The organism is Actinotignum saccati, assembly GCF_051265055.1.
Lineage (GTDB): Bacteria > Actinomycetota > Actinomycetes > Actinomycetales > Actinomycetaceae > Actinotignum.
On the sequence record NZ_JBOZCC010000001.1, the window covers coordinates 1 to 115,343 of the forward strand.

The window sequence follows — 115,343 nt, forward strand, 5'->3', positions numbered from 1 at the left end:
GAAAATAGCACGCGCGAGAACAACCCTGGAAACCCCCACCCAACAACCAGAAAGCTAAATCAAGGACGGTACACTAGCGACGCCGGCGCTTTATAATATTGCCATTCTGGACCATCTTCTAACGGTTGAGGATGTTTCCCCTGGCATTAATCCTAAAGCTGACGCGGCCAACATTATGATTCGCTCGTTTGACAAGATGGGAGAGGCACAGACCAAATTCCTGGATGCATATGTGAGTTCTGGTAAGGAACCCGTCGAGGTTATCCGAAGGCTTGCGACGATATCTCAACGAGTGCTTCTCTATCTAATTACCCAGGCTAAGCTTGAGGAGTCTTTGCGGATTGAGCTCGTGGACGTCGTGATCGCCAATATTGAGACTTCTACAGCATTGGTGGACCATAACGTTATTGAGTATTTGCGAAATCACTGCGCCGATTTGCCTATGCTTACAGATTACGGAACACCCGAACAGGCAGAGCGCGTCGCAAAGCTCTTCACTGGGGAGAATATTCTGCTCCCAAGTCTGAAGCCGCTCTCATTGAATGTCCGGCCAGCGTTCATATCGCGGGATCTTTACGAAATTACCCATGAGAATCTGAGCATTGCCATTAACAATGACGAAACAGTCGGCCTTGATACCATTCGAGATGCAGATAAAAATGTCTACGGTTATGTCCTCAATAATCTCCGTGTTTATCTGGATGCGGTGGCTGATTCTTCTGCGACGATTGATGATTGTGAACAGTTTGGCACAGTGCTTGAGGATTTGAGTGAGCAAGAACTTTCTCTTCTAGATACTGTAATTAAGCGTGCTTCTTCATCCTGTCAAATTACTGAGCTCGGTAGTGTCCCAGAGCGTGTGTGGCCAGTGTTAGCGCAGGATCAGCGTTTTTCCGCAACGTTCAGCAACGTGAACCGGTACCTTGACTCTCAGGGTATTGATGAATCGCTTTCTTCGTTGCTTGCACGAGCGGGTGAAATTAGTAAAGTAGAATCTATCGACGAAGAGGAAAAGGTTACTGTAGCTACCAAGATCCTTGCGGCGAGAGAGAAACTACCCGACGCTAAACTGCGCGTAGATCTGGTCATGAGTCTAAGGCTCAATGCTTATCTCAATATCGGAGAAATCGCCGCGGAGGAGGGTAACTTATTTGCTTTGTTGCTGAGAAATAAGCTCATCAAGGACACTGCTGCGGTTTATCGGCATCTTAAAGCGATGAGTTGGCCTACACGCAGAGAAGTTCTTTGCGAATCGTCTAATTTTAGAAGATATATGACACCCGAATTGTTGAAAGCGGATGTAGCATCCATTCTGACGGATGACAGAATCAACTGGTCAATCAAGCTAGCTATTGCCCAGAAAATAGCGGAGTACGCCGAGGTGACTGATCAACGAGGACAGATTGAATTAGCGCGATGTGCTCTCCGAAAGAAGCAAAGAGTTCCTGTACGTGTCGTTGAGAAGATGGCAATGAATGGTGTGCCGCCGGAATTCGTAGTGGCGCTTCTTGAACCGCACCTCCGCGGTCTCGAGCGCACCGAGCTCTTTAGGATTTTGAAGCTTATGGGTGGTGACTATGGCCAACTCACGACCACGGGATCAACACGGGTGCGTATCCCAGATACTCCGGCTGATCGTGCGCTTCTCGAACGCTTGAAAGAGGAAGGAATTGTCATTTATTACCGCTCAGTTGACTCAACTCTCAGCGTGAAGCGTCAGAGGTTCTCTTTTAGTTTTGATAACATGCCGTGACAGTTGTCTCTTAATAGCTATCCACAGATTGCCGAAATGCCATGGTTATCCACAAGCGGGCTTATGCCGATAGCCGAGCGACAGTGAGCGGGTCATGATGGTGTCCACCGCCCGTCCGTGGCGGTGGGAAAGGACAGCATCATGGTTAATGACACCATCGTCGCGGTACGTGGATATGCCGGCGGCAACCCGAAAGTTTATGAGAATGCCACCAGTGGGGATGTCACCACGGTCAATCTTGGGGTGACCCCGCGTTATTTCTCGCGGGAAACTAACCGCTTTGAGGACGGCAATACCATTTGGTACACGGTGCGTGCACGCGGCACCCTCGGCCGTAATATCCAAACATCGGTGACTACCGGCACTCCGCTGCTGGTGCGCGGGCGGCTCGATATGCGCGAATGGACCGGTAAGGACGGTTCCACCATGCGTGGGCTCACCCTCTTTGCCGATGCCGTGGGAGTTGAGCTCACCACCGGGCGGGCCAGTTTCGTCAAAGTTCGCCCCGATCCAGCTGGGGAAACGAATGGCGGAGCCACTGGCTCGGTGAGTTCCGCGGATACAGCGGCCGGGGAGAGCGCGCCGGGGGACAGCCGCTGGCTCATCGAGAATTCCGACCCGGCCGAAGTGCTATCGGCGGATGAAGCTCCGGACGAAAGCATCGGCGTGAACGTTTTCGAAGCCCTGGCCGCGCAGCGTTCCTCTGTCTGAGAAAATCCCATCCCATCCCGGTTCCAGTCACATCGGGGGGACTTTTCGCGGGCGGCTCGGTACACTGGTCTGGGCCGCTCGCGCAACACCTAGCGCGATGCGCGGCACTGAATCGCGAATCAGGACGGGATAAGTGGCTGAATACATTTACCAGATGATCCACGCTTCCAAGCGTGTGGGGGATAAGACCATCCTTGACGACGTCACCATGGCGTTTTTCCCCGGAGCCAAGATCGGCATGGTCGGTCCGAACGGTGCCGGTAAATCAACAATCTTGAAGATCATGGCCGGGCTGGATGAGCCCTCCAACGGGGAGGCGCGCCTCTCCCCGGGCTACACGGTGGGTATCCTCCTCCAGGAACCTCCCCTCGAAGAGGATAAGACGGTCCTGGAAAACGTGCAGCTGGGGCGTAAGGACATTCTGGAGAAGATCACCCGTTTCAACGCCATCGGTGAAGAAATGGCGAATCCGGATGCGGACTTCGATGCCCTCATGGAAGAAATGGGCAAGCTGCAAACGGAAATCGATGCCGCGAACGCCTGGGATCTGGACTCGCAGCTGGAGCAGGCCATGGCCGCGTTGCGCTGCCCTCCGGGGGATACCCCGGTGTCTGTGCTTTCCGGTGGGGAACGCCGCCGCGTGGCCCTGTGCCGCCTGCTGCTGGAAGCCCCGGATCTGCTTCTCCTTGACGAACCGACGAACCACCTGGATGCCGAATCCGTGCTGTGGCTCGAAAAGCACCTGAAGTCCTACGCGGGCGCGGTTATCGCCATCACCCACGACCGCTACTTCCTGGACAATATGGCGCAGTGGATCGCGGAAGTGGACCGCGGCCGCCTCTACCCCTATGAGGGCAACTACTCGACCTACCTGGAAACCAAGAAGGATCGTTTGGAAATCCAGGGCAAGAAGGATGCCAAGCTCGCCAAGCGCCTCAAGGATGAACTTGAGTGGGTGCGCTCCTCGGCGAAGGGCCGCCAGGCCAAGTCGAAGGCACGTCTGGAACGCTACGAAGAAATGGCGGCGGAAGCCGAACGCACCCGCAAGCTCGACTTCGAAGAAATCCAGATTCCGCCGGGGCCGCGGCTGGGCAATGTGGTTATCGAAGCGAAGAACCTCAAGAAGGGCTTCGGGGACCGCGTGCTCATCGACGGGCTGTCCTTCTCCCTGCCACGTAACGGCATCGTGGGTATTATCGGCCCGAACGGCGTGGGTAAAACCACCCTCTTCAAGACCATCGTCGGCCTCGAACCCCTCGATGGCGGGGAGCTGAAGATCGGGGAAACGGTGAAGATCTCCTACGTGGATCAGAACCGCGCCGGTATCGACCCGGAAAAGAGCCTGTGGGAAGTTGTTTCTGACGGGCTGGATTACATCCAGGTTGGCCAGGTGGAAATGCCTTCGCGCGCCTACGTTTCTGCATTTGGCTTCAAGGGCCCGGACCAGCAGAAGAAGGCCGGGGTGCTTTCCGGTGGCGAACGCAACCGCCTCAACCTCGCCCTCACCCTCAAGCAGGGCGGCAACCTGCTGCTCCTCGACGAACCGACCAACGATCTGGACGTGGAAACCCTGTCCTCCCTGGAAAACGCGCTTTTGCAGTTCCCGGGTTGCGCCGTGGTTATCACCCACGACCGCTGGTTCCTTGACCGCGTGGCCACCCATATCCTCGCCTACGAAGGTACCGATGAGGATCCCTCGAAGTGGTACTGGTTTGAAGGTAACTTCGAAGGCTACGAGAAGAACAAGGTGGAACGCCTGGGCGAAGCCGCACTCAACCCGGGTGCCGGCGCCCACCGTAAGCTCACGCGCTAAACAAGCTCACGCGCTAAACAAGCTCACGCGCTAAACAAGCTCACGCGCTAGGCGAGCCGCAGCGCTAAGCGCGTGCGAAAAGTTCAGGCGCGCTAACTGCGTACGGGCACTATGTGTGCACGGGCACGAGCCAACTGCTCATGCCCACGCGCACATAGTGCCCACACTGAGTAGCTGCCGCCAGCTACTCAATATGCTGCTCGGGATGGTCCGGGTGTCGTTCTGGCACCCGGACCATCCCTTCTTGGCTCATGGAGGCAATATGGCGGCCGTCCTGGAAGAACTTCGCGTTCACCAGGGCGCGCCCGTTCTGCGCGGAAACACATTCCATCTCCGCCAAAATCCACTCCGACATATCAAAATTGCGATGCCACCAGATCGCGTGATCGAGCGTCGCCACCGAAATCCCGCGGGAAAGCCAGGCCAGCCCGAGGGCCCGCAAGGCCGGCTCCAACATGAACTGATCCGCCGAATACCCGAGCATCGCCCGCTGCAACGTACGCGAGGTCCCCTCCGGCATCGGCGAACGCGCCCGCAGCCACAGATGCTGCCGCGGAGACCGCCCCGGATCCGGCCGCAGGTAGATATCACCTTCCACCCGCCGCATATCAATCCCGTTCGTGGACGACATCACCTTCGCGAACACATTATCGAGCGCCCCGAAGAAATCCACCGACGAAGGCAGCCCCTCCGGCCCGGGAACATCCGGCATGGAGGAAGCCAGCGTAGGCCCGGGCTGGCGCAACTGGAACGACACCCGTGCCGTGAAAATCAACCGGTCGCCCTGATAGGCCGTGACATTCCGGGTAGAGAAAGACCGCAGATCGTTGATCTCCTCCACCTGGAACTCGATAGGCTCATCCAGGTGCCCGGCCCGCTGGAACGCCGCGGTAATGGAATGCGCCAGCCGCTCATCCTCACCGATGCCGAGCGAGCGCTGCACATCATCAGCCGCCGCCATCGTGGCCTGCCCGAGCACCTGCCCGCCGTACACTTTGCCGGTAATCTGCACCAGGTTCTGGCCGCGATACCGCCCCGTTCCGCAGCGCTCCAGCCGCAAATTATTGAGAATCGACGCCAGGGGCTCCGTGTGCGTTTCCGGTATATCGATGCGGTGCATATCTTCCTCATTCCCGGCGACGCGCGCCACGCTACTTCCCCTCCGCCGCAACGAGCTGCTGATATTTCTCAAACAGGACGGCTAGCCGCTCCTCGTCAGAAGCAAAGGGCTTGTTGCGATAAAGTCTATCGACTGCTTCGTCAATTTTTTCGTGTGCTTCGCGGAGGTTGCGTGGCATGAGGTCCGGGTCGTAGAGCTCGGCGAGTGTTTTTTCGCAGTGGTATTCGCGTACATCGAGTACGCGTAGCGCGCGTTTCGTGAGTTCTTCTTTCGACGACGCCGACAACTCTGGCACGGGGAAAGTGTTATAAACAATCGTGCTTGAGTAACTGAGCCTTGTCTCCAATCGTCCGCATACGGCTCTGGTCCAAATCATGTGCATACGTGAGGTTAGAAGCGCAAAAAGCCATGGTTCCGCGTCATAGATAACCTGTCCCTTGTTAGAAACTATCGTGTCGGCATCTAGATAGCCGATGGGAATGTAGTCGCGCCGCTCAGATGACACCTCGGGGACAATGATTGAATCCGTCGGTTTGTAGCTTGTGAACTCGAATTTCCAGGGGTATTTAGAGAGGCTCTGGGTTGCTGTTTTCTTGCTGGCTAACCGTGACTGTACAACGCGATTGAGACGGATTTTTACGAATGGATCATCACCAAATTGGTCGAGATCCTGTTTTCCGAGCCATAGACAGAAACGCTCTTTCCCATTGATGAAGTCATCAGCTCCCACGAAAGTCTTGATAACTTGTTCAAGGTCGGGATTCGCTGTCAGAGCTTTTTCGGTTTCATCCGAGGAAAGAATGAGGTTACCACCGTCAGTGGGTTTTGAACCGTTGGTCATTTTAGGTAGTACCGGTGAAAGAGCCGTGCGCCGGGAGGAGACGTAAATGTCTGGCCCGTTAATGAGGTAGGCGTTAATATTCTCAACCGGAGTTCGCACCAGGTCCGTGAAGAGGTATTTCGGCTCGGAAGATTCATTGCGCAGGCTAATAACGGCAACGGTCACCCCGGCATTATGGGAGGCATTATTACTCCACTTGAACGAGGTGTAGGCGTAGCCGATTTCAATACCGCCCGTAAAAACATACGGGTGGAGCAGTGCAACCTGCTCGCCCTGAGTAATGGAATTCGTGGTCACAAAAGCGAGTTTGGCGCGGGTGCCGCGGATGTAATTCGCGCCCTTAATGAACCACAGAGCAACGTAATCGAGCTTCTTTGGATACTTCGCGCTATTGAAAACATAGGCGAAGTCCTCCTTCTGTTCCTTAGTCTGCCACGTACTTCCCACATACGGTGGATTCCCGATAATGTAAATTTCATCGGTTCCGTTATTGGGGCAGACCTCGTTCCAGTCGAGGCGGGTGGCGTTCCCGTGCACAATATGCCCGGTTTCTTTGAGCGGGATGAGGGGAATATCCACCCCGAATTTCTCCGCGAATTCCTCGTTCATCTGGTGCTTGGCGATCCAGAGCGAGAGGATTGCCATTTCGACCGAGACATCATCGATTTCGATGCCGTAGAAGTTCTCAATATTGATGACCGACGAAGCCAGGCCCAGGGTAGCCGCACCCAGCTTTTCTTCCTCACCCATCCCTAGCAGGGACCAGGAGCCGGAGGTGGAGAGGCTGTCGATGCGCTCCAGGATTCTATGCTCCAGCTGGCGCAGTGCTTTATAAGCAATGACAAGGAAATTGCCGCTGCCGCACCCGGGATCAAAAATTTGAATCTTTGATATTCTGTCCAGAAGTGCCCGAAGTTTCTTTACCGAGTTGGCGGCGGCATCGTATTGCTGTTCCAGTTCATCCAGGAAAAGAGGGCGGATGGTTTTGAAGATATTGGGAACCGAGGTGTAGTGCTGGCCCAGGTTGGCGCGCTGCTGCTTATCGACCACGCCCTGGAACATGGAACCGAAAATATCCGGGTTGATTTCTGACCAATCCAGGGTGCCGAGCCGCAAGAGGGAGTCTCGGGCCGCCATGGTGAAGTGGGGGACAGCCAAAGAGGCGTCGTCGTCGTTATTAATACGGAAAAGGCGACCGTTGACGTACGGGAAGTCTTGCAGGTAGACGGGTTTGTCCGCGGCGTTCGGGGTGTCGAGGGCGCGGAAGAGGGTGCGGAGGAATTCCGCGGTGTCCGAGCCGTCGCGGGCGGTGAAGGAGCCGATGGCGCTGGTGAATTGGCCGCGCGCGAAAATGCCGGTGTCCTCCGCGAAGAAACAGAAAAGAAGGCGGGTGAAGAAAATATTGAGGCCGTGGCGGGATGTGGCGTCGGTGAGCATATCCGGGCTGGCTTCGAGGAGGTCGTCGTAGAGCTTGCTCATGTGTTCGGCGGCGCGGCGGTCCGCTTTGGTATCCGAGGCGAAATCGCGGCGCTCCATATTCGCCCACGGCAAGAAGAATGTGATGTTTTTGTCGATCTGCGCGAGCGGGGTGATGAGGGAATCGCCCGTTTTCGTATCGAAAGCGGCGAGGCTGGTGTAATCGGTGGCGATGACGAAACGGGTGTTGTAGCGGATCGCGGTGTCGCTGGTTTTGAGATCGAGGGCCGCGGCCACGAGGTCGCCGGTGGTTTCGCGGATGTACAGCTTGTTTTTCCACGCGATTTCGTGTTCGCGGTCGGCCGCAACGTTGATGGAGCTGGCGGTGGTGGAACGCAGGCGGGCGATGGACGATTTTGAGATGCCGTACGCGCGCAGCAGGTCAAAGAAGAAATCGCGGGTGTAGCTGGGCTGGCCGGCCAGCGCGCGCACGCTTTCCTCGATGGTGGATAGGGTCAGTGCCACGCGCGGCTCCTTTCACGGCGGGCCCGGGCGCGCGGGTGCGGGCCGGGGTGGTATGGGACTATCTTAGGCGGTGGCTCGGCGGGAGGGGCTGCTGCGGGTGCTGGTGCAGGTGTGGCTGTAGGTGTGCGCTCATCGGTGCGCGTTAGTTGGTGCGCATTAGTCGGTGCTTTCGCGGGGGAGGAGCGTTTGTTCCAGGCCGACCAGGAGGGCTTGCACCATGATGGTGAAGTATTCCTGGCTCATCTGGTTTTCGTGCTGCGGATCAGTAAGGGGCAGCAGGTAGTTGGTGAGCATATCGCTGAGCGCGGTGGAGGTGGCGGCCAGGGGCTGGGCCTCGGCCACCATGCGGCCTAGATCGTGGCGCTGCTCGCGGCGAGTGGGGCTGCGCAAATTACGCGCCGTGATCGCCCACAGAATTGTATTGATAATCATGGTGTAGGCCTGCGGAGCGTGATGGTGGAAACCGGCCTCGTGCAGTTTTTCGAAAGACGCTTCCAGGAGGGGGAGCATCTCGGCACTGAAATTGCCGTGCATCATCCGCTCCGTCACCCCCGGATGCTCAAGCAGAACCGGGCGGGCGTTCTGAGCGAGCGCCATGAACCACTCTTTCCACTCCAAGCTTTTTTCGGGCAGGGCGATGGAGCCGATGAGATGCGCGATCACGGCATCGACGATGGAATCCCGGTTGGCGAAATAGTGGTAAATCACCGAGGGGGAGACCTTGAGTTCGAGCGCTAAATCGCGAATTGACCAGTTTTCGATGCCGCGGTCACGGGAGAGGCCCTGGGCGGCTTGGCGAATTTTATCCTGGGTCAGACCGACGCGCCGGCCGGTGTTCACGGATTTAGCGTGCATATGCCCAGCATATCGCCACCCCGCATTGACATTACTAGAACAGTGTTCTAGTGTGTGTGCCGTTCACCCATTACTTCTGAAAAGGAAGCGCTATGACCGACGCGAATACTCACCCGCAACCGGCAGCGGAACCGGAATTGGAGCCGGTATCAGAACGCGGATCGGAATCCGCATCGAAACTCGAAACGGGAGCCGCGCCTGAACCCAGCTCGAGGAAAGGCCAGATCCCTGGCCTGTTCCCACTATTTCTCACGGTACTGCTGGCCTATATGGGCCAGATGATTCTCAACCCGATTATTGCCCCGCTCTCGCGCGAAATTGGCCTGCAAGAATGGCATATCGGGGCGACGATCTCCCTGGCTGCCATCGTGCTCTCGCTCAGCTCAACCACGTGGGGTAGGGTCTCTCTGCGGCGGGGCACCCGCCCCATTCTGGTGACCGGCATGCTCGGCGCGGCCACCGCGCTCGCGGCCTTCGCGGTAGTGGCCTGGTTTGGCTTGCAAGGCGCGCTGGTTGGGAGCGCCCTGGTGATCGGGGTGGTGTTCACCCGCGGTCTGCTGTACGGCGGATCCATCGCCGCCATCACGCCCGCCGCACAGACCTATATCATCACCCACACCTACAGTGAGGCGCAGCGAGTCAAAGGCGTGGGCATGCTGGGCGCCGCGCAAGGATTCGCCACCATCCTCGGCGCGCTGGTGGGCGGGAGCCTGGCGGCCCTCGGCGGATTTATGCTGCCGCTGGTAGTCATGCCGCTCATGATCCTGGCCGGGGTTGTGGTGCTGCTGGTAACCTTCAAGCCCACCCGGGGCGAGAAGCGGGTGGAAAAGCCCGCTAAAGTTAGCTACTTCGACCCGCGGGCATTCGCTTTCCTGGCCTGTGGATTCCTCATGTTCACCGTATTTTCCACCCTGACCACCGTCTTCGGCTTCCTGCTGCAAGACGCATTGGGACTGGAAGCGGCGGCCACCGCCGGATTTACGGCTCTGTGCATGTCAATTATGGGAGTGGTCATGATTATCGCCCAGGCCGCGCTGGCGCCGTGGCTCGGCTGGAATGCGGTGCAGCTCTTCCGCCGCGGTCTGGTGATCTTCTTCGTTGCAGTGGCCCTGCTGCTCTACCCGATCCACCTGTGGATTTTCGTGCTGGCCTGCGTGCTGGCAGGGCTCGGCTCCGGCTTAGCGATGCCCGGCTATAACACCGCGCCCACCCTGAAGATGGAGCCGCACGAGCAGGGCGGCATGGCCGGGCTCATCAATGCCAATAACGGCATGGCCTATGTGCTGGCCCCCGTTGCATCCACGGCGCTCTACGGCATCGCGCCGTGGCTACCGATTGCGGTCTGCGTGGTGCTGCTGGCATTGGGCATTCTCATGAGTGCGGTGCATCCCTCATTTAGGCGGTAGCGGGGGAGGCGGCGTCGTCGTACTTATTCTTCGACCGCGCGGAAACGGCCGGTGGCGGTGGAGCTGCCATTCGCGGCCACGATGCGGCGGGCCTGCGCCATCGCGCCGTCCATATCCGCGAAAAGATAATCGCCGATGCTGAGTTGGCCCAGTTCCATGCGCTGGGCCATCTCCTGCACCTGCTTGGGGAGGCCCTTGACCAGCACGGTATTGCCGGCATCGACCAGGCGGTCGACCACCTGCGCCAGGGCTCGCACCCCGGTGGCGTCCACGATTCCGACGCGGGAGAGGCGCAAAATTACCACGTCCACGCCCGCCAGGCGGGGGATTTCGCGCTCGATGCGGTCGCCCACACCGAAGAACATGGTGCCGTCCACCCGCAAAATAGCAATTTTCGGATCCGAAGGGAGATCCTCGCGGAAAATACCCGAACGGTTCGCCATGCGCCGCAACACCAGAATCCCGGAAATAATAATTCCCACGGTGATCGCCCAAATAATATCCAGACCCACCGTAATAATCGCCGTGATTACGAAAACGGAAGCGTCCGAGCGGTTGGAACGCATCACCTGGCGCACCGTATCCGGATTAATCATGCGGTAGCAGGTTACCACCAGCACGCCGGCAAGAACCGACAGTGGGATGGCCGAGACCGCGGCGGAGGCCAGATACACCACCGCGATGAGGATCAGGGAATGGATGATGGCGGCCAGGCGCGAGCGCCCACCTGAACGCACATTCACGGCGGTGCGGACAATGGCGCCGGTGGCGGGCATGCCGCCGAAAAGCCCGCAGCCCACCGATGCCAGGCCCTGGCCCACCAGCTCCCGATCCGGAGAATAGCTGCCGCCGCGCACCATCCCCGCCGCGATCCGCGCGGAGATGAGCGACTCGATACCCGCCAGGGCCGCCACCGCGAGCGCGCCCGGCGCCAGGGCGCTGAGGAGGCTCACCGAGATTTCCGGGAAGACCGGTGCGGGGAGAGTGGAGGGGATGGTGCCGATGGTGGGCACCGTGAGGTTGGCGGCCCAGGCAGCCAAGCTCACCACCAGTACCGCGATGAGGGACCCGGGGAGCTTCTTCGAGATTTTCGTGCACGCCCCAATAATGATAATGGCGGCCAGGCAGAGTAGCCCCGTGGTGAGCGCCGTTGCGGGAGTTATGCGGGTGAGGGCGTCGAATGCTGCCGGGAGGGTGCTCAGGCCGGCTCGGGCCTCCACGCCGATAATATTCGGGACCTGCTGGAAGAAAAGAATGGCGGCGATGCCCACCGTGAAACCTTCGATCACCGGCCAGGGGATGAGGGAGACGGCGCGCCCCAGGCCCAGCACTCCGGCGAGGAGTATGAGGCCTCCCGCCATGAGGCACAGGAGCGGCACCACTCGCGTACCGTGCGCGGCGACGATGGGGGCCAAGATGACCGCCATGGCGCCGGTGGGTCCGGAGATTTGGTAATTGGAGCCGCCGAAGATTGCCGCGATAATTCCTGCCACGATGGCGGTGATGAGGCCGGCCTCCGCGCTCAGGCCGCTGGAGATAGCGAAAGCCAGGGCCAGGGGGAGGGCCACGATTCCCACCGTGATGCCCGCGGCAATATCTTGGCGCCAATATTTTTTGGTGGCGCGCAGGTCGGCGGCGCAGGGCAGTAGGGAACACAGATGTGTAATAAAAGCGGGCACAGAAACCTTTCACAATCTCAGCATCTGAACAGGCCATATCGCGCATACGTGGAGAGTCTCATACGTGGAGAGTGCGGCGCTCGAATCGTGCTGTTTCGCTTGGGATAGTGCGAGTCCGTGGCGAAAAATGCCGTTTTCAGCGGGTTGCTGTTGTGCGGCCGATAGCGCTGGCGTGTAGCCGATAGCGCCGTTGTGCAGCGGTGGCGTCTAGATGCGTGCTTGGTCGAACGAAGCCACCATAGCATATGTGTCCATATTTTGAGACGGTGGTGTGGGGTGGTGGTGCGGGGCCGCTTTTGGGAATGGAGTTATGGGGCGGCATTTTGAGACGGAGTCTGTGGTGAGATCTCTTGACGGCTTCGGTATTTCTTGGGACTTCCGGCCCGGCTACAGTTAGACCATGAAAAAACGAAGCGCCGGGCTGGTCATCGCTATTGCCGTCATTATCCTCGAACTTATCGGGGGAATGCAGACCTACCTCAACCAGCTGATTTTGCCGATTCTGGCCAAAGACCTGCACGCGCAAAATCTCTACGGCGTGATTATGGGAGTATCCGCGATTGCATCCATGGCGGGGCTGCCCATCGGTGCGGCGCTCATGAATCGGATGCGTCTGCCGCGCCTCCTCATGGGCGCCACCGTGTTCCTGGTGCTGGGTGCGTGCACCAGCGCCGCGGCGCCCCATATATCGGTCTATCTTCTCGGGGCAGCGATCCGGGGGCTGGCCGGCTCCACCCTGGCCATGACCTCCATCGGCGCGGTAGCGCTGGGCCTTTCCGGGCGCGCCCGGCGCCTCACCCTAGCTTTTTCCTCCGCCAGCTGGGTGGTCTCCTCCGTGGTGGGACCCACCTACGCCGCGTGGGCAACGCACCTGCTCTCCTGGCGCTGGGCCATGCTCCTCTACCTGCCGCTGCTTCTGGTAGCCCGCTTCGTTATCGCCCTCAATCTGCAAACCGAAGGGGAACGCAAAGAATCGCCCTTCTCCTACACGGCGCTCCTCCTCATTGTGGCGGGCGTGGGAATAACAATTATCCCGGCATCCGGCCCGCTCAAGATCGTGCTCATGGTCATCGGGGTGGCGGTGCTGGGCCGCGTGGCCGTGCTCCTCATGCCGCAGAGCACCTTCACTCAAAAAACACCTCGCCGCGCCGCCCTGGCCGGCATGCTTTTCCTAACCGGTGGCTATTTTGCGGGAAATGAACTTGTCTCCCTCACCGCGCACGACCTCTACCGGGCCGGCCCGGATGCCCTGGGCATCATCATTATGGGCGGCGGCCTCGGCTGGGCCGCCGTGGGCGTGGTCTGCGGCATCAAGCCGGCCACGTCCCGGCGTGGATACCGGCTCCGTGTTATTTTTGGCCTCGGTTTCATCGCGCTCGCGGCGCTCTTCTTCGCGGCGTGGATTTTCTCCGGATGGCGCCCCACATCGGCTACCCCCGTATTCTGCATCGCGTGGACCCTTGCCGGGATTGGAATGGGCATCGCCTACCTGGACACCCTCAATATTTTCTTCGACGACCCGGACGAACCCGACGGCATCACCATCGAAGAGATGGCCAGCTCTGCGGTAATCGTGGAATCCCTGGCATCCACAATGTTTATCCCGCTCACCACCTCTATCGTGGCGCTGGCTTTCGTATCGGGAGATGGTATTTCTGCGTTGCCCTACGGAATAACGTGGCTGCTTATCGCGGGTACAGCGATTATTTCCTTCATGTATCTTCGGCACGCTTATCCTGCGCGCACGGCATAACGGGGCAGTCGCTCGTTGGGTAGATTTCCGCTTCAGCGGTGCCCGCGCCAGCTGCGCCGTCGTCGTCGCACCATCCCCACCACGGCGCGGAATTCCACGGAAAGGCAACGGAGCAGATATTCTAGTAACCGGGCTCGCCACCGGAGGCGAGCAACCGGGGACACACGGGGAGACACAAGGAGGGAACCATGGCGGGTTCACCACCGCAAGATATGCTCAACCGCATCGCTGATGCATACGGAGTGGCAACGCATTATTGGAGTTTCGCGGGCGAATACGTGACGGTGGATGCCGATACGCTCGTCGCGGTGCTCGCGGCCATGGGGATTGACACCTCCACTCCGGAAGCGGCGCAGGCGGCGCTGGACACGGTCGATAGCCGCGAATGGCGCCACGTGCTGCCCGCCACCACGGTGGTGCGCGAAGGAAACGAGCAGATCATCCGCGTGCACGTACCGCACGGTGCCGCCGTGATCCTCACCTACGAACTAGAAGACGGCACGGAACTACCCGCCGTGCAGGCCGAAGATTTTGAACTGCCGCGCCTCATCGACGGCGCCATGATCGGCCGCGCCGCCTTTATCATCCCGGGCAATCTGCCGCTCGGCTACCATACGGTGCGCGCCAAGGTCACCCCGCCGGCAGCGGGGGAGGAGGCCGCCACCTGGCATAGCGGGGCGCTCATCGTGGTGCCCGCGCGCCTGCCCGCACCGGCAGAAAAAGGCGTGGCCGGCTGGGGCGTGATGAGCCAGCTCTACTCGGTGCGCTCGCGTGACTCCTGGGGGACGGGGGACACCGCGGACCTGGCCGAACTCGGCTCGCTCTTCGGTGGGCTGGGGGCGCAATTCGTGCTCATTAACCCGCTGCACGCCGCCGAACCGTGCGGGCAGCTCACGAACTCGCCGTATTTGCCGACGTCGCGCCGCTTCTTCAACCCCCTCTACATCCGCCCGGAGGACATCCGCGAAGTGGCCTATATGGATTCGGGCAAGCGCTCCATGGTCACGTGGGCGGGGCAGGCCCCCAAGGAATCCTCGCTGCACAATACCCTGCTGGATCGCAGCGCCTGCTGGGAAGCCAAACGCAGCGCCCTCGAAGTGATTTACCGCGAACCGCGCAGCCACGCCCGCCAGGCCGATTTCGACGCGTTCCGCGCGGCCGAAGGCCAGGGCTTGGAAGATTTCGCTTTCTGGTGCGCGATGTACGAGCGCTACGGCAAGCACTTCCCGGTCGAATGCGAGCGCCCCGATACCCTAGCGGCGCGCCGTGAACGCGCTGAGCTGAGCGAACGCATCGACTTCTACTGCTGGTGCCAGTGGGTCATGGATCAGCAGCTGGAAGCCGCCCAGAAGGTGGCGCGCGATGCCGGCATGGGCATCGGCGTGGTGCACGACCTCGCGGTGGGGGTGCAGGCCTGCGGGGCGGACGCCTGGGCCAACCCGGATGCCTTCGCCAGCGGCGTGAGCGTGGGCTCCCCGCCCGATATGTACAACCAGCTCGGCCAAGACTGGTCCCCGCCGCCCTTCAACCCGGTGGAGCTCGACCGCCAGCACTACGCACCGGTGCGCGATATGGCCCGCACCGTTATGCGCCATGCCGGGGCGCTCCGTATCGACCACGTGATGGGATTCTTCCGGCTGTGGTGGATCCCGGCGGGTAATAAGCCGGTGGACGGCACCTATGTGTACTACAACCACGAAGCCCTCATCGGCGTGCTCATGCTGGAAGCGGCGCGCTCGGGCACCTTCCTCATCGGGGAAGACCTGGGCAACGTGGAACCATGGGTGCGTGACTTCCTGACCGAACGGGGCATTTTTGGCACCTCCGTCATGCTCTTCGAAAAGGAAGGGGAAGCCTTCCGTGCCCCCGAACACTACCGCAGCGCCTCCCTGGTCACGGTGGATACCCACGACCTGCCCCCGCTGGCCGGCTACCTGGCCGGCGAACACGTGGACCTGCGCGCCTCCCTGGATATCCTGGTGGAGCCCGTGGAGCAGGTGCGCGAAGAAGCCCGCCGGGAACGCAGCGTGCTTATTGACACCCTGTGCGGCTGCGGCCTGCTGGACAGCCACGACCCCACGGAGCGCGAGCTCATCGAGGCGATGCATTGCTATATCGCCCGCACCCCCGCCCAGCTCCAGGCCATTGCCCTGGTGGACGCGGTGGGCGAACGGCGCACCCAAAACCAGCCCGGGACCGATACCGAATACCCGAATTGGAAGATCCCGCTGGCCGACGGCACCGAAAAGGTGGTTCTCACCGAGGACCTGGGCGAGCACCCCCGGCTGCGTTCCCTCATCGCCGCGTACACGGCGGAATACGAGCGCTGCCACCCGCGGAGCTAAGGCGGCTCAGGCACAGTAGCGGTTCGCGGTCGTCTTAAAAGGTACGACGACGCAGCTAGGCCCGTCTCCTAAAATTTGCGCAAATTTTAGGAGACGGGCCTATCTCATGCCAGCACTTCTTCTTAGAGTGAATGCACCGGCCGGTCTGCCCCTTCCTTGATCAGGAAACGGGGCACGGGGCAAGGAGCACGGCGCGCAACGGAAGCGCACCGTTCCCGCCCTCGCAGCACCAGCCACGAACAGCATTCTCAACGGTGAGGAGAGAACATGAAAAAACACCTCGTACCATTTTCGGCCACCGCCGCATCACTCGGTGGCTTCCTCTTCGGTTTCGACACCGCGGTCATTTCCGGAACCACGGCAGCCCTCCAAGATAAATGGGATTTGAGCGCCGGGCAGCTGGGCTTCACGGTCTCCTGCGCCCTCATCGGCACCATTATCGGGGCGCTCTTCGGCGGCATCCCGGCCGATAAATGGGGCCGGCGCCCCGTTCTCAAAGGCGTGGCTGCCCTCTACCTCATCACCTCCGTGTGCGTGGCGGTAGCCAATAGCTGGGTCTTCTTCCTCATCTTCCGCATGCTCGGCGGGATCGCGGTGGGGGCCTCCTCGGTGATCGCCCCGCTGTATACGGCGGAGATATCGCCAGCCGCACGGCGCGGAAAACTGGTGGCCACGGTGCAGCTCAATATCGTGATCGGCATTGTGGTGTCCTACTTCTCCAATTACATCATCGTCAAGATGATGCCGGTGGAGCTGGGCTGGCGCTGGATGCTCGGCATCCAGGCGGTGCCTTCCCTCATCTTCCTCGCGGTGTGCTACTTCATCCCGGAAAGCCCGCGCTGGCTCTACACCCGCGGGCGCGATGCCGAATCGCTGCGCGTCATGGAAGACCTGTGGGGCAAGACCGAAGCCGCGCAGGTCATGGCAAATATGCATAACGCCGCCCCGCACGCCGCGGCAACGGAGCCCTTCTTCTCCAAGCGCACCGCCCGCCCCATCACCATGGCGATCCTCATCGCCTTCTTCTCCCAATTCGCGGGCACCAACGCGGTGCTCTACTACGCACCGTCCCTGCTCCAGTCCGCCGGCATCGCCGGCGACGCCGCCTTCGCCTCCTCCATCCTGGTGGGCCTGACCAACCTGGCCTTCACCCTGCTGGGCCGCTCCCTCGTGGACAAGGTGGGGCGCCGCCCGCTGGTGACCCTGGGCGCCGGCATCGACCTGGTGGCGCTGCTGGCCATCGCCGGAATCTTCTATTTCAACGGCTCGGAGTTGTCCACCACCACCGGCATTATTGTGCTGGTCCTGATCATCGTGTTCATCGCGGCGCTCGCGGTGGGTATCGGTTCGGTGCTGTGGGTCTTCATCTCGGAGATCTTCCCGCCGGCCCACCGTGCCAATGGCCAGGCTGTTGGTTCGGCCGCGCACTGGGTCTCCGCCGCTATCATCTCCGGTACCTTCCCGGTGATGTTCCAAGCCTCGATGACCTTCACCTTCCTCTTCTACGCTGCGTGCATGCTCGGCGCGGTTATCTGGTCGCGGACTATGATGCCGGAGACGAAGGGAACTCTTCTCGAGGACGTGTAGCCCGGGCGGCGCCCATGGCGCGCCCACGGTGCGGCGCACCGCGGGCCCCGCGCCTGGTACGGTGCCCACGCACCGTCGAGGTGCGCGCCGACCGGCGGGCGCGGCCCGCGCAGCGGGCCGCCGGCGTCGTCGTACAAGGTAAGAAGGAGGAACAATGGCGGGCGTAGGGATGAAAGACGTGGCGAGCCGCGCCGGGGTATCCATCACCACGGTGTCCCACGTGCTCAACGGGACCCGGCGGGTGGCCGAATCCACCCGGATGCGGGTGCTCGAGGCGGCAGCGGAACTGGGCTACTCCAGCCCGCGCACCGTTCGCTCCCTACGTGCCGGGGCCTCACCCGGAATCGCCATTGTGGGAACCCTGCTCGGCAACGCCGGGGGTACGGCGGTCAGCCTGGAGCTGGCCCGCCAGGCCACCGATGCCGGCCTGGTGCCCTTCCTACTGGATACCGGCGCGAATGTGCATACCGAAGAAGCGGCGCTCAGCGCCCTTATCGCGCACCGTCTGGACGCGGTGATCATCAGCCCCGTACCCGGATGGCGCCGGCACTCGCTGCCGCGGCTGCGCCGCCACGCCATCCCCTTCGCGGTGGTGAACGGGAATGATCCCGCCGTGGTGGCCCCGCAGGTGAGCACCGACTACCAGCAGGGGATCCGCGATATCACTGCCCACCTCCTCGACCACGGGGTGCGCTACCCGGTGCTCTTCTACCCGGACCGGCGCATCGCCAACGGCTCGCAGCATATGCGCGGTTTCGAGGAAGCCCTGGTGGAACGCGGCCACCGGGTGACCCGCCACCAGCTGGTGGGCGCCCATTCCTCCCCGCGGGCGGTGCGCCGCCAGATCGCCCAGGTGCTTGACTCCTGCGCCCATATTGACGCCCTGGTGCTGGGCAGCTCGGCCATGTGCGTACCCGCCATGGCGGAGATACGGCGCCGCGGCTTGACCCCGGGCCGCGATATTCGCCTGGCCGTTTTCGATGACTCCCACCTACCCGAAGCCCAATCATTCCTGCGCGCCGTTGACCCGGTAGAAGAGGTTGCCGAGCGCGCCATTACCGAAATCACCCGCCTGCTCGGTGACCCGGATGCCGCCGCGGAGCGGCACCGTACCCGACTGGTGCCCTGCACCGTCATCACCGGGCCGAGCTGCGGCTGCCCCACGGCGCCACAGGAAAGCTCAACGGCGGGAACTGACCAACATCGGCTCTATGCCGCAGCCCACGGGCGCCGGCACGCCGGCTGGGTACCCGACCGTGCCCTCCTCAACGATGAGGGACACAGCCGCTCCCCGCTGGCCTCCACGCCGCCCCCAACCCCCTCAACAAAGGAGGCAATCATGACACAGCTCGACCACTTCCCCGACCGTTTCTTCCCCGCTCTGCACGTGCGCCCGAACTTCGGGTGGGTCAACGACCCCAACGGCATCCACAAGGTGGGCGATACCTGGCATATGTTCTACCAGTACAACCCCAAGGCGCCCTGGCATGACCACATCCACTGGGGCCATGCCACCTCCACGGACCTCGTCAATTGGACGGCGCAGCCCATCGCCCTCAAACCGCGCCCCGGCCAGCCCGATTCGGCCGGTTGCTGGTCAGGTGTGGGCACCGTGCACGAGGGAGTATCCTCGCTGCTCTACACCGCCGTCACCCGCGGGGACGGCCCTTCCGTGACGGTCCTGGCGGAGGAAAACGCTGACAGGAGCGGCTGGGAGCCCACCGGCGTCGTCGCCACCATGCCGCCCATCGAAAACGTGCGCGCCATGCGCGACCCCTTCATTTTCCAGGTGGAGGGGCGCACCTACGCCATCCACGGCGGCGGCTTCGAGGACGGCACGCCCGTGATCTTCCTCTACGAATGCTCCGATTGGCGCAACTGGCGCTACCTGGACACCCTTCTGGTGGGTGACGACCCGCTCGCCTCCATCTACGCCCCGGCCTCCATCTGGGAATGCCCCCAGCTCATCCAGGTGGGGGAGGCGTGGGTGCTCATCGTCTCCCAGTGGGTGGAAGCGGAAACGCTCATGGATCACCTCACCGGGGTGGCCTACCTGGTGGGCGATCTCGATATGAGCGCCGGGTACCCCCGTTTCGTGCCCCGTGCCGGCGGTGAATTCGATGCCGGGCCGGACTTCTACGCGCCCCAGTGCGTGGTGGACGGGGAGCGCGTACTCGCCTGGGGCTGGACCTGGGAAGGCTCCGACCGCACTGATGCCGATATCGACGCTTCGGGCTACAACGGCGCGCTGACCTACCCGCGCCAGGTGCGTATTTCCGACGGGCGCGTGTGGACTGAGCCGGCTCCCGAAATCTTCGCGCTGCGCGAAGGCGAGGGCACCGTGGTGACCGAACTGCCCGAGCTGCACTCCTTCTCCCTGGACCTGGCGGGCAGCGGCACCATCTCGCTGCGCGATTCGGAAACGAACGAGGTGCTCTTCACCGCCGCCGTGAACGCGCCGGCCTCCCTGTGGATGGACGGCTCCCTGGTGGAGCTCTTCCAGGAAGGCACCACCTCCTTCACCCAGCGCATTTACCCGCGCGGCCGGGTTCGGATGGAGGTGAGCGGCGAGCTCACCGTCACCTGCTATCGCCTCTCCGCTTTTAACGACGACGGCGCCCGGCTCCCGCGTGCCTTGCGTTAAGGGGCGACGCGGCACCGTGGCATAACAGCACCAGTGCGCAATAAGTGAAGCGGCGGATACCGGTGGGTATCCGCCGCTTCGGCTTGTATGCGAGGAATGTAGCTTTCCTGCTAGACGCTGGGACTGGTGCCTAGTTACGCGCACCTGGTGGCTGGCACCAGTGGCCGGTGCTTAGTGGCGCGCGCTCAGTGGCTGGCGCCTAGCCGCTGGTTCCTTAGTGGCGCGCGCGCCGGATTGCCAGCGCCCCGCCGGCTCCGAGGAGCACCGTGGCCGCGCCAATGGCGCCGCCCAGCTCCGCACCCGAGTGGGCCAGCTGCGGCTTGGCTGCATTGGCCTTGGACGTAGCTGTTGCTGTCGCGGTGGGCGCCGTGGTTGCCGTGGGCGTATTTGTTGCAGCAGGCGCGGCGGTTGCCGGGGCGGCAGGAGCGGAGGGCGCTGCCGGGGTGCCGGTGACGGCCGGAGTGGCCGCGGGGCCGGCTGGCGGCGTCGTCGTAATACCTGGCGCGGAAGGCTGCGCCGGCTGCGCGGGAAGCGGGCGGGCGAGAATCTCATTCAGCTCCGCGATCTTCTTCTCAAGCACCGCGGCGCGTTCGGTGAGCGTAGCCACGCGGGCCTGCGCCGCCTCAAGCGCCTTCGCCTTCTCGGCGACCTCAGCGCGCGCCGGTGCGGCGGCGGCCTCCGCATCCTTGATCTGCTGGGCGAGCTCGGCCTCCATCGCCGGGCACTGCGCCTGCGCGCCGCGCAGCTCCTCGATCAGCGGCTTGAGCGTGTAAATCTGGGTATTGAGCTGCTGCTGTTGGGTGCGCAGCTGCTCAAGCTTCTTCTCCAGCGCGTCAATCTGCGCGCTGATTTCCGTCACATCCGCGCCGGCCTGCTGCATCTGCGTGCGCTTGACCACCAGCGCATTTTTCTCATCAATCGTGGCATATTCAGTTTCCTGAACTTCCTTGAGCGTGGCCTGGAGCTGCGCCAGTTTCTTTTCCTGGCTAGCAATGGCGGGGCCGAGCTTGCCGCATTCACTGCTCAATTCCTGCTGCTGTGCGCGCAACGGGGCAAGGGGAGCTTCCTGGTCCGCAAGGCGCTGGCGCGCGGCGGCCAGGTCTTCTTCGAGGCTCGGAATCTTCGCCTTTTCGGTGGCAAGATCAGCGTTGACCCGAGCCAATTCCGCTTCCGCGGCGGCCTTCTCTTCAGCGGCCTTATCCCTGTTCGTATCCGCAGCCGCGCGGGAAAGATTGCTCGTAAGAGTATTGGAGGTGGCCGGGGCACCTAACGCTGCGGCTGGAATGAACATGGCTGTGGCCGCGGCGGCGGCAACGGCCAGGTAACTCGGGTGCTTCATCGGGGTGTCTTCCTCTTCTTTGGGTATGACGGTTTTGCACCACAAGTTTATAGCGAAGTAATAAAAGGATATTAGGAAATGTGATGATAAAAATATCCAGGATAGTTCCAGCTTTGGGGTGGCGGGTACCGGTACTGGCATCCGGTTGCTTGAGGTGTGAGGGAACTATGATCGGATTTAGAAAGAGTAGCGAGACGAATACGACCCCCTAGACAGTCGATTGTGGATTGTATACAATCGACGCTAACGAAGGAGGCTTTGATGGCACGTCTGGTGCGACTGTCGATGAAGGATCGACTTGTCCAAGAATTACGTAAGAAGATTCTCACCGGGAAACTTGAGCCGAAAAGCCGTGTTGTTGAACAGGACATCTGTGAGACCTACGGGGTGAGTCGCACCGTGGTGCGTGAGGCTCTCGTGGTTCTTGAACTCCAAGGTCTCTTGGTGGCTACTCCGTATACGGGGACAGTGGTGGCTTCTATCTCACGCCGTGAGGTGGAGGGTCTGCTTCTCCCGCTGCGGGTGCAAACAGAACAGTTTGCGCTTGGCGAAGCCTTTGACGCCTTGGACTCTGACTACTTTGACGAGGCGGAGAACTTGGTGCGCTTGATGGATAGAGCGGTACTGGATCGCGATATCGATGCTTTTAATGAAGCCGATATCGCTTTCCACGGTCTGATCGTTGATGCGGCCCAGTCCGATACGGTTCGGAGCGTTTGGGATGCTATCGATCCGCGAATCCGCATGCATTTTGCTTTGCAAACGGGGAGGTCGGGTGCCTTGCCAACCTTCGTTGAAGATCATCGCGAACTACTGCGTGTTTTCCGAACGGGCAATAAGGAGGAGAGTCTAAAGGCGCTCGGTCGGCACATTATCGAAACGAATAAACCCTATCTCGACTATCTCAATTGAATAAATAAGAATTCCTCGCCGTCGTCTGGATAATCAAAGGAGATTTCCGTGTCGGAGAAAAAGTTGAGGGATAAATCGTCGGTCGCCACCGCGACCGACGGTGCAAAATCCCGCCCTGATTATGTTCTCGTTATTGGGTCAATCATCGTTGTGGCCCTTGTTGTTATCGCATTATTAATGTGGCCAGATGAGGCCCAAAATGGTGCAAGTACCCTTTTTGATGGCTCCACCCGAATCTTCGGTGTTCCCATTCAGGTCCTCGGATTCTTCTGCGTTGCCATGGCCTTGGTACTTGCCTGTTCCCGCATCGGTTCCGTGAAACTGGGATCTGGGAAACCGGAATACTCAACGCCTAGCTGGCTCTTTATGTTCATCAGTGCGGGGCTTGGTTCCGCAACAATGTACTGGGCATTCATGGAATGGGCCTATTATTACAACACCCCGGGTCTCAACCTTGAAGCCCACTCCCGTGAAGCGCTGGACCAGAGTCTGGCCTATGCGTTCTTCCACTGGGGACCCACACCGTGGGCGATGTACGTTATTGCCGGTATTGCAATGGCCTACTATTTCCATATTCGGCGCGGCAAACACCTCAGTTACGCCGGCAATATGGAAGCGGTCAGTAACGGACGAGTCAAAGCGAAGGGCTGGCTTGGCCGCGTCATCGATATTATTTTCCTCTTCACTACCTTCGGTGGGCTCATCCTCACGGTTACGGTAACTGTTAATACCATTTCCGCTGGTCTTTCCGGAATTTTCGGAATTTCTAACTCCCTGATTCTCAAGACGGTTATTCTGCTGTTCTCGTCTCTGCTCTTCGGATTGAGTTCGTATGCAGGATTGACCTCGGGATTGCAAAAACTGGCCCGAGCTGCCGTTGTCGGCGTTTTCCTCTTCGCATTCGTGGTTCTCATCATCGGCCCAACGGAATTCATTGCGCTCAACGCAACGAATGCTATGGGGCTGGAGATCCAGAACTTCGTGCATATGTCCCTCTTCACCGATCCGGTGGGCGGGGGTAGTTTCACCCGCGACTGGACTGTTTTCTACTGGCTGTACTGGATGTCCTACCTTCCTGGCGTAACCATTTTCATTGCTCGCGTCTCGCGAGGCAGAACTATCCGGCAGGTCGTTTTCGGTCTCGTCGGTGGCGGTGCGGCAGGCATCATGTTCGTTTTCGGTGTGCTCTCCAGCTACTCGATTCACGAATTGGTGAGCGGCGGTATTGATGCCCCAAAGATCTTGGTGGAGGATAGCGGTGAATCCGCGGTGGCGGCACTCTTAGCGAACCTTCCCGTGGGCACCATCTTCGCCATCGTGTACTTCATCATTATGCTGCTCTTCCTTTCCTCGCATCTTGATGCCACGGCTTTCACAATTTCGACCGTCAGTACACGTAATCTTCCGGCAGGTAAGGATCCGGCCCGAATTCTCAGAATGTTCTGGGTGCTCATGCTCAGTGCGATTCCCTTCGCGATGATCGCGATCAACGCCAATCTCGAAACACTCAAGACCGGATTGACGCTCACCGCGGTACCCTTCGTTATCCTGCTAGCGCTCCAGATCTACGGATTAATCACATGGCTCAGGCGAGACCTGAAATACTTTGATGCGAAGACCGGAGAAATCACACTTCCCATAGATAACAGCGAATCCGAAGGCCGGGTCGTAACCGATCTCGAAGCAGGAGGTACCCAATGAGCATAGTTATTACGGACGTTGAGGCTATTTGGCTAAGAGTCCCGGCGCTGAACGAACCATGCGAATGGGGCGAAGACGCCTTCCTCATTCGTGTTCATACCGACCAGGGGATAACCGGAATTGGCGAATCCGATAGTTCGCCTGCGGTGCTCAAAACCATTGTTGAGACTCCGGAATCACACTCCAGCAGCAGGGGATTGCGTTCGATCCTTCTGGGTGAGAACCCGCTTGATATTGATCGTCTGTGGCGCAAGATGTTTGACGAATCATCGTATTTCGGACGCCGCGGTGCCGTCATTCATGCTATCAGCGCCATCGATATTGCCCTGTGGGACATCGCCTCGCAGTATTACGGCGTTCCCATTCACCGGCTCTTGGGGGGAAAAGTACGTGATGCCATCCCGGCCTATGGAACTTTCATTCCCTCGAGCGATATCGCGGAAAATGAGCGTATCAGTGCTGAAATCATCGGTCGCGGCTTTCGTGACATCAAGATGGGTGGGGCACAATTTGGTCTTGATCCCGATCACGATGAAAAAGTGGTAGCAGCGGTGCGGCGGACAATCGGCGATAACGTTGGCCTTGCGCTGGATCTAGTCTATCGCTGGAAAAACGTACGCTATGCCTCAGAACAGATAGCGCGCCTGCGTGATTACCGGCTCATGTGGGTAGAAGAACCGATTTATGTTGATAACCACGCCGCGCTGCGGCGGCTAGGGGAATCCGTTGCGGTGCCGATTTCGGGTGGGGAACCGCTGGCAACTCTCGCGGAATTCGACGAATTCATCCGAAACTCTCGGCCGGATATCGTGCAACCGGATATTACGCGCGCCGGTGGAATCACCGAGATGCGTAAGATCGCCGCTCTCGCTGAGCAACAGGGAACCCGGGTAGTGCCGCATGGCTTCAGCACCGGTATTCTGCTCGCCGCAACCGCGCAATTCCTAGCCGCGCTTCCGGGAGGCGACCTTATCGAGTACTCCCAGAGCACCAGCCCGCTCTTTACCGATTTAGTGGCTAATCCGCTCACCCTGGAAAACGGGCAGATCCCTGTTCGAGACACCCCGGGCTTGGGCATAGAACTCAACGAAGATCTCATTGCCCGTTATCGGGTGGAGATGCCGTCCTAAAACAAGAAAACCAACCAACGAAGGTTGATCTATCTAAGGAGAAAAAATGACCTTACAGCTACCGATTGATCAGATCGATGTCTACGTCCTGACCAATCCTCAAGCTCTTTACCGCACCTCGTCCTATTACGATGAGCTGCACGTGACAAATACCGTGGTGCGGGTGCGTAGCCAAGATACCTACGGGGTGGGCGGCGCTATCTCGTGGACCGAAGGCGGCGTGGACGTTGCTCTGGGTAACGCTATTCGCCACGTAGCCCCCTCCATTCTTGGTAAGGATGCGGTGAATCGCGAGGCTCTGTACAAAGTCATGGCGAATCGCTGCGCTTCGATGATTCCGCTCTCAGTTGCCCCGCTCGATATCGCGCTGTGGGATCTGACTGCCAAAGCCGCGGATCTCCCGCTGTACCAGTTCCTGGGCGGCGCGAAACGTTCTATTCCGGCCTATGCCAGCACCCCGTTCTTCTTCACTATTGACGAATACCTGGAGAAGGTTGCGGAGTACCTGGATGCCGGCTACCGTGCCATCAAATTCCATACCTGGTGCATTCCGGACAAGGACCTTGTGCTTGTCGATGAGATGGCGAAAGCCTTTGGGGATCGCGATGTGACATGGATGCTTGATGTGGAAGGCCGCTACGACCGGACCGAGGCGCTCCGGGTGGGCAAGAGGCTCCAAGAACTCGGTTATCTGTGGTTCGAAGCGCCCCTGGGTGATTCCGATCTGGAAGGCTACCAGTGGCTGCGTCGCAAGCTTGATATCGAGATCATTCCCGCTGGCAACGAGATTCTCAGCGGTGGGTTAATTACCCAAGGAATTAGCCGGGAAGCCTGGGATCACCTGCGAGTTGATGCCACGCTCGCCGGCGGTATTACAGGAACGCGGCATATTATGTCCCTCGCTAAGGCCCACGGGATGCAGGTGGAGCTGCAGTCCTGGGGCTATACGCTCTCCCAGGCAGCGAATCTCAGCCTCATGTTGGGCATGGGCAACTGCCGCTTCTTCGAGCAGGCCCTCCCGATTGAACCGATGGAATACGCCGCCACGAATCCCCTCCGAATCGATGAGGAAGGAAATATCGTCGCAAGCGATACTCCGGGTCTTGGTGTTGATATGGATTGGGAGTGCGTTGAGCGCGAAGCGCTATTCTCCTACTCGCTGACGGAACGCGATCTGTGATCCGTGATTCGCATCTGCGCGGCTGCTTCCCGGGTGGTCCCGGGCTAATCCCTTCAGCGCAGTTGCGAGCCTAATCGCATCAACTGCTACTAACTACCGGGAAACAGCAAGTGCCGGGGTGGCCACCTTTCTAGGATGATCACCCCGGCACTTCTCGTTTTCAGGACCGGCCTAGTCGCCTGCGCCGTCGTTGCTACCGGCTACCGCTTTTCGGTTACCGATTATCGGCGACGACGCCGCGCTATCGGGCTACGGCCTAGTTCCCAGCCTTCCGGTCGGCTTCCTGGTTGCGCACCGCCCGGGCGGTGCCGTCCACCACTTCGGAGACGATACGCCGGCAGGCCGGTGCCGCATCCGTGGTGGCCAGCCATTCCTGGCCGAGGGCTAGCAGATCCACCCCGAGGTCGGTACGGCCGGCCAGCTGAGCCGGGTAGGCGTACTCGAGCATATTCGAGGCGATTTCCACCGAATTGTTATCCCACATGTCCTTGGCCACCGCGAAGTACTTTTCCGCGTAGGCACGCACGCTCTCCGCGGAGGAACGCCCGGTGCCCAGGGCGAGGTTGCGCTGGCGGGTATTGGTTTCCGGGTGCACGATTTCTTCCCAAACCTTTTCCTTAGCTGCGCTATCGGGCAGCGCGCCTTCGGCCTGAGCCGCGAAAATCTGCCCGAAGGAGGAAGAATCGCGAGCGAACTCAGCGTCAATATCGTCCTGATCGGCCCGCCCGTTAGCCGCCAGGGCGATAAGGATATTCCAGCGGACTTCCTGGTCGACGTCGTACCCTTCCGGAACGGCCACGCCATCGCGCCACCCGGCAATAAGGCCGAGCTGCTCTTCGCTCACGGCCCGGCGCATCGCCGCACCCATGAGCTGAAGCTGGCGATCCGAACCCGGTGCCGCGGTGAGCGCCAATTCGAAAATGCGCTCGGAAACGGCCGCCGCGAACTCGGTGCGGGTGGCCGGGTTGGAGTAGAGCTCCACCGCGGAATGCAGGGAGCCGAGCACCACGCGCAGCACGGTGCCATCGGTTTCATCCGCCAGCACCGCCAGCGCGATATCGGCGTAGGTGTGGGCGTCAAGTTCGCCGTCGCGCATCATATCCATCGCCGCGAAGACCACCACGGAGCGATCCAGGTGGTTATCGAATTTCTCGAGATTCTCCAGTGCCACCCGGAAGGAATCGGCATCGAAGCGAATCTTGGCATAACCCCAGTCCTGGCTGTTGAGGAGGATAAGATCGGGGCGCTCAGCACCCTTGAAGGACGCGATCTCGGTGCGCTCACCGGCAATATCCACCCATTCGGATTTCACGCAGCGCAGCCCGTCCCCGTCCAGGTCGTAGCCGGCGATGCGGATACGGTGCGGGCGTAGCGAGGAGTTCGCGTCGTTGCTCTGAACCACGGTGAGCCGGTCGATAACCCCGCCGCTGGCCTCCACTTCGGGCCGCAGGGTATTGACGCCGGATTCCTCCAGCCACACCCGGGTCCATTCCTTGAGGTCACGCCCGGAGGAAGCTTCCAGTTCGGTGAGCAGATCGGTGAGCGTGGCATTGCCCCACTTGTGCTTGGCGATATAGGCCCGCACCCCGGCCAGGAATTGTTCCTGCCCCACGTACGCCACCAGCTGCTTGAGCACCGAAGCACCCTTACCGTAGGTGATGCCGTCAAAATTGACGAGCACATCTTCCAGGTCGCGAATATCCGCGGCAATCGGGTGGGTGGAAGGAAGCTGATCCTGCTGGATCGCCCAGGTTTTCTCAGAGGCGAGGAAGGTGGTCCAGGCATCCTTCCAGCGAGTGTTATTCGCGGCGGCCAGGTGGCTCATGAACTCCGCGAAGGATTCGTTGAGCCACAGGTCATCCCACCATTTCATGGTGACCAGGTCACCGAACCACATATGGGCCTGTTCGTGCAGGATGGTGATGGTGCGCCGGTCGATAATCGCGCCGGTGGGCTTGGTGCGGAATACGTAGGTTTCCACGATGGTCACCAGGCCCGGGTGTTCCATGGCGCCGGCATTGTATTCGGGGCAGAAGACCTGGTCGTACTTGCGGAACGGGTAGGGATGCCCGTAATTCGCTTCGTAATACTCGAAGCCCTGGCGGGTGATGGTGAAAATCTCATCAGCATCCAGGTAGGGGGCCAGCGACTTACGCGCGTACACACCCAGCGGAATATCGCGCCCGTCGATGGAATGGAAGGGTTCGCCTTCCACGCCCTCGTAGGGGCCGGCCACAATCGCCACCAGGTAGGTGGACAGGCGCTCGGTGGGCGTGAAATCCCAGCGCGCCTTGCCTTCGCCCAGGGCCACCGGCTCCGGGGTGGGGGACACGGAGAACACCTTCCAGTTCTCCGGTGCGGTCACCGTGAAGGTGAAATTCGCCTTGAGATCAGGCTGCTCAAAATTCGCGAAGACCCGCCGCGCGTCCGCCACCTCAAACTGGGAATAGAGGTAGACCTCGCCATCGGCCGGATCCACGTAACGGTGCAGGCCCTCGCCGGTGCGCGAGTAGTACTGGGTGGATTCCACCCGCACCGTGTTCTGCGCCGCGAGGTTGGGCAGCGGCAGGCGCGAATCCTGGTAGCTGGCCGGGTCGAGCTCCGCGCCGTTAAGCACCACGCGCTCCACCGACTTCGCGATGAGGTCGAGGAACGTATCGGCACCCGGCGTGGCCTCAAAATCAATTTCGGTAACCGCCGCGAAGGTTTCCTCCCCGGTGGTCAGATCAAGTTCAATGCGGTAATTCTGCGTCGCTACGATCTGCGCGCGTTCCGCAGCTTCTGCGCGGGTGAGATTAGTCCCGGCCATCAAGCTTCCTTTCCTTGGCTTTCAGCACAATTTACGTGAAATCCTACCGGTTCTGGCGCGCCCTTGCCCGCACCGCCCGCTTTCACGTTTGGATAGAACCATGAGTACTCAGGTTGAATTTTGGTTTGATGCAACATGTCCGTGGACGTGGATTACCTCCCGCTGGGTCACCGAGGTGGCCGACGCTCGTGATTTCACCGTCACCTGGCGGCCTTTCTCCCTCGCGATCCTCAATGAGGGCAAAGATATATCGGAGGAGTACCGCGCCCACGTGGAGGAGGGGCGCGAGACGGCGCTCGTCGCCATGAAAATCGCCCAGCTCGAAGGCAACGAGAAGCTCGGCGAGTTCTACACCGCTCTGGGCCAGGCTATTCACGAAGACCGGCGCCCCGTGGGGCGCGAGATTCTTGCCGAAGTGCTCGCGGCCCTCGGCGAAGGTAGCGAATATTTGAACGACGCCGCCCATTACGCCGCCGCCCTCCGTGACAGCGTGGCGGCCGGGCTGGCCCTCGTCGGCGACGAGGTCGGCGTGCCCATTATTTCTTTCGACGGCACGGCCTTCTTCGGCCCCGTCATCTCCCCAGCACCGCACGGGGAAGCCGCCCTCGCCCTCTGGGATGGCTGCCTCGCCTTGGCCCGCACCCCCGGATTCTTCGAGCTCAAGCGCTCGCGTACCACGGGGCCGATTTTTAGCTAGCGGCCGCCAGCGCCGCCCGCGGGTGCACGTTTAGATCCACCCGCGGGCCCGGGCGAGCTGCGCCGCCTCGGTGCGGGTGCTCGCCCCGGTTTTCCCGATAGCGGCAGACAGGTGATTACGCACCGTCCCCTGCGAAAGATACAGCTGCGCGGCCATGCTCTTCACGGTCGCACCGCTGAGCGCCAGCCGCAGCACATCACCCTCGCGCTCCGTGAGCGGATTGGGCCCCATTTGCAAGGCCTGCGCGGCCAACTGCGGATCGATAGCGTAGCCGCCGCCCGCAACGGTGCGCAGCGCCGCGGCGAGTTCCTCAGCCGGCGCATCTTTCACCACGAAACCGCGCGCCCCGGCCGCCATGGCGCGCTGCAAATACCCGGCACGCCCGAAAGTCGTCACAATAACGACGCCGCAGCCGGCCCCCGCCGCCTGCAGAGCCTGGGCCGCCGCGATTCCGTCCACGCGCGGCATTTCAATATCAAGGAGCGCAATATCGGCGCCGGTTTCCGCGACGGTGGGAACGACGGCGCTGCCATCTTCCAGCTGCGCGACTATCTCAATATCCTCTTCCAGGTTGAGGAGCGCCGCCAAAGCCTCGCGCACCATCCGCTGATCATCGGCGATCACCACCCGGATGGGGCGGTGGGGCCCCGTAGCCGCACCGTTGCCCACGTGCGGATTGGTGGCGGAGGGGGCACCGGTGCCTAGCTGTGCGCCGTCGTTCATAGGATCACCTCCACGCGAGTTCCCGGTTCCAGCCGGGTGATCGCCAGTGTGCCACCGCCGGCTTCCACGCGCTCGCGCAAGCCGGTCAGCCCGGTCCCTGCCGGAGCCCCCGCGGGGATACCTACGCCGTCGTCCTCCACCCGCAAGCGCGCGCCCGTCTCCCGCTGCTCAATAGTGATGGTGCAAGTGCGCGCACCCGAATGGCGCACCGTATTCGTGACCGCTTCGCGCACCACCCACGCGAAAAGCTGGGCGGTGAGGAGGGGAAGTTCCGGGGGAGGCGTGAAATGCGCGGTGATACGCGCCGAACGGAGCAGCGCGTAAGCAGAATCCAGTTCAGCGTCGAGAGTGGGTTGGCGCAGGTCGGTGACGGTGGCCCGCACCGTGTCGATAGCGTCGCGCGAAATTTTGAGGCTGTCTTCTAATTCAGCGCGGGCCGCTTCCGGATTGCTCTCCAATAATCGCGCGGCCAGTTGAGTTTTCACGGTGATGGCGGTCAGTGAATGGCCCAGCACATCATGAACCACGGAGGCCAGTTCGGAACGCTGCTCGGAAAGGATGAGCTCCGCGCGCATCCGCGCTGACCGCGTGGCAAATTCTTCCAGCAACCGCGAGATGAGAATGGGGATCATCGGGATAATAATGCTGCCCAGGAACGCTCCCCACAAGAAACCATAGGGCGCCAACAGGTGGGCCACCGCTCCGCCCGCGAAACACAGCAATCCACACGGAATCCCGGGGATAAGCGGGAGGGAGAAAATCCAGATTGCCGCGAAAAATGGCGCGGTGAAAGCGAAACCCAGGGGGAAAGGCGGGATGAGCGCCGCCGATAGCCCCAGGGTGAGCGTCCAGAGCAAGAGGGAAACCCAGCGCGGCCAGGTGGGGCGCAGATCCGGGAACTGGAAAGCCAAGATATAGAAGAATGCGAACGCGGCCAGCCCGATATAGCCGAGGGTGCGCTCGGCGGGGGAGAGCCCCTGCGTGAAGAGCACCCCCGCGAAAGGAAAGACCAGGAAAATCAGCCAGATCCCGCTGCCGAAGAGCATGGTCAGGCGCTCGCGGCGGGTGGTGGGGGCCGCCGGTATCTGGTTAGCGGTGCGCCACATGCGGTTCAAATAATGGCTGGAGGGAGACGCGGCAGAGGCGGACGGGGCTGCGGATATGGACGGGGCTGCGGTGGCCGGGGCGGTGCTTGCCGCTGAGACGGAGCTGGCCGCTGAGACGGCGGGAGACGGGGCGGAGCCGGGTGAAGGAGCGGCGGGGGATGGGGCCATACCACGAGCATAGCGGCCGCGAAGTTCCTCCGCGGCCGCCGCTCGTGCCTGCTGATGTGCTCGCACGTTGCTGTACCTTAGCGCCGCACGCTAGCGCCGCACCGTCGAACGGCGCAGGGCCAGGAGCGCCAGCACCGCGAAGATGAGCGTCCACACCGCCACGTTCCCGATTGCCCAGGCGAAGGATTCGGTGGGAAGGGCCTCCGGCATACCCGGCGTGGCGAAAGCACCGGTAATAATCACGTCCCCGTTCTGGGGCCAGTGTGCCAGCACGCCCGCCCCGTAAAAGGGCGTGTACCGGGCCAGCTCCATCATGGCTCCGCTCAGCGGCATGAAGAGATTACCGAGGAAAGCGAGGAGCACCACCACACCGGAGGCAATGGACACCGCGGTTTCGCTGCGGAGCGCCAGAGCAACGGCGAGGCCGAAGAAAGCGAAGGGGAAGACGCCCACCAGGCACAGACCGGCGCTCGCGAGCCAGATCCCGGGGGTATCAAATTGCGCGGTGGTCAGAATTCCGAGGAAGAAGGTCGCGCCGATGGGGAGGCAGGCAATGAGGAGGCTGACGATAATTTTGCCCGCCAGGTAGTCTCCGCGGCGCATGCCGGTCAGGGCCAGGTGGCGGCCCCAGCCGCTGTCGTGTTCCACGGCGGCGGCGCCCGCCATGGACGTCGCGGCGGTGGCTGCCCCGTAAAGGGCCAAGCTCACCATGACGTAGGCGGCGAGGGTGCCGCCGGGAATGTGCTTATCCGTTCCCGGTGAGGCCACTCCGAAAACCGCGAAAATCACGAGGGGGAGGGCGATAAGAAAGATAAGGGAGTCCACCATCCGCAGATTTCGCCAGAGTTCGTGGCGGATATAGGAGAAGAAGATACTGGTGCGGGAACGGGGCGCGGCCGGGCTGGCTATGAGGGTGGTCATGAGAGGGCTCCTTCGGGTGCCGCAGCGGTGGCGGGCGAATCGGTGTGTGGGGAGGCCGTGAGGCTGAAGAACGCATCTTCGAGGCTGGCGGCGGAGATCTGGAGATGGGAGCCGAGCCCTTCGCCAAGAATGACGGCGGCAAGCCGATCAGAATCAGCCACGGTGAAACGCACCAGATCGCCGTCTCGTTCCACCGTGTCGGCGCCGGTGCGGCGGGCCAGCTCTTCCGGAGTGATGGTGGCCTGCGGATTCCAGATGACGGTCAGGTGGTGGCGCTGCTGGGCGGTAATCTCGGCAACGCTTCCGTCAGCTACGATGCGCCCGTTATTCATGAGGATGACCCGCTCGGCGAGGTCCTGGGCCTCCTGGAGGTAGTGGGTGGCGAAAATAATGGTGCGTCCGCGGGCGGCGTCAGCCCGAATATGCTCCCAGAAGTCACGGCGTGCCGTGGCATCCAGCCCCGCGGTGGGCTCGTCGAGGATGAGTAGCTCCGGGTCGGATAGCAGGGCGGCACCGAAGCGGATGCGCTGGATTTGCCCGCCAGAGCATTTGGCGATTTTCCGGGAGGCGAAGTCGCTCATGCCGGCGCGTTCAATAACGTCGCTCACCGGCAGGTGGAAGGGGAGGCAGTCGGCGAGGAAGTGAAGGGTTTCCGCGGCGGTGAGATCACGGAGCATTCCACCGGTCTGCAGCATGGCGCCGATGTGCCCGGTGAGGGCCGGGGAGCCGGGAGTCTGGCCGAAAACTTCCAGGGTGCCGCGGCTGGGTTTGGTGAAGCCGAGGACCATATCGAGGAGCGTGGTTTTCCCGGCGCCGTTGGGGCCGAGGAGTGCCACGATCTCCCCGGTGTCGATTCGGAGGTCGATATTATCGACGGCGCGCACGTTACCGAAAGAACGGCTGAGGGCGCGGGCGGAAACGGCTGGCTTTGTGGTGCCGGCTGGCTGCGCGATGCCGCCTGGCTGCATCGCGGCGGCCGGCTGTGCGGTGCGGGCTGGGACCGTCGCTTGTTCCGGCCGGGCCGGGTGGGCCGAGTTGGCCGCTGGTCTTGTGTTCATGCCATCAGTGTAAAAATGGGCGGCGGGGCGCCGGAACTGCCATGCATCACCAATTCTTCATGACAGATGTCATGGATAGGTGGCCTGGTCAGTCCGGCACTCCGCCGCCGGTACGCCGTGGCAACTAGGCGCGCGTTAGCGCCGTCGTCGTACTATTTCGGCACCGTGCGATGCCGTGCACGCTACTTCGGCCGCGCACGCGGAATGGTGCGTATGCGCGGTATCGCGCACGCAATATGCCGTGCGCACGAAGAGCGCTTTTACCAAATACGCACGCGTTCTTCCGGGGCGAGGTAGAGGCCGTCGCCTTCTTCGAGGCCGAAAGCCTGCGCGAAGGCGTCGATATTTTTCACCGTGCCGTTGCACCGGAATTCGGACGGGGAATGCGGGTCGATGGCGATGAGCTGGCGAGCCCATTCGTCACGGTTCTTGCCCTGCCAGATCTTGGCGAAGGACAGGAAGACGCGCTGCGCGCCGGTGTAGCCGTCAATCACCGGGGTACTCTCCAGGGTGAGGCCCTCGCGTTCCAGGTGGATTTCATAAGCCTTGAGCGCGATAGACAAGCCGCCCAAATCCCCGATGTTTTCACCCTGGGTGAGCTCACCATTGACGTGGAAGGCCTCATCCCCGTTCAACTGGGCCGGAATATAGGAATTGAATTGCGCGATAAGAGCGGCGGTGCGCTTCTCAAATTCGGCGCGGTCCTCATCCGTCCACCAGTTATTGAGGGAGCCATCCGCATCGAACTTCGAGCCCTGGTCATCGAAACCGTGCCCGATTTCGTGGCCGATCACCGCGCCGATACCGCCGTAATTGAAGGCTGCATCGCGATCCTGCTCGAAGAACGGCCACTGCAAAATCGCGGCGGGGAAGACGATCTCATTCCACTGCGGGTTGTAGTAGGCGTTGACCGTTTGCGGATTCATATGCCATTCGCTGCGATCAACTTCCTTGCCGAGCTTGGCGATATTTTCCTCCACCTCAAATTCGCAGGCCGCACGAATATTGGCCAGCAGATCCGTGCCAATCTGCATGGAGGAATAATCCTTCCACTTATCGGGGTAGCCGATCTTCGGGGCGAAGGTATCTAGCTTGGCCAGGGCGCGCTCCTTGGTGGCATCACTCATCCAGTCAAGGCCCCGGATAGAAAGCCGGTAGGCATCAAGGAGATCCGCGACCAGCTGATCCATGGTGGCTTTATGTTCAGGCGGGAAGTAGGAGGCCACGTAAAGCTGACCCACAGCTTCGCCGAGCACAGCATTGACCAGCTGCACCGCGCGCTTCCAACGATCCCGCTGCTGGGTGGTGCCGGCCAACACCTTGCCGTAGAAATCGAAATTCTTTGCATCGATCACTTCGGGCAGGTAGGAGGCACGCGCCAGCAGAATGCGCCAGCGGGTGTATTCCTGCAAGGTTTCCAGCGGGGTTTCTTCCCACAGTTGCGCGGCAGCCTGGAGTGCCTGCGGGGTGGTCACAATAATGGTGCCGAGCTGATCGGGATCATAACCGATAGCGCGCAGCGCGGTGGCCCAGGGGAATTGCGGGGCCGAGGCCACGAAATCCGCGAAGGACATCGGGTTATTGACCTTATCCATATCCCGGGCATCGGTGCGGCTCATATGCGCGGCGGCCAGCCTCGTTTCCACATCGATAACGCGCGCGGAAGCGGCCGTGATGGCGGGGCTAGGCTGGGTGGCCGCTTCATCAAAAGCCAGCTGGGCTAGTTGCGGCACAAAATCCCGGTAAGCATCCAGCATCGGAGCGAATTGCGCTTCGCGGTAATAGGCTTCATCGGGCAAGCCCAGACCGGACTGGCCGATGGAAAATTCGTTCACATTGGGATTGGCCAGGCTGGGGGCTACATCCACCCCGAAGAAGCTATCCACCCCGGTGCGCATGAGCGCACCGATCACGCGGGCCAGATCTTCCTTTGTTTCCGCCTGGGCCACCTGGTCAAGATCAGCGGCGAGGGGAGCGGTGCCCTTCTCATTAATCGCCGCGGTATCAATAAAGGAACGGTAGAGGGCCACAACCTTCGCCAGTGATTCCGCCGGAACGCCCGGTGCGGAATCCGCGGCCGTTTCCGAAGGGGTAGCACCCGCCGCATCAGCGGCCTTCTCAATGAGCTCACGCACGTGGAGCTCAGCTTCATCGCGCAGATCAATAAAGGAGCCTACCGAGACCTGATCGGCCGGAATTTCCTTCTCACGCAACCAGGTGCCATTGACGGCACGGAAAAGATCATCCTGGGGGCGCACCGAAGTATCAGCGCCCGAAAGCACAGCATGCAAAGCAGTATCAGTCATGTGTCCAGGGTAGTGGACGCCTACGACACTTTAAATAGCGCATCGCCACGGGCGCAGCTCCTCGTTCCCGCCGGGCTCGCGCTGGCGGCGCCATCGCGCCGCCGCACCGTCGCGGCGCACCGTGGGCGCCGTATGCACCGTTGGCCCCGTGGGCGCCGTCGCCGCACCATCCCCAAAGTAAAAGTGACAAGCGGCACAATAGGATAGGATTGCTGCATGCGAGTACATATTGGAACAGATCATGCCGGTTTCGAACTCAAGGAATTCCTGGTGGAGAAGCTCGAAGCGAGTGGCTACGAAGTTGTTGACCACGGCGCGAAAACCTACGACGCGCTCGATGATTACCCCGCCCCGTGCATTGCCTGCGGGCAGGGCGTTGTAGACGATGCCGGGTCGTTGGGCATCGTGCTGGGTGGCTCCGGGAACGGCGAGCAGATTTCCGCGAATAAGGTGCGCGGGGTGCGCGCCATCCTCGCCTGGAATGAAGATACGGCCAAGCTCGGGCGCGAACACAATAACGCCAACGTCATTTCCATCGGCGCGCGCCAGCACACCCAGGAAGAAGCCTGGCACCTGGTCAAGCTTTTCCTGGAGACGCCCTTCAGTGAAGACGAGCGCCACCAGCGCCGTATCGACCAGATCGCGCGGTACGAAGGCGCCTAAAGCGGTACGAAGGCGCCTAAAGCGGTATGAGGGCGCCTAAAGCGGCCTAGATATATATCGCTGGATCGATGAGTGGTTCGTGATGGGCCGGGGTGCGTACCCGCGCGGGGATTCCCACCGCGGTCGCTTCCGCCGGCACATCATGAACGACGACGGCGTTCGCGCCCACCTGGGAACCGTCCCCAATGTGAACAGGGCCTAGTATCTTTGCGCCTGCCCCCACCATGACACCATTTCCCAAGGTGGGATGGCGTTTGACCGGTTCGGCTGATGACCCACCCAGGGTTACCCCGTGGTAGATCATGCAATCATCGCCGATCTCCGCAGTTTCCCCGATCACCACACCCATGCCGTGGTCAATGAAGAAACGGCGGCCAATGTGGGCACCGGGGTGGATTTCTACCCCGGTGAGCAACCGGGTGGCTTGGGAGAGGAGGCGCGCCGGTAGCCGCAGCCGCGGCGTCGCCTCCCACATCGCGTGTGCCACCCGGTGCCCCCACACGGCATGCACGCCGGAGTAAGCCAGTACCACTTCCAGGCGGGAACGCGCCGCCGGATCGCGCCGGCGCGCCGTATCAATATCTTCCCGCATGAGCCGGAGTGCTCGAGATAAACCCATAGGACCTACTCTAGCGGGCCGCCCGCGCCGTGGGCTCATAGCCCCGCGCCAGGTTGGCCTGCGCCGTCGTACCGGTACCTACCACTAGTCGCGGTAGGGATCGAAAAGGGGAGTGGAAGCGTAACGCTCCCCAAAATCGGGGATGATCACCACGATGCGCTTGCCGGCAGCTTCCTCGCGCCCCGCCACCTCGAGGGCGGCCTGGAGCGCGGCGCCTCCGGAAATGCCCAGCAGCAAGCCCTCTGAGGTAGCAGCCGCGCGGGCAACCTCGAGAGCCTTCGCGGTGGGAACCGGGATGACTTCGTTGTAAAGCTCGGTGTCAAGCACCTCAGGAACGAAATTCGCGCCAATACCCTGGATGCCGTGCGAACCGGCCCGTCCTTCGGAAAGCAGCGGGGATTCGGCGGGCTCCACCGCGATAATTTTCACGTCCGGGTTGTGACGGCGCAGCGCGCGCCCCGCCCCGGTAATGGTGCCCCCGGTGCCGATACCGGCAACGAAGTAATCCACCTTGCCTTCGGTATCCGCCCAGATTTCCTCACCCGTGGTCTTTTCGTGGATCGCCGGGTTGGCGACGTTCGTGAACTGGCTGGCCAGAATCGCGTTCTCGGTAGTCGCCACGATTTCCTCGGCGCGCGCCACGGCGCCGCGCATGCCTTCCTTCGGGTCGGTGAGCTCCAGGCGCGCCCCGAAAGCGCGCAGCAGCATGCGCCGTTCCACCGACATGGATGCCGGCATCGTCAAAATAACCTTGTATCCGCGCGCGGCACCTACCCAGGCCAGGCCGATCCCGGTATTCCCGGAGGTGCCCTCCACAATGGTGCCACCGGGGCGCAGCGCACCGGCCTTTTCAGCGGTGTCGATAATGGCTACCGCCGCCCGGTCTTTTACCGAGTTGGCGGGATTGTAAAACTCAAGCTTGGCGAGGACTTCCGCGGAGCTGCCCTCCGCGAGCTTATTGATACGGACGAGGGGCGTGTGCCCCACTAGTTCAGTAGCGTCGTTGAAAATGGTCATATTTTCCTCCTCGGGTACGCTAACGCCGCTGCGAGCCATATTGTTCCCGCCGCTCCATCGTATTTTCTGGAGTGCGCGCGGCGCACCGTGGCCCGAGATGTGGATAGAGCTGGGCAAATGCTTGCGCTAGCCGCGCGTGGTGGTGCCCGATTCCTGCGCGCGCCGTTCGGCCTCCGCGGCGAAAGCCGGAATGAGAAAATCGAGTTTGGTATCGAGGTTGGCCCGGTCGCGCCATTTCAGGCGGGAGAACAGCACAATATTTCCGCGGGTGGGCTGGGCGATATCGGCATCATCTTTGACGTTATTGAATGACGCGGCCGCGGCGTGGGTGGCCATAATGATATTGGTAACGGTATCCACCGCCAGCAGCCCGATTTCCACATCCCAGCCGGCGATATCTTCGAGCGCATTAATAAGGGCGTTGAGGTGCGGGGCAATAAAACGCGAGGTGGCGGAGAACTGCACGAAAAGCAGGTCGAGCCCCGGGTGGGTATCCATGAGCTCCCATACCTTATTCGCATAATCGCGCAGCAAGGCATCCGCGCTATCCCCTTCGGGTGGGGGATATTCGCTCGAAACGCGCGCCAAACACGCTTCCATGAGGTCTTCGCGGCTTTTGAAAAGGCGATAGAGAGCGGATGTGGCCACACCGAGCTTCTCGGCAACCTGGCCGAGCGTGAACCGATCCAAACCGATTTCGAAAACTGCATCGATTGCTTCATCGGCAGTAAAGGTCGGTTTAGGGCCGGTCTTCTTGTGTGACCGCAGGGGGCTTCTCATGGCATCACCGTATTCAGGGGTTGATGTGTGTCGATACGGCGCAGCACGATGTGGCCGTTTTTGTTTATTTTAACGCGCTATAGACGAGTCGTCATGTTTATCCAGGTAAGGGGACCTCGATAATCGCATCCTCAATTTGTTCGACGCCGACATTCCCCGCGGATAACTCTGCCATCATAGCGGCCAGGGCCGCGCCGCGCTCCGTAGAAATATGCAATTCAACACCGTGGTCGCGGTAGTCCATCTCCGGGGTGAAGCCGGCGCCGGAGAGGGTGGCAATGTACTTGCCGGCATCGGAATGGGGGAGGAAAGCCCGGTAACGGGGCACGACTCGCCGTTCCACCATGCGGGCCTGGCCGAGCGCTTGGGTTACGGAATCCGAATATGCCCGCACCAGGCCGCCCGTTCCCAGCAGGGTTCCCCCGAAATATCGGGTGACCACCGCGACGACGTCGGTGATGCCCGCGCCGAGGAGAGTATCGAGCATGGGGCGCCCGGCGGTGCCGGAGGGTTCGCCGTCATCAGAAGAACGGTGGATCGGAGCGCTACCAGGAACGGAGACCACGTAGGCGCTGCAATGGTGGCGCGCATCGGGGAAGCGCCGCTTCTCGCCGTCGATTACGGCGCGCGCCTCCGCCTCGGTGGCAACCCGCGCCAGTACCGTGATAAAACGCGAACGCTTGATCTCGAGTTCGGTTTCGTAGCGCGCCCCGGCCTCTAATAGCACATCCGACATATCGGTATTCTCTCATCACCGGTGCGCGCACGGGGCGCGGCGATGCTTGATATCTCACACGCGCCATCTGGCGCGGCGGGGAGGTGATGAGGTAGACTCATTCGCTGTGTGTTATTGAAGCGTCACTAGTGGCGCGGATATTCACGAAGATTCGTAGCGGCTGCGCAGGGCGGCCCGGAAAGTAGAGAGGAGCGGTTGACATGGCAGTACCTAAGCGCAAGATGTCCCGCAGCAACACCCGCTCTCGTCGCTCCCAGTGGAAGGCCGAGCTCACCGAGCTCCAGACCGTCCGCGTGCGGGGCCGCGAAGTGCGCATCCCGCGCAAGCTGGCCAAGGCTTACAAGAAGGGTCTGCTCTCGGACTAAGTCCGCGGGAAGCTCAAGCTTGCTTACCCTCGTGAGGATTCCTCACGGGGGTATTTTTTATCTTGCGGGGTAGTTGCTGGCGGCAGTGGGCAGCTCATTTCCTAGAATGGAAGGGACACCGACGAAAGGGGTCCCCATGCAAACCCGTCGCTACGCCGCCATCCTCGCCGCCGCGGCCCGCCAAAAACTCAGCCGCCGCGCCGTTCCTCAGGCTGACGAGCTGCCGCGGGTGAAAGTCCACGCGGTTGCCGAGCGCGCCGTGGGGGAAGGCATTGCCCGTTTCGCCGGCGGGGGAGTGGGCGGGCACGCCCCGGCTGCCCTGCTGCACCAGCTGTGCCTGGGCCCCACCCTCGATATTCTTGCCGACTCCCGCCTGCCCCTGGTCGCCACCGGCGCCGTGATCACCGACCTACGGTGGGAGATTCTCAGCCCCGTCCCCTTCGGCCGCCCGCTCACGGTGCGGGCCTGGGTCGCCAGTTTCGAGCGCGATGAGAAGGGCACGGCGCTACGCGTCGCGGCGGATATTTCGTACGACGGCGCAGTATGTTACCGGGAAATCGCCCGTTACCTGGACCGCGGCAGCACCGGGAGCCCCGTGCGCCTCACCGGGGAAGAACCGCAACCCGAGCACGGTGCCCAGCCGGGGGACGGGGCACCGTCCGCACCGTCCTCGGCATCCGCACCTGGCGCCGTTCTCGATTTCCGCGCCGAATTCGGGGTGGATGATGCCGGACATCTGCGTTACGCTACCCCCTACGCTCTAGCCGAACGGCGCTTCACCGCTAAAGACGCCCGCCATTGGGCCCGCCTGACCGGAGACATCAACCCGATTCACCTCTCGGGCGCCACCGCGCGCCTCTTCGGTTTTAGCGGGGCGGTGCTCCACGGCGCCGCCACCGACGCCTGGGCTTGCGGCCAGCTGGGCCTGCGCGGGGACGCACCGGGCAGCGGGGAGGTTACCTTCCGGGCGCCCCTGGTGCTGCCCCAAAAGGTGGTGCTGCGCGCCGTGGGGGAAGAAGGCGCCGTCGCCGTGGTGGAAGAACGCACCGGGCGCGACCTCGTCCACCTGCGCTACACCAGTTCGGAATTACGCGAGGCGCAGGCCGGCATCGTGCTCCCTATCTGCGAGGGGAAACCCTCGAGCACCGCGGTCTCGCGGGGCATGGTGGAAGTCTTCGCAGAAAGCGACGCCGCGCTCGCCGCATCCCTCGAGGAGGCTATTCCCTGGCGCCGCACCTACCGCGAGCCCTACGCGCAGCTCACCCGGATTGACGATCCGGCCCACGGCGCGGAGACGGCGCGCGCCGGCCTGGACTTCGTACACAGCACCCTCACCTTGCATGACGGCACGCCGCTCGCCGAACTGCGCCCGCGCGGCGGGGCACCACGGGGCGAAATCCTGCGGGGCACCACGGTGCCGTGCCCCTTCACCGTGCCTTTCCGGGGCCGGGAGATTCCGGAGCACCGGCGCGGGGCAACCCGTCAGGATTCCCGCGGGGACTACGTGTACCTGAGCGGCACGGAGCTCTTGGACCACCTCGCGCTCTGGGAAGAAAACGGGCGGGTGCAGCCGGGGGTGCTGGAGGCGCTTACCGAGGTGGTGCACAACCCGGAGATGATGCGCCTGGAGGGGCGCACCGTGGCGGTGCTCGGCGCCGGGGCGGAGCTCTCGCCCGCGCCCACGCTGCTGGCCACCGGCGCGCGAGTGGCGGGAGTGGGGCGCAGCGAGTCGCGCCGTATGCGCACCCTCCGTGCCCGGGCTCTGGAAGCTGCCGGAGATCTGCATATTGCTCCCTCGGGTTTCGGCGATGTGACCGCCGCCCCGGACGCGGTAGCCGGCTGGCTTCTCTCTCTGCCCGGCGACCTCGTGGTGGTGGATACCCTCTATGCGCCCGGATATAAGTTCGTGCTGGTGGAGGCGGGAGCGGATGCGGTGCTGCGCATGGTGGGCGAAGAAAGCGCGGCGGCCTTCGCCTGGTACGGTTCCCCCACGGATGCCTACCCGGTTGCGGGGAACGACGCCGCAGCGGCTGGCGCCGCTGAACTCTCTGGCGGCATGGACCTCACCAACGCCACTGAACTTCCCGGCGGGCTGGTTTCCCGAGCGGCGATCCGCAGCTGGGCGAAGCTGTCCGGGGCGCGGCCGGCCCGGCAGGGCGGCATCGTCAATCTGCTCCAAGATATCCAGGGCCCCAATTACGCGGCAGCTAAACGCATCGGGCGGTGGCGCGCCACCGTGGAGCGGGAAGCCGGCCGCAGTATTTCCTACACCATCGCACCGATGGCCCGCACCGAATCGGTCCTCATTTCCCAGCCGTTGCGTGCCGGATATGCCGGTTTGGAACGGCTGGGATACCCGCCCCTTGCCGCGGATACCGCCGCGGCCCTCCTCGCCGGCCTGCTGGTCTGGGACCTGCACCATCCCGAAGCCACCGCCTCCTCCGCCAGTTTCCTGACCGACCGCGCCCTGGATGGCGGGCTGCTTTCCATTCCCTACCAGCCCAATGACCTGGCCGGGCTCGCGCTCCTCAGCGGGGCCGAGAAACTCCTCGGGCGCCCTAGCAAACCTACGGCCGGGCGCTTACGGGAGCGCCCGGCCGTAGGGGATGCGTCCTCGGGCTACTAAACGAGGGAAGGCTGCTAGGAGCCCGAGGACAGATCTGGTTGGAGTGGACAGGTTCCTTTAGTGGATGAGGACCTTGAGGGCATTGGTATCCGCGGCGTGGGCGAAAGCCTCGTAGGCTTCCATGATGTCCTCGAAGGCGAATTCGTGGGTGACGAACTTATCGGCGGGCAGCTTCTTGGCGGCCACCAACTTGAGCAGCATTTCCAGGGTATTAGTGGACACCAGACCCATAGAAATATTGATGTTGGAGATCCACAGCTTGTCGATAGGCAGATCAACCGGCTTGCCGTGCACGCCCACATTGGCTACGTGGCCACCCGGGCGCACGATCTGGAGGCAGGTATCGAAGGTGGCGGGAACACCCACGGCCTCGATGGCGACGTCGACACCCAAACCATCGGTGAGGGCCATGACCTGCTCCTTCCAATCGGCGGAGCTGTTATTGACCGTGTGGGTGGCACCGAAATCACGGGCGCGATCCAGGCGCTTATCATCGAGGTCAATGGCGATGACCTTGGCCGGCCCGTACAGGCGTGCCGTCATTACCGCGGCCAGGCCCACGGGGCCAGAGCCGACTACCGCGACGACGTCGCCCGGCTTGACCTTGCCGTTCTGCACCCCGATTTCGAAACCGGTGGGGAGGATATCGGAGAGGAGGATACCTTCCGCATCGCTCACGCCTTCCGGAATTTTGTACACGGAATTTTCTGCGAAGGGCACGCGCACGTATTCGGCCTGGGTGCCGTCAATCATGTAGCCGAAGATCCAGCCAACGCCCGGCATACCTTCGGGATCCATGCAGTGGGCGTACATGCCTTCGCGGCAGTAGGAGCAATGCCCGCAGGAGCTCACGCAGGAGAGAATCACCCGGTCGCCGACCTTGAGATTTGTCACGTTCGAGCCAACTTCGGTGATGCGACCAATTCCTTCGTGGCCCAGAATGCGCCCGGGCTGCACTTCCGGGGTGTCACCCTTGAGGATGTGGAGATCGGTACCGCAGATCGTGGTTGCTTCCATCTTGACGATAACGTCGGTGGGTTGCTGGATTTGCGGGTCAGGAACTTCTTTCCATTCCTTAATACCCGGGCCTCCGTAGACAAGAGCCTTCATAGTTTTCTCCTCATTGAGTCGCTCTGGTGAATGCGGTGCCGTGACTGGCGCCACCCTTCTAATCTAATGGGACGTATGGCCTATGGAAAGGGCATATTGCGGCGCGTTGTGTAACTTTGATCACCCGGGAGATTTACAAGAAATGCATGAAAACATGCGGGAAAGTGGATGGGGTGATGGGTGGAATGGGTTGACGTTGGTGCCAAGGGTGTGTCTCGTTATTTAAGGACATACGTCCCGCTGGGGGCTAGCTCTTGCGGGAATTGCACGCTGCCAGCTGGCGGCGTCGTCGTTAATAAAAGAAAGGAGGCTGTAATAAACGAAAGAGTGTACGGTCGGGACGGCGGGACTTGAACCCGCGACCCCCCGCTCCCAAAGCGGGTGCGCTACCAAACTGCGCCACGTCCCGTACTGGTTGTGTGTGCGTTGCCGCGCGCCGGAAACTGCATGCTCCCGGCTTGCCGGCCTCGCGGCGCGGCCTAGGCAACGTGCCTAGTGTAATGGATTCTGGCCGGCACTGCCCACGGCCGGAGATTCTCAATCGGAGTGGAACTCTCGGTGGTGGGGTGGTATTCTCTTCGGGTAGTGTTCGCGAAAGCGTCCCTGCGCGAGTGTAGTTTAGTGGTAAAACCTCAGCCTTCCAAGCTGATGATGGGAGTTCGATTCTCCTCACTCGCTCTGTATTTTCGCTGGTCAGAAGGCGAATATTTCTCGAAATTCCCCGCATATTATTCCCCCTTTTCTTGGCGCATCGCCTTGCCTAACTAGGGAAATGCCCCACTTTCACGATATTATTTTCAATCTATAGGTATTCTTTAATAATGATTGCACCTATGTCGTTGGGATCATTATGTTGAGAAAATCTGTCGCAGTCGGAGCTGCGTTAGTACTTTTAGGTTCTGGAATAGGGGCTGTCACCTCCGCTGTGGCAGCTCCCGCGCCGGCGAGCGAGCTGCCCGCGGGCTTTGTGCCCGCCGATGCGGTAGCCGATGTGACCTCGGTGGTGGTGGGCGCGACCAGCAATAGCTGCACGGGCCGCACTCTTCGTACCGCCAAGCCGGATGATGGGAAAACCTACCCGGCCCAGGATAGTTACTACACCAATAGCGTGACGTATTGCCTGGATCAGTCCTTCGTGACCGGCGATAACAAGATTTCGTGGAACGCCGCCACAAAAACCCTGTGGTTCAATAATTATGTGCAGGATGCCGCGAACTCCTACAAGCGCGGCGTGTCCGTGGACACGGGCAAGATCGCTTCCGATGTGACGGTCAAATTCAGCGGCACGAACGTTTTTACCGCGAGCGAGGGCGGCTACACCGCGAACGCCCTCTATTTCGCCGGTAACCAGGAGGGCCTGTATAAATACGTCCTCGATTTTGACGGCGATGCCACCTTCGATGCCACGAACACCATCAATAAATACCCGGTGAATCTGGAGGACAGCGATCCGAACGTGACCTGGCTCAAGGGCGGCTCGATTGGCCTCGACTCCTCCGGCGCACCGATTGAAATTGTGGGCCAAGGAAAGCTCACCGCCGTGGGCAGGGATATTACCTGCGAGAAGTGCGGAACCGGGGAGAAAAACACCGCGATGAGTACCGCGATCCGCAGCACCGCGGACCTCAGTATCGGCGGCAATGTTCAGGTCACCGCTCGCGTCACCAACGAAACCGGTTTGGCAACCGGCATCAACGCCTGGAAGAACCTCACCATTGACGGCACCCAGGGCGCCACGGTCACGGCGGAAGCCAGCTCCAACGCCTCCACGGCAACGGCGATTATGCAGGCCGGTGGCGGCGACACCGATAACACCGGCGACGTTCTGACCATCACCAACGCGAAGGTCACGGCGCAGGCAACGGCGCAGGGGCAGTCCAGCTTCGGCGTGTACAGCGCGGGAGACCTCAACGTCGGGGGCACCTCCGCGCTGAGCGTCACCTCCTCCTCGCAATCGCAAGGGTACGGGGTGTACGGTGCGGCGCAGGTGAAGGCCGACGGCGCAGCCACTCTCACGGTGGCCGCTTCCTCAGCGAATGTTGCTGGGGGAGTTGTCGGCGCCACCGGGGTGACCTTCGCGAGCACCGGCGAGAGCCTCATCAAGATGAACGGGGCCAAGAACGCTCCCGCGATTTTCACGGCGGGTCAAGGCACCTGCCGCTTCCTGGGCACAGGGAATGTGACCGCCCAAACCGAGGGTGGCTACGGCGCCTACCTCAGCTGCCCGAACACCGAATTTGGGGAACGTATTGGCGTGACCAAGCCCGGCACTTTTGCCCTGGCCGAATTTGCTAGCGGTGCTTTTACGGTGGATGAGAATCTCGACCGGAACAAGGTGGCCGGCCCGGCAGGTACCAGCCCCGTGTCCTCCAACACCCGCACCCGCTTCGTGGTCAACCACAAGGGCCAGCGCACCGGGAACTGGACGATTGGCCAGGGCTACGTGGCGCAGATCGGCACCACGGCGCAAAGCGGCACCGTGACCGGCCAGGTTGTTGAGCCCGGCTCGCAGCACTATCCGGAAGGTACCGCGCGTCAGCATATTTTCACCGCGCCGCAAGCCCAGGTGAGCACGAGCGCGCAGCCGAGCATTCCGGCGGGGGAGAAGAATCTACCCTTCGCCTGGTGGACGGTATCTGAACTGGCGACTCCCGCGGAGCAGTTGAGCAAGGAGGCCCTCGGGCAGAATGCGCAGGCAAATCCGGCCGATAGCGCCCTGAAGTTCGCCATGCCGGCCGAGGATCTGACCTTGACCCCGGTCTACGGCACGATTATTGTGCCGGCGGCTCCGGTGACCGCCCCGCAGCCCTGCGATGAGAGCGGAACCGTGGCACCGGCCAAGGTAACTCTGCCGGAGAATGTTGAGGGCGTGACCTACGGTGAACCGGAGATTGCCGGTACCACGGCCACCGTGACCGCGACGGTAGAGCCCGGTTACCTCATTGCTACGCCGGGTGCCGGGGCGAGCTACACGGTTGATCAGGAGCATCGCACGGCCACCTGGGTCCTGGATCTCACCTCAACCTCCTGCACGGCTACTCCGCTGGAGAAGCCCGCGATTACCCCGATTGCTCCCACCCTGGTTCCGGCAGAAAGCTGCGGGACTCCGGCCACCGTGAGCATTCCGGAATCCGCCTTCGTGGAGTACACCCGGGTGGAGGCGGAGGGCAGCGTCACCGTGACGGCGCAGCTCAAGGATCCGCAGCGCTACACCTTCGCGGAAGGTGCCACGACCGAGTGGAGCTTCGATATTTCCGCCCGGCCGTGCCCCGTGCCCGAGCCGCCGGTGAACCCTGACCCGCCGGTCAGCCCCGATCCGGAGCCCGGAACGCCGGGTGAGCCGGGCACGCCTGGAACGCCTGGCGAGCCGAGTGATCCGGGTGCGCCGGGAACTCCGGTGGCTCCTGAAGTTCCGGGCACCCCGGATCCGCAGCCGGGCACGCCTGGAACACCCGGAACGCCCAGTGAACCAAGCACGCCGCAGCAGCCTGGAACACCCGGAACGCCGAGCGAACCGGCTGGCCCGGGCGCTCCTGCCGACCCGAAGCCCGCGCCGGAGCAGAAGGCTCCGACGGTGAAGGTCAAGCGCCCCGCGGCCAAGCTCGCGCATACCGGCGCCGCGGCGGCAACCGGGATCGCGGGAGCAGCCGCGCTCATCCTGGGCGGCTTCGCGCTGCGCCGGAAGTACCGCGGCTAAGCGGTCACGAAAGTAGCGCCGGAAGCGGCCGCGAGCCAAGCGATTGGCCCGCGGCCGCGCCCGGTTCCTAAGCACCTAAAACAGCAGGTCAGAGACCTGCCAGCTATTCCCTCGGGGGACCTTGGAAAAACATTTGCGCAAAAGCTCGACCGGCAGCGTCGGTGGGGAAAGCGCCAAAATTCCGGGGAAAACCGAGGGGATAGCGCTGTTTGGGCCGCCTAAAGCGGCCGTGGCGTATCTCATGAGTGAGCCACCGCGTTGTTGTCCCCGGCAAAAAGACCTACGATGATTGACTGTGCGCAGCATCCCCGCTGCGTGCTAAGGGAAACGTCAGGGGATACGAGATGATCGAACTAGCCGAGGTGGAGAAAATCTACCCGCGCCGCGGAGCGGAATCCGTGGCGGCGCTGCGCGGCATCTCGCTCACCATCCCCACCGGGGAAATCCACGGCATCGTCGGTGAATCGGGTGCCGGTAAATCCACCCTCATTCGCTGCCTCACCGCCTTGGAAAAACCCACCAGCGGCTCCATTCGTATTAACGGCGAAGATCTCAACGCGTTGCCGGCCTCGAAATTACGCGCGGCCCGGCGCACCATCGGGATGGTCTTCCAGGGTGGCAACCTGCTGGAGGCACGTACCGCCGCGGAAAATATCGCCTACCCCCTCCAGATCGCCGGGGAAAAATCCGCGAAGATCGCCGAACGGGTGCGCGAGCTGCTGGGCGTCGTCGGCCTTGCTGATCGGGGCGATTCGTATCCATCCCAGCTATCGGGCGGGCAGCGCCAGCGCGTAGCCATTGCGCGTGCCCTGGCCACCACACCTTCGGTGCTGCTCTGCGACGAGCCCACCTCCGCGCTGGACGCGGATACCACCTTGCAAATCCTCGAGCTGCTGCGCGACGTGCGCGATGCCTACGGGGTGACCGTCGTTATTATTACCCACGAAATGGACGTGGTGCGCCGGATCTGCGATTCGGTCACCCTCCTCGAATCGGGCCGGATTACCGCCGGCGGCACTATTGAAAGCGTGCTCGCGGACGTGAGTTCGCCCCTGGCGCGCCGCCTGGTGCCCGCCCCGGATATTGAAACAACCAATGTTTCCGGCTCCGTTATCGATATTGCCTTTACGGCCCGCCCCGGCGAAACCGCCGGCTCCCAGGCCCTCAGCCTGGCCGCGCGGCTCGGCTGCGATATTGGCGCGGGTGTTTTTGAATCTATCGGTGCGATCCAGATCGCGCGCCTGGCCCTCGTGGTTGATGACGCGCAGGTGGATACCGTTCTCACTGCGATGAACGAGGCCGGAATCACCGCGGAGGTGCGGGCAGCATGACCATTCTTCTTAGCGCAGTCTCGCCGGCGGTATCCGCCGCGGGGCTCTTCAGCCCGGCTCTCTCCGCGCCGGTCAAATCCGCCGCGGCCACCCTCCCGCTCGAGCGCGGCACCTGGTTCGACGCACCGGAAATCAAGGACGGGCTGGCCCGCGCCACCTTCGAAACGCTGGCCATGGTGGGGATCTCCACCGTCATCGCCTCGGCGCTTGGCCTGATCCTCGGGATGATCCTGGTGGCAACCGGCCGCGGGGGACTGCTTCCCTCGCCGCTCCTCAATAAAACCCTCGGTTTTATCGTCAATGTGGGCCGCGCCATCCCCTTCATTATCTTCGTCTTTATCCTTATCGGCTTTTCGCGTGCAATCGCTGGAACGGGCAGCGCCTGGCAAGGCTTCACTGTTCCGCTCACGATCTCCGCGGCCTTCTACTTCGCGCGCCTGGTGGAATCCAATCTCATGGGCGTTGAGCGCGGCAAAGTGGAAGCCGTCCTCATGATGGGAGCCTCCCGCACCCGCATTATGTTCGGGGTGCTCATGCGCGAAGCGCTGCCGGCCCTCGTCCAATCCGTCACGATCCTCGCGGTCACCCTCGTCGGCTACTCGGCGATGGCGGGCGCCGTGGGCGGCGGCGGCCTGGGCGCCATGGCCCAAAACGCCGGGTACTACAATAACCGCCCGGATGTGCTCACGATCGTGGTGGTCGTGCTGGTACTCCTCGTCATGGTCATCCAGGCGCTGGGTGACATGCTCAGCCGGCTGGTGGATCACCGCTAAGGAACCGCCGGCCGGGTCACGCACCACCGGGAAGCACCCGGACCAGCGCTGTCAACATAACGGTGCACAGCGATCCGTTATCACCACCAACATTGTGAAAAATAGAGGAATATACAACCATGAAGAAGCTTTCGAAAATTGCCCTGGTAGCTGCGGTGAGCGCGCTCGCGTTGAGCGGCTGCGGTAGCTCGGATTCGTCCTCCTCCGCTCCCGCGAAGAACGACGACGGCGCGGTGCGCCTCGTTGTCGGCGCCTCGCCGGCCCCGCATAAGCAGATCCTGGAATTCGTCAATGACAACCTCGCCAAGGACGCCGGTTTCACCCTGGACATCCGCGAGTACAACGATTACGTGCAGCCCAATGTGGCGCTCAACGCCGGGGAAATCGACGCGAATTACTTCCAGCACCTGCCCTACCTTGAGAACGAAATCAAGGAAAAGAACTACACCCTGGACCACGGCGCGGGCATCCACATCGAGCCCTACGGCATCTACTCCAAGAAGATTAAGCAGCTCAGCGAGCTCAAGGACAATGCCGTGGTGGGCGTGACCAACGACCCGTCCAACCAGGCGCGCGCCCTCGACCTCCTCCAGAAGAACAACCTCATCAAGCTCAACCCGCAGGTTGCTTCCCCCACCATTTACGATGTGGTGGACAACCCGAAGAACCTCACCTTCCGCGAAGCTGATGCCCCCTCGGTCCCGAAGATCCTCCCGGACGTGGATATTGCGATTATCAACGGTAACTTCGCCCTGCAAAACGGCCTGGTTCCCTCCAAGGATGCTATCTACACCGAAGACCCCACCGATAACCCCTACGGCAATATCCTCGCCTGGAACTCCAAGGCCACCGGCGAGAAGCTCGAGGGTGTGAAGAAGCTGGATGCCGCGCTGCACAGCCCCGAAGTTGCCAAGTACATTCGCGATACCTGGCCCAATGGTGAGGTTATTCCCGCCTTCTAAGCCCGCTCAGGCCCAACGTGATCACGCCGAGCGGGATGACCCCGCCGTGCCTGCCGCACCGGTAGGCGAGTGATCTCAGCTGCCCGGTACCTCGCTTCGAGGTGCCGGGCAGCTGCGTCGTCGGCATGCTTCAGGGCGCTCTGCGCGGCGGACCCCCGAGCCCCGCGCGGGTGAGAGTGCGTTCACATATGGCAGGTAGTTTGGCGCTAGAACTCCCATCACCCGGGGTGCGTGCCGTAGAATTAGCGGGTATGCCCGCGCCCGGCGCGGCGCAGTAAGGGGACGGATTCGTCCTATCGGCAAGGGTTATCACCCCCATTTTTAGACTGGAGAAAAAGTTGGAAAGCTCCTACGAACAGCTCGATCCCACCCAGGTGAAGCTGACCGTTGAGGTTCCTTTCGAGGAATTCAAGCCGGAAATTGACAAGGCCGCGAAGACCATCGGCAACCAGGTGCAGATCCCTGGCTTCCGCCGGGGGCACGTGCCCGCGCGCGTTCTGGAAGCGCAGATTGGCCGCGCCGCGATTGTGGAGCAGGCGATTAACGACTCCCTGGACGGCTACTACCAGGACGTCCTGGAAGAACACGACCTCGTGCCCATGGGCCGCCCCGCGGTGGACGTGACCGGCGTGGCGATGGAGAAGAACTCCACCGAGCCGCTCGCCTTCACCGTCACGGTGGATGTGCGCCCGGCGATTGTGATTCCGGATCCGGCGCAGTACAGCTTCGAAGTGGAAGCCACCAATGCTGATGCGGATGCCGTGGATGAGCGCCTCGAGCAGCTGCGCGAACGCTTCGCCACCCTCACAACGGTGGAGCGCGCCGCCGCCAGCCGCGATTACGTCACCATTAACCTCTCCGCCAGCATCAATGGCGAAGAAGTTGATTCGGTGGAGGGCGTGTCCTACCGCATCGGTGATGACAATATGCTCGATGGCCTCGATGAGGCCGTCAATGGCGCCTCCGCTGGTGATGAGCTCAACTTCACCTCCACCCTCGTGGGCGGGGAGCACGCCGGGGAGCAGGCCGACGTGACCGTCGTGGTGGAGAAGGTGCAGGAATCCGAGCTTCCGGAAGCCGATGACGATTTCGCCCAGCTCGCCTCCGAATTCGACACCATTGAGGAACTGCGCGCGGACCTGGCGGAGAAGGCCGCCACGGATGCCGCCCAGGTCCAGGTCATGGCCGCTCGCAACCTCCTCCTCGATAAGCTCCGTGAGGATGTCAAGGTGCAGCTGCCCAAGCGCGTGATCGATGCCGAAGTGGAACGCCACCTCGAATCCGAGAACCGCGCCACCGACGATGACCACGCTAAGGAAATCCGCGGGGAAATCCGCGATTCCCTGCGCGACCAGATCATCCTGGACGAACTGGTCAAGAAGTTCGGCGTGGAGACCAACCAGGATGAACTCTTCAACTTCCTGGTCCAGCAGGCCCAGTCCTACGGCATGGACCCCAACCAGTTCATCTCCGCGGCCGCACAGACCGGCCAGCTCGGTGCCTTCAGCGGCGAGCTGCGCCGTGGCAAGGCGCTTATCTCCGCGCTGCGCCTGGCCAAGGTTGTGGACACCAACGGCAACGAGGTGGATGTCATCAAGGTCGTCGGCGAAAAGCCGGAAGGCGAACTGACCCCGGACTTCTCCGCCGCCCCGTCCCGCCCCGTGTGGGATGGCCCGGTTGATGAGGACGGCGCGGCTGACTCCGCTCCGGTGCAGGGCGACGACGCCGCCGCGGCCCCGGCAGCCGAGGCTGCCGCTGCCGCGGAGGAAGCTCCCGCAGCGGACTCCGGCGCGGATGCGCCGGCCGCGGATGCGGACGCTTTTGATCCGGCAGCCAAGAAGGTGGACGAGGTCGTGGAATACGCCCAGGGCGCGGATGCCGCTGAAGTGGCCCGCGTGCTCGAAGCTGAGAAGGCTGGCAAGGCCCGCAAGACCCTCGTGAAGAAGCTTGAGGAGCTCCTTGGCTAATTTCGGGATGCACTAACTGCCCGCTTGCGTGGTGGGCGTGTGGGGTGGGAGGCGTGGCCTCCCACCCCACACGCGTATGCGCGCAGCGCAGCTGCGCCGTCGTCGTACCACCGCGGCGCCCACGGGGCGCCGCACCGTCGCACCGTCCCGCTGCGCCATCCCTCCGTCGCCCCGTCCCACCGTCGCGCGCACCGTCGCCGCGTCCGCACCGTTGGCACCACCGCAATGTGATATTCACGTGAAGCTCCTTAAATTAAGAGCCCGTTTACGGCACATTAAGGCGACTTCAATAGTTTGAGCAATGGAAACGCGTGTTTCCGGGTCGGGCCAATCCGCGCCCCGACCAGCTCAAAGCGAAGGATATTCATGCGACACGTGCGTCGAGCAGTAGCGGCTCTAGCTGCCGCTACGCTAGTGCCGGTCGGGGTGGCATTCACGGTGCCAGCCGCGGCCGAGCCAGTACTCCCGGGAGTCGATTCTCCGGCTCTCGCCTCTACGAATGAGAATCCCGTCGTCGTGGACGGGGTGACTCAACCCATGGATCCGCGTCCGGGCTTCCGGGTGCTGCCCTACCTGCAGCGCCCCGGTGCCCACGAGATGACGATTAACTGGTTTACGGAACTGGGCCACAATGCCGTTCTCACCATCAGCGGCCCGGGCCTGCCCGCCGAAGGGCGCACCTACACCGTGGCCGGCGTGCAGAACCCGGTGAACGATTACCAGGATTACGAACTCAAGCAGGGTACCCTCAGCCGCGGAAAGGAGCTGTCCGTACCGCAGGGTGCCTGGATTCGCGCCGATCATCCCTACAAGTACAGCCAGCGCGTGGAAGAGCTCCAGCCCAGCTCCACCTACACCTACACGGTTACGGTGGACGGCTACGCGCATTCCGCCACGCTCCGTACCCTCCCCGATGGGAAGGCCGGGATCACCGATCCGCTCCACATCATCGCCTTCTCCGATACCGAAACCGATCCCATCGGGCGCGTGACCTACCGCGAATGGGAACAGACCCTCAACCTGGCCGAGGGCTCCGAAGAGCGCCCGGGCAAGGGCTCGGCCTGGGATGAGAAATTCGGCGGCTCCACCCGTAACGGGAAGTACGCCGTCAACTACATGCTCACCGAGGATAAGGCGCAGGAAATCAATAACGCCGCCATTGCCGCCGCCAAGCCGGACCTGGTGCTGCTGCCCGGCGATATTGCCGAACGCGCCTCCTCCCAAAGCCACTGGGATGAATGGTTCCGCTACTTCGCCGGTGATAAGGGCCAGCTCCTCGATTCCATCCCGGTGATCACCTCGCTGGGCAACCACGAAGTGTACGGCTACGGTAGCCCGGAGGACCGCACCGCGGTAGCGCGGGCGCGCGCCGCCTACAACCAGGTATTTGATACCAACGGCTCGGATAACGCGAATGCGCGCGATGCCTACCACCGCACCGATATGGGCCCGGTGACGATCATCAGCCTCGATTCGACCAACGGCACCGATCAGACTCCGAAGACAATGCCGGAAGAAGCCAAGATCGAAGGCAATGACGAAGGCATTACCGCCGCTCAGCTCGGGACCGACACCCAGGGCGTTTTCCCGTACGAGGAATACGCGCGGGACTTCCCCAAGTCTGTGGCGGCCGGCTGGTGGGGTCCGGATGCGGCTCCCGATTCGGTGGATCAGCCTAGCTTTATGCCCGGCTCGGATCAGTACCGATGGCTCGAAAAGCAGCTGGCTGATGCCCGCGCCAAGGGTCAGATTATTATCGTGCAATACCACCACGTGGCCTACTCCAACGGCGTGCACGGCACCCCGATGGGCCACAAGTTCCCCGATCAGCAGCCGGGTGTGCCCATGCGCCACCTCCAGCCACTTTTCGAAAAGTACAATGTGGCCTCCGTTTTCTCCGGCCATGACGAAATGTTCCAGGCATCCTACGTGGACGAAGCCGGCGACGGCGTGGGCGTGTACCACTGGGACGTCGGGGTAGCCTCCGACGGTCTGCGCGGCGAAAAGATGGTCAAGACGGGGGAGAACGGCGCCTACGAACCGCTGCGTTTCAACTCCCACTCCGTGTGGATGGCGCAGGCCAACGAACCGGAAATGTGGAAGACCAACGAGGCGGGCGTGAAGAAGCTCATCTCGGGTGGGAAGCACTACGGACACCTCGATATTAAGATCAACCCCTACGCCGGCCCGGCCCTCGATTCCGGGGTGAAGCCGGCCGCCGAAATGGTCATGACCCCCATCTCGCTTTTCCCGATCCTCGACAATAACTACGAGGTAGAAAAGGTGGAGCGCCGCGAGCTGCTTTCCGGGCAGTTCACCGTGTACCTCGATGCGGAAGGCAACCCGCTGGCGGGCACCCCGCAGGAAGGCACCGGCGAGGCGGAAGAAAAGACCCCGCTCTCGAACTTCGCGCTCGGCGTTATCCCGGACACCCAGTTCTACTCGCGCTACGCCACGGAAGAAACCGGTAACCAATTCGGTGCCATGTACGGCAGCGAACCCTTCTCCGCTCAGACCTCCTGGATTGCACAGAACGCTGAGAAGTACGGCATTAAGATGTCCATGCACCTGGGCGATATCGTGGATCAGTACAACCACCCCCAGCAGTGGGAAATCGCCGATAAGGCCATGAAGATTCTCGAGGACGCGGGGCATCCCTACTCGATTCTTGCCGGTAATCACGACGTCGGGGCCGATGCCTCGGATACCGATCCGGTTGGCTACGGCACCTACAAGGAATGGTTCGGGGCCGAGCGCGCCGCCAAGAACTCCACCTTCGTGGAACGCGATCCTTCCGGAGCGCACGAATACCACATTCTCAAGGTCAACGGCCAAGATTTCCTGGTCATGAACCTGTCCTGGCAGGCCCAGGATGACGCGCTGCAATGGGCATCCGATGTGCTCGACGCACACCCCACCACCCCCACGATTGTTAATTCGCATCAGCTGATTAACGTGGAGGGCGACGGCGTGACCCCGCTGGCCACCGAATTCGGTGAAAAGGTGTGGAATAAGCTCATCCGCAACCACGATCAGGTGTTCCTCACCTTCAACGGCCACCATCACGGCGCGACCACCTGGACGCGCACGAACGATGCCGGCCACCCCGTCTACCAGGTCCTCATGGATTACCAGATGGCCTATATGGGCGGAAACGGCTACATGGGCATGGTGGAATTCGACCTGCCGGGTAACAAGATCTACCAGACCTCCTTCTCGCCCTGGGTGATGACGAAGGCCAAGGACACCCTTGTTCCCGACGACCAGGCGATCCTTAACGGTGCGGGCCAAACTTTCGAGCTTGACTTCAACTTCGCCGAACGTTTCCCGAACCTCGTGATCGCTGATACCAAGGCTTCTTTGACGACGCCGCAGCTGCGCGAGTGGCTTGCCAGCTACGATGCGCCGACCCAGGTGACCCCCACCGCCCCGAGCGGTGCGGAGGACTACCCGAAGGTGGATAGCACCGTGGCCCACTGGAAGATGCCGGTGGATAAGGCCGAAGGCACCCCGGTTGCCGTGGGTGAAGCCATCGTGGATGCCGTGGGTGGGGATAACTTCACCCGGGCCCCGCTGGACCAGCCAGGTTCCAAGGGAGCCGAAGAGGGCGACGTCGTATGGACCCGTGACCACCATCCGCTCTCGGCCAATGCCGGTGCGGTGTGCTTCGCCAACGGTGGGCGTGATAACGCACGCTGGAATAACTTCGTGACCGCCGCTGATGCCGCCGTCAATAATGAGACCTTCGAGAACGGTTTCACCTTCGAAACCTTCATCAAGATCTCCCCGAAGTTCGATAACAAGAACAATGCCTGGATGGCCTGGCTTTCCCGCGATGGCCAGCGCCAGAATATTGCCGGCTACAACAACACCGAGGGCGAGGAACCGCCCTTCGCGTGGGCGCTGTCGAACCTGGCGGAAATCCAGTTCTCCTTCGTGGATTCCCAGAAGCCCACCCCGGCCGAATCTTCGGCGTGGTCCGGTGAGATTGTGTCGCGCGATCAGTGGCTCCACCTCGCGGTGGTCAATGATCCGGAGACCAAGATGACCACCATGTACGTGGATGGGGTACCGGTGCTGCGTAATTCGCCGGGCACCGTGGGCGTGGGCACCCAGGGCCTGCCGTGGGTCCTCGGCGCGGGCTCCTACGCCGGCGTGCGTGAATCCGGCTTCCAGGGCTGCATCGGCGAAGTCCGCCTCGTGGGCGAACCGCTGGACTCCAGCAAGTGGCTGACCGCGCGCGCCGGGGAAACCCCGGGTGGCGAGCAGCCCGGCGGTGAAGAGCCGGGTACGGAGCCGAGCGTGGAGCCGACGGAGCCGGGGACGGAGCCTACCGCGCCGGGCACGGAACCGAGCACGCCGGGGACCGAACCGGGCGAACCGGGCGATAAGCCCAGTGAAGAACCGAGCAAGCCGGCGGCGCCGCAGGGCAACCTGCTCTTCGCTTCTACCGCTCTGGCCGGCGGCAACGCCGACCGCGTGACCAGCTACGGTCGCGCTGGCGAAACCATCTTCGTGGGCGATTGGGACGGCGACGGCGTGGACACCCCCGGGGTGCGCCGCGGCAACACCTTCCTGCTGACCAATGCCGCCACCGGCAATGCCCAGCTGCAATTCTCCTTCGGCCGCGCGGATGACGAGATCGTTATCGGCGACTGGAACGGGGACGGCAAGGACACCATCGGGGTGCGCCGCGGTAACACGGTGTACGTGCGCGATGACCTAGCCGGTGGCAACCACACGGCCGCGGTTTCCTTCGGGCGCCACGGCGACCAGATGGTGGTCGGTGACTGGGATGGCAACGGGCGCGATGAGCTCGCGGTGCGCCGCGGAAACACCGTTTTCGCCCAGGCGTCCTTCGCGGACACCCAGGCTAAGTACACCTCCTCCTACGGCCGGCCCGGCGATGTATTCCTCGCCGGTGACTGGAATGGGGACGGCGTGGACGGCATCGGCGTGGTTCGCGGCAATATCTGGCACCTGCGCGAAAACGTGGGTGAGGGCGTTGCGATGGCCAGCTTCGGCTTCGGCCGCGCCGGCGATGTGTTCCTCGCCGGTGACTGGACCGGGGCGGGCGCTGACCGCCCGGCCGTCAATCGCTAGCGGCTCACTAGCAGCGGCTAGTAGTTAGCCACCTTTCCAGCGGGAGGGCAGCGAGTATTAGCTCGCCGCCCTCCCGCTTATTCTTAGTCGCGGTGCCGTGGCGGGGCACTGGCGCGTGGCACCGTGGCGCTGTGCCGCCATGCTGGCGCGTGGCACCGTAACGCTGCGTCGCCATGCTGGCGCGTGGCACCGTGCGCGCCGTCGCCCCGTGTCACCGTGATGGCGCCAACCATGCGCCATCAGCGAAAAAGTCTCGAGCCAGGATGATCACGGCGGCCCGCGGGCGTTAAAGTCGCATACGAGTATGGAATCTCCGCGTGGAGGTTCCGAGGAAGGAAAACCGTGACCACATCACCTCGCATGGAAGGCCGGGATAATAACCAGCCTTCAGCATTCGGCGATGCTGTTTACCAGCGCCTCCTCAAGGAAAGAATCATTTGGCTCGGCTCGGAAGTTCGCGATGATAATGCGAATCAGATTTGCGCCCAGATGATGCTCCTTGCCGCGGAGGATCCGGAGAGCGATATTTACCTGTACATTAATTCTCCGGGTGGCTCGGTCACCGCGGGTATGGCCATTTTCGACACCATGCAGTATGTTCAGCCGGATGTTGTGACGGTGGCGATGGGCATGGCAGCCTCGATGGGCCAATTCCTGCTCTCAGCTGGCACGAAGGGCAAGCGTTATATCACCCCGCATACCCGCGTCCTCATGCATCAGCCTTCGGGTGGCGCCGGCGGGGTGGCCGCTGATATTCGCATCAACGCGAACCTCATCTTGCAGATGAAGGAGGAACTGGCCGGGCTCAACGCCAAGCACACCGGTAAGTCGCTGGAACAGATCCTGGAAGATTCCGAACGCGACCACTGGTTCACCGCCCAGGAAGCACTGGAATACGGCTTCGTGGATCACATTATTTCCAATTCGCAGGTCATGCTCAAGAAGCCGAATAGCGATAATAACGACGGCGCACTCGAAGCCAGCCACGCGGGGGAGGAGCTCTCATGACGATGAATTTCCGAGCCGCGGGTAACCTGCCCGCCATGATGGCCGCCGGCTACGGCGCTGGCAACGTTCCCGGTGCCGGTTTCGGCCACGGTAGCGCGGGCCCGATGCCCTCCAACCGCTACGTGCTTCCCGATTTCGAAGAACGCACCCCCTACGGGTACAAGCGCTCCAACCCCTACACGAAGCTTTTCGAGGATCGCATTATTTTCCTCGGGGTGCAGGTGGATGACGCTTCGGCCGATGATGTGATGGCCCAGCTGCTCGTCCTCGAATCGATGGACCCGAACTCCCCGGTGACCATGTACATCAACTCCCCGGGCGGTTCTTTCACCGCGCTCACCGCTATTTACGACACGATGCAGTACATCAAGCCGCAAATCCAGACCGTGTGCCTGGGCCAGGCGGCTTCCGCGGCGGCGGTGCTGCTGGCAGCCGGCTCCCCGGGGCGGCGCCTGGCGCTCCCCAATGCCCGGGTGCTCATCCACCAGCCAGCAATGGAGGGCATGCAAGGCCAGGCCACGGATATTTCCATCGTGGCCGATGAGCTTGACCGCATGACGGAATGGCTCGTCAATACCCTGGCGCACCACAGCGGGAAGTCTCCCGATGAGGTGCGGGCGGATATCCAGCGCGATAAGATCCTCACCGCCCAGCAGGCCAAGGACTACGGCCTGGTGGATAACGTGCTCGAATCGCGTAAAAATGCGGATGTCGTAACCAACGGTTAATGCGATTCTCGCGCTCGTGCTCCGGGCTGTAGCTTCGGGCGGTAGCGCGTATCATGGGCGGGTAGGGGCCAGGTGCTCCTGCCCGCTCACGTGCATGGGGCGGCGGGGCACGGCGCGAGAGCTGCGTCGTCGTACATCTCACTGACCTGGCGCCCCGCGTGGGAACGTGACCTTTGGGCGCAGATGCGGTGAAATAGGGAAGACGCGCGTACGGCGCGGCCGCGAGGCAAGGAGGAACATGGCGACCGTCGATGCAGCAGAAGCTCTCAAGTGTTCGTTCTGCCAGAAAACCCAACGCCAGGTGAAGAAACTTATCACCGGTTCGGGTGTATATATTTGCAATGAATGCATCGAGCTGTGCAATGAGATTATCGCCGAGGAATTCGGGAAAGAAAACGATGGTTTCTCCCCGAATGAGCTCCCCGTTCCCGCTGATATTTACGAGTTTTTGAATGAGTATGTGGTAGGGCAGGATGCCGCGAAGCGTACGCTCGCCGTGGCCGTGTACAACCACTACAAGCGGCTGCGCGCGAAAGCTGCGCCGCGCCCTGCCGACGGGGAAGATACCGTCGAGCTCGGCAAATCCAATATTTTGTTGCTCGGACCCACCGGAACTGGGAAAACGTACCTTGCCCAGTCGCTGGCGCGTATGCTCGATGTGCCTTTCGCGATTGCGGATGCCACCTCGCTCACCGAAGCCGGGTACGTGGGCGAAGACGTGGAGAATATTTTATTACGGCTCGTGCAGGCGGCCGGTGATGATGTGAAAAAAGCCGAATCCGGCATTATTTACATCGACGAAATCGATAAAATTACCCGCAAATCTGAAAATCCCTCCATTACCCGCGACGTATCGGGGGAGGGCGTGCAGCAGGCGCTCCTCAAAATCGTGGAGGGGACGGTCGCGGCGGTGCCGCCGCAGGGCGGGCGCAAGCACCCCCAGCAGGAATACCTCCAGATCAACACCTCGAATATTCTTTTTATTTGCGCCGGGGCCTTCGCGGGTTTGGAGGATGTTATTTCCACTCGCGTTGGACGCCACGGTATCGGCTTCGGGGCACAATTGCACGACGCCGACGCCCATTCAGATATGCTCTCGCAGGTCACGCCGGAGGACCTCCACAAATACGGCCTCATCCCGGAGCTGGTGGGGCGCCTGCCCGTTATTGCAACGGTGGAAGCCCTGGGCGAAGACGACCTGGTGCGCATCCTCACCGAGCCGCGCAATGCCCTCGTCAAGCAGTACACCCGCATGTTCGAGCTGGACGGGGTGCGCCTGACTTTCCAGGACGAGGCACTGCGAGCCATGGCGCGTGAAGCGATGGAACGGGGCACCGGGGCGCGCGGGCTGCGCTCCATTATGGAGCGGGTGCTCGGCCCGGCCATGTTTGATGTGCCTTCCCGGAAAGATGTGCGGGAAGTGATTGTGACTCGCGCGGCGGTCACTGAAGGGGCGCCCGTGGAGATTGTTTCCGCGGCGCAACGGAAGAGCGCCTAGTGGGTGGCGAAGGGACGCGGCGTACCCCGGGTAGCGATGGCGCTGGCGTGCCGGGCACGGATGCGCGGGAGAATCAGCAGGAGCGCTGCGCGGCTGAGCTTGGGGCGCTCCGGGCGCGCCTGGACGTTTTGGATGCCCAGCTCATTGAGCTGCTGGGGCAGCGCAAACAGGTCACCGATGCCGTGGGGCGCCTCAAGGACCGCTACCGGCTTCCCGCTCGCGATATGGCCCGCGAGGGTGTTCAGCATGCCCGGATTGCCGAGCTGGCGCGCGGGGCCGGGCTGGATCCCGATTTCGCGGTGCGGGTACATAATGTCATCACCTCGCGCGCGGTCGAGGATCACCGGCGTATTTCCCGTGCTTCTCGCGCTGTTCAGGATGACCGTGTTGTTCAGGCTGACCGCGATGAGCGTGAAGCTGACGATGAAGGCGTGAACTAGCTTCGCACAGCACCGGGAGAAACGAATCGGGGCGTGGACTACGTAGCCCACGCCCCCGTTCGCAACTCGCCTACGCGCTAGTCGCGGTTCTTATCGCCCTTATCCCCGTAAATATCACGCCCGATCACGGTGGCAAAATCACGGAGCACCGCGGTGCGCTTCACCTTGAGGGAGGCGGTGAGGTAGCCGTTCTCCGGGGTGAAATCAATGGGCAGAATAACGAATTTACGGATGGATTCCGCGCGGGAGACCGCTTCGTTGGTGCGCTTAATGGCGCGATCCACCGAGGCGATAATCTGCGGATCGTGCACGGCTTCCGATACAGACATGGCCGGCAGATTCTTATTCTTCAGCCAGATGGGAAGCATCTCCGCATCCAGGGTGATGAGCGCACCCACGAAAGGCCGCTGATCGCCGACCACGACCACCTGCGAAATCAGCGGGTGGCCGCGCAGGCGGTCCTCCAGGATTGCGGGGGAGACGTTCTTACCGCCGGCGGTCACAATAAGTTCCTTCTTCCGGCCGGTAATCCACACGAAGCCATCTTCGATCTTGCCGAGATCCCCGGTGCGATACCAGCCATCTTCGGTAAACGCCTTGGCGGTTTCTTCCGGATTATTCAGGTACTTGTGGAAAACGTGATCGCCCTTGACGAGCACTTCGCCGTCGGTATCAATAGCCACGTGGCAGCCGGGATAGGCCGGACCCACCGAACCGATCCGCTGGTGGTTGAAGCGATTCACGGTGGTCGGCGCGGATGTTTCCGTTGCGCCGTAGCCTTCAAAAATATTAATTCCGATGCCGCGGAAGAAATGCCCGAGCCGTGCCCCCAGCGGCGCGCCGCCCGAAATCACATTCTCGAGGTTCCCGCCGGTAATGTCCTTAATCTTGGAGTAGACGAGGCGTTCGCCCACTTCATGCTGGGCCCGCAGCGCCAGCGAAGGTCCGGCAGCACTATCGAGAGCCCGCGAATAGGCGATCGCCACTTTCGCGTAGTAGCGGAAAATCTTCTGCTTCACGCCGGTGGATTGGGCATCCGCCGCGTTGTAAATCTTCTCGAAAACGCGCGGCACCGCCAAAATATAATGCGGCTTGAAGGACTTCATGTCCTCAACAAGGTTGTGGGTATCGGGGCAGTGCCCGATGGTATTACCCGCGTAGAAGGCCACCAGGTTAATGAAACGCGCGAAAACATGGGCCATGGGGAGGAAGAGCAGAGTGCGTTTCTCGCCGGAAAGGATCGGGGCGAGGTTATCATCCAGTGGCCCGTTAATAACTACGTGCAGCAGGTTGCGGTGGCTGAGCACCACGCCCTTGGGCCGGCCTGTCGAGCCAGAGGTGTAGATGACGGTAGCTTCGTCGTCGGCATGCATCGCATCAATACGGCGGTCAATCTCAGCGTCGAGATCCATGGTGCCGCGCGCGGAAATCCGGGCTAGGTCATCGTCAGAAATAACGAAAATATCGGTGAAGAAATCAAAATCGGAACGGAACGGCGCCATAACCGCGGCCATCTGCTGATTTTCCACGACGGCGAAGCGGCAGTGCGCATCCTCCACAATCCAGCGAGCCTGCTCCGTGGAATCGGTTTCGTACACGGTCACGGCCATCGCGCCAATGGACCACAGCGCGAAATCCACCACGCAGAATTCGTAGCGGGTGTGACACATGAGAGCGATACGATCCCCGGGCTGGACGCCCATCGCAATAAAACCGCGTGCCAGCGCGCGATACTCGGATTCGAAAGTCCGCCACGCCACCGGCACCCATTGCCCCAGCGAGGCTTTGCGCGCCACCACGGTGCGCTCGGGCTGTTCGCGTGCGATATTACGGAAAACCCACGGAATCGTCATTTCATCGGTGATATGAATCTTTCCGGGAGTGAAAACTTCAGTCCGCTCGATTTCGGCCATGATTCTCCTCAAGGTTACGCGTGAGTAAGTAAAGTGTACGGCACGCGCGGGAAACGGGGGTGGAGGCGCGATGAGAGAGTTCTCATCACCTCCTCACCGCGATATTAACACGGGGCGGAACACTGGAGCCATGACGATCTCCATGAATGCTCTGCTTGCCGTGTTCCTTCTCGTGACGGCACTATCCGTTGTCCTTCTCGAAACTTCGGTACGACGACGCATCCGCGCCTTCCGGCCCCTCCAGCTTTTCACGCTGGGGAGTGCTTTCCTCCTCGTCCCGGCTAATATCGCTTTGCTGGGCGGGAATGCGCCCGGGAACCTGGAACGGTGGGTGAGTCTGGGCTCCGTTGCGGCGCTGGCCACCCAGCTTGTTCTTCTTATCAGCGGCTGGATTCCGGTGGGGGCGGCGGCGCCTACGCGCCGTATCCTCGCCGTCGGGGCGCATCCCGATGATCTGGAATTAGCCTGCGGGGGTACCTTGGCGCGCTTGGCTGATGCCGGGCACGAGATTCACGCCATCGTGGCCGCGGACGGTGCGGTGGGAGGCAATGCCGGGGAGCGGGCCGGGGAGGCCCAGCGTGCCGGTACTTTCCTCGGGGTGACCTCGCTGCGCACCCTCGGCCTGCCCGATACTCGCCTAGCCGAGCATGAAAATACCCTCACCGGTGCTATCGAAGAAAAAATCCGCACCCTCAATCCGGATATTATTTTCACGCATTCGGCCCATGACCAGCACCAGGATCACACCGCCGTGCACCGCGCCACCATGCGGGCCGGGCGGCGCCACCCGGCGATTCTCTGCTACGAATCGCCCTCCGCCACCGCGAACTTTTCCCCGCAGGTATTCGTGGATATCACCGATTACACCGGGGTGAAAAGCGCCGGGGTTGCCATCCACGCCGACCAGATGGACAAGCCGTATATGGCCGGCGACGTGCTCACCGCCAAAGCTAATTTCCGGGGCGAACAAGCCAAAATGGAGGCCGCTGAAGCTTTTGAGGCGATGCGCATTCCCGCTTTCCGGGGCGTGCTCTAAATCTTCGTGGCGTGCTCTCAGCCCGGGGTGCCTGGCTGTGGCCTAGGCGCTGGCGCCCCGTGCCTGCGCGCGCCGTGGGCTCCGTTGCCCCGTGCCTGCTCTGCTACACCGCCCGCACCACGAGCACCGTCGCATCGCCCCGCCCCGTTGCCCCGTTCTCTCCCTCTCTTACCTATAAGGACCATCATGATGAATCATTCTCCTCTCAGTTCTCGCCCGCGCGTGCTCGTTACCGGGGCCAGCGGCCCGGCAGGCTCCTCCCTCCTCACCCAGCTGGGGGAGCGCGGGATTCCAGTGCTCGGCGTCGATATGGCGCCCCGTCCCCGCCCCGATGGCCTCAGAATCCGGCAAGGCCCGCCGGCCACGGCCCCGGATTTTGTGAGCGCCCTGGCCGCCATCTGCGAGGAATACTCGATTGACCTCCTCATCCCCACGGTGGATGAAGAACTCTCCGTGCTCGCACCGCTGCGCACCGCCCTGCTCCACCGCGCCCGCATCGCGGTAGCCCCCACCGCCGCGGTGGCGATTGCCGCCGATAAATGGCTCACCCACCGGGTAGCGGAGAGTAGCGGCTTAGCCGTGCCGCGCAGTTTGGAGGCTCCCACTCTCACCGAGGAAGGCGCTTATTGGCTCGGCTTCCCCTACGTGGTACGCCCGCGAGTGGCACGCGGCGGGCGCGGGGTACGCCTGGAAACAACATTTCCACCCGCCATGCCACTGCGCGATACCGAGATGGTCTCCACTTTCCTCCCCGGTACCGAATACTGCGCGCAGCTTTACCTGCCCGCCCCGGGAAGCGTGCGGCGCGACGGGGCAGTGAACGGTGCGGGAGGCGACGTGATCAGCGGCGCGCGGGACGGCGCGCGGGACGGTGCGCGGCGTCGCCCCACCGTCGTCGTACTAGAAAAAACCAGTCTGGCCTCCGGGCAGCACGGAAACGCGACCGGGGTCCGGCGGGTGAATGCCCCGGACGTCGCAGAGCTGGCGCTTGCAGCGGCGCAGGCGGTGGGCCTGAGCGGAGCGGCAGATGTGGATATCCGCCGCGATACCCAAGGCCGCCCCGCCCTCATCGAAATCAATGCCCGCTTCGGCGCACACAGCGCCCACGCCCCCGAATTACTGGACGCACTCCTGGAGGCTTACACACCCGCGGAGCCTGCTTCGGCCCCCCGCAGCACCGTCGAGGTGATGGCATGACCACCCTGCTTCTTATTCTTGCCGTACCCACCCTCATCCTCACTGCGGTGACCTGGATAATGTACCCGGCTGCCATCCTGGGGGAGCTGCGCCAGCGGCCCCGCCCGCTCTACGGTGCACACACCAAAGTCTCGGTGATTATCCCGGCCTACAACGAAGAGGTGGTGCTCGGCGCCTGCTTGCGTTCCATCCTCGCCACCGGCTGGCGCCGCCTGGAAGTGATCGTCGTCGATGATGGTTCCACCGATGCCACCGCCGCCGTTGCCGCACCGTTCACCAGCGATCCGCGCGTCACCTTCCTCAGCAAGCCGAACGGCGGCAAAGGTAGCGCCCTCAATCTCGGTATTGCCCACGCCACCGGAGAGATCCTTATCTTCGTGGATGCTGACGGACTCTTCACACCCACCACTATTCCGGAGTTACTAGCGGGGTTCCGCCACCCCGGGGTGGGCGCCGTATGCGGGAATGACCAGCCGGTCAATATCACCGGTCCGCTCACGGCGCTGCTCGCCCTCATGACCCACGTTGGGACCGGTATGACGCGCCGTGCCCTGGCACTGGTGGGAATGCTGCCCATCGTGGCAGGAAATTCCGGGGCATTCCGGGCTGATGCGGTGCGCCGGGTAGGTGGCTTCCGGGAAGATACCCTGGGGGAGGATCTGGAGCTCACCTGGCGGATTCACTTCGCCGGTTCGGACGTGGAATTCGCGCCCCATGCCCTCGTGCTGGCCGAGGTTCCCGCCACCCTGCCGGCACTGTGGAAACAGCGAGTGCGCTGGCAACGAGGCCTTATTCAGACCGCTCGCATCCACCGCTCCCGCCTCACCTCCCCGTGGCGGCGCCCCATTGATGCCTACCTGCCCATCAATCTTTTCTCGCTCCTCGTGGCCCCGGTGCTCCAGGTCGCCACCCTCGCGGTGTGGGCGGTGGCAGCACTCAGCGGCGCGGCTCCGCACTGGGTGAACGTACTGGTGGGAGCGGGGCTGGTAATGGCGCTGGGCGTAACGGTGCTTTCCCTGATCCTGGATCGGGCCTGGCGCGACCTGCGCCTCCTTCCCGCCCTGCCCCTGTGGCTCCCTTTCTCCTGGATGATGAGCGCCGCGACGGTGCGAGCGATCTGGTTAGAAATACGCGGAAAAGCCAGCGAATGGAATAAGCTGGAACGAACGGGCGTGCACACCGTGCCGCTCCCGCCCGCCGCCGTCGAACGGGAAACAATGTGACATCACGTCCTATTACGATTCGTTTTCGGATTGCCGCCACCATGGTCGCGCTCGTCGCGGTCGTGCTGGCGGCAACCGGCGTCGCCGTCGTTCTCACCGAAAGCCGTATGTGGCGCGCCCAGGTGGATGCCACCCTAGTGCGGGTGGCGGACGAATTTCGGGTGCTGGCCGAAAACGGAGTCGATCCGGAAACAGGGCAGCCCTTTGCCGGGCCATCCCAGCTCATCGAAACCTACCTCTCGCGCACCGTCCTCTCCGAAGCCGAAGGGGAAATGGGGATTGTGGATGGGCGAGTCGCCTGGGTGGGCGGCGATACCAGCTCGGTGCGCCCCGAAGAAGATGCCGGACTGGTGCGCCATCTTCTCCCACTCACCCGGAACGCTGAGATAACGATGGGGACCTACGCGGGTGCCCAGCGCGAATACCGCTATATCGTGGTGCCGGTGCAGTTTTCCGGCTCGCAGCCCGGCGCGCTCGTGCACGTCTACCTTCTTGACGTCATCAGTGCCCGTATCTGGAATCTCATGACGGTGCTAGCGGTGGTCTACCTGGTGGCCGTCATCGGCGTCGTCGCCATCGCGTGGCGACTGGTGGGGCAGCTGCTGCGCCCCGTGGAGCAACTGCGCGCCACGGCCGAAAATATTACCGCCAATGCGGATTTGTCCCGGCGGGTCCCGGTGGAAGGGCGCGACGACCTGGCGCGGCTATCAACGGCGATGAACACCATGCTCGATTCCCTGGAAACCATGGACGCCGATCAGCGCCAACTTTTAGACGACGTCGGGCACGAACTACGCACCCCCATCACGATTGTGCGCGGGCACCTGGAACTCATGGATGCCAACGATCCGAGCGACGCCGCGGATACCCGCGCCCTCGCCCTCGAAGAACTCGACCGCATGAATTCACTGGTCGGGGATTTACTCACCCTCGCGAAAGCCGAACGATCCGATTTTGTGGTGACCCGTGAGGTTGATATAGCCGCGCTCACGGAGCGGATCTTCGATAAAGCCACCGGGCTGGGCCCACGCGCCTGGAACCTGGGCGCCGTGGCCAGCGGGCAAGCGTACCTGGACCCGGAACGCATCACCCAAGCGGTGTTGCAATTGGCGGCGAACGCGGTCAAATACTCCGACGAAGGTACCCCGGTGGAGATTTCCTCAAGCGTGGTAGCGGGGCGGGTGAGTTTCACGGTGGAAGATGCCGGATGCGGGATCGCCCCGGAGGATACCGAACGTATTATGGAGCGTTTTGCGCGTGGGCGTAATACCGGACGTTCGGAAGGCTCCGGGCTCGGACTCGCGATTGTTAGCTCCATCGCCCGGGCCCACGGCGGGGAAGTCACGGTGCGCTCGCGGGTGGGGGAGGGCTCCGTATTCACCTTGAGTTTGCCCAGCGTTTACCGGGGTTCGTGATAGCCTCACAGGCGGAGAAGGGAGCATGATGAGCACCATCCTCATCGTCGAGGACGAAGAGCGCATTGCCCGCTTTATTGCGAAGGGCCTGAAAGCAGCCGGATACACTTCCGCCACCGCGTCAAGCGGTGGGGAGGCTGTGGACCTGGCTGTTCACACTCCTTTTGATCTTATTATTTTGGATATTGGGCTGCCGGATATTGACGGTTTCGCGGTGCTCGAGCGCCTGCGCGGGCAAGGCCTGGACACCCCGGTTATTCTCCTCACCGCCCGCACCTCCGTAACGGACCGCGTAGCCGGGCTCGAGGGCGGAGCCGATGACTACATGGCGAAACCTTTTTCTTTCGAAGAACTGCTCGCGCGTATCCGTTTACGTTTGCGCGACGCCGCAGCCACCCCGGCGCCAGCTAGCTCCGCCACCCAGCTTTCCCACGGCGGCATCATCCTGGATTTACTCTCCCACCACGCCCACGTGGGCGGGAAACAGGTGGAGCTGTCCGCCCGCGAATTTACCCTGCTCGAAACCTTCATGCGCCACCCGGGGCAGGTGCTTTCCCGCGAACAACTCCTCTCCCGGGTCTGGGGCTACGATTTCGATCCCGGTTCCAATGTGGTGGATGTGTACGTGCGCTACCTGCGCGGGAAAATCGGGCGGGACCGCATCGAAACGGTGCGCGGAATGGGCTACCGCCTGAGCTAAGGCAGCGGGGCCTTCTCAGCGAAGGAACGGGGCTGCTAGCTCAGGCGGTAGTGCTGAGGTGTGCGACTGGTCTAGTCGTCATCCTCATCGTCCCAATCGTCATCGTCGTTATCATCCCAATCATCGTCATCCGCATCATCGTCGTCCCAGTCATTATCGGAGTACTGGGGCGGTGCGGGGCGCGCGGGAGCCGGTGCTACCCGCTGCGGCGCGGGAGCCGGCACTGCCGGGGAGGGAACTGGCGCCGGTGCCGGGGCGACGTTAGCGGGGGACGGGGCAGTGCCCGCGGGCGGCGTCGTCGTACTATTTGAGGCATCACCGGTGAACAGGTGCGCATTTTCGGCCACATCAACTAAAAGACTGCGCAGGGTGGCGCGCTGTGCGTTGTTGAGCGGCGGGCGCTCCGTGGGAGAAGAAGCCGGAGCGGTGCTGCCAGCACTAGTGGCGCCAGTGGTGCCAGCGGACGGGGAGGACGGCGCCGTGACGGTGACGGCGGGGCCCACGGACTGGGTGCCGCTCCCGCTCACGGCGTGGGCCAGCTGCATCCCCAAGAAACCGAGGAGCGCCAGCCCGAGAAGTACGGCAAGAAGTTTCACACGAGTTGTCATGTCCCTAAGTACATCGGAGCGAGATGACGGGGCCAGGAAACAATCATGAGAATCTTCTCATGTACGTGGAGTGGCGGGCCCGCTTTCGCAGACCCGCCACTCGGATTCATTCAATTGTGCGCAATGCTACGTGGACCGCTACGCCTTCGCGCCATGGCGCTTGCGACGCTACTTCCGCTTCGGCTCCGGCTCATCCAGCTCGTAATCACCGATGGTGATCTGCTCGCCTGCCTCCGTATCTGGCGTGAAACGGAGCTCCCCGCGCACGTGGGCGGCGCGCACCAGGTCCGCGCGCACCTCCTCGAGCAGTACGGTATTCCCGCGCAGCTCCACCCGTGCGAAACTGGTGCGCTGCGATACCTTCGCCGCGGATTTCACCCCGCGCAGCACCGTGAGTGCCTGGCCTGCCACTTCGAGCAGCTCCGCGTTTCCGGAACCCGCCGCCTCGCGTAGCGGCGCCGCCTCCGGCCAGGCCGCCCGGTGCACCGAGCCGGTACGGTACCAGCTCCACACCTCGGCGGTGGCATAGGGAATGAACGGCGCGAGCAAGCGCAGGAAAGTATCCACCGCAATCGCCAGCGTCACCCGGGCGCTCTCCGCCTCCGACGTATCCGAATAGGCGCGGTCCTTGACCAGCTCCAGGTAATCATCACAGAAGGTCCAGAAGGCCGTTTCGGTCGCCTCCAGAGCGCGGGTGTGATCAAAGGCCTCAAAAGCGGCGGTGGCTTCCTCCACCACGCGCGCCAGATCGGCCAGCAGGGCCCGATCAATCGGCTCAGTCACGCGGGAAGCATCCAGGCAGACCGGTGAACCTTCCCCGCCCATGCCCAGCGCAAACTTCGAGGCGTTGAGCACCTTCATGGCCAGCCGGCGCCCCACCTTCATTTGCTTTTCGTCGAAAGCGGCGTCCACGCCCAGGCGTGCGGAGGCAGCCCAGTAGCGCACCGCGTCCGCACCGTGCCGCACCAACAGATCCATAGGGGTCACCACATTGCCCTTGGACTTGGACATCTTCTTGTGGTCCGGATCCAGAATCCACCCGGAAATCGTGGCGTGCTTCCAGGGTAGGTCCCCGAATTCCAGGTGCGCGCGCACCACGGTGGAGAAGAGCCAGGTCCGGATAATATCCTGACCCTGCGGGCGCACATCCATGGGATACACGCGCTCGAAAAGATCCTCATCGGTGAGCCAACCCCCAGCGATCTGCGGGGAGAGCGACGACGTGGCCCAGGTATCCAAAATATCGGTTTCCCCGGCGAATCCGCCCGGCTTACCGCGCTGATCTTCGGTATAACCGGCTGGCACATCACTGGAAGGATCCACGGGAAGGCGTGATCCCTCCGGGGTAATGACGGCGTCGTACTTTACTTCGCCGTTCTCCGAAATCTCGTACCACACCGGAATCGGCACCCCGAAGAAACGCTGGCGCGAGATGAGCCAGTCCGAGTTGAGCCCCTTGACCCAGTTGTCGTAGCGCACGTGCATGAAGTCGGGATGGAAGGCCAGCTGGTTACCGGCCTCAATAAGGTTATCGCGCAGCTCCTTGCCGTTGCTTTCCACGTGGGAACGCCCACCGTTGCGGATGTACCACTGGCGTGAGGTAACAATTTCGAGCGGCTTATCGCCTTTCTCAAAGAAGTTGGTCTTACGCATGGTCGGCTTCTCATCGCCGATCATTTCCCCGGTTTCCTTGAGTTTTTCCACCAGTACCTTGCGAGCGGAGAAGGTGGTTTTCCCGGCCATCTCCGCGTACATGGCGCAACCGGTCTCCGAGGTGATCCACTCGGGGGTATCGCGCACCAAGCGCCCGTCCTTGCCAAGCACATTGTGCAGCGGCAGCTGCAATTCACGCCACCACTCCACGTCCGTGACATCGCCGAAGGTGCAGCACATGGCGATACCGGCGCCCTTGTCCATTTCCGCCTTGGGGTGGGCGAGCACCGGAACTTCCATATCGAAAATCGGCACGCGCACCGTGGTCCCGAAGAGGTGCTGGTAGCGGGTGTCATCAGGGTGCGCGATGAGGGCCACGCAGGCGGGCAGCAACTCCGGGCGGGTGGTTTCGATCACGACGTCGTCGCTCGCACCGTGGAAAGCCAGGGCATGATAGGCACCCGGATAATCGCGGGCTTCGAGCTCGGCTTGCGCCACCGCGGTTTGGAAGGTGATATCCCACAGGCCCGGGGCCTGCGCCTGGTAGGCTTCCCCGCGCGCGAGGTTACGCAGGAACGCGGTTTGGGCTACCTTCTGGGCTTTCTCCCCGATGGTCTGGTAATTCTGCTTCCAGTCCACGGACAGCCCCAGGTAGCGCCACAGGGCTTCGAATTGCTTTTCGTCCTCTTCGGATAGCTTCCAGCACAGTTCAATGAAATTACGCCGCGAAATGGGCACCTGGTCGGCGTACTTAATGGATTTTGCGCCGCCCTGGTGCGGGGGCACGAAATTCGGGTCGTAGGGGAGGGAAGCATCCCCGCGCACCCCGTAGTAGTTTTGCACCCGGCGTTCGGTGGGCAGGCCGTTATCATCCCAGCCCATCGGGTAGAACACCGATTTTCCGCGCATGCGCTGGTAGCGGGCCACGGTATCGGTGTGAGTGTAGGAAAAAACGTGGCCGATATGCAGCGAGCCAGAGACCGTGGGCGGCGGGGTATCTACCGAAAATACTTCGGAACGGGTAGCGGTGCGGTCGAAAGCGTAGGTGCCTTCTTCTTCCCACCGTTCGCTCCAGGTAGTTTCAAGACCGTCGAGAGTGGCACGGTCCGGTACCTCCGTGTGATCGAGGAGTTCGGACTCTTGGTTAAAACTAGTCATGGGGCTATTGTTTCACGCCCCGTGCGCTGCGGGAAACTGCGCCATACGTGAGAGGGGCGACGGCGCAGCTACGGCGCGTGGTGCTCGGGCGTCGTCATGGCGCTCTCCGGCACCGTCGGGATGGGGAGGCTGGCGCCGTGGGTGCACCGGTGCTGTCGGCGGGGCACAACCCCGTTAGCGGCTGGTATCCGGTTCCACTAGGTGGGCGCGCAACAGCTCAAAAACAGCCGGGTCAATCCCGTGCCCGAGGAGGTACTCGCGCGCCCCGCCGGCCGCTTCGATGCGCACCGTGGCGGCGCTCAAAGCTTCTTCGGTCACGTACACGGCGCGGTGCGCGGCGGCCCCCGGGATATATTCGCGCCCCATCACGAAGGCAAGATCCTCCTGGTAGCTTTCGCCCAGCGCCGTGGCGGAAGTGAGGTAATCAGCCAAGATTGTTTCGCGGCTCGCCCCGAGGATGGAGAGGATAAGCCCGGTAACTACCCCGGTGCGGTCCTTACCGGCAGTGCAGTGGATGAGCACTCCGCCTTCGGCCGATAGCTCCGCCGCCGCGGTGACCGCCTGCGCCAATTGCCCACCGAAATTTCGGGCCATCTGCATATACAGGTCGGCAAGCTCAGACCACTCCAGGTGGGCAAGCTGATTATTGAAAATAGGCACGGAGGCAACGCTCACTCCGTAATCTGCCCAATTGGTGGTGCCGGCGCGTTCAGCGTCGTCGCGCAAATCAATAACGCCGGTAATGCCTTGCTCTCTCAAAAAATCTCCCAGGCTGTCATCGTGGCGGAACGCCGCGGAGGAACGCAGCAGGGCGCGCTCGCGGATATGCCCGCCGAGCACCGGGGTGCCGCCCAGGGAACGGAGATTATGCAGGCCGAGGGGCAGGCGTGGGGAAGTCATCACTGTCCTTTCGATCCGGTGCCAAGTGTGTTTTCCAGGAGGTAGGAACCTGGGCCGTCCCAGGCCAGCGGATCGCTCGGGCTCCAGCCGGGCCGCCCGGCGCGCCTCCCGATAGCCACTACTTCTTCCGGACTATACGCAAAGATTTCCTCGCCCGGCTCTATGCCGCCAGACGGCGGAGCCACGGAGCCATCCAGGTAGGTAATATCCTGCTGGATACTGGCCTCGCTTAGCTGCACCACCGAAAAAGCTGAACGGGCTCGCGCGCTTTCCCATTCGGGACCCCGCCCGAGCGTGGTTTCATTGGCGAGGGCCGGGCCAACCACCACCGGCACCCCGCCAGCGCGCCCGCGCCCGGCCAGGTGGTAGTGGCCCGCAAGTACGAGGTCGGGCGCCACCTCCCAGGATTGGAAACCCTGCGCCAGGCGCGGGGCGTCCATGAGGCGCAGCGCCCCGTGGAGCACCGTGGGGGCAGCTAACGGCGGGTGATGGAGGACGAGGACGGAGCGGAGCGGAGCGTCGGCCGCCCCGTGGAAGTGCCCGCCGGCGCCGGCCGGTGACGGCGCACCGCCCGCCGTGGGTGCCTCGCCCGCAGTGGGCGAGACATCGGCGTTGGTTACAGCCTCCTCGATACGGTGAATCTGTTCACCGAGGTAGCCGAAGCCGCGCCCGGGAACGGAGCTGTCTGCCGCAACGAAGCGCCAGCGTGCCTCTCCCACCGTGATATCGGTGATGGAAAAAATCGGGTCCAGGGGCGCACCGGGCAGGCCGAGGGCCTCCCGCATCGCCGCGCGCCGGTCATGATTCCCGCAGGCCCAAATCACCGGCGCACCCCACCGTTGCGCGAGCGGGGCTAGGGTCTGGGCCGCGAAGCCGTAGGACGCAGGGGTACCGTCATCGGAAATATCCCCGGAGACCACGATGGCGTGGCAGGGCGCGAGCTCTCCGGCACCGGCCACGGCCGCTTCCAGCAGCCCAGAGGTGTCAATTTTTCCGTAATGGCGGGCGCGCTCGGCTAGCAGGTGGGTATCGGACAGGTGCAGGATTCGCAGGCTCATAGGTCATCGTCTCCCTCGGATGGCGTGGCGGATACGGCGGGCGCGGCGGATACGGCGGGCGTGGCAGGTACGGCGGGCGTGGCGGGCGTGGTGCGCGGCGCGGTATTCTCCGGTCGTGGCGCTTCGGGCAGCAGCGGCACCGCCGCAATAAGTTCCCGGGTGGCCGGGTGGCGCGGGTGATCCAGCACCTGCGCCGTGGGAGCATATTCGACGACGGTGCCCCCGCGCAGCACCAGGGTGTCCTCGCACAGATTCTGGACAATGCCCAAGTCGTGTGAGATGACAATGAGGGTGAGATCCAGGCGGGCGCGCAGGTCATGGAGCAGCTCGAGGACGGTGGCTCGCACCGACACGTCGAGAGCGGAGACGGGCTCGTCGGCAATAAGAACCTTGGGCTGGCAGGCCACGGCGCGTGCAATCGCCACCCGCTGGCGTTGCCCGCCCGAAAGCTCATGCGGATAGCGCGAACCCCACTCCGGGTTGAGGTCCACGGCGGCCAGCGCATCACGCACCATCTCCCGGTGTTTGCCCGGAACGCGCAGCAGACGCAGCGGTTCTTCAATAATCCGGCCCACCGTCATACGCGGATTGAGGGAAGCAAAAGGATCTTGCAGCACCAGCTGGACTTCGTGGCGCAGCCGGGTCACCCCGAGCTTCCCGTAGCGCACCTCCTGGCCCCGGTAGGTGATTGATCCACCGCTCGGCTCAAGTAGGCCGAGCATCATGCGACTAAGCGTGGTTTTCCCCGAGCCCGATTCGCCAATAATTCCCAGCGACCGCCCCGCTCGCACCTCGAAAGACGTGGGTGCCAGGGCCAGGGTGCTTCCGTAGGATTTAGTGACGTCCTGACAGCTGAACAGCACGTCCCCGGCTTCGACAGGCCAGTCCTTTTCCAACGGGGCACGGGAGGTCATGCGCAGGGCGGCCTCGCGCGGATCCCAAGTTTTTTCCGGTGTGCTTGTCATGATTGGTCACCTCCGGGCACCATTGAGCCTCGCTGATTACCCAGCTGCGCATCGCCGCCCCGCAGTGCCGGGCGCTGCAAACTCGTGGCGCGGGCCGCGGCCACGAGGCCCTGGGTGTAGGGATGGACGGGGCGGAGCAAAATATCCTCGGCGCTGCCTTCTTCCACCAATTCGCCCCGGCGCAGCACGAGGATGCGTTCGGAGGTGTGGTAGGCCACCGCCATATCGTGGGTGATCATAAGAACGGCGGTGCCGTGCTCGCGGGCGGCATCATCCATGAGCTGCAAAATATGGGCCTGCACCGTGGCATCCAGGGCGGTTGTCGGTTCGTCGGCGATCAGGAGGGCGGGGGCCAAACTCATCGCCATAGCAATAACCACGCGTTGGCGTTGCCCACCGGAAAGCTCATGGGGGAAGCGGTTAATAATATGCTCGGGGCTGGGGAGCTTAACCATGCGGGCCAGCTCGCTGGCCCGCTGCGTCGTCGCCGATTTTTTTAATCCCGTATGAATACGCGAGGCCGCCACCAACTGGTGCTTAATACGCACCACTGGATTGAGCGCCGTATGCGGTTCCTGGAAAATACAGCCGATACGGCGCCCTCGAATTTTCTGGAACTCCGCATCCGAAGCGCCCACCAATTCGCGCCCCTCGAAACGAATCGAACCGGTCACGCGTGCGGCCCGGGGGAGGAGTCCCTGGATCGCCATCGCCGTCATCGATTTTCCGGAGCCGGATTCCCCAATAAGGCAGACGCGCTCCCCGGTCTCCACCGTGAAAGACACTCCCCGCACCACCTCGGTGGAGCCGAAAGCCACGGTGAGATCACGTACCTCAAGAAGGCTCATCGCGTCTCCCTTCCGCGCGGATCGAGCACGTCGCGCAGGCCGTCCCCCAAGAGATTGAATCCGATAATCGTCAGGACAATCGCGGTGGCCGGAATGAGAATAACCGTCGGGTGGGAATACATGAAGCTCTGGTAGGTGGAGAGCATGCGCCCCCAGGATGGCGTGGGCGGCGGGGTGCCCAGCCCCAGGTAGGACAGCCCCGCTTCCGCCAGGGTGGCCGTTCCCATGATTTGGGTGACGCGCACGATCAGCGTGGGTGTGATCGCCGGGAAAATATGACGCGAAAGAATCCACCAGGAACGCGCGCCCGCGGCCACCGCCAGGAGCACGTGATCGGAGGCGGTGGCACGGCGCAATTCAGGCAGGACGGTGCGGGTGACCGCCGGGGCGGAGCCCAGCCCGATAGCAACGGTGGAGGTGAGGGTGGAGCCAGAAAAAGCGGTGACGAGAATGAGGGCAATAATGAGGGTGGGGAACGCGACCCACACATCGGTGAGCCGCTCCGTCAGAGAACCGAGCCAACGCGGGGCGTAGACGATAATCGAGGCGAGAAGCAGCCCGACCACCAGGGCCACCGCCGCCCCGCCCACGCTGGTGAGTACCGTGACCCGCGAACCGAGCACCATGAGGGAGAAAATATCACGCCCCAGCTGGTCCGCACCGAACCAATGCGCCCCGTTCGGGCGGGCCCAGGACGCCCGCGCATCCACACTTTCGGGATCATAAGGCACCCAGATGAAGGACAGCAGGAACGTTGCCAGCACCGCCAGCACCACCACGGTGCCGATGAGGCCGGCCGGATTACGCAGCAGCGCCCGCAACCGGGCCCGCCACGGGGAAGCCGCCGAAAGAGCCCGCAGGGCCGGAGACGGGGTACTCATCGCAACCTCACTCTCGGGTCGAGGAGACGGGAGGCCACATTGGAAAGCATCATGAGGAGAATAACCGCCCCGGAAAGCACCATAAGGAAGCCCTGGACGGTAACAATATCGCGGGTCGATACGCTGGCAACCAGATGGTGCCCGATGCCGGGAAGCGCGAAGACCTGTTCAACCACCACGGTGCCCATGAGGAGGGCGGCGGCGTCGAGTGCAATAACGGCGAGGAGCGGAAGCCAAGCGTTCCGCAGCGCCTGGGTGAGGAGGGCGCGCCTGCGGCTCATCCCCTGAGCGCGGGCGGTGCGCACATAATCCTGGCCGAGCTGTTCCAGCACGGCGGAGCGCACGTAGCGCACCAGTCCCGCCGTTTGCGGAATCGCCAGGGTAATGGCGGGCAGGATGAGGCTACGGAGCGCCGCACCCGGATCGCCCCATCCCTCGCGCGGGAAACCGGTGGAGGGAAGATGGAGCGGGGTCGCCAGGTACATGACGAGCAGCATCCCCACGATGAACGTGGGGATCGCGATCCCCAATTGGGAAAGCCAGGAAACTAGGCGCCCGGCCAGGGTGGTGGAACGGGCCGCGGCATACACCCCGATAAGAAGGGCAAAAATAACCGCCAAACTCAAGGACATGAGCGCGAGCGGTACGGTGACCTGGAGCTTCGTGACGAGCTCGTGGGTCACGGAGAGAGAAGAAAAGGGGGAGGTGCCGAAATCGCCGGTGAGGGCGGCACCTAACCAGCTCAGGTACTGGATGATAAGCGGGCGATCCCAGCCGTGCTCAGCCCGGATCGCCTCGATTTGCGCATCGGTAGCATCCAGGCCACCCATAATGACAGCCGGGTCACCGGGCAGGGTGTGGAGCGCGAAAAAAATCACGAAGGAGGCGAGGAGTAACGCCGCCACCGCCCACCCCAGCGCGGCGAGCACGATGCGGGCGGTGCGCGACGTCGTGGTGCGGAGCACCGTTTCGCGGTCCACGGTGCCGGAGGCGCCATGCACCCCCGGCACCTGCGCGAGCGCGAGTGGTTCAGTCATTAACGCGCAACCTGAATATTAGCGGCGTAGAAGCGAGAACCGGTCCGGTTGGTCGGGAATCCGGAGACCCCTTCCCGGGAGAAAATAATGGCCTTGGGGCTGTAGAGCCAATCCGAGGCGGCATCTTCGGAAACGAAAGCGGCCAGCTCACCGAGTTTCTTATCGCGTTCGGCCAGCGAGCTGGCGGTCATCGCTTCTTTATTGAGCTGTTGGGCCTGCGCGCTGTCATAATGCCAATAGTAGCTGGGGTTGGAATAGTAGGTGAGGGTCCACGGATCCACGTGGAGCACCATCGTCAGATCGTAATTGCCCCCGCGGTAGACCTCATCGAGCCAGCTAGAAAACTCCATCCGGTCAATCGTCACATTAATGCCGATCTCCTTGAGCTGGGCAGCCACATATTCGGAAATAGCCGAATCGTAATTATTAGCCACCCGCAAGTTGAGGGAAAGATTCTCAAAACCGGCCTTTTTGAGCAGCTCGCGGGCGGCTTGCGGATCATACGAATCAATCTCGTTGAGGGAATCGCTCCACCAGGCCATCCCGGGGGACACCATGGAACCGACCCGCACCATCGTCCCACCGAGCGCGGTAATGAGGCCGTCCTTATCGATGCCCTTGCGGATAGCGGTGCGCACATCCTTATTAGCCAGCGCCGGGTTGGAGTGGTTGAAGCCGAGCGTCATCCACGAGGTTTCGGTGCCCTGCGAGGTAATAATCGCCGGGTCAGCCGCGAAACGCTCCACTGTATCGGTGTTCTGGGTGGTGAGAATATCAATTTGCCCCGAGGCAAGTGCATTAGCGGCGGCGGTCTGGTCCGCGTAATAGTGGTAGACCACTTCCTTGGTGCCGGCCGGATCGCCCCAGTAATTATCGTTACGCTCCAGGGTAATGGTGGAGCCGGTCTTCCACTCGCCGATGGTGAAAGGCCCGGTGCCGTTCGATTCCTTATTCAAATCGACCGTATTATCGGAGGGCACCATCATCGCGGCGTCCGTGGACATACTGTCCAAGAAATTCATATTAGGTTCGGATAGTGTGACGACGACGGTATGCGGGTCGGAAGCCTGCGCTGATTTAAACGTGCGCATGAGCTTATGATCGGGATTCTTCGACCCCTCAGCAGCAGAAGCTTCCAGGGTGGCCACCACATCCGCGGCATCAAAATCGGAACCGTCGTGGAATTTCACCCCTTCGCGCAGGTGGAAGGTGTAATTGAGACCATCCTCGGAAATATCCCAGGAGGTGGCCAGGGCCGGCAAAATATCGCCATTTTCAGCGCGGCGAGTGAGCCCTTCATAAACATTATCGATAACAAGCTGATCGAGGGCCGCGCCGGAGACCGAGGTCGGATCCAGGCCGGTGGGTTCCAAAATAAAACCAACGTGCACCGAGGCATCCGGGTTCGCATTCTGAACCGGGGTCGGGCCGCTGGCGGGGGAGGAAGCCGCATCGGAGGGCGGATTGGTTGAGCATCCGGACAGCGCGAGTCCGGCAACGAGCAGGGCGACGCCCGCTAAACGCTTCATATCTGTTCCCATCAGGTAGTGAAGTCAAAATATGGCTCGGCGCATCTCAGCTCGGACACGTCGCCATATATGTATCTATCGAGTCAATGTGAACCGTTGGAAAACGTGGAGTTAAAAGGCGAGCTACCTCTCCTTTGCGTCAGTATCGCGGATAGAGCGGGACGCGCGGGTCCCGGGTTTGGCACGCTTGGCGCGCCGGCGAGCCTCAGCGGCTTCGCTTTCCAGATCGTGCACCACGAGGCGAGCGTGGCGCGCGGTCAAGATGGGGTGGATTTTTTTCGCGGCGCGCATGGCGGTGGCGGTTCCCTCCGCCGCGGCCGTCAAAATACGTTCTTTTTCTTCCGCGGTCCATTCGTGGGTGCGCATAAAACGCAGCGAGCGGGCTTCGCGCAGCATGGAAATTCCCCACAGCAGCAGTACCACCAGGAAAATCCCAGCGAAGCCGAGGATTGACAGTCCGTTCATTTAGCTGAGATTCCTATCTTTATCGATACTGGCTTGCACGCCGCGTACGACGGCCGCCCCAAAACCGGCGCGTTCTAATTCCACCACACCGGCCACCGTGGTGCCTCCCGGGGACTGCACCGTATCGGCCAAATCGGCCGGGGAGAGCTCACTTGCGAGCACCAGGCGCGCCGCACCTTCCACCGCCTGCGCAGCGATACGCACCGCCTGCGCGGCCGGGAGCCCGTCGGCAACGGCGGCACGTTTGAGGGCATCAATATAGGTGAACGTGAAAGCCGGGGAACATCCGGCGAGCGCGGAAAAGACGGAAAAATGTTTTTCTTCCAGGGTGATATGGGCACCCACGGCGGCGAAGACCTCCCGCACCGCATCCTGCTGGGCGGGAGTGACGGAGCCTGAGAAGCACAGCGCCGTCATGGAGGCACGCACACTGGCGGCCACATTCGGCATGGCGCGCACGAGCGGCTGACCCGGGGCGAGATGGCGGGCGAGGGTGGCAAGCTCGAGGCCCGCCGCGATGGAGACGATAACGGTGCCAGATTCTCGTGCGACGTCGTTAATTTCTTCTAGAACATCCGCGACCGCGTACGGTTTCACGGCGACGACGACGATTCCGTCACCCACGGCCGTGACCAGCTCGGTATTCGAGGTGGCGGGGCGCGCCCCCGTTTCCTCCGCGAAGTCGCGCGCCACCTGCGCATCTTTCGCAGAAACGACGACGGACGCCGGATCCGCGCCCGCGGCAAGCACCCCGCGCGCCAGGGCCCCGCCCATATGTCCGGTTCCAATAAAGCCGATCACGAGCAATTCCTTTCTACCAGCTAGGCCCGGTGCTCCCGCAGCGGCGCTGAGCGAACACCGGGTATGCTCTCCGCGTTTTATTTTAGGCTGAAGAAAGGTGTTTTATGGCCGGCGTGGCTCTCACCCGGCAGAACGGAGGGTTTGACATGTCACATCGAGTACTCGTAACCGGAGCGTCCAGCGGCATCGGGGCGGCGAGCGTGCGCGCCTTATGCGCGGCCGGATTTGAGGTGATCGCCACCGCGCGGCGCGAAGATCGGCTCCGCCAACTCGCCGAACAAACCGGGTGCAGCTACGTGGTGGCGGACTTGATGGAGGAGGGCGACGTCGCACGGCTCGCCGCCACCGTAGCGGAAGCTGGCGGGGTGGACTCCCTGGTCAATAACGCCGGCGGGGCCCGCGGGCAGGACAAGGTGGCGGACGCAAAAATCGAGGACTGGGAGTGGATGTACCGCGTGAACGTGCTCGGTACCCTGCGCCTCACCCGCGCCCTACTCCCGCATATGCGGGAGAACGGTGGGAGCATCCTCTTTGTGACCTCCACGGCGGCGCAGGAAACCTACGTGGGTGGGGCCGGATACACGGCGGCGAAGCACGCCGAACGCATGATTAAAGACACCCTGCGCCTGGAACTGGTGGGTGAACCGGTACGGCTCATGGAGCTGCGCCCCGGGATGGTGATGACGGAGGAGTTTTCCAAGAATCGCCTCGGATCGGACGCGGCGGCGCAGAATGTTTATGCCGGGGTGGCCGAGCCGCTGCTGGCTGAGGATATTGCCGAGACGGTGGTCTGGATGCTTTCCCGCCCCGCCCACGTCAATATCGATTCGGTGGTGATCCGCCCCGTGGCCCAGGCAAATTCCTGGACGGTGGCCCGCACCGGCAGCGACGTGGTGGACCTGCCTTCCTCCGGGCTGGATGGGGAGTAAGCGCCCCGTTCTCCACATGTGCCGGTAACGGGGCCTCACCCGCGCCCGCCGGGATAGTGACCTTCACCGTTCTCCACGTGCGCCGGTAACGGGGCGCTGGCGCCGTGCCCGCGCCGTGTCGGTATCGTGCTGGAAACTAGCGGGTTTCAGCGACCTGCCGGGCAAGTTCCGCAATTGCCGCGGCGATCCCGCGGCCGAGTTCATCGAAGGTGGTGGCAGGCCGGGGGAGCGCCGGGGCGGCGGCCTCGGCTGATGGTGCGGCGTGCGCCGTGTCGGTTAGCGCTGCGGCGTGCGCCGTCTCGGGCCGTGGTGCGGGCTGGGACACCGCTGCGGACGGTGCGTCGGTTTCCCCGCCCACCGTGGCCACTCCGACGGTGCGCAGGGCCGGCACGTGAATGAAGAGGCCGGGAACAGGAAGCTGGGCCACGCGGTAGGCGATGTTATTGCAGAGGTAGCGCCCCGGATCTCGGCTTGTTTCCGCATTGATACCGGCCCCGTTAATAGCGCGGGTAATATCCGCCACCAGCACGGGGCTCGCGGCGATAGCAGGTCCGCCCGTAATCACGGGTTCACCATCGGGTTGGGCGCCCGCATTATCCGGAATCCGGGCGATATTCTCATTAAAAGCTTGGAGCTCCGGGGTGATAGCGCTACGCCCGCCCGCTTCTCCGATGGCAATGACCGCATCGGGGTGAAAACGCTCCACCGCCTCGGCCAGCACCTTCCCGGCGCTCGCGAACACCACCGGCAACATGGCCGTCGCGACCTCCACCTCGCAAGGAAGATCCATATCTCGAAGATGAGGGACGGAGCGCAGCGCTGCCTCCCGGCTCGCATTTTCGGTATCGGTACCAAAAGGCTCAAAATAAGTCACTAAAACACGCACACTTCACCCTACCGCGCCCCTACCTGTGGATAACTACACGCGCCGAACTCCGCCTGTGGATGGGCCCTGGACGGATCTTTCCCTTCCTGGCACCATCGGCTCAAGCGTTTGGCAGGGGGAGCCGGCGCCCAGAAAACACGCGGCGCCGGTTCAGCGAAAGTAAGCGGCGTCAGCGCAAAGAAAGTAACTGGTAGTAGGGCAAAGAAAAGGGAGCGAACAAGGGGAGGTCACGGTGGATGGTGTTCTTATCACGGAGTCTGCGACGGCGGATCTGCGCGCCGCGCTCGCGGACGTGAGTGCCGCGCTGGCTCCGCTGCGGGTGGATAGCGTGCCGGGAGCGGTGGCGGCGGCACTGGCTGGCACCCCACCACCGGCCAGCGTGAGTGCGGGATGCGCGGCCCTGGATAGGCGCACCGGCGATATCGCGGCCCGAGCCGATGAGCTAGCCGCCTCCCTCGCCCTGGCCTGGCGCATCTACCAGGAGGCAGATACCGCGGCCGGTGCGGATATTTCTGCTCTGGATATTGCCGGCACGAATATTTCTGGTTTGGATATCGCGGGGGTCGGAAGATGAAAGATCTCAGGGTGACGTGGGGGCAATTGTGCAGCTGGAACGGGGCCCTGCTCGGAACCGTTCTCAGTGAGGTTGCTGCCGTACGTCGGCGCTGTGAAGAAGCTAGCTGGCAGCTGCGCCAGCTAGCCACGCGTTCCTTGAAAGGCGCCTGGGAAGGCTACGGGGCACGTGCCTTCCTCTCCGATGTACGGGCCCTGGCCGCCCGCGCCGCCGCGCACACCGACCATATTGACCACCTCATCCAGGCCCTTGGGGAAGCCCAGCATAAAATCACCCGCACCCAAACGGCCGTGACCGAAGCCCTCTCCCGCGCGAAGGCCGCCGGAATGGAGATTACCCCTAGCGGTGAGGTTGTTGATCCGCTGGACGGAGCGGATGCCACCGGGGTAGCGGACTGGGAACGGCGCCAGGTAGTGGTCCAGATTAGGGCGGAGGTGGAAGTAGCCTACGGGTCGGCCGATAATACGCTCAGTTATCTGGACAAGGTTTTCACGCAGCTGGCTGCCGGGCAGATAGCCCCGGAGGCTCGCACCAACCACTATCGTTCGGTGGGGAAGGTGCCGGTTGGAAAAAGCGCGACCTATGTTCAGTCCTGGTGGGCATCCCTGGGCGATGCCGAACGCTCCTATGTGCTCGCGCATTACCCGCAGGATTTGGGAAATTTGGACGGAATACCATACGCGGTGCGGGACCGCGCCAATATTGCCGTTGCCCGCCATGACGAAGAAATGGCCCGCGCCTACTACGATCCGATCCTGGCCGAACTTTCCGCGGAGATCGCCAGCGCCCAGGCGGATCTTGAGGGGAACCTCGGGAAAACTGATCGGGAGATTCGCACCGCCCAGCTTGGTGCGGCCCAGCTGCGTTATGCCACCATCACCGCGAACCTGGCTGCTTACGCCATGATTCGCACCCAGCGCGGCTTGGATCGCAATTGGCGTGAGCATATCAGTATGTCACCGGCTCACTCAGCTTCGCCCCGTGATGCGAAGCGGCACTCGTCGCCACGCGAGGGGCGATCATCCGCGGCGCACTCGCCTGCGGCGCGACTATCCGCGGGGCGCGCAGCTCCGGCGCACTCGCCTGCGGCACGACTATCCGCGGGGCGCTCGTTCCCGCTGGCAGGCCCCGCCCCATCCGCCCAGCCCCGCCAGCTCCTCGTGTATCGCGGGCCGAACCGGGCCCGCACCGGCACCGGTGCCGAATTGCGCACCATCCAGGTCGCCTTAGCCCAAGGCAATGTGGATACCGCCTCGTCTATCACCATCGAGGTGGGTGGAATGACCACCAACGTGGTGAATTCCCTCGATTCCCATATGGAAGCGGCCGGCCGCCTAGCCGCACTTCAGCAGGAAATTCTCACCGCGCGCGGAGAAACGGGAAGCCCGGCGGTGGTGACCTGGTTTGATTACGCCGCCCCGCAAAGCGCGCTGGATTCCTCTCTCTACACCCCGGCGCGGGCCCGGGAAGGCGGGGTCAGCCTCGCGCGTTTCGCGGAGGGAATTGCCCAGGTCCGCGGGGAAGATCGCCCGCGTATCAATTTGCTGGGGCATTCCTACGGTTCGGTGACGGCTTCAGCGGCCGCGGAGCGGGCTAGGCCCGGCGTCGTCGATACTCTTGTGGTGTACGGAACACCCGGGGTCGTGGCCGAAGGATGGGATATGAATACCGGGGCGCACGGGGCCGGAAGCGCCGCCTCTAATCACGTCCTTTCCAATAAGAAAGACATTATTAACGTGGTCAATGCGCTGGGCGGGGGAGCGGTGTCGGGCGGGCATACCGACGCGCTCGGCTTCAATCCGCGCCGGGATCCGGATTTCACCGCGCATCATTTCTCCGGGCGCGGCGGCTTCTTCTCCCAGCATTCGGAATATTTGGAAAACGCGGATTCTCCACAAATGCGCGAACTGGCGCGCATCACCACGGAGCCTGCCACGGAGCGCGGCGCCCCGCCAGCAACGGAGCCTGGGGCGCCGCCCGCCACGCTTACGCAACCCCACGAACCACCCGCCGGAGCTGCGCCGTCGCCCCACAACCCACCGGTCCGCCCGCCACCCGGAAGCTAGATGCGCCCCGCGCGCGGAAGGGCTACAATGAGCGGCGTTGGCTATGACCCGGCAATCACCGGCGAGCTCTCGGAAGAACAGCCGCGCGGCCCTGCCCCGCAGCCCAGTAGAACCGAGCGGGTGGATCCGTCAACGTCCTAATGAAGCGGTTACCCGCCGTACCACGCGTGCGGCGAGTAGCAAATGAGGTGGTACCGCGGTACCGGATATCCGGCGTCGTCCTCATTCCGAATAGGTTTGAGACACGAGGAGACACCGCGTGGATATGTATCCGCTTCATCGCGAGGGCGGCGTGCCCGCCTCCCCGAACTTCCCGAAGATGGAAGAAGGCACCCTCGCTTTCTGGAAGAAAGACAATACGTTCCAGTCCTCCGTTGAGCAGCGTGAATCCGGGCCGCACGGCTCCAATGAATTCGTTTTCTATGACGGCCCGCCGTTCGCCAACGGCCTGCCCCATTACGGTCACCTTCTCACCGGTTACGTCAAGGACGTGGTGGGGCGCTATCAGACCATGCGGGGGCGTCGGGTCGAGCGCCGCTTCGGGTGGGATACCCACGGGCTGCCCGCCGAACTGGAAGCCCAGCGTATCCTCGGGATTGATTCCACCGATGAGATCGAGGACATGGGCATCGCCACCTTCAATGAGGCATGCCGCTCCTCGGTGCTGCGCTACACCAAGGAATGGGAAGAATACGTGACCCGCCAGGCGCGCTGGGTCGATTTTTCCCACGATTACAAGACCCTGGACACCACCTATATGGAATCGGTGCTGTGGGCCTTCAAGACCCTGTACGACAAGGGCCTGGCCTACGACGGTTATCGGGTGCTGCCTTACTGCTGGAATGACGAAACGCCGCTGTCCAATCACGAATTGAAGATGGATGACGACGTCTACAAGGACCGGCAGGACCTCAGCTTGACCGTGGGGCTACGCCTGGAAACCGGCGAACTTGCCCTTATTTGGACGACGACGCCCTGGACGCTCCCCTCCAATTTGGCGATTGCGGTGGGCCCGGATATTGAGTACCTCACCGTGGTTCCGCGCGAAGGCAAGCTGGAAGGCGAGCGGGTGGTGATTTCCGCCGCGCGCCTGGAATCCTACGCGAAGGAACTGGGTGAAGATCCGGAAGTTGTGGATCGTTTCCCCGGCTCGCAGCTGGTGGGCCGCGCCTACGCCCCGATTTTCGATTACTTCATGAACCGGGCGGCGGACGAAGCCCCCGGCCCGCATGCCTACCACGTTATCGCCGGGAACTTCGTGACCACTGAAGACGGTACCGGGCTGGTTCATATCGCCCCCGCCTTCGGTGAAGACGATATGTTCGCCTGCCAGGAAGTCGGGATTCGCCCCGTGGTGCCGGTGGACGGTGCCGGGCGTTTCACCTCCGAGGTGCCCGATTACGAAGGCACTCAGGTTTTTGATGCCAATCTGCCTATCACCCGTGACCTGCGCGAGGGGACCGGGCCGCTGGCACGCCGCCCGGAAAACGAGCGCGCCGTGCTGGTCCAAGAACGCTCCTACCTGCACTCGTACCCGCATTGCTGGCGCTGCCGCAAACCGCTCATCTACAAGGCGGTCTCCTCGTGGTTCGTGCGGGTAAGTGCCTTCCGGGATCGCATGGTTGAGCTCAACGAACAGATCGAATGGACCCCGGCGCATATCAAGCACGGCCAATTCGGCAACTGGCTGGCCGGAGCGCGCGACTGGTCCATTTCCCGCAACCGGTTCTGGGGCAGCCCCATCCCGGTGTGGCGCTCCGATGATCCCAATTATCCACGCGAGGACGTTTACGGTTCTCTGGAAGAACTCGAGCGTGATTTCGGGCGCCTGCCGCGCAACGAGAAGGGCGAGGTGGATCTCCACCGCCCCTATATCGATGAGCTGACCCGCCCCAACCCGGATGATCCCACCGGCAAGTCCACCATGCGGCGCATTACCGACGTGCTGGACTGCTGGTTCGAATCCGGCTCCATGCCCTACGCCCAGGTCCACTATCCCTTCGAAAATAAGGACTGGTTCGAGGACCACTACCCGGGGGATTTCATCGTCGAGTACATCGGCCAAACCCGCGGGTGGTTCTACACCCTCCATGTATTGGCCACCGCGCTCTTTGACCGCCCGGCTTTCCGCACCTGTATCTCGCACGGCATCGTGCTGGGGGACGACGGCCAGAAGATGTCGAAATCGCTGCGCAACTACCCCGATGTCTACGAGATGTTCGACGAGGTCGGCGCGGATGCAATGCGTTTCTTCCTTATGAATTCGCCGATTGTGCGCGGCGGGAACCTCATCGTGACCGAACGCGCGCTGCGCGATACGGTGCGCCAGGTGCTGCTGCCGCTGTGGAATGCCTACTATTTCTTCGCGCTTTACGCTTCGACGTGCTCGAAGGGGGAGGGCTACCGCGCCCAGCCGGTGAGTGACCCCTCCGGTCTAGATGTGATGGACCGCTACCTGCTGGCCAGCATCAAGGACCTGGCCGATAAGGTGCGCACCGACCTGGATAACTACGATATTCCGGCCGCCTGCGACCGGGTGCGCGGATTCCTGGATGTGCTGACCAACTGGTATGTGCGCACCTCCCGGGATCGTTTCTGGAATGAAGACCACGCCGCCTTCGACACGCTCTACACGGCGCTCGAAGTGCTCATGCGGGTTATGGCGCCCCTCGCGCCGCTCGTAACCGAAGAAATCTGGAAGGGGCTGACCGGCGGGCGCTCCGTCCACCTGGAAGACTGGCCCGAACTCCCTGATTCCTGGGCGGATGATGCGCTGCGTGAAGCGATGGATGAGGCGCGCGCCGTCGTCTCCGCCGCGCACTCGCTGCGCAAAACCCACCAGTTGCGGGTGCGCCAACCGCTGCGCACCCTCACCATCGTCACCGACCGTGACCTGGCGCCCTTCACCGATCTCATCGCCCTGGAAGTGAACGTCAAGAATGTTGAACTCAAGGACGTGGCGCAATCGGGGATGAAGGTGAGTCGCGACCTCAAGGTCCTTCCGCGCGAACTGGATCCCCAGTTGCGCAAGATGACCTCCGCGCTCTTCCAGGCTGCCAAGGCCGGGAACTGGAGCGAGGACGGTGCGGACGCGGTGCTCCATACCGACCCGGAGGTGCGCCTGGGGCCCGGTCAGTTTGAGATCACGGTATCGGTGGAAGCCGACCCGGGTTCGGTGGCCGCGGCGCTCGATTCCGGCTCCTTCATCGCCTTGGACACCGAGGTGGATGAGGAACTGGAAGCCGAAGGCTATGCCCGCGACGTCGTACGCGCCGTGCAGGACGAACGCAAGAACGCGCAGCTGCACGTGGCCGACCGGATCTCCCTCAAGCTCACGGTGCCCGCCGAGCGAGTCGATGCGGTTACCCGCTACCTGCCCTTTATCCAGGAGGAAACCCTCGCGGTGGAGGCGCAGGTGACGGCGGTTGCGGACGGTGCGGACGGTGCTGAAGGCTCTGCGGGCGCTGCGGGCGCACCGCTCGGCATTGAGGTGACGAAAGTCGCGCACTAAAAACGCGGTATCACACGGCGCGCTCTGTAACGGCGCGCCGTGATCCTCTAGAGTAGGGTGCCTTGCATGGGCCGCGGTGGACCACCATAGTCTCCGCCGCGGCCCGGCACCGTTCTCACAATCCACACGAAGGTTCAGGGATGAAAAACTCGCGGGTCCTCACGCTCGCTGTGACCGGCTTGGCGCTCTTCGCCATGTTCTTCGGGGCGGGAAATCTTATTTTCCCGGTGATGCTCGGCATTCAAGCCGGCACGAATACCCCGCTGGCCATCGCCGGGTTTATCGGCACCGGGGTGATTCTCCCCGCCATTGGCCTCATCGCCGCCACCTCCAGCCGCGACGGCACCCCGCAAGATATTGCGACCCGTATCGGCCGTATCCCCGGTCACGCGCTACTGTGGGCGATTTTTATTACCACCGGTGTTTTGTACGCGGTGCCGCGAGTGGCTGCGGTGAGTTTCGAGGTTGCGGTCCGCCCCGTGATGCACGACGACGCCGCAGCCCGCCCTGCCCTCCTCGCTTTCTCCGCCGTATTCTTCGTGGTGGCCGTGCTCGTGGCCCTCAACCCGGGCAAAATGGTGGACCGAGTGGGAGGTATCCTCACCCCCGCCCTTGTTATCCTCATGGCGATTCTTATTACGGTGGTGGTGCTCAACCTGCCGCCCCAGGTCTCCCTCCCGCAGGCACCGTATGCGCCCAATGCGCTCACCGGCGGGCTGCTGAGCGGGTATATGACGATGGACGCGCTGGCGGCCTTCGTTTTCGGACTGGTGATTGTGTCATCGTTGCGATCCAAGGGATTCACCTCCCGCGGGGCGCTCTTCGGGGGAGCGGCGGGAGTAGCCCTCATTGCTGCCCTTATCCTCGCCGCGATCTACCTGGGGCTCTCCCAGATCGGGGTGCGGGTGGCCACCGAAGGTTTTGCCAACGGTGCGGATGCTTTAGCCGCCGTCTCCGAGCGTTTCTTCGGGAGGGGTGGCCAGCTCATTTTTGGCGCCATCACCATCCTGGCGTGTTTGACCACGGCGATTGGCCTGCTGGGCGCCGCTACCCAGTTCTACCGCAGCTACCTTCCGGGCCTGGCCTACCGTCCCCTCCTCATCGGGCAGGGAATGTTTGCTTTTGCCATGTCCACGCTGGGTCTGGAAGGAATCCTCAATTTCATTAACCCGATCAACCGCTTTATCTATCCCATCGCTATCGTTCTTATTTTCGTGACTCTTGTTGATCTTGCGGTTCCTGGGCGCCTGCACTGGGCCTACCGAGCTTCCGCCTGGATCGCGGCGCCTTTCGCGCTCCTGGACGGCTTGGTTGTAACCGAATGGAATCTTTTCGCCCCCGTGGGTGAGCTTCTGGCGATAGTGCCGCTCGGGGAAGAAGGCTTGGCCTGGGCCGGGCCGGCGCTTCTCGGTTTCGTGCTCGGTTTAGTAGCGGACGGGATCCAGGGGCGGTTGTTCCCGCCGGCACTGGTGCGGGGCACGGCGGCGCCGACGGAGGCGCTAGCATCATGAGACGGGGCTGTTGGGGGCGCCAGCGTCTCCTGACGGTGCTCCAGTAGGCGGCTTACGGTGCGGCGGGGAGCCTATCTGCACGTGCCGGGAAGCCAGTGGTACTCCTGACGGTGCCTACGGTGCTGCTGTGAACGCTCGCGGTGAAACCGTTCTTTCTATGTTTTAATGAAAGCACGTAGAACTCCGCGGGAGTTCCCCAAGGATGTGGAGAGAAACATGGCAACACAGCACACCCCGGAAAAAATCATTTTGGATTGCGATCCCGGTCATGACGACGCCGTTGCGATGCTGCTGGCGTGGGCAAATCCGCAGATTGATCTGCTTGCCGTCACCACGGTGGGTGGCAACCAAACGCTGAAGAAAGTGACGAATAATGCCCTCGCCGTGGGCACCGTTATGAAAATGACGGGAGTGCCTTTCGCGGCCGGATGCGACCGCCCGCTGGTACGCCCGGTGGAAGTCGCCCCCGATATTCACGGAGATACCGGTCTAGACGGCACAGAATTACCTACCCCGGCTATTGAGCTTGATTCCCGGCACGCCGTCGATCTCATTATTGACACTGTCATGGCGCACGAACCGGGCACCGTCACCCTTGTCCCCACCGGCCCGCTCACCAATATCGCGCTCGCGGTACGCAAGGAACCACGCCTTGCCGAGCGCGTCAAGCAGGTGGTCCTCATGGGCGGGGGCTACCACGTTGGAAACTGGTCCGCGGTGGCCGAATTCAATATCAAGATCGACCCGGAAGCGGCGCATATCGTTTTCAACGAGCCGTGGAAAGTGGTGATGGTGGGCCTGGATCTCACCCACCAGGCGCTCTGCACCCCGGAAGCCTACGCGAAGATTGACGCGGTGGGCACCCAGCCGGCCCGCTTCGTCCACGAACTCATGGACTTCTTCCGTGCCTCCTACCAGGACGCGCAGGGCTTCGATTACCCGCCGGTGCACGATCCGTGCGCCGTGGCCTACCTTATCGACCCCACCATCGTGGAAACGGTGCAGGTACCCATCGATGTGGAACTCACCGGCACCCTCACCGTGGGGATGACGGTGGCTGATTTCCGCGGCCCCATTCCCGAAGATTGCCACACCTGGGCTGCGACCCGGCTCGATCACGGGCGTTTCTGGGATCTCATCGCCGATGCGCTGGAGCGCGTAGGCGAACACCACTACCTGGGCTAAACATGGGGCTAAGCCCCATCCAACCCAACCTTTATGAACGGAGGACGGCGCTGCCACGGTGCGGCGTCGTCCTCCCCGGTGAGAAAGAAAAAACTATGGCATCTTCCGTTCCCGCGCGTGCCGGCCAGGCACAATCCGGTTCGCGCACGAATATTATCGTGCTGATGGCCGCGCTACTCTGCGCGGTCTTCGCTTTCCAGCTCAACGCCTCCATGCTCTCCCCAGCCCTGCACACCATGAGCGTGGAGTTGAACGCGACCGACGTCGAAATCGGCGTGACCCAAACGGCCTTCTTCGCCTCCGCCGCGCTCTTCTCCCTCTTCCTGCCGCGCTGGGGTGACCTCATCGGGCGCAAGAAGATTCTGCTGGGAATGCTCCTGGCCACCGGGATCGGATGCGTGGTCTCCGCACTGGCACCCAATGTCACCATCCTCGGTATCGGGCGCGTGATTCAGGGGACGGCGGGGCCGATGGTGCCCCTCACCCTCGTCATGCTGCACCAGGAAGTACCCGAGCCGCGCCGTTACGCAAAGTACATGGCGATCCTGACCTCCGTCAACGGAGGTATCGCCGGGGTGGACGCCCTGCTGGGCGGCTGGCTCGCCGGTAACTGGGGCTTCCGCTCCGTTTTCGCGTGCATGGCGGTTGTGTGCGCCATCGCTTTCGTGGCGTCGATGTTCGGAACCCGCGAATCGCAGGGTGACCGCACCCCGATGGACTGGCCCGGCGTTATCGCGCTGCTCATCGTTTTCGGCTGCGTCTACTTCGCCTTCAACGAATTGGGCAAGCTCGGGGATGCCCGCTGGTGGCTCATCGGCGTGGAAATCCTGGTGGCAGCCGTGTCCGCGGTGATTTTCTGGAAGATCGAATCTTCGCGCGCCCACCCGCTGGTGGCTACCCGCTACCTCAAGCAACGGCGCACCTGGGCGCTGCTATCGACCACCCTCTTCACCATGACGGGGGTATTCGCGGTCATGAACGGCCTCATCCCGAACCTGGCGCAGCTGGAAGCCAGCGCCGGTGGTCTGGAACTCCCGGCAGAAACAGTCTCCTTCGTGACGCTGACGCCTTACGCTATCGCCGGTCTCATTATGGGCCCGATTGCCGGGCAGCTCGCTTCGCGCTTCGGCTACAAGAAGGTGCTCCAGGTGGGGCTGCTTTCCACGGTGATTTTCCTCGGGGTTGCGGTCTTTGGAGTTGGGACGCCCTCGAAGTCGCTTATCTTCTTCCTGTGCGTGGCCATCGGTATCACCTACGCCGGTACCGTCAATATCATGCTCAACGGCTTGGGCGTTGTGCTTTCCCCGGCCGATAACCAGGGCTACCTGCCGGGCATGAATGCCGGTGCTTTCAACCTGGGCGCCGGGCTCTCCTTCGCTATCCTGACCGCAGTGGCTACCGCCGTGGGCGGCACCGAGAATGTGGTGGGCGGGTACCAGGCCGGAATCGCGGTGGGTGCGGTCCTCGTGATTATCGCGCTCCTCCTCTCCACTCTCATCCCCTCGGTGGAGAACGCTGAAGAATCCGCGTCCTAAACATATGTCGCCTGAGGATTTACTCGGGCACCGGTAGATGACCGGTAACGGGGCCCACGGGGCTGGCAGCGCCAGTCGCACCGTGGGCCCCGTGGTATATGCTGGTGTGCCGTGGAAAGGGCAGGTATGGGGACGAATAACGCGAAGCACGATGGCACCGGTCACAACGGTGCGGGGTACGACGACGCACAGAACTATCGCGAGGGGGAACTGGAGCAGGCCGGGGGCTTTGACCCGGAGGGAACATCCGGGGCTCCCGATGCGGGGGAGCCTCGTGATCCGGAAGAGCCCCGTGATCCGGAGGAGGCGCGGGAAGCCGAACTTGACGCGGCACTCACCGAGGTCCTCAGCTCCGGACTTTTCGGGGACGAAGCCGTCATCCGGGAGGTCAAAGAATCACCCGATCCTATTATCGAGCTAGCGGATACCACCGCGGAGGAAGCCCGAGTGGAGGAAATCTACCGGGATATCCTCACCCGCGCTCCCGAACACAAGGTGCAGCCCTCTCTCGAACGCGTCCAGATGTGCCTGGATTTACTTGGCAACCCGCACCATTCCTACCGGTGTGTGCACGTGACGGGCACCAACGGAAAAACCTCGACGGCGCGCATGATCGAAGCGCTGCTGCGCGAGCATGGCCTGCGCACCGGGCGCTTCACCTCCCCGCACCTGGTCTCGGTACGCGAACGCATTGCCATCGACGGGCATAACATTTCCCGCGCGGATTTCATTCAGGCATGGGAAGACGTTGCGCCTTTCGTTGAGCTCGTGGACCAGCGTTCTCAAGCGGAAGGCGGGCCGCGCATGAGCTTCTTTGAAGTATTCGTGGTCATGGCCTACGTAGCTTTCGCTGCCGCACCCATCGATGTGGCCGTGGTTGAAGTAGGTATGGGCGGACGGTGGGATGCCACCAATGTGATCGACGGCGACGTCGCCGTCCTCACCCCCATCGCCCTGGATCACGAACGCTGGCTCGGGCACACCATCGCGCAGATCGCGGGGGAGAAAGTCGGGATTATTAAGCCCGGGGCCAGCGTGGTGAGCGCCGCCCAACCCGAGGACGCCGCTGTGGCTATCGCTCAGGCAGCCCATCAGGCCCGCGCCCACGTATCCGTTTACGGGAAAGATATCGAGGTGCTCGGGCGGGAAACCGCGGTGGGTGGTCAGCTCATGACGGTGCGTACCCCCGCGGCTCGCTACGACGATATTCCCCTCGCACTGCGCGGCTCGTACCAGGCAGAGAACGCGGCGCTCGCGCTCACGGCGGTTGAAGCATTCTTTGGTGGGCGCGCGCTTTCCGGTGACGTCGTCGAACATGCTCTGATGGCCGTGACCTCGCCCGGACGTCTCGAAGTGGTGCGCACTTCGCCCACCGTCCTCGTGGACGCGGCCCACAACCCCCACGGTGCGGCGCATACCGCCGCCGCGTTGGAAGAGTACTATCCCGGCCGGCGCGTCGGGGTGCTTGCCATGATGGCAGATAAGGACGTGGAAGGAACCCTCGGGCAGTTCGAGCCGGTGTTGGATTCCGTTGTGGTCACCGATATGCCCGGTGAGCGGGCGATGGACGCTGAGGAACTGGCACAGCTGGCACGGGAGGTCTTCGGGGAGGACCGAGTGCGGATGGAACGCGATCTGCTTGCCGCGATTGACGAGGCTGCCGGATGGGCCGAGGCCGAAGCCGGTGAGGAGCTCGCCACGCCGGTGGTGGCCGTGCTCGGTTCGGTCTACCTCGCGGGCATGGCGCGCCAGATCATGGGCAAAGGGACTCCTGATGAAGCTCCCACCGAGTAAGGACGGAGCCGGCACGGGGCACTGACGTGATCGTACGGCGCACCAAGGCGATGGCACGGCGCGCTAAGGAGATAGCGCGGCGCACTGAATTGGTAGAATCGGTAACGATCTACCAGTCTTCAACTCCGAGGTGGCACTGTGCTCGATATTCTCGCCAGCAATACCGTTCTCGTTGTTTTCATCGTGGTGGCGCTCGGTGCCGCCTTCGGGGCGATTCCTTTTGGTCCCCTGAAATTTGGGGCAGCGGGGGCGCTTTTCATCGGTTTGCTCGTTGGCGCGGTGGTTCCGCCCTCCACTTCGCTCCTTGTGCTGCTGCAAGATCTGGGCCTGGGAATTTTCGTTTATATGATCGGCTTGGAAGCCGGGGAAACATTCTTCCAGGAGATCCGCAAACAGTTGGGCCTCATGCTCGCTTCGGTTATTGCGATTACGGCCGGGGCGGCAGCCGCGGTGGGACTGGGGGAGCTCCTCGGTTTGCTTCGCGGTACCGCCGTGGGTGTTTTCGCTGGTTCGCTTACCTCAACTCCCTCGCTTGCGCTCGCTCAGGAAATGACCGATCCGGATAACCCCGCCGTGGGCTATTCCATTGGCTATCCGGTGGGGGTCACACTCGCCATCGTCATGGTCGCTATTTTCATTAATCGGGAATGGAAAGCCCGTAACGACCAGCTTGACCCCGATGATGTGGAATTGGAACAGGCAACCGTCTACGTGGACCGGGAGATTTCCGCGGAGCAGATGCGGGATATTGCCGGCCAGCAGGTGCGATTCGTAGCCATGCGGCGCAATAGGCGCTGGCATGTGCTCGATATGGAACGCGCTCTGGAACCGGGGGACCGGGTTCGTATTTTTGCTTCCCGGGCCGCACTTTCCGAAGCTATCGAACGCCTGGGTAGCCGTATGCGCCATCGGCGCCTGACCGATCCGTATCTGACGGTGCACCGTTTCACGGTATCCAATCGGGATATTGCCGGCCTCACGGTGGGTTCCCTCCCGCTCTACCGCCGCTTTGAAGCGCGCGTAACGGTGATTCGCCGTGCCGACGATGAAATCCTGGCCACCCCGGATACCTACCTGGAAATGGGCGACGTGGTAGAGGTCGCCCTACCCACCTCACGGGTCGAGGAACTCGAAGAATACTTCGGCGATTCGGTCTCCAGCTCCTCGGAACTTGACTGGGTGGCGGCAGCCGGTGGGCTTGCCCTCGGCTTCGCCCTCGGACTGGTGGAAATCCCGCTTCCGGGTGGCGCTGCTTTCTCCCTCGGTGCGGCCGGCGGCCCGCTCGTGGTGGGGTTGATTCTCGGAGCGGTGCACCGCACCGGCCGGGTGCCCTGGCAGCTCCCGCGCCCCGCGAATCTCACCCTGCGCCAGTTCGGGCTCATGCTCTTCCTCGCGGCGGTGGGCCTCAACTCCGGTTCGGCTTTCGCCTCCACCGTTTTCACAATGGTGGGCTTGAAATCGCTGCTCTTGGCCGCAGCGGTGAGCATTATCGGATGCGGGGTTATGATGGCGGCCGCCTGGATCCTCGGTTCCTCCGCTACCCGTTCTTCGGGTGCGGTGGCCGGGCTGCTCGGCCAGCCGGCGGTGCTATCCTACGCGACCTCGCGCACAACCGATAACCGAGTGATGACCGGCTACGCTACCACCTTCGCGATTGCGCTCATCTATAAGATCGTCGTCGTCCCCTTCATGTTCTAGGAACATGTAACGGTGCGGCGCACCGTCGCACCTTAGCCGCGCACCGTTGCACCGTTACCGGTGTCTGCCGCCCAGCGCCGGCGTGCCACGACAATGGCGCGGGTGCTTTGTCGCACCGTATCGACGCACCGTCGAAGTCCCACCGGTGGCGCCGTCTGGCATAATCTGTAATCGTGCACTTAAAAACCTTGACCATGCGAGGATTCAAATCCTTTGCCACCGCCACCACAGTGCGCTTCGAACCCGGAATTAACGCGGTGGTAGGCCCCAATGGTTCAGGGAAATCCAACGTGGTGGACGCCCTCGCCTGGGTGATGGGCGAACAGGGCGCGAAAACCCTACGGGGCGGCTCCATGGCGGATGTTATTTTCGCCGGCACCTCGCGCCGTCCCGCGCTCGGACGCGCGGAAGTTTCCCTCACCATCGATAATTCCGATGGCGTGCTCCCCATCGAGTATTCCGAAGTGACCATCACCCGCACCCTCTTCCGCGCCGGAGGCTCCGAATACGCTATTAACGGCACCCCGGCGCGTCTCCTCGATGTCCAGGAACTGCTCTCGGATACCGGCATGGGGCGGGAAATGCACGTCATTATCGGGCAGGGCCGCCTCGACGAAGTCCTCACCTCCAGCCCTGAAGAACGCCGCAATATTGTTGAAGAAGCCGCCGGGGTGCTCAAACACCGCCGTCGCAAAGAAAAAACTCTGCGGAAACTCGAAGCGATGAAAGGTTCGTTCACGCGGGTGGAGGATCTCACCGCGGAGCTGCGCCGTCAGCTCGGACCGCTCGCCAAACAAGCTGAGGCTGCCCGCCGTGCCCAGGTGATCCAAGCCACCGAACGTGATGCGCGGGCCCGCCTCCTCGCCGATGATCTAGCCCAGGCGCAGGCGCGGCTGGAAGCCGGGGCCGCCGAAGATCACCGCACCGCCCAGCTGCGTGAAGAAAACCAATCGGCCCTCACCCAGGCCCGCGCCGCCCTCGCCACGGCAGAAGAACACCACGCGCGCCTGAGCCCCCAACTCTCTGCGTTGCGCGATAGCTCCGAGCGACTCGCTTCCCTCGAGGAACGATTCCGTGCCATGGACGAACTGGCGCGCGAACGCGAACGCACCCTGAGCGCCATGCCGGCACGGGGCGGCCAAGATGACCCCGAGGAGCTCCAGGCCCGCGCCGTCCGGGCCCGCGCCGAAGAAGAAGAACTAGAGGGGCGCGTGCGCGAGGCCCAGGACGCCCTGCGCACCGTACTCACCCAGCGTGAGGAAACCGAAGGCGCGGAAGCTGCTGCTGAGCGCGCCTATAACCAGGCGAGCCGTGCCCGTGCTGACGCGCGGGAGAACGCCGCGCGCCGGGCCGGGAAAGTTTCCGCGGTGCGCTCTCGGCTCGAGGCCCTCCAGGCCGAAGTTGAACGCGTGGATAAGGACGTGGCGGCCGCGCGCCAGCGCGTGCAAACCACTAGCGTGCAGGTCACGGATATCGAAGAAGAACTCGTTGCCACCTCCGCCGGGGACGATACCCTCGCCACCACCCACGAAGAACATACTCGGGCTCATCTCGCGGCCCGCGCCGCCGTGGAAGAAGCCCGCGCAAACGAGGCGCGGGCCCGCGAAGAGATGGCGCGCTTACAAGCGATTGTCGATACCCTTGCGCTCTCGCTGGAACCCGAAGACGCCACCGCTTGGGCCATCGAGCACGGTGCGGCCCTGTTGCGCGACCACCTCCACGTGGAACGCGGTTGGGAAAGCGCGGCGGAAAATGCGCTCGCGGGCGCCGCTGCCGGAGCGATGGTGGACGATTTGAACAGTGCCGTCGATATTTTGCGGGGCGCCGCACAGGCGCAAGCCGGGCGCCTCACCCTCACCATTGCGGGAGGGAAGAACGACGACGCCGCAGCCGCCGCGCGCGAAGCTGCGCTCAATGCTGCTTTCGAAACGGTGCGCCCAGATCCGGATGCCGCCGTGCACGCCCTGGCAGTGGTGAGCGGGTCCCGGGCAGGCAGCGATCTAGCTGGCCTCCTCACACAGCTCCTGGCGGGCACCGCCCTCACTGCCGATCTTGTGACCGCCCGCCAGCTCGTGAGTGCCGGGGCGCCCCGCGCGGTGACACGGAGCGGAGATATTATCACCGCCTGCACCGCTACCGGGGGAGAGGCCACCGCCGCTGCCACCCTCGCCCGCCAAGCCGCCTACCAGGATGCCTCCGAGCAGCTTGATGCCGCCGCCACCGCCGCCGATGAGGCAGCCGCGGCGCTCCGGAAAGCGGAGAACGCTGAAGAAGATGCCCGCGCCCGCGCCGAAGCATCCGGGAGCGAACTGACGGCGCGCGATTCTAACCTAGCAGCCGCAACTGCCCAATTGGGAGCCCTGCGCCAGGCCCTCTCCGCGGCCCGCGCCGATGAAGAACGCGCCGTCGCCCGCGCCGCCTCCTTACGGGAAGATATCGCCGCCCGGCAGGCAGAGCTGGATAGCTTCGCGGAGCCTGAAGAAAATACTGCCGATATTCCCGATGATGGCGAACTTGCCCGGCTCTCTCAGCAGCGCGATAGCGCTCATGAGGCCGCCGTGGGAGCCCGCAAACAGGAAACGGAGGCTCGGTTGGCGCTGCGCACCGCCGAAGAACGCTTCCGGGCTCTGAGTGGGCGCGCCGATGCCCTGGATAACCGGGCCCGGCTGGCCCGCGAACGTATTGAGCGGGAAGAACGCGCTCGCCAGGTCCGTGGCCAGCATGCGGTGTTGGCGGGGCAGGTCGCAGCCGGGGCGGTGCGCGCCTTAGGTCACGTGCGCAGCCTGCGTGCCGAAGTGGCCGAGCGGCGTCGTCGGGTAGAAGAAGAACAACACGGCGCCGAGGGGCAGCTCACGCACCTACGCGAACGCGTCGATCAGCTGCGCACCCGCGAACGCGAGCTCGCAGATTCGACCCACGCCCGCGAACTGGCGACCGCCCGCGCCCGCATGGAATACGAGCAGCTGGCCACCCGTGCCCTCGAGGACCTGGGCGTCGATAGCACTACCCTCGTCGAAGAATTCGGACCGCATATCCAAGTACCCACCGAGGACGGTGCGGTGCCCTACGTGCGAGCCGAACAGGAACGGCGCCTGGCTACGGCGCAGCGTGCCCTCGCACGGCTGGGCACCATTAACCCACTCGCCCTCGAGGAACACGCCGCGCTGGAAGAACGCCAAAAGTACCTGGCTCAGCAACTTGATGACCTAAAGAAAACCCGCGCAGACCTTCTCGATATTGTGGCGGAGCTTGATGAACGAGTCACCCTCGTTATGAAAGCAGCGCTCAGTGATATTAGCGTCCGTTTCGAGCAGGTTTTTTCCCGCCTTTTCCCGGGCGGGGAAGGGCACCTCATTATTACTGACCCGGAGAACGTGCTGACCACCGGGGTGGAAATTGAAGCGCGCCCACCGGGTAAACGCGTCAAGCGGCTGTCCCTCCTTTCGGGCGGGGAACGCTCGCTCACCGCCATTGCTTTCCTCGTGGCGATCTTTATGGCTCGCCCCTCCCCGTTCTATGTGATGGACGAGGTGGAGGCTGCCCTCGATGATGTCAATCTGGGGCGCCTTCTCGAGATCTTCCGGGAATTGCAGCGCTCTTCCCAGCTCCTGGTCATCACCCACCAGAAACGCACCATGGAAATCGCCGATGCTCTGTACGGGGTGGCGATGCGTGAAGACGGGGTATCCACCGTGGTCTCCCAGCGCATGTCTGAGCTGCGCGAACAATGAGACTTACGTTGCAGTTCGGTAACAATTCCGCTCGCGGGCGGGTTGGAGGTAGCCGTCCGCCCCAAAAATTCTCATAATGAGACCGTGCCCCTTATCATCGTTGTAATCGCCATCATTATCGCTGCCGCAGCGCTGGTGTATGCCCTGTCCTTTGCGCGGAATTCCGGGAAAAGCGCTGGAACATCCGTCGCGGAATCTTTTGACGCGTGGCGCTCTGATGAACTCGATATGGACACCTATGACATCGTCCACCACGATACGGCGGTAGACGATATGTTCGAGGCTTTCGCGCACGAATCCGAAGCCTATATCACTTCCGAAACCCTCGATGAGCACTTTGACCGCGCGCGGGAAACGGAGCGTGAAATCTCGGAAACGGTGCGCCGCAATAGTGAAAAGTTGCGGGCTCGTATTCCGGCCCCGCCGCTGCGCCGGCGCGCCGTGACCGCCGATGAAGAGAACCCCGCGGAAGTGGAGGGTGCGGGCGTCGCAGAAGTCGTGGAAGGTGTGGAGGGTGCGGATGCCGCGGACAGTGCGGACGGTGCTGACCTTGTGGATGGCGCCGTGGAGGCACCGGAAGAAGGCCACGGTGCAGATATCACGGTGGAGCTGGAAGAAACGCTGATCGTGGATATGGGCAGTGACGTGGCGAGTGGCGGTATGAGCGAGCAAAACCGCGGCGTTAATGATGCGGAAGGCTTCGTGCCTGAGGATACTGACGAGCGCGAACGGCGCAGTGCCTAAAACCTTCTAGGTGGAAAAACTTGCCCCCCTCTGCAAGACTGGAGGGGTGGATAATCCTGTAGTTCTTGCACTTGTCATCGCGGGCGTTGCCGCCCTCCTCCTTGTTCCCCTCGTCATTTCCCTGGTTAAGAAGAACCAGCGGCGGGAGGAATTGGAACGCCGGGATACCCCGGTTCTTGAAGGGGATGGTGCGGCAGAAACCGCGGAGGGCACCGATGCGGAGGCGCCCGGCGAAACCCCCGGTGAAAGCGCCGGTGACGCCACCCCGGATATTGTCACCGTCCCAGCGGTTGAACAACCCGAATCGATTCCTTCCCGAATGCAGCGCCTGCGGGCCCGGCTGGCCCGCTCGGGCGGCTTCGGTCAGGCACTCTTGGCGATTCTCTCCCGCGGGGATCTTTCCGCGGCGGACTGGGAAGAACTAGAAGATACCCTCATCATGGCCGATGTGGGGCTGGATGCTACCAGTGAGATCATGGAGGGCCTGCGCTCGCGGGTGAAAATTGAAAGCACCAGCGACCCGCAGCGGGTGCGTGAGATTTTGCGCGAGGAACTGCTGCGCCATGTGGGTCCGGATATGGATCGTTCCCTCAACCTCACCCGCAGCGAAGCGGATTCTGGAGCAGTGCATCCCGCGGCGGTCCTTATGGTGGGCGTGAACGGCACCGGGAAAACCACCACGGTGGGTAAGCTCGCGCGCCTGCTGCGCGCGCAGGGAACCACGGTGCTGCTCGGGGCGGCTGATACCTTCCGGGCGGCTGCAGCTGATCAGCTGGTCACCTGGGGTGACCGGGTGGGAGTCGATGTGGTGCGTTCGGATCGCGAAGGTGCCGATCCGGCCTCCGTCGCTTTCGATGCGGTAGCGCAGGCCGATGCCGCCGGAGTGGACGTGGTTATTGTGGATACCGCTGGACGCCTCCAAAATAAGGCCGGGCTCATGGACGAACTTGGAAAGATCAAGCGTGTTATGGAACGTACCGCGCCGGTCAATGAAGTTCTTCTCGTCCTGGATGCCACCACGGGGCAAAACGGGATGCAGCAGGCTCGCGTTTTCGCGGAGGTGACCGGGCTGACCGGTATTGTGCTCACTAAGCTGGACGGCACCGCCAAGGGCGGCATCGTTATTTCGGTGCAGCGCGAACTGGGCGTGCCCGTCAAACTGGTGGGTCTGGGGGAGGGGCCGGACGACCTGGCCCCCTTCGATCCGGAAGGTTTCGTCGATTCCCTGCTGAGCTAGGTGTGGGAAGCGCGGCGCGTGGGACAAGGAGCGGGCAGAGATGCGCGGGCGGGTATCCCGGCGCTGCGTTGGCGGGTAGCTCTACCGCCGCACCCTACCGCCGCACCAGCGGGCACGCCGCCGCACCAGCGGTACATATGCGCGACCGCACCCCCTGCTTTACAATGGAACGAGTTTTTGACGCGAAGGCTGGCCAGTGTTTAATAATCTTTCCGACCGGATTTCCGGTGCATTCAAGAATCTGCGCTCCAAGGGTGTCCTCACCCAGGCGGATGTAGAAACCACTATTAGTGAGATTCGGCGTGCCCTCCTGGACGCCGACGTCGCGCTTCCCGTGGTGCGCGAGTTCACCGCCGCGGTGCGCGAACGCGCCACCGGTGCGGTGCGCTCCCAGGCCCTCAACCCCTCCCAGCAGATCGTCAAAATTGTTAATGACGAACTCATCGAGATTCTCGGCGGGCAAACCAGGGAACTGAATTTCGCGCAGGGGCGGCCCACCGTGGTCATGCTCGCCGGCCTCCAGGGCGCGGGTAAAACCACGCTGGCCGGTAAGCTCGGGCGCTGGTTCGCGCGCGGGGGCCGCAAGGCGCTCCTCGTGGCCTCCGATTTGCAGCGCCCCAACGCCGTGCAACAGCTCCAGGTGGTGGGCGAACGCGCCGGGGTAGATGTGTGGGCTCCTGAACCCGGTAACGGGGTGGGTGACCCCATCCAGGTGGCCGCCAGCGGCGTGGACTACGCTGCCGCGAACGGCTACGGCGCCGTCGTAGTGGACACCGCCGGGCGTTTGGGCATCGACGAGGTCCTCATGCAGCAGGCCGCCGATATCCGGGCCGCCGTCAATCCCGACGAAGTACTCTTCGTTATCGACGCCATGATCGGCCAGGACGCGGTCGCCACCGCGAAGGCATTCCAAGACGGCGTTGGCTTCACCGGAGTGGTTATCACGAAGCTCGACGGTGATACCCGCGGCGGCGCGGCGCTCTCAGTGCGCGGCGTGACCGGCAAACCGATCCTTTTCGCCTCCACCGGTGAAAAACTGGAAGATTTCGAACGCTTCCACGCTGATCGCATGGCTTCGCGCATCCTCGATATGGGCGATATTCTCTCCCTCATCGAACGGGCTGAAGCCACCTGGACGCAGGAACAGCAACGCGAACTCTCCGAGAAAATGAGCGAGGGGTCCTTCGACCTCAATGATTTTCTCGTGCAAATGAACCAAATCAAACGGATGGGTTCCCTCAAGAAACTCATGGGGATGCTGCCCGGAATGGGGCAGTACCGCGAAGCCCTCGAGCAGTGGGATGAATCCTCGATGGGGCGCGTGGAAGCCATTATCCAGTCCATGACGCCCGCCGAGCGCCGTACCCCGAAAATCCTCAACGGCTCGCGCCGTCAGCGCATCGCTCGCGGTTCGGGTACCACCGTTCAGGAAGTCAATCAGCTGGTGCAGCGCTTTGAGGGCGCCGCGAAGATGATGACGCAGATGAGTCGCGGCGGCGGGATGCCGGGAATGCCCGGTATGCCCGGCGTTGGCGGTGGCTCACGCAAACAGAAACGCGCGAAGAAGAACGTTTCGGGCGGTAAGAAGGGGCGTTCGGGTAATCCGGCGAAACGGGCCCGTCAGGAAGCCGAAGCCGCGGCGGCACGGCAGCGTGCCGAACAGGGATCAGCCTTCGGCAAGGGAGCCCAGCTTCCTGGCGCAGCTCAGGCGGCGCCCGATATGGCAAGTATGGAAGAGCTCAAGCGCTTCCTTAAATAACGACGACGGTGCAGCGGGCAGGAGGAATCTTGCCCGCTACGTTGTTCTTGGCCACGTGGTTATTTCTGGGAGGGACCGGCGTCGTCGTTCTTCCCCGTGGTTAAAGCCTCCACCACGATATCCGGAACCGCATCAGAAATACCACCCAGCGGCACGTAACCTTCCGGAATGTCTTCGTAGGAACGCGGGTCTTCCAGAGGCTCCACGTGGATGAGGGCACGCAGATGGGGCACGGCGGCGCGTAATTCCTCCGCGATATCCTCGGCGAGTTCGTGGCCCTCGCGCACCGTCCAGGTGGAGGGTACCAGCAGATCAAAATTACAAAACGATTCACGCCCCGCCACCCGGGTCTGCAGCCCGTGGAAACGCACGTTACGGCGGGTATGCGAACGCAGAATCGCCACGATTTTCTCGGTATCCGGGTCGGGAAGGGCCGCGTCCATAAGGCCCGCCAGTGACTCCCGCAGCAGCTTAACCCCGGTGAATAGAATATTGGCCGCGACCAGGATAGCGACGATGGGGTCGAGAAGAGGCTGATCGGTTAGCGCCACCAGCCCCACACCCACGATCACCCCGGCGGACGTGACCACGTCTGTCAGGAGATGTTTGCCGTCGGCGCGCAGGGTGGGGGAACGGTGCTTCGCACCGGCGCGCAGCAGGATAGCGCCGACAACCCCATTGACCAGCGACGCAAGCGCCACAATTCCTAGCCCCCATCCCAGGTCCGAGAGCGGCTGGGGGTGAATAATGCGATCAACGGCGGAAAAAATAATAAAACCGGCCGCCGCGAAAATCATTGCGCCTTCCACGGCGGAAGAAAAATATTCAGCCTTCGAGCGCCCGTAGGTATAGCGCTCATTGGCGGGTTTCGCAGCCGCGGAAAGAGCCAGCACCGCAACTACCGCAGCTGCCAGATTGACCAGCGATTCCGAGGCATCGGAGAGGAGACCCACCGAACCCGTGAGCCAATATCCAGCCGCTTTGAGCGCAATAGTGATGAGAGCTGCCGCAACGGAGAGCCAGGCATAGCGCACCAACTTCGAGGTAGGCGCGGGTGTGGCGGCGGGGGAGTCCACGGCGGCGACGGTGCCCGCAGGTGCGGCGGCGGGAGAGACGGTGGGAGAGACGGTGGTATTCACGCCTCCCATCTTGCCAGGCACCGTGGGGCTTGTCAGGTTGAAACGGTGGGACGGCGCGGCGTAAGTGATCTCACCGCGCAGCCACACATTACTGGTTCCCTCCGCTGGGAAATTCTGGCAGAATAGCTAGATGTACTTGGAAGATGCCGGGTCCCTCTCAACCCGGTGTCATCTGTGTTCACGGGTTGCACGGTGCGCGTCCCCCAACCGGCCGGGTAACCCACCCCAATGAGAAAGGATTGACCACAAAAGTGGCAGTCAAAATTCGTTTGAAGCGCATGGGTAAGATCCGTGCGGCCCAGTACCGTATCGTCGTGGCGGATTCGCGTGTCAAGCGCGATGGCAAGGTTATTGAGGAAATCGGTTACTACGATCCGAATACCCAGCCGTCCACCATCCGCATTGATTCTGATCGGGCCCAGTACTGGCTCGGCGTGGGTGCTCAGCCCACCGAAGCTGTGCTCGCGCAGCTTAAGGTGACCGGTGACTGGCAGAAGTTCAAGGGATACAAGGATGGCCAGGAAGGCCGGCTGCGTGTTCCGGAAACTGTGAACGCTGAAGAAGCGCGCGCCGCAGCGGTCAAGAAGGTTCAGGACGACGCCGAAAAGCGCCGTGCTGCCGCCGCCGAAGCGAAGGCGAAGGCTGAAGCGGAAGCCGCGGCTGCTGCCGCCGCCGAAGCTGGGGAAGCCGAAGCCGGCGACGCTACCGAAGCGGAAACTGAGGAAGCCTAATGCTGACGGACGCTCTGGAACACCTGGTCAAGGGAATTGTTGATTACCCGGATGATGTCAAGGTTTCGGCATCACGTAATCGTCGTGGCGAACTTCTGGAAGTTCGGGTGAACCCTGACGATCTCGGTCGGGTGATCGGCCGTGGCGGGCGTACCGCCAAGGCTCTGCGTACCGTCGTCAACGCACTTTCGGATGAAGGCTCCGTGCGCGTGGACGTTATCGAAACGGATCGTAACTAACGTAGCGGCATGCCGGCCCTCAACCTTTCGGGGTTGCGGGCCGGTTTTGTATGAGCCACCACCGTTGCCCGCCGTGTGCGGGAGTTGAAAGAAGGACACGATGCAACTGACGGTAGCTATTATCGGGGCGCCGCACGGACTCAAAGGGGAAGTCCGCCTGGATGTGCGCACGGATTCACCCGCACGCCGCCTCGCGGTCGGGACCCAGCTAGAAACCGATCCGGCGGATTTCGGGCCGCTCACCATCACCCGTACCCGCGAATACCAGGGAGTCACCTACGCGCTCTTCGCTGAATCAACCACCCGCGATACCGCCGAAGCACTGCGCGGGGTGCGACTCATCGTGGAAACCGATGAAGACGAGCCTGAAGAAGACGCCTATTACGCCCACGAGTTACGCGGTCTGGAAGTACTCGACCCGGAAGGCTACGAGCTCGGAATTATCACCGGTTTGGAGAATGGCCCCGCCCAGGATGTCCTGGTGGTGCGTGAGCCTGATGGCCGCATCGCCCGCGTTCCCTTCGTGCGTGAGATCGTGACCGCTGTGGACTTGGATGACCATTGCATCGTTGTGGATGCCCCGGCCGGGCTTTTCTCCGATGACGACATGATTGTGGTGGAAGGTGATGACCTGGCCGGCGCCCTCAGCGCCGCGGGGGAAAGTGGCCTGGGGGAAAGCGGCGAAGGTGCAAGCGGCGCGGAGCAAAGCACTTCCGAAGCGAACGCTACGGAGGAAGACGGTGCGGAGGACGCTGAGTAATGGCGGGCCTGCGCATTGACCTTGTCTCGGTTTTCCCGGAATTCTTCGATGTTCTCGATTTGTCACTGGTGGGCAAGGCGCGCCGTCGCGACGTCGTCGACATTCGCACCCACAATCTGCGCGACTGGACCAGCGACATCCACCGCACCGTGGACGATACTCCCATCGGGGGCGGGGCCGGCATGGTCATGAAACCTGACGTCTGGGGCCGTGCGCTCGATGATCTTATCGGTCCGAGCGCCCCGGAAACAATCACCCTCGCTATTCCCACCCCCTCCGGGCGGCCCCTCACCCAGCGCCTCGTGGAAGACCTGGCAACCCGGGAACGCATCATCATCGCCTGCGGGCGCTACGAGGGAATCGATGCGCGGGTAGCTGAACATTACCGCGGGCACGGGGTGCGCGTGGAGGAGTTTTCCCTCGGGGACTATGTCCTCAACGGTGGGGAAGTGGCGGCAGTGGCTCTCGTGGAGGCCGTTACCCGCCTCATTCCCGGCATGGTGGGTAACCCAGAGTCCCTCGTGGAAGAATCACACGGCGCGGCCGGCCTGCTCGAGTACCGCGTCTACACCCGCCCCGTTAGCTGGCGCGAGCTCGAGGTGCCAGCCGTGCTGCTGAGCGGTAACCACGGGGCGGTGGCGCGTTACCGGCGCGACGAAGCTATTGCGCGCACCGCCGCGCGCCGTCCCGATATGATCGCGGAGCTGGATACCTCGCAGCTGGACAAACACGACCGACCGGCGCTTGGCGCGGCAGGCTACGTATGGCGCACCAGTGACCCCCATCCGGTAGCGGTGGATACTGAGGTGCTGGGGGCTGCTGGCGCCGTCGTTTCTGGCGACGGGGCGCAACCGGACGGTGCGTTCCCGGACGGTGCGTTCCCAGACGGGGCGCGACTGCACGGGGCGCGACGGCGCACCGCAACCGAGCTGGCTGAGCTGGCCACTCGCACCTTCCCCGATGCGTGCCCGCGTTACCTCAGCGAGGCGGATATCGCCGCTTTCGTGACCGAGAACCTCTCCGTCGCAGCTTTCGAAAACTACCTTGCTGATCCGCATTGGATGGCGGTGGTGGTGCGTGCCGCCAGTGGAGAGTCGCGCAGGGAATTGCTGGGGTACAGTCTCACTTTGCTGCCCGATAGCGTGGTGGGAATAGGGGGCGACGACGTAGCCGGGCGTGAGGACGGTGCGCCATTCGTGCATCTTCCGGATCGAGACGGCCCGTTGCTCGAGCTATCTAAGTTCTATGTGGAGCGCAGCTGGCACGGGAGCGGGGTAGCGGATCTGCTCTGGCGGGCAACGGTGGAGGCATGCCGGGCCCGAATCTCGGACGCCGATTCAGCACCAGCACCCTACCTGTGGCTCGGAACGAATAAAGACAACCGGCGCGCTCAACGCTTCTACAAACGCTGCGGCTTCCGAAAGGTCGCAACCCGAGAATTCCAGGTGGGTGAGGTAGTCAACTCGGATCTTATTTTTGCCTGTCCGCTGACTGTGGCATAATAGTGGAGTTTCCTCGCTTTCATAATGCGCTGAGCCTGCCGCAGGGGGTCGCGCATCGGCGAGATCTTAACCGATAACAGCGCCCCTGGCCTGCGTGCAGAGGCGGAAAGTGAATGAATAATGCAGACTCTTGATGTAGTTGATGCTTCGCGTTTGCGCGACGATATCCCCGATTTCCGCGCCGGTGACACCGTGCGTGTGAACGTGCGCGTCGTGGAAGGTAACCGCACCCGTACCCAGGCGTTCCAGGGTGTTGTTATCGCCCGCCAGGGTGATGGCCTGCGCGCCACCTTCGATGTCCGCAAGATTTCCTTCGGGGTGGGCGTGGAACGTAAGTTCCCGGTGCATTCGCCTTCCATCGAATCAATCGAAGTGATTACCCGCGGTCGCGTGCGTCGCGCCAAGCTGTACTACCTGCGTGATCGCCACGGTAAGGCAGCGAAGATTCGCGAACGTCGCACCGATTCCAAGTAAGGAACGGTACGAACTTCTCGTTCACATATGGACCCGCATCTCGGTGCGGGTCCATTTTTCTACCCGCGTGGATCCTGGCAACTAACCCACGGTAACCGCCAATTATCCCCGGTATCCGCCACTAACCGGAGATAGCCGATAAACAATCCGCAGCCCCAAGTGTCCTATAGCCCCCTCTAGACCCCTATATACCCCAACCGTGAGCGAGGGCTGGAGCATTCCTGGAGCCTGCCCAAAATAGCGTGGCGCGACGGCGCGGATAACCCTAGGTACGCTCACGTGCGCTGGTAGCATGGAATACGCGTATCTTTTATCTAATCCAGGGCGGAGGGGCGTATGGGCGAGGGCACGTCAGGCGGGTCACGGGCATCGAAGGATGCCTCGCGGTGGCCAGCAGGGCGGACCTCCTGGAGCCAGATTCGCGGTCGCCGGGCCGCTACCCCTACCTCCACCCCTACCTCACCTGAGCTGCCGGAGCCGCTCGAGGCCCCGGCGTTCCTCGAACCGTCAGTGGCCGCGGATGCGGATGAGCTACCGGATCTTGATGAGCTATTTGATGCGGAGGAGTCACCCGCCTCCGGGGCCACTCCTGACGCTGCCACCATTGCTCCCGCCGCCGGTCCCGTCGCTTTCACCGGGGCTCCTGTTGCTTCCGCCGCCGCTGCTCCAGCCGCGCACCCCGCAACGGGGCACACCTCAGCAACACCAGCACCAGCGCCAGAGCCGGCGCCTTGCTCGTCCGCACCACCGGAGTCCAACGGGGCAAAAAACGTGTCGAAGGGGCCGGCTAAGATAAATTCAGCTGAAGCCCGCTTACGGCTGACGCTCACGGAGCAGCTCTCCAACGCAGATGAAGGCCTCTATGCCGAAGCTTTGCGAGATGATCTGGCCCGGGCGGAAGCACATGTCAACCACGGAGGAGTCACCATGAATACCACGGACGGTCAGCCCTCCGCTGCCAATATGGAGCAGCCGCCCTCGTACCCTCCTGAGGTTGCCCCGGTGCGCCCCGATGCTGAGACCCGGGAAGCCCCCGTGCGTAATTCACGCTTGCGTAGCGTAGTGGAGATGGCCCTCACTGTCGCCGTCGTTCTTCTGGTCTCCGTCATTATCAAAACCTTCTTTATCCAAGCTTTTAACGTGCCTTCTGGTTCCATGGAAACCACGCTGAGTACCGGGGACAAGTTCTTCGTCAACCGCATGGTGACCGATAATGAGGACTTACGCCGCGGCGATATCGTGGTCTTTGTGGACCCGGGCGGCTGGCTGGATGATGTGGAAGAAAACCGCTCCTGGATTGCCCAAACCGGCACTCGTATCCTGCAAGGCATCGGGCTTCTCCCGGCGGATTCTGGTCACTACCTGGTGAAACGAATTATCGCGAAGGGTGGGGATACCGTCAGCTGCTGCGGGGAAGATGGCCGTTTGCAGGTCAACGGCGTGCCGATCACGGAGGAATATCTCAATTACGGGGTTTCACCCTCCTTGCAGAAATTTGAGGTGAAGGTCCCGGAAGGGTACCTGTGGATGATGGGGGATAACCGCGCTAATTCGAAGGATTCGCGGTGGCATCAGCGCGAATCCGGAAACGGATTCGTGCCGGTAGATAACGTGGTGGGCCGGGCCTGGTACGTTTTTGCTCCGTGGAGCCGCCACGGGCGCCTACCTGATATGAGCCACGTCTTCGCCGGGGTTCCCGAACCTGCCGCGCCGGCAAGTGTACGGGTTGCGCTGCCGGAGAACCCTGTTGATCCGCGCTCCTTATACGCGGCCACGGCGGCCCAGCCGGGGCTGCCTCGCGCCACGCTCTCCGGGCAGGGCAGGTAGTACGCGTGCAGGAACCTGATCGCACCGTTGAAAAAGAACTGTTGGCTCGGCTCCAGGCACGCGGCGGGCGTATTCTCGCCGCCGTGGATGAGGTGGGTCGCGGCGCCATCGCCGGGCCGGTCTGCGTGGGTATTGCCCTCCTGGACGGGAGCACTCCGGATGCTTTCCCGCCCGGATTACGCGATTCGAAAATGTTAAGCGCGCACCGCCGCGAAACGATCTACCAGGCTGCTCGTGATTGGCCGCTCGCGGTTGCGGTAGGAAGCGCCCCCGCTAGCGTTATCGATCAGGTCGGAATTATTGAAGCCTTGCGCTGCGCCGCCGCGGACGCCCTCGCCCAGCTGGAAAAAGTCGGATTGTGCCCCGATGCCGTTCTTCTTGACGGAAAGCACAATTGGTGGGCCCAGGATTCCCTTTTCGATGCCGAACCGACCGTCCCGCAACTTCCGGTCACCACCGTGATTAAAGGGGATGCTTCCTGCGCCGGGGTTGCCGCGGCGTCCGTCGTCGCTAAAGTTGAACGAGACCGCTACATGGAGGCGCTCGCGAAAGAATTTCCCGATTACGATTGGGAACATAACAAGGGGTACGGTACGCCCTCCCACCTCGATGCCATCGCGCAGGTGGGGCCGAGCCCGTATCATCGAATGTCGTGGCATTTGCCCGCGGTAAGGAGTGAATAATGAGCGAGATTGACGGCTACGAAGCCGAACTGGAACTCGCGTTATATCGCGAGTACCGCGATGTTGTGAAGATTTTTCGGTACGTGGTGGAAACCGAACGGCGTTTCTACCTCGCCAACGACGTAGACGTGAAAGTGCGATCCTCCACGGCCGGGGATGTGTTCTTCGAAGTGAATCTCACCGACGCGTGGGTGTGGGATATCTACCGCACCTCCCGGTTCATCCGCTCGGTACGCGTGGTGACCTTCAAAGACGTCAATATTGAAGAGCTCAACCAGACCGATATTACCCGCGAACTCGATCTTCCCGGCTCCTCTCTTTAATTGGGGGCTGTTGCGTTGTGAGTTCCAGGGGAGCTCGCTTTTATCCACAGGTTTCTGAAACGACGACGCTATCCCCAGCCACGCACCCCTCGAGCCACCATCGGTAATATCCGCGCCACACTAGGGGCATGTACCAGTGTGAAACTTTGCATGCCAGCATCGCCCGCAGCGAGCTTGCCCCACTTTCGGCTTCCGCCACCACCCGGGAGCTAGGGGAGTGGGGAGAAAGCGTGGCCGCCGCATATGTGCGGGAGCACGGCTACCAGGTGCTGGTCCAGAATTGGAGATGCCGGCGCGGGGAAATTGACCTGATATGCCGCGAAGAACCCAGCGGTGCGTTGGTAGCGGTTGAGGTGAAAACCCGGCGCGGGCACAATACGGTGCCGGCACCGCTGGCCGTCAGCCCCGAAAAATATCGCAGGCTCCGTTGCCTCCTGGCACGGTGGCTCCACGCTGATGGCGCGCACTACCCTGATCTCGCGGTGGATATCGTGGCTGTCACCGTGCCCACCTGTGGTCCCGTTACCATCGAGCATCTGCGGAATGCCTCATGATTGGCACCTCCCATACCGTCTCGATACTCGGGGTCCAGGGCCTGCCCATCCGGGTGGAAGTAGCGATCCTTTCAGGGCTGCCGAATTTCACGATTGTGGGTCTGCCCGATGCGGCGGTGAGCGAATCACGCGAACGCATCCGGGCCGCTTTCGCCGCCGCCCGGATCAGCTTCCCGGCCGGGCGCGTCACCGTCAATCTATCCCCGGCAGATACCCCGAAAGTCGGCACCGCTTTTGATGTGGCGATTGCTGCCGCCATCCTCGCTGCGCAAGCCCACAAGCACCTGCCACCCGGCACGGTTTTCCTGGGTGAATTAGGGCTGGATGGATCGGTACGCCCGGTGCGGGGAGTATTACCGTGTGTGCTGGGCGCCGCCCACCACGGCTTCCAGCACGCCATCGTTCCCCACGGTTGCGGGGCGGAAGCTGAGCTCGCCCAGATCCAGGTGGGAGAAATATGGCATATTACCCAGATCGCCCAGCGCCTGGGAGCGGCCAGTGACCCGGTACCACCGCCTCCACCTGTGCCGGTAGCCCAGCCTCGCACCAGCACTGATATGGGCGACCTCTCGGAGGTGCGGGGCCAATACCTGGCCCGCCACGCCTTGGAAATAGCAGCCGCGGGAAGTCACCACCTCCTCATGATCGGGGCACCAGGAGTGGGTAAATCGATGCTGGCCACCCGCCTACCGGGAATCATGCCGCCTCTCACCCGCGCTCAAGCGGTAGAAAGCGCGAGTATTCGCTCCATTGTGGGGCAATTCGAGGAGATCACCACCCGGCCTCCCTACGTGGCGCCCCATCACACGTCCAGTGCCACCGCCCTGGTGGGAGGCGGAAGCCGGCCCCGCCCCGGTGCCATTTCCCTCGCGCACCACGGCGTACTTTTCCTCGATGAACTTCCCGAATTCACCACCCGGGCTATCCAGTCCCTACGCGAACCCATGGAATCGGGAGAAATACATATTCACCGCGCCCAAGGCTCGGTATGCTTCCCGGCTCGTTTCCAACTGGTAGCAGCAGGAAACCCGTGCCGGTGCGGAAGGCTACTAGATTCCCCGACCTCCTGCACCTGTTCGGGAGCGGACCGCGCCCACTATCAGCACCGTATTGGAGGTCCGCTCCGGGACCGCATCGATCTCATGGTGAATCTGCCCAGGCCGAGCCGGGCGGAATTAGCCGCGGGTCATAGCGGAGATAGCAGTGAAACGGTGGCCGCGCGGGTGCGCGAAGCACGCGAACGCCAACACTACCGCTTCCGCGGCGAAACCTGGGATGTTAACGCCGCGATACCGGGCACCTGGCTCCGGGCCCACACTCAGTTAGCAGCTAGCTCAAGCACGACTCTGAGTGAGGCCCTCACCCGCGGCCTCATTAGCATGCGAGCCGCGGATAAAATCCTGCGAGTTGCCTGGACCCTCGCAGACTTAGCCGGCCATACACAACCCACAACCGACGACGTTGCCGGGGCGTTCGCCCTGCGCGGGAAAGGAAATTCTGGCTATGACGGAGGATAAAACACCCCGGACCAGCAGCGACGTAACGGGAGCTGCTCACCCGGGAACTACCGGAACGGGAGCGGCCCACCCGGAAACCACCGGCACAGACGCTGCCGGTTGGGAAGAAGAAACCGCCGCAATGGCATGGACACGCTTGGCCGAAGGGGAGGACTACCACGCCGTTGCACTCACCGACAATCTCGGTTACGCCGGAGCGCTTGCCTGGCTCGAAGAAGCACGCGCAGGCGCCCCGGTTCCTGAACAGTTGCGTGCGGCAGCTAGCCGCTGGGGCGCCCGGTACGATGCACAGGGCTTTGCGCGTGACCGAGAACTGCTCAACCGAGGCTACGGGTTTACCTACCCGGGTAGCCCCACCTGGCCGCAATCCTTAGCGCAACTCGGGGAACAACGTCCGCTGGGGCTGTGGTGGAAAGGAAATATTGCGGCGCTGGATCGCCCCGCGCTCGCGATGGTGGGCTCACGCGCCGCTACCGACTATGGTGAAAAGATCGCCACTGATTTTAGTTACGAGCTGGCTGAACGCGGTGCCCTTATTGTTTCCGGGGGAGCCATGGGTATTGATGCGGCTGCCCACCGTGGCGCCGTGCTCGCGAATGCTCCGACCGCGGTGGTTTTCGCCAGCGGGATCAACCGTCCCTATCCCAAAGCCCACCAGGAACTCTTCGCGCGAATTCTTGATACCGGCGGGCTTGCCCTTTCAGAAACGGCACCGGGCAATGCTCCCCACCGGCACCGTTTCCTGGCCCGAAACCGGATCATTGCGGGCCTATCGCAAGCCGTTGTTGTTATTGAAGCTCCCTATAGGTCAGGCGCCATTAATACCGCGGGGCACGCCCATACCTACGGTATCCCGGTCGGGGCAGTACCCGGTTCCATTTACGCCATGTGTTCAACGGGCTGTCACCGGCTGCTGCGGGAAGGAGCGGTGTGCATTACCCGGGTGGAAGATATTGTGGAAATGCTCGGCTTTAACGCTGGTCAGCAACTCCTCCACGTCAATCGCACTCGGACTGCGGCGCAGGGAAACGGGGCGGCTCGTGACCATAGCGGGGCAGCAAGCCGGACGGTCACTCATGCCCTTGCCAGCGGGGTGCAATTAGGGCTCGGGCTGGCCGTCACCGAT

Annotated in this window: 85 protein-coding genes and 2 tRNA genes (1 of these 87 running past the window's edge); 56 read left to right on the forward strand and 31 right to left on the reverse strand. The window is 62.6% G+C overall.

Features of this window, described 5'->3' with window-relative positions:
• Positions 1-196: 196 nt before the first annotated feature.
• From ACRQEC_RS00005 to ettA, 3 genes are all read left to right on the forward strand, one after another.
• Positions 197-1,753 (forward strand): hypothetical protein, encoded by a 1,557-nt coding sequence (locus tag ACRQEC_RS00005; RefSeq protein WP_284889744.1) that lies wholly within the window; start codon positions 197-199, stop codon positions 1,751-1,753.
• A gap of 141 nt (positions 1,754-1,894) precedes the next feature.
• On the forward strand, positions 1,895-2,464 hold the full coding sequence (locus ACRQEC_RS00010) for a single-stranded DNA-binding protein (RefSeq protein WP_284889743.1): 570 nt from the start codon (positions 1,895-1,897) through the stop codon (positions 2,462-2,464).
• A 133-nt stretch (positions 2,465-2,597) separates the two neighbouring features.
• On the forward strand, positions 2,598-4,277 hold the full coding sequence (gene ettA / locus ACRQEC_RS00015) for an energy-dependent translational throttle protein EttA (protein ID WP_016442389.1): 1,680 nt from the start codon (positions 2,598-2,600) through the stop codon (positions 4,275-4,277).
• Positions 4,278-4,461: 184 nt separating this feature from the next.
• Here ettA and ACRQEC_RS00020 read toward each other — a convergent pair whose 3' ends face one another.
• From ACRQEC_RS00020 to ACRQEC_RS00030, 3 genes are all read right to left on the reverse strand, one after another.
• A complete protein-coding gene (locus ACRQEC_RS00020; RefSeq protein ID WP_284889742.1) occupies positions 4,462-5,427 on the reverse strand; it encodes an acyl-CoA thioesterase in 966 nt (321 codons plus the stop codon).
• Between the two features lies 1 nt (position 5,428).
• Positions 5,429-8,179, reverse strand: coding sequence for a DNA methyltransferase (locus ACRQEC_RS00025; RefSeq protein ID WP_284889740.1), 2,751 nt, complete (start codon positions 8,177-8,179; stop codon positions 5,429-5,431).
• Between the two features lie 156 nt (positions 8,180-8,335).
• On the reverse strand, positions 8,336-9,034 hold the full coding sequence (locus ACRQEC_RS00030; protein ID WP_284889739.1) for a TetR/AcrR family transcriptional regulator: 699 nt from the start codon (positions 9,032-9,034) through the stop codon (positions 8,336-8,338).
• A gap of 92 nt (positions 9,035-9,126) precedes the next feature.
• Between ACRQEC_RS00030 and ACRQEC_RS00035 the strand changes: the two genes are divergently transcribed.
• Positions 9,127-10,440 carry an MFS transporter gene (locus ACRQEC_RS00035; protein ID WP_284889738.1) on the forward strand — a complete coding sequence of 438 codons (1,314 nt, stop codon included), beginning with the start codon at positions 9,127-9,129 and terminating at the stop codon, positions 10,438-10,440.
• Positions 10,441-10,463: 23 nt separating this feature from the next.
• Here the strand turns inward: ACRQEC_RS00035 and ACRQEC_RS00040 are convergent, their stop codons facing one another.
• Positions 10,464-12,119 (reverse strand): SulP family inorganic anion transporter, encoded by a 1,656-nt coding sequence (locus tag ACRQEC_RS00040; RefSeq protein ID WP_284889737.1) that lies wholly within the window; start codon positions 12,117-12,119, stop codon positions 10,464-10,466.
• 400 nt (positions 12,120-12,519) lie between these two features.
• On the opposite strand from ACRQEC_RS00040, the gene ACRQEC_RS00045 reads away from it, so the two are divergent.
• The 4 genes from ACRQEC_RS00045 (at position 12,520) to ACRQEC_RS00060 (ending at position 20,448) form a co-directional block, all read left to right on the forward strand.
• Positions 12,520-13,872 (forward strand): MFS transporter, encoded by a 1,353-nt coding sequence (locus ACRQEC_RS00045; protein WP_284889736.1) that lies wholly within the window; start codon positions 12,520-12,522, stop codon positions 13,870-13,872.
• Positions 13,873-14,060: 188 nt separating this feature from the next.
• A complete protein-coding gene (malQ, locus tag ACRQEC_RS00050) occupies positions 14,061-16,217 on the forward strand; it encodes a 4-alpha-glucanotransferase (RefSeq protein ID WP_284889735.1) in 2,157 nt (718 codons plus the stop codon).
• Between the two features lie 267 nt (positions 16,218-16,484).
• Positions 16,485-17,804, forward strand: a complete 1,320-nt coding sequence (locus ACRQEC_RS00055; RefSeq protein WP_284889734.1) for a sugar porter family MFS transporter — start codon at positions 16,485-16,487, stop codon at positions 17,802-17,804.
• A 154-nt stretch (positions 17,805-17,958) separates the two neighbouring features.
• Positions 17,959-20,448 (forward strand): LacI family DNA-binding transcriptional regulator, encoded by a 2,490-nt coding sequence (locus ACRQEC_RS00060; protein WP_284889733.1) that lies wholly within the window; start codon positions 17,959-17,961, stop codon positions 20,446-20,448.
• A gap of 214 nt (positions 20,449-20,662) precedes the next feature.
• Here the strand turns inward: ACRQEC_RS00060 and ACRQEC_RS00065 are convergent, their stop codons facing one another.
• On the reverse strand, positions 20,663-21,787 hold the full coding sequence (locus ACRQEC_RS00065) for a coiled-coil domain-containing protein (RefSeq protein ID WP_284889732.1): 1,125 nt from the start codon (positions 21,785-21,787) through the stop codon (positions 20,663-20,665).
• 261 nt (positions 21,788-22,048) lie between these two features.
• Between ACRQEC_RS00065 and ACRQEC_RS00070 the strand changes: the two genes are divergently transcribed.
• The 4 genes from ACRQEC_RS00070 to ACRQEC_RS00085 are packed head-to-tail and all read left to right on the forward strand — an operon-like array spanning position 22,049 to position 26,710.
• Entirely contained in the window at positions 22,049-22,699 is a 651-nt protein-coding gene (locus ACRQEC_RS00070; RefSeq protein WP_284889731.1) for a GntR family transcriptional regulator, read from the forward strand.
• A 48-nt stretch (positions 22,700-22,747) separates the two neighbouring features.
• Positions 22,748-24,400, forward strand: coding sequence for a BCCT family transporter (locus tag ACRQEC_RS00075; protein ID WP_284889730.1), 1,653 nt, complete (start codon positions 22,748-22,750; stop codon positions 24,398-24,400).
• Entirely contained in the window at positions 24,397-25,530 is a 1,134-nt protein-coding gene (locus ACRQEC_RS00080; RefSeq protein ID WP_284889729.1) for a mandelate racemase/muconate lactonizing enzyme family protein, read from the forward strand. Before ACRQEC_RS00075 ends, ACRQEC_RS00080 begins: the two co-directional genes overlap by 4 nt.
• A 46-nt stretch (positions 25,531-25,576) precedes the next feature.
• Complete coding sequence (locus ACRQEC_RS00085) at positions 25,577-26,710, forward strand: mandelate racemase/muconate lactonizing enzyme family protein (RefSeq protein WP_284889728.1); 1,134 nt, start codon at positions 25,577-25,579, stop codon at positions 26,708-26,710.
• A gap of 256 nt (positions 26,711-26,966) precedes the next feature.
• Here the strand turns inward: ACRQEC_RS00085 and pepN are convergent, their stop codons facing one another.
• Positions 26,967-29,519 carry an aminopeptidase N gene (gene pepN / locus ACRQEC_RS00090; protein WP_284889727.1) on the reverse strand — a complete coding sequence of 851 codons (2,553 nt, stop codon included), beginning with the start codon at positions 29,517-29,519 and terminating at the stop codon, positions 26,967-26,969.
• 100 nt (positions 29,520-29,619) lie between these two features.
• Here pepN and ACRQEC_RS00095 point away from each other — a divergent pair, with 100 nt between their 5' ends.
• Positions 29,620-30,216, forward strand: coding sequence for a mycothiol-dependent nitroreductase Rv2466c family protein (locus tag ACRQEC_RS00095; protein WP_284889726.1), 597 nt, complete (start codon positions 29,620-29,622; stop codon positions 30,214-30,216).
• Between the two features lie 30 nt (positions 30,217-30,246).
• On the opposite strand, the gene ACRQEC_RS00100 is transcribed toward ACRQEC_RS00095, so the two are convergent.
• The 5 genes from ACRQEC_RS00100 to ACRQEC_RS00120 form a co-directional block, all read right to left on the reverse strand.
• The gene (locus ACRQEC_RS00100; RefSeq protein ID WP_284889725.1) at positions 30,247-30,939 is read right to left on the reverse strand and encodes a response regulator transcription factor; all 693 of its coding nucleotides are present in this window, start codon (positions 30,937-30,939) and stop codon (positions 30,247-30,249) included.
• Positions 30,936-32,045 carry a sensor histidine kinase gene (locus ACRQEC_RS00105; protein ID WP_284889724.1) on the reverse strand — a complete coding sequence of 370 codons (1,110 nt, stop codon included), beginning with the start codon at positions 32,043-32,045 and terminating at the stop codon, positions 30,936-30,938. The genes ACRQEC_RS00100 and ACRQEC_RS00105 overlap by 4 nt, the downstream gene beginning before the upstream one ends.
• A gap of 258 nt (positions 32,046-32,303) precedes the next feature.
• Positions 32,304-33,134 (reverse strand): ABC transporter permease, encoded by an 831-nt coding sequence (locus ACRQEC_RS00110; protein ID WP_284889723.1) that lies wholly within the window; start codon positions 33,132-33,134, stop codon positions 32,304-32,306.
• Positions 33,131-34,192 carry an ABC transporter ATP-binding protein gene (locus ACRQEC_RS00115; protein WP_284889722.1) on the reverse strand — a complete coding sequence of 354 codons (1,062 nt, stop codon included), beginning with the start codon at positions 34,190-34,192 and terminating at the stop codon, positions 33,131-33,133. The genes ACRQEC_RS00110 and ACRQEC_RS00115 overlap by 4 nt, the downstream gene beginning before the upstream one ends.
• Before the next feature lie 260 nt (positions 34,193-34,452).
• Positions 34,453-36,498: a M13 family metallopeptidase gene (locus ACRQEC_RS00120; RefSeq protein ID WP_284889721.1), complete on the reverse strand. Its 2,046-nt coding sequence runs from the start codon at positions 36,496-36,498 to the stop codon at positions 34,453-34,455.
• Positions 36,499-36,714: 216 nt separating this feature from the next.
• Here ACRQEC_RS00120 and ACRQEC_RS00125 point away from each other — a divergent pair, with 216 nt between their 5' ends.
• Complete coding sequence (locus ACRQEC_RS00125) at positions 36,715-37,161, forward strand: ribose-5-phosphate isomerase (protein WP_026428484.1); 447 nt, start codon at positions 36,715-36,717, stop codon at positions 37,159-37,161.
• A gap of 46 nt (positions 37,162-37,207) precedes the next feature.
• Here the strand turns inward: ACRQEC_RS00125 and epsC are convergent, their stop codons facing one another.
• The 4 genes from epsC to ACRQEC_RS00145 all read right to left on the reverse strand — a co-directional run bounded on the left by epsC (position 37,208) and on the right by ACRQEC_RS00145 (position 40,313).
• The gene (gene epsC / locus ACRQEC_RS00130) at positions 37,208-37,780 is read right to left on the reverse strand and encodes a serine O-acetyltransferase EpsC (protein ID WP_087071041.1); all 573 of its coding nucleotides are present in this window, start codon (positions 37,778-37,780) and stop codon (positions 37,208-37,210) included.
• Between the two features lie 84 nt (positions 37,781-37,864).
• Positions 37,865-38,797 carry a cysteine synthase A gene (gene cysK, locus ACRQEC_RS00135; RefSeq protein WP_284889720.1) on the reverse strand — a complete coding sequence of 311 codons (933 nt, stop codon included), beginning with the start codon at positions 38,795-38,797 and terminating at the stop codon, positions 37,865-37,867.
• A 126-nt stretch (positions 38,798-38,923) separates the two neighbouring features.
• Positions 38,924-39,577, reverse strand: a complete 654-nt coding sequence (locus ACRQEC_RS00140) for a TetR/AcrR family transcriptional regulator (protein ID WP_284889719.1) — start codon at positions 39,575-39,577, stop codon at positions 38,924-38,926.
• 97 nt (positions 39,578-39,674) lie between these two features.
• Positions 39,675-40,313, reverse strand: coding sequence for an IMPACT family protein (locus ACRQEC_RS00145; RefSeq protein WP_284889718.1), 639 nt, complete (start codon positions 40,311-40,313; stop codon positions 39,675-39,677).
• Between the two features lie 200 nt (positions 40,314-40,513).
• On the opposite strand from ACRQEC_RS00145, the gene rpmF reads away from it, so the two are divergent.
• Together rpmF and ACRQEC_RS00155 are read left to right on the forward strand one after the other, a co-directional pair.
• Positions 40,514-40,678, forward strand: coding sequence for a 50S ribosomal protein L32 (gene rpmF, locus ACRQEC_RS00150; protein ID WP_016442420.1), 165 nt, complete (start codon positions 40,514-40,516; stop codon positions 40,676-40,678).
• Positions 40,679-40,814: 136 nt separating this feature from the next.
• Positions 40,815-43,304 (forward strand): MaoC/PaaZ C-terminal domain-containing protein, encoded by a 2,490-nt coding sequence (locus ACRQEC_RS00155; protein ID WP_284889717.1) that lies wholly within the window; start codon positions 40,815-40,817, stop codon positions 43,302-43,304.
• Positions 43,305-43,361: 57 nt separating this feature from the next.
• Here ACRQEC_RS00155 and ACRQEC_RS00160 read toward each other — a convergent pair whose 3' ends face one another.
• Both ACRQEC_RS00160 and ACRQEC_RS00165 read right to left on the reverse strand, forming a co-directional pair.
• Entirely contained in the window at positions 43,362-44,414 is a 1,053-nt protein-coding gene (locus ACRQEC_RS00160) for a zinc-dependent alcohol dehydrogenase family protein (RefSeq protein WP_026428489.1), read from the reverse strand.
• A 335-nt stretch (positions 44,415-44,749) separates the two neighbouring features.
• Positions 44,750-44,823 (reverse strand) — tRNA-Pro (locus tag ACRQEC_RS00165).
• A gap of 198 nt (positions 44,824-45,021) precedes the next feature.
• Here ACRQEC_RS00165 and ACRQEC_RS00170 point away from each other — a divergent pair.
• The 11 genes from ACRQEC_RS00170 (at position 45,022) to ACRQEC_RS00220 (ending at position 61,921) form a co-directional block, all read left to right on the forward strand.
• A tRNA-Gly gene (locus tag ACRQEC_RS00170) sits at positions 45,022-45,092 on the forward strand.
• Between the two features lie 247 nt (positions 45,093-45,339).
• Positions 45,340-48,111: a hypothetical protein gene (locus ACRQEC_RS00175; RefSeq protein ID WP_435734841.1), complete on the forward strand. Its 2,772-nt coding sequence runs from the start codon at positions 45,340-45,342 to the stop codon at positions 48,109-48,111.
• A 344-nt stretch (positions 48,112-48,455) separates the two neighbouring features.
• Positions 48,456-49,442: a methionine ABC transporter ATP-binding protein gene (locus ACRQEC_RS00180; protein WP_284889715.1), complete on the forward strand. Its 987-nt coding sequence runs from the start codon at positions 48,456-48,458 to the stop codon at positions 49,440-49,442.
• Positions 49,439-50,215 (forward strand): methionine ABC transporter permease, encoded by a 777-nt coding sequence (locus ACRQEC_RS00185; protein ID WP_284889714.1) that lies wholly within the window; start codon positions 49,439-49,441, stop codon positions 50,213-50,215. Before ACRQEC_RS00180 ends, ACRQEC_RS00185 begins: the two co-directional genes overlap by 4 nt.
• A gap of 119 nt (positions 50,216-50,334) precedes the next feature.
• Positions 50,335-51,177, forward strand: coding sequence for a MetQ/NlpA family ABC transporter substrate-binding protein (locus tag ACRQEC_RS00190; protein ID WP_087071032.1), 843 nt, complete (start codon positions 50,335-50,337; stop codon positions 51,175-51,177).
• Between the two features lie 338 nt (positions 51,178-51,515).
• Complete coding sequence (tig, locus tag ACRQEC_RS00195) at positions 51,516-53,144, forward strand: trigger factor (RefSeq protein WP_301574976.1); 1,629 nt, start codon at positions 51,516-51,518, stop codon at positions 53,142-53,144.
• Between the two features lie 366 nt (positions 53,145-53,510).
• Positions 53,511-58,247, forward strand: a complete 4,737-nt coding sequence (locus ACRQEC_RS00200) for a metallophosphoesterase (RefSeq protein WP_284889712.1) — start codon at positions 53,511-53,513, stop codon at positions 58,245-58,247.
• A 360-nt stretch (positions 58,248-58,607) separates the two neighbouring features.
• Positions 58,608-59,255 carry a ClpP family protease gene (locus tag ACRQEC_RS00205; RefSeq protein ID WP_039898292.1) on the forward strand — a complete coding sequence of 216 codons (648 nt, stop codon included), beginning with the start codon at positions 58,608-58,610 and terminating at the stop codon, positions 59,253-59,255.
• A 38-nt stretch (positions 59,256-59,293) separates the two neighbouring features.
• Entirely contained in the window at positions 59,294-59,983 is a 690-nt protein-coding gene (locus ACRQEC_RS00210; RefSeq protein ID WP_407707004.1) for an ATP-dependent Clp protease proteolytic subunit, read from the forward strand.
• 238 nt (positions 59,984-60,221) lie between these two features.
• The gene (gene clpX, locus ACRQEC_RS00215; protein WP_284889711.1) at positions 60,222-61,481 is read left to right on the forward strand and encodes an ATP-dependent Clp protease ATP-binding subunit ClpX; all 1,260 of its coding nucleotides are present in this window, start codon (positions 60,222-60,224) and stop codon (positions 61,479-61,481) included.
• Positions 61,481-61,921 carry a chorismate mutase gene (locus ACRQEC_RS00220; RefSeq protein ID WP_284889710.1) on the forward strand — a complete coding sequence of 147 codons (441 nt, stop codon included), beginning with the start codon at positions 61,481-61,483 and terminating at the stop codon, positions 61,919-61,921. The genes clpX and ACRQEC_RS00220 overlap by 1 nt, the downstream gene beginning before the upstream one ends.
• Positions 61,922-61,998: 77 nt before the next feature.
• Here the strand turns inward: ACRQEC_RS00220 and ACRQEC_RS00225 are convergent, their stop codons facing one another.
• On the reverse strand, positions 61,999-63,834 hold the full coding sequence (locus tag ACRQEC_RS00225; RefSeq protein WP_284889709.1) for an AMP-dependent synthetase/ligase: 1,836 nt from the start codon (positions 63,832-63,834) through the stop codon (positions 61,999-62,001).
• Between the two features lie 130 nt (positions 63,835-63,964).
• Between ACRQEC_RS00225 and ACRQEC_RS00230 the strand changes: the two genes are divergently transcribed.
• The 5 genes from ACRQEC_RS00230 (at position 63,965) to ACRQEC_RS00250 (ending at position 69,405) form a co-directional block, all read left to right on the forward strand.
• Positions 63,965-64,870 (forward strand): PIG-L deacetylase family protein, encoded by a 906-nt coding sequence (locus ACRQEC_RS00230; protein ID WP_284889708.1) that lies wholly within the window; start codon positions 63,965-63,967, stop codon positions 64,868-64,870.
• A gap of 186 nt (positions 64,871-65,056) precedes the next feature.
• On the forward strand, positions 65,057-66,067 hold the full coding sequence (locus ACRQEC_RS00235; protein ID WP_284889707.1) for a hypothetical protein: 1,011 nt from the start codon (positions 65,057-65,059) through the stop codon (positions 66,065-66,067).
• A complete protein-coding gene (locus ACRQEC_RS00240) occupies positions 66,064-67,290 on the forward strand; it encodes a glycosyltransferase family 2 protein (protein ID WP_284889706.1) in 1,227 nt (408 codons plus the stop codon). The genes ACRQEC_RS00235 and ACRQEC_RS00240 overlap by 4 nt, the downstream gene beginning before the upstream one ends.
• Positions 67,287-68,705, forward strand: a complete 1,419-nt coding sequence (locus tag ACRQEC_RS00245; RefSeq protein WP_284889705.1) for a sensor histidine kinase — start codon at positions 67,287-67,289, stop codon at positions 68,703-68,705. Before ACRQEC_RS00240 ends, ACRQEC_RS00245 begins: the two co-directional genes overlap by 4 nt.
• 28 nt (positions 68,706-68,733) lie before the next feature.
• Positions 68,734-69,405, forward strand: coding sequence for a response regulator transcription factor (locus tag ACRQEC_RS00250; RefSeq protein ID WP_284889756.1), 672 nt, complete (start codon positions 68,734-68,736; stop codon positions 69,403-69,405).
• 71 nt (positions 69,406-69,476) lie between these two features.
• On the opposite strand, the gene ACRQEC_RS00255 is transcribed toward ACRQEC_RS00250, so the two are convergent.
• The 11 genes from ACRQEC_RS00255 to proC all read right to left on the reverse strand — a co-directional run bounded on the left by ACRQEC_RS00255 (position 69,477) and on the right by proC (position 81,308).
• The gene (locus ACRQEC_RS00255; protein ID WP_284889704.1) at positions 69,477-70,013 is read right to left on the reverse strand and encodes a hypothetical protein; all 537 of its coding nucleotides are present in this window, start codon (positions 70,011-70,013) and stop codon (positions 69,477-69,479) included.
• 168 nt (positions 70,014-70,181) lie between these two features.
• On the reverse strand, positions 70,182-72,824 hold the full coding sequence (gene valS, locus ACRQEC_RS00260; RefSeq protein WP_284889703.1) for a valine--tRNA ligase: 2,643 nt from the start codon (positions 72,822-72,824) through the stop codon (positions 70,182-70,184).
• Between the two features lie 174 nt (positions 72,825-72,998).
• Positions 72,999-73,724: a tyrosine-protein phosphatase gene (locus ACRQEC_RS00265; RefSeq protein WP_284889702.1), complete on the reverse strand. Its 726-nt coding sequence runs from the start codon at positions 73,722-73,724 to the stop codon at positions 72,999-73,001.
• Positions 73,724-74,782, reverse strand: coding sequence for a metallophosphoesterase (locus ACRQEC_RS00270; protein WP_284889701.1), 1,059 nt, complete (start codon positions 74,780-74,782; stop codon positions 73,724-73,726). Before ACRQEC_RS00270 ends, ACRQEC_RS00265 begins: the two co-directional genes overlap by 1 nt.
• Entirely contained in the window at positions 74,779-75,747 is a 969-nt protein-coding gene (locus tag ACRQEC_RS00275; protein WP_435729789.1) for an ABC transporter ATP-binding protein, read from the reverse strand. Before ACRQEC_RS00275 ends, ACRQEC_RS00270 begins: the two co-directional genes overlap by 4 nt.
• Entirely contained in the window at positions 75,744-76,595 is an 852-nt protein-coding gene (locus ACRQEC_RS00280) for an ABC transporter ATP-binding protein (RefSeq protein WP_284889699.1), read from the reverse strand. The genes ACRQEC_RS00275 and ACRQEC_RS00280 overlap by 4 nt, the downstream gene beginning before the upstream one ends.
• Positions 76,592-77,476, reverse strand: coding sequence for an ABC transporter permease (locus tag ACRQEC_RS00285; RefSeq protein ID WP_051278220.1), 885 nt, complete (start codon positions 77,474-77,476; stop codon positions 76,592-76,594). Before ACRQEC_RS00285 ends, ACRQEC_RS00280 begins: the two co-directional genes overlap by 4 nt.
• A complete protein-coding gene (locus tag ACRQEC_RS00290; protein ID WP_284889698.1) occupies positions 77,473-78,513 on the reverse strand; it encodes an ABC transporter permease in 1,041 nt (346 codons plus the stop codon). The genes ACRQEC_RS00285 and ACRQEC_RS00290 overlap by 4 nt, the downstream gene beginning before the upstream one ends.
• Positions 78,513-80,042 carry an ABC transporter substrate-binding protein gene (locus ACRQEC_RS00295; RefSeq protein ID WP_284889697.1) on the reverse strand — a complete coding sequence of 510 codons (1,530 nt, stop codon included), beginning with the start codon at positions 80,040-80,042 and terminating at the stop codon, positions 78,513-78,515. The genes ACRQEC_RS00290 and ACRQEC_RS00295 overlap by 1 nt, the downstream gene beginning before the upstream one ends.
• 123 nt (positions 80,043-80,165) lie before the next feature.
• Complete coding sequence (locus ACRQEC_RS00300) at positions 80,166-80,507, reverse strand: hypothetical protein (RefSeq protein WP_026428508.1); 342 nt, start codon at positions 80,505-80,507, stop codon at positions 80,166-80,168.
• Positions 80,508-81,308 carry a pyrroline-5-carboxylate reductase gene (proC, locus tag ACRQEC_RS00305; RefSeq protein WP_284889696.1) on the reverse strand — a complete coding sequence of 267 codons (801 nt, stop codon included), beginning with the start codon at positions 81,306-81,308 and terminating at the stop codon, positions 80,508-80,510.
• Between the two features lie 146 nt (positions 81,309-81,454).
• On the opposite strand from proC, the gene ACRQEC_RS00310 reads away from it, so the two are divergent.
• Entirely contained in the window at positions 81,455-82,237 is a 783-nt protein-coding gene (locus ACRQEC_RS00310; protein WP_284889695.1) for an SDR family oxidoreductase, read from the forward strand.
• A gap of 136 nt (positions 82,238-82,373) precedes the next feature.
• On the opposite strand, the gene ACRQEC_RS00315 is transcribed toward ACRQEC_RS00310, so the two are convergent.
• Positions 82,374-83,123: a pyroglutamyl-peptidase I gene (locus ACRQEC_RS00315; protein ID WP_301574949.1), complete on the reverse strand. Its 750-nt coding sequence runs from the start codon at positions 83,121-83,123 to the stop codon at positions 82,374-82,376.
• A 232-nt stretch (positions 83,124-83,355) separates the two neighbouring features.
• Between ACRQEC_RS00315 and ACRQEC_RS00320 the strand changes: the two genes are divergently transcribed.
• The 12 genes from ACRQEC_RS00320 (at position 83,356) to ffh (ending at position 104,468) form a co-directional block, all read left to right on the forward strand.
• Positions 83,356-83,697, forward strand: coding sequence for a hypothetical protein (locus tag ACRQEC_RS00320; RefSeq protein ID WP_284889693.1), 342 nt, complete (start codon positions 83,356-83,358; stop codon positions 83,695-83,697).
• Positions 83,694-85,763: an alpha/beta hydrolase gene (locus ACRQEC_RS00325; RefSeq protein WP_284889691.1), complete on the forward strand. Its 2,070-nt coding sequence runs from the start codon at positions 83,694-83,696 to the stop codon at positions 85,761-85,763. The genes ACRQEC_RS00320 and ACRQEC_RS00325 overlap by 4 nt, the downstream gene beginning before the upstream one ends.
• Positions 85,764-86,028: 265 nt before the next feature.
• Positions 86,029-89,274, forward strand: coding sequence for an isoleucine--tRNA ligase (ileS, locus tag ACRQEC_RS00330; RefSeq protein WP_284889755.1), 3,246 nt, complete (start codon positions 86,029-86,031; stop codon positions 89,272-89,274).
• Positions 89,275-89,414: 140 nt separating this feature from the next.
• Positions 89,415-90,785, forward strand: coding sequence for a branched-chain amino acid transport system II carrier protein (gene brnQ, locus ACRQEC_RS00335; RefSeq protein WP_284889690.1), 1,371 nt, complete (start codon positions 89,415-89,417; stop codon positions 90,783-90,785).
• A gap of 216 nt (positions 90,786-91,001) precedes the next feature.
• The gene (uriH, locus tag ACRQEC_RS00340) at positions 91,002-91,970 is read left to right on the forward strand and encodes a uridine-preferring nucleoside hydrolase UriH (protein WP_026428515.1); all 969 of its coding nucleotides are present in this window, start codon (positions 91,002-91,004) and stop codon (positions 91,968-91,970) included.
• A gap of 95 nt (positions 91,971-92,065) precedes the next feature.
• A complete protein-coding gene (uriT, locus tag ACRQEC_RS00345) occupies positions 92,066-93,505 on the forward strand; it encodes a uridine transporter UriT (protein ID WP_284889688.1) in 1,440 nt (479 codons plus the stop codon).
• Between the two features lie 126 nt (positions 93,506-93,631).
• A complete protein-coding gene (locus ACRQEC_RS00350; RefSeq protein WP_284889687.1) occupies positions 93,632-95,299 on the forward strand; it encodes a glutamate ligase domain-containing protein in 1,668 nt (555 codons plus the stop codon).
• Between the two features lie 138 nt (positions 95,300-95,437).
• The gene (locus tag ACRQEC_RS00355; RefSeq protein WP_284889685.1) at positions 95,438-96,997 is read left to right on the forward strand and encodes an aspartate:alanine exchanger family transporter; all 1,560 of its coding nucleotides are present in this window, start codon (positions 95,438-95,440) and stop codon (positions 96,995-96,997) included.
• 173 nt (positions 96,998-97,170) lie between these two features.
• Positions 97,171-100,728: a chromosome segregation protein SMC gene (smc, locus tag ACRQEC_RS00360; RefSeq protein ID WP_435729793.1), complete on the forward strand. Its 3,558-nt coding sequence runs from the start codon at positions 97,171-97,173 to the stop codon at positions 100,726-100,728.
• An 84-nt stretch (positions 100,729-100,812) separates the two neighbouring features.
• Positions 100,813-101,472, forward strand: a complete 660-nt coding sequence (locus tag ACRQEC_RS00365; protein WP_284889683.1) for a hypothetical protein — start codon at positions 100,813-100,815, stop codon at positions 101,470-101,472.
• Between the two features lie 46 nt (positions 101,473-101,518).
• On the forward strand, positions 101,519-102,709 hold the full coding sequence (gene ftsY, locus ACRQEC_RS00370) for a signal recognition particle-docking protein FtsY (RefSeq protein ID WP_284889682.1): 1,191 nt from the start codon (positions 101,519-101,521) through the stop codon (positions 102,707-102,709).
• A gap of 196 nt (positions 102,710-102,905) precedes the next feature.
• Complete coding sequence (ffh, locus tag ACRQEC_RS00375) at positions 102,906-104,468, forward strand: signal recognition particle protein (protein ID WP_284889681.1); 1,563 nt, start codon at positions 102,906-102,908, stop codon at positions 104,466-104,468.
• Between the two features lie 59 nt (positions 104,469-104,527).
• Here ffh and ACRQEC_RS00380 read toward each other — a convergent pair whose 3' ends face one another.
• Positions 104,528-105,616 (reverse strand): cation diffusion facilitator family transporter, encoded by a 1,089-nt coding sequence (locus tag ACRQEC_RS00380; protein ID WP_284889753.1) that lies wholly within the window; start codon positions 105,614-105,616, stop codon positions 104,528-104,530.
• A gap of 242 nt (positions 105,617-105,858) precedes the next feature.
• Here ACRQEC_RS00380 and rpsP point away from each other — a divergent pair, with 242 nt between their 5' ends.
• The 11 genes from rpsP to dprA all read left to right on the forward strand — a co-directional run.
• The gene (gene rpsP, locus ACRQEC_RS00385; protein WP_026428524.1) at positions 105,859-106,338 is read left to right on the forward strand and encodes a 30S ribosomal protein S16; all 480 of its coding nucleotides are present in this window, start codon (positions 105,859-105,861) and stop codon (positions 106,336-106,338) included.
• Positions 106,338-106,577, forward strand: coding sequence for an RNA-binding protein (locus tag ACRQEC_RS00390; protein ID WP_026428525.1), 240 nt, complete (start codon positions 106,338-106,340; stop codon positions 106,575-106,577). The genes rpsP and ACRQEC_RS00390 overlap by 1 nt, the downstream gene beginning before the upstream one ends.
• Positions 106,578-106,677: 100 nt before the next feature.
• Positions 106,678-107,337: a ribosome maturation factor RimM gene (rimM, locus tag ACRQEC_RS00395; protein ID WP_284889680.1), complete on the forward strand. Its 660-nt coding sequence runs from the start codon at positions 106,678-106,680 to the stop codon at positions 107,335-107,337.
• Positions 107,337-108,839 carry a tRNA (guanosine(37)-N1)-methyltransferase TrmD gene (gene trmD / locus ACRQEC_RS00400; protein ID WP_306471115.1) on the forward strand — a complete coding sequence of 501 codons (1,503 nt, stop codon included), beginning with the start codon at positions 107,337-107,339 and terminating at the stop codon, positions 108,837-108,839. The genes rimM and trmD overlap by 1 nt, the downstream gene beginning before the upstream one ends.
• Before the next feature lie 120 nt (positions 108,840-108,959).
• On the forward strand, positions 108,960-109,313 hold the full coding sequence (gene rplS, locus ACRQEC_RS00405) for a 50S ribosomal protein L19 (protein WP_016442470.1): 354 nt from the start codon (positions 108,960-108,962) through the stop codon (positions 109,311-109,313).
• A gap of 336 nt (positions 109,314-109,649) precedes the next feature.
• Complete coding sequence (gene lepB / locus ACRQEC_RS00410) at positions 109,650-111,140, forward strand: signal peptidase I (protein ID WP_284889679.1); 1,491 nt, start codon at positions 109,650-109,652, stop codon at positions 111,138-111,140.
• 5 nt (positions 111,141-111,145) lie between these two features.
• Positions 111,146-111,823, forward strand: a complete 678-nt coding sequence (locus ACRQEC_RS00415) for a ribonuclease HII (RefSeq protein ID WP_284889678.1) — start codon at positions 111,146-111,148, stop codon at positions 111,821-111,823.
• The gene (locus ACRQEC_RS00420; protein WP_026428528.1) at positions 111,823-112,146 is read left to right on the forward strand and encodes a DUF2469 domain-containing protein; all 324 of its coding nucleotides are present in this window, start codon (positions 111,823-111,825) and stop codon (positions 112,144-112,146) included. The genes ACRQEC_RS00415 and ACRQEC_RS00420 overlap by 1 nt, the downstream gene beginning before the upstream one ends.
• 128 nt (positions 112,147-112,274) lie before the next feature.
• Positions 112,275-112,700, forward strand: a complete 426-nt coding sequence (locus ACRQEC_RS00425) for a YraN family protein (protein WP_284889677.1) — start codon at positions 112,275-112,277, stop codon at positions 112,698-112,700.
• Positions 112,697-114,217 carry a YifB family Mg chelatase-like AAA ATPase gene (locus tag ACRQEC_RS00430; protein ID WP_284889676.1) on the forward strand — a complete coding sequence of 507 codons (1,521 nt, stop codon included), beginning with the start codon at positions 112,697-112,699 and terminating at the stop codon, positions 114,215-114,217. The genes ACRQEC_RS00425 and ACRQEC_RS00430 overlap by 4 nt, the downstream gene beginning before the upstream one ends.
• Positions 114,204-115,343 carry the 5' portion of a DNA-processing protein DprA gene (dprA, locus tag ACRQEC_RS00435; RefSeq protein ID WP_284889675.1) on the forward strand. The gene runs 219 nt beyond the window's last position, so 1,140 of the gene's 1,359 nt are visible here — the first part of the coding sequence; its start codon is at positions 114,204-114,206; its stop codon lies beyond the right edge, outside the window. The genes ACRQEC_RS00430 and dprA overlap by 14 nt, the downstream gene beginning before the upstream one ends.

What these genes read in the sequence shown, in the direction of transcription:
- ACRQEC_RS00005 (WP_284889744.1), top strand. Translation starts at nt 197, where the DNA reads ATGGGAGAGGCACAGACCAAATTCCTGGATGCATATGTGAGTTCTGGT.
- ACRQEC_RS00010 (WP_284889743.1), top strand. Translation starts at nt 1,895, where the DNA reads ATGGTTAATGACACCATCGTCGCGGTACGTGGATATGCCGGCGGCAAC.
- ACRQEC_RS00030 (WP_284889739.1), bottom strand. Translation starts at nt 9,034, where the DNA reads ATGCACGCTAAATCCGTGAACACCGGCCGGCGCGTCGGTCTGACCCAG.
- ACRQEC_RS00035 (WP_284889738.1), top strand. Translation starts at nt 9,127, where the DNA reads ATGACCGACGCGAATACTCACCCGCAACCGGCAGCGGAACCGGAATTG.
- ACRQEC_RS00045 (WP_284889736.1), top strand. Translation starts at nt 12,520, where the DNA reads ATGAAAAAACGAAGCGCCGGGCTGGTCATCGCTATTGCCGTCATTATC.
- malQ (WP_284889735.1), top strand. Translation starts at nt 14,061, where the DNA reads ATGGCGGGTTCACCACCGCAAGATATGCTCAACCGCATCGCTGATGCA.
- ACRQEC_RS00055 (WP_284889734.1), top strand. Translation starts at nt 16,485, where the DNA reads ATGAAAAAACACCTCGTACCATTTTCGGCCACCGCCGCATCACTCGGT.
- ACRQEC_RS00060 (WP_284889733.1), top strand. Translation starts at nt 17,959, where the DNA reads ATGGCGGGCGTAGGGATGAAAGACGTGGCGAGCCGCGCCGGGGTATCC.
- ACRQEC_RS00065 (WP_284889732.1), bottom strand. Translation starts at nt 21,787, where the DNA reads ATGAAGCACCCGAGTTACCTGGCCGTTGCCGCCGCCGCGGCCACAGCC.
- ACRQEC_RS00070 (WP_284889731.1), top strand. Translation starts at nt 22,049, where the DNA reads ATGGCACGTCTGGTGCGACTGTCGATGAAGGATCGACTTGTCCAAGAA.
- ACRQEC_RS00080 (WP_284889729.1), top strand. Translation starts at nt 24,397, where the DNA reads ATGAGCATAGTTATTACGGACGTTGAGGCTATTTGGCTAAGAGTCCCG.
- ACRQEC_RS00085 (WP_284889728.1), top strand. Translation starts at nt 25,577, where the DNA reads ATGACCTTACAGCTACCGATTGATCAGATCGATGTCTACGTCCTGACC.
- pepN (WP_284889727.1), bottom strand. Translation starts at nt 29,519, where the DNA reads ATGGCCGGGACTAATCTCACCCGCGCAGAAGCTGCGGAACGCGCGCAG.
- ACRQEC_RS00095 (WP_284889726.1), top strand. Translation starts at nt 29,620, where the DNA reads ATGAGTACTCAGGTTGAATTTTGGTTTGATGCAACATGTCCGTGGACG.
- ACRQEC_RS00100 (WP_284889725.1), bottom strand. Translation starts at nt 30,939, where the DNA reads ATGAACGACGGCGCACAGCTAGGCACCGGTGCCCCCTCCGCCACCAAT.
- ACRQEC_RS00105 (WP_284889724.1), bottom strand. Translation starts at nt 32,045, where the DNA reads ATGTGGCGCACCGCTAACCAGATACCGGCGGCCCCCACCACCCGCCGC.
- ACRQEC_RS00110 (WP_284889723.1), bottom strand. Translation starts at nt 33,134, where the DNA reads ATGACCACCCTCATAGCCAGCCCGGCCGCGCCCCGTTCCCGCACCAGT.
- ACRQEC_RS00115 (WP_284889722.1), bottom strand. Translation starts at nt 34,192, where the DNA reads ATGAACACAAGACCAGCGGCCAACTCGGCCCACCCGGCCCGGCCGGAA.
- ACRQEC_RS00120 (WP_284889721.1), bottom strand. Translation starts at nt 36,498, where the DNA reads ATGACTGATACTGCTTTGCATGCTGTGCTTTCGGGCGCTGATACTTCG.
- ACRQEC_RS00125 (WP_026428484.1), top strand. Translation starts at nt 36,715, where the DNA reads ATGCGAGTACATATTGGAACAGATCATGCCGGTTTCGAACTCAAGGAA.
- epsC (WP_087071041.1), bottom strand. Translation starts at nt 37,780, where the DNA reads ATGGGTTTATCTCGAGCACTCCGGCTCATGCGGGAAGATATTGATACG.
- cysK (WP_284889720.1), bottom strand. Translation starts at nt 38,797, where the DNA reads ATGACCATTTTCAACGACGCTACTGAACTAGTGGGGCACACGCCCCTC.
- ACRQEC_RS00140 (WP_284889719.1), bottom strand. Translation starts at nt 39,577, where the DNA reads ATGAGAAGCCCCCTGCGGTCACACAAGAAGACCGGCCCTAAACCGACC.
- ACRQEC_RS00145 (WP_284889718.1), bottom strand. Translation starts at nt 40,313, where the DNA reads ATGTCGGATGTGCTATTAGAGGCCGGGGCGCGCTACGAAACCGAACTC.
- rpmF (WP_016442420.1), top strand. Translation starts at nt 40,514, where the DNA reads ATGGCAGTACCTAAGCGCAAGATGTCCCGCAGCAACACCCGCTCTCGT.
- ACRQEC_RS00155 (WP_284889717.1), top strand. Translation starts at nt 40,815, where the DNA reads ATGCAAACCCGTCGCTACGCCGCCATCCTCGCCGCCGCGGCCCGCCAA.
- ACRQEC_RS00160 (WP_026428489.1), bottom strand. Translation starts at nt 44,414, where the DNA reads ATGAAGGCTCTTGTCTACGGAGGCCCGGGTATTAAGGAATGGAAAGAA.
- ACRQEC_RS00180 (WP_284889715.1), top strand. Translation starts at nt 48,456, where the DNA reads ATGATCGAACTAGCCGAGGTGGAGAAAATCTACCCGCGCCGCGGAGCG.
- ACRQEC_RS00185 (WP_284889714.1), top strand. Translation starts at nt 49,439, where the DNA reads ATGACCATTCTTCTTAGCGCAGTCTCGCCGGCGGTATCCGCCGCGGGG.
- ACRQEC_RS00190 (WP_087071032.1), top strand. Translation starts at nt 50,335, where the DNA reads ATGAAGAAGCTTTCGAAAATTGCCCTGGTAGCTGCGGTGAGCGCGCTC.
- ACRQEC_RS00200 (WP_284889712.1), top strand. Translation starts at nt 53,511, where the DNA reads ATGCGACACGTGCGTCGAGCAGTAGCGGCTCTAGCTGCCGCTACGCTA.
- ACRQEC_RS00205 (WP_039898292.1), top strand. Translation starts at nt 58,608, where the DNA reads ATGGAAGGCCGGGATAATAACCAGCCTTCAGCATTCGGCGATGCTGTT.
- ACRQEC_RS00210 (WP_407707004.1), top strand. Translation starts at nt 59,294, where the DNA reads ATGGCCGCCGGCTACGGCGCTGGCAACGTTCCCGGTGCCGGTTTCGGC.
- clpX (WP_284889711.1), top strand. Translation starts at nt 60,222, where the DNA reads ATGGCGACCGTCGATGCAGCAGAAGCTCTCAAGTGTTCGTTCTGCCAG.
- ACRQEC_RS00225 (WP_284889709.1), bottom strand. Translation starts at nt 63,834, where the DNA reads ATGGCCGAAATCGAGCGGACTGAAGTTTTCACTCCCGGAAAGATTCAT.
- ACRQEC_RS00230 (WP_284889708.1), top strand. Translation starts at nt 63,965, where the DNA reads ATGACGATCTCCATGAATGCTCTGCTTGCCGTGTTCCTTCTCGTGACG.
- ACRQEC_RS00235 (WP_284889707.1), top strand. Translation starts at nt 65,057, where the DNA reads ATGATGAATCATTCTCCTCTCAGTTCTCGCCCGCGCGTGCTCGTTACC.
- ACRQEC_RS00240 (WP_284889706.1), top strand. Translation starts at nt 66,064, where the DNA reads ATGACCACCCTGCTTCTTATTCTTGCCGTACCCACCCTCATCCTCACT.
- ACRQEC_RS00250 (WP_284889756.1), top strand. Translation starts at nt 68,734, where the DNA reads ATGAGCACCATCCTCATCGTCGAGGACGAAGAGCGCATTGCCCGCTTT.
- ACRQEC_RS00255 (WP_284889704.1), bottom strand. Translation starts at nt 70,013, where the DNA reads ATGACAACTCGTGTGAAACTTCTTGCCGTACTTCTCGGGCTGGCGCTC.
- valS (WP_284889703.1), bottom strand. Translation starts at nt 72,824, where the DNA reads ATGACTAGTTTTAACCAAGAGTCCGAACTCCTCGATCACACGGAGGTA.
- ACRQEC_RS00265 (WP_284889702.1), bottom strand. Translation starts at nt 73,724, where the DNA reads ATGACTTCCCCACGCCTGCCCCTCGGCCTGCATAATCTCCGTTCCCTG.
- ACRQEC_RS00270 (WP_284889701.1), bottom strand. Translation starts at nt 74,782, where the DNA reads ATGAGCCTGCGAATCCTGCACCTGTCCGATACCCACCTGCTAGCCGAG.
- ACRQEC_RS00275 (WP_435729789.1), bottom strand. Translation starts at nt 75,747, where the DNA reads ATGACAAGCACACCGGAAAAAACTTGGGATCCGCGCGAGGCCGCCCTG.
- ACRQEC_RS00280 (WP_284889699.1), bottom strand. Translation starts at nt 76,595, where the DNA reads ATGAGCCTTCTTGAGGTACGTGATCTCACCGTGGCTTTCGGCTCCACC.
- ACRQEC_RS00285 (WP_051278220.1), bottom strand. Translation starts at nt 77,476, where the DNA reads ATGAGTACCCCGTCTCCGGCCCTGCGGGCTCTTTCGGCGGCTTCCCCG.
- ACRQEC_RS00290 (WP_284889698.1), bottom strand. Translation starts at nt 78,513, where the DNA reads ATGACTGAACCACTCGCGCTCGCGCAGGTGCCGGGGGTGCATGGCGCC.
- ACRQEC_RS00295 (WP_284889697.1), bottom strand. Translation starts at nt 80,042, where the DNA reads ATGAAGCGTTTAGCGGGCGTCGCCCTGCTCGTTGCCGGACTCGCGCTG.
- ACRQEC_RS00300 (WP_026428508.1), bottom strand. Translation starts at nt 80,507, where the DNA reads ATGAACGGACTGTCAATCCTCGGCTTCGCTGGGATTTTCCTGGTGGTA.
- ACRQEC_RS00310 (WP_284889695.1), top strand. Translation starts at nt 81,455, where the DNA reads ATGTCACATCGAGTACTCGTAACCGGAGCGTCCAGCGGCATCGGGGCG.
- ACRQEC_RS00325 (WP_284889691.1), top strand. Translation starts at nt 83,694, where the DNA reads ATGAAAGATCTCAGGGTGACGTGGGGGCAATTGTGCAGCTGGAACGGG.
- ileS (WP_284889755.1), top strand. Translation starts at nt 86,029, where the DNA reads ATGTATCCGCTTCATCGCGAGGGCGGCGTGCCCGCCTCCCCGAACTTC.
- brnQ (WP_284889690.1), top strand. Translation starts at nt 89,415, where the DNA reads ATGAAAAACTCGCGGGTCCTCACGCTCGCTGTGACCGGCTTGGCGCTC.
- uriH (WP_026428515.1), top strand. Translation starts at nt 91,002, where the DNA reads ATGGCAACACAGCACACCCCGGAAAAAATCATTTTGGATTGCGATCCC.
- uriT (WP_284889688.1), top strand. Translation starts at nt 92,066, where the DNA reads ATGGCATCTTCCGTTCCCGCGCGTGCCGGCCAGGCACAATCCGGTTCG.
- ACRQEC_RS00350 (WP_284889687.1), top strand. Translation starts at nt 93,632, where the DNA reads ATGGGGACGAATAACGCGAAGCACGATGGCACCGGTCACAACGGTGCG.
- ACRQEC_RS00380 (WP_284889753.1), bottom strand. Translation starts at nt 105,616, where the DNA reads ATGGGAGGCGTGAATACCACCGTCTCTCCCACCGTCTCTCCCGCCGCC.
- ACRQEC_RS00390 (WP_026428525.1), top strand. Translation starts at nt 106,338, where the DNA reads ATGCTGACGGACGCTCTGGAACACCTGGTCAAGGGAATTGTTGATTAC.
- rimM (WP_284889680.1), top strand. Translation starts at nt 106,678, where the DNA reads ATGCAACTGACGGTAGCTATTATCGGGGCGCCGCACGGACTCAAAGGG.
- trmD (WP_306471115.1), top strand. Translation starts at nt 107,337, where the DNA reads ATGGCGGGCCTGCGCATTGACCTTGTCTCGGTTTTCCCGGAATTCTTC.
- rplS (WP_016442470.1), top strand. Translation starts at nt 108,960, where the DNA reads ATGCAGACTCTTGATGTAGTTGATGCTTCGCGTTTGCGCGACGATATC.
- lepB (WP_284889679.1), top strand. Translation starts at nt 109,650, where the DNA reads ATGGGCGAGGGCACGTCAGGCGGGTCACGGGCATCGAAGGATGCCTCG.
- ACRQEC_RS00420 (WP_026428528.1), top strand. Translation starts at nt 111,823, where the DNA reads ATGAGCGAGATTGACGGCTACGAAGCCGAACTGGAACTCGCGTTATAT.
- ACRQEC_RS00425 (WP_284889677.1), top strand. Translation starts at nt 112,275, where the DNA reads ATGTACCAGTGTGAAACTTTGCATGCCAGCATCGCCCGCAGCGAGCTT.
- ACRQEC_RS00430 (WP_284889676.1), top strand. Translation starts at nt 112,697, where the DNA reads ATGATTGGCACCTCCCATACCGTCTCGATACTCGGGGTCCAGGGCCTG.